Here is a 115,343-nt window from a genome sequence, read left to right as displayed (position 1 = left end):
GATGAAGCTGCCGGAGGAGGTGCGCAAGACATACGACATCTCCTCGCTCCGCCACGTCATCCATGCCGCAGCGCCGTGTCCGGCTGATGTCAAGCGCGCCATGATCGAGTGGTGGGGGCCGGTGATCTACGAATTCTACGGCTCGACCGAGTCCAGCGCTGTCACCTTCGCGACATCAGAGGACGCACTGAAGAAGCCCGGCACCGTCGGGAAGATCTCGCCCGGCGCCGAACTGCGCTTCATCGGCGAGGAAGGACGCGTGCTGGGCGTCGGCGAGATCGGCGAGATCTATTCCCGCATGGCGGCGCTCGCCGACTTCACCTATCACAACAAGCCCGAGAAGCGCGCCGAGATCGACCGCGATGGCTTCATCACCTCCGGCGATGTCGGCTATATCGACGAGGACGGCTACGTCTTCATTTGCGACCGCAAGCGGGACATGGTGATTTCAGGCGGCGTCAACATCTATCCGGCCGAGATCGAATCGGTGCTGCACGCCGTGCCCGGCGTGCATGATTGCGCCGTGTTCGGCATCCCCGATGCCGAATTCGGCGAAGCGCTGATGGCGGTGGTCGAACCGCAAGCCGGCGTCACGCTCGATGCGGCCGAGATCCGCGCGCGGCTGAAGGGCTCGCTGGCCGACTACAAAGTGCCGAAGCACATCGAGATTCGCGAGAGTCTGCCGCGCGAAGACTCCGGAAAAATTTTCAAGCGCCGCCTGCGCGATCCCTATTGGGAGCAGGCCGGGCGGAAGATCTGACAATTCGATGAGAACCCGTAGGGTGGGCTAAGCGAAGCGTGCCCACAAATTCGCTTGCGGAAACAGATGGTGGGCACGGCGCAAGCGCGCCTTTGCCCATCCTACGAGACTGACACAGGTTGCGGGAGCGCAGGCCGTGTCCGCCGCCTCTAAACAAGCTCCCCGCCAACAAACAGCAGGAACGACCGGCCCGGCACCTTGTAGATGCCGTCGAACTCGAACCGCGCGCCGGATCCTCCGTCGGCGGCATTGGTGTCGAGCAGCAATGACCAGCACGGGCCGGCCGTGGTGTGCGGCAGCTTGAAGTCGACCTCGCCCTCATAGCTGTTGAGGATGATGAGCACGCTGTCGTCCTCGCCATGGCGCGCGATCGCCGTCTTGCGCGCGCGGCCGTCGAGGACGACGCCAAAGCATTTCAGCCAGCCGCTCTCCCAGTCGGCGCTCGACATCTCGCTGCCATTGGCATTGACCCAGACGACGTCGCGGATGTCGAGCTTGGTATCGTGGGTGCCAGTGAGAAAGCGGCTGCGGCGCAGGATCGGATAGTCGCGCCGGAGCTGGATCATGCGCTTGGTGAAGGCGAGCAGCTTCTGCGCGTCCTCGCCCAAGCTCCAGTCGAACCAGGAGATGTCGCTGTCCTGGCAATAGGCGTTGTTGTTGCCCCGCTGGGTGCGGCCCAACTCGTCGCCGCCGAGCAGCATCGGCGTTCCCTGCGAGAGCAGCAAGGTCGCCAGCATGTTGCGTTTCTGCCGTTCGCGCAGCGCAAGGATGTCCTTGTCGTCGGTCGGGCCTTCGACGCCGCAATTCCAGGAGCGATTGTTGGAATTGCCGTCGCGGTTGCCCTCGCCATTGGCCTCGTTGTGCTTGTCGTTGTAGCTCGCCCAGTCGTTCAGCGTGAAGCCGTCATGCGCGGTGATGAAGTTGACGCTGGCCCATGAGCGGCGGCCGCCCCAGCGATTGAAAATGTCGCCGGAGCCGAGCAACCGCGTTGCGAGCGCAGAGGGCGGTGCCTCGCCGCGCCAATAATCACGCACGGTGTCGCGAAACCTGTCATTCCACTCGGCCCAGCCCGGCGGGAAGCCGCCGACCTGGTAGCCGCCGGGCCCGCAGTCCCAGGGTTCGGCGATCAGCTTGATGGTCGCGAGCTGCGGATCCTGGTCCATGGCCTTCAAAAATCCGCTCTGCTCGTCGAAGCCGTAGACTTCACGGGCGAGAATGGTGCCGAGATCGAAGCGGAAGCCGTCGATATGCATGTGGCCGGCCCAGTACCGCAAGCTATCCATCACCATCTGGATCACGCGCGGATGCGAGAGGTTGACCGTGTTGCCCGTGCCGGTGTCGTTGACGTAGTAGCGCCGCCGGTCCGGCAGGAGGCGATAGTAGCTGGCATTGTCGATGCCCTTGAAGGACAGCGTCGGGCCGAGCTCGTTGCCCTCGGCGGTGTGGTTGTAGACGACGTCGAGGATCACCTCGAGCCCGGCGCCGTGCAGCTTCGACACCATCTCCTTGAACTCGCGCAGGCTGTTCGGCACGTCCGAGGCGTAGCGCGGGTCGGGCGCGAAGAAGCCGATGGTGTTGTAGCCCCAGTAATTGACGAGGTTCTTCTTCAGGAGGTTGTCGTCGTTGATGAAGGAATGGACCGGCAGCAGCTCGATCGAGGTTACGCCGAGCGATGTCAGATGCGCGATCATCTCGGGCGCCGCGAAGCCGGCATAGGTGCCGCGCAGGTTCTCCGGCACAGCCGGGTGCTTCTTGGTAAAGCCCTTGACGTGGGTTTCGTAGATGATGGTCTCGTCCCAATGCACGTTCTGCCGCGCGGCCTCGGCCTGCCAGTCGAAATCGGGATCGACCACGACGCATTTCGGCATGAACGGCGCGCTGTCGCGCTCGTCGAAGGTGAGATCGTCCCCGGTCTCCATCTTGTAGCCGAACACGGCAGCATTCCAGGTCAGGCTCCCGGCATGCGCGCGGGCGTAGGGATCGAGCAGCAGCTTGTTGGGATTGAAGCGATGACCGGTGTCGGGCTGATAGGGCCCGTAGACGCGGTAGCCGTAGAAGGTGCCGGGACCGACGCCGGCGATGTAGCCGTGAAAGACCTGGTCGGTATATTCCGGCAGCTCGAAGCGGTGGGTCTCGCTGTCGCCCTCGAACAGGCAGACCTCCACCTTGGTGGCGTTGGCGGAAAACACCGCAAAGTTGGTGCCGTTGCCGCTCCAATGGGCACCCAGCGGGTAGGGCAGGCCTTCCTCGATGATGAAATCGGACATGTGAACCCCCAGGCCCCGATGGCCGCGACGGCAACGCCATTGCGTCCGGAATGTTTCAAGCGCCGTGCCAGTCTGGGCGCTGCGTGCGTCAGTTCAATGAAGTGACAGCGGGTGATGCCATTTCGGGCAATCACATCAGCCGGTGGCCGTCTTCGCAGCGACGATTTTCGCACCTATATAGGCGGGGTCATTGACCGCGGATAAAACCATGTCCCCCGTATCCATTCTGCTCAACTTGATCTGGATTCTCATCGGCGGTGCCTGGATGGCATTCGGCTGGATGGTCGCCGCGGTGATCATGGCCGTCACCATCATCGGCCTGCCCTGGGCGCGGGCGGCATTCAACATCGCCATTTACACGCTGCTGCCGTTCGGCTCGCGCGCGGTCAGCCGTGACGAGGTCACCGGCATGAGCGATATCGGCAGCGGCCCGCTCGGGGTGATCGGCAACATCATCTGGTTCGTACTCGCCGGCTGGTGGCTGGCGCTCGGCCACCTCCTGACCGCGCTGATGCTCGCCGTCACCATCATCGGCATTCCCTTCGCCTGGGCCCATCTGAAGCTCGCCGGCATTGCGCTTTGGCCGATCGGCAAGGTAATCGTGCCGGCTTGAGGGGAACTTTGCCTATGCTTCCTCGTTCCCGGTGGGGCACGAATCCAGGCGGAAACGATGAAATGGATGTTGGTGGTCTTGGTAGGAGGCGTATCGCCCGTCAACACCGACCTTGTGTTCGATAAATTCAGTGATTGTCTCGCTGCAGAAGAGCAAATGCGACAGCATTACTCTGATGCGTTCGATGCGTGGGATCGCATGGCTGCGGCAAGAATTGACCGGCGGAGAGACTACAAAAAAGCCCGCGACGTTGAAGCCAAACGGCTGCTGAGTAACGTCGGGACGTGTGTCCCGCATGGCGGCGGCGATCAGCAACCTGTCGCCGTCCCCCAGCAGCAATCTCCCCCCACACCACCCCAGCAACCTTCTGCTACACCATCTCCCTCGCAGCCAACGCCGCGAACCTAGCGGCAGGGATGACTCGTCGCCTGCTGGCCCTCAGCTCAGAGACCCGGTCAGCGACGGGCGAATCGCGCCCAGCGAACGCGCGCGCCGCTGTGTGTGATCCGTCCTGCCCCGGCCAGCCACCCTGCCGCGCCGCCACCAAGTTCATCTTGCACTGCGGCAGAAAAATATCGCACACTCCGCCGTGCCGGGGAGCCATAGGGAGCTCTTGTAAGGGGAGCGAGCCAATGTCCCTCCAGACCGTGTCATCCGACGCCGCCGATCAGCGTCCCAATCGCCCCGAGGATGCTCAGGCGCTGGAAGCCGATGCGCGGCTGCGCGATGACATCCGCCTGCTCGGACGCATCCTCGGCGACACCGTGCGCGACCAGGAGGGAGCCGATGTATTCGACCTGGTCGAGCGCATCCGGCAGACCTCAATCCGGTTCCACCGCGACGAGGACCGGCTCGCCCGCCGCGAGCTCGAACAGATCCTCGACGGCATGTCGATCTCGGAGACGGTGCGGATCGTCCGCGCCTTCAGCTATTTCTCCCACCTCGCCAACATCGCCGAGGACCAGAACAACATCCGCCAGATGCGTGCCGGCAAGGGCGGCGGGTCCGGCGTGCTGGCGGAGACGCTGGCCAAGGCCAAGGCCGCGGGCATCGGCCCCGATGCGCTGCGCAACTTTTTCAAGAACGCGCTGGTCAGCCCAGTGCTGACCGCGCACCCGACCGAGGTCCGCCGCAAGAGCACCATGGACCGCGAGATGGAGGTTGCCGCGCTGCTCGACCGCCGCGAGCGCGTCGCGCTGACCGCGGATGAGGCCGCCGCCAGCGACGAGCAGCTTCGCCGCGAGGTGCTGACCTTGTGGCAGACCAATCTGCTCCGCCGCACCAAGCTCACCGTGCTCGACGAGGTCGCCAACGGCCTGTCGTTCTACGACTACACCTTCCTGCGCGAGGTGCCGCGGCTGATGAACGCGCTGGAAGACCGCCTGGAGGAGGGTGGCGGGCAGGCAGCACACGAGCTCGCCTCGTTCCTGCGCATGGGAAGCTGGATCGGCGGCGATCGCGACGGCAATCCCTTCGTCACCGCCGACGTGATGCGCGGTACGCTGCGGCTGCAGTCGAGCCGCGTGATGCAGTTTTATCTCGAAGAACTGCACGTGCTCGGCTCCGAGCTGTCGATCGCCGCGCATCTCGCCGACGTCTCCGAGGAGCTGCGCACGCTCGCGGAACGCTCGCCGGACACTTCGCCGCATCGAAGCGGCGAGCCCTATCGCCTCGCGGTCTCCGGCATCTATGCGCGCCTCACCGCAACGGCGGAAAAGCTCGAAGTCGAGATCACGCGCCGCCCGGTCGGCAAGGGCAAGCCTTACGAGAGCGTCAGGGAATTGCAGGCCGATCTCGACGTGCTGCACCGCTCGCTGATCTCCAACAACGCCCGCGTTATCGCCCGCGGCCGGCTGCGGCTCTTGCGCCGCGCGGTGGATTGCTTCGGCTTCCATCTGGCGCGGCTCGACATCCGCCAGAACTCGGCCGTGCATGAACGCACCATCGCCGAGCTGATGGACGCCGCCAACCCCGGCATGTCCTATCTCGCGCTCGGCGAGGACGCGCGGATCTCGCTGCTCACCAACGAACTGCGCTCGACGCGCGCACTGGTCTCGCCCTTCGTCAAGTACAGCGACGAGACCATGGGCGAGCTCAACGTCTTCCATGCCGCTGCCGAAGCGCATGCGCGGTTCGGCTCGGATGCGATTCCCCAATGCATCATCTCGATGTGCAAGGGCATGTCCGACATGCTCGAGGTCGCCGTGCTCCTGAAGGAGGTCGGCCTCGTCCATCCCTCCGGCCGCAGCGCCATCAACATCGTGCCGCTGTTCGAGACCATCGAGGATTTGCAGGCCTCCTCGGCGATCATGGACCGCATGCTGTCGCTGCACGATTACCGCCGCCTCGTCGACAGCCGCGGCAGCGTGCAGGAGGTCATGCTCGGCTATTCCGACAGCAACAAGGACGGCGGCTTCGTCACTTCGGGCTGGGAGCTCTACAAGGCCGAGATCGGCCTCGTCGACGTGTTCGAGCGCCATGGCGTGCGCTTACGCCTCTTCCACGGCCGTGGCGGCTCGGTTGGCCGCGGCGGCGGGCCGAGCTACGACGCCATCGTCGCCCAGCCGGGCGGCGCGGTGAACGGCCAGATCCGCATCACCGAGCAGGGCGAGATCATCTCGTCGAAATATTCCAACGCGGAAGTCGGCCGCAACAATCTGGAGATCCTGGCGGCGGCAACGCTGGATGCGAGCCTGTTGCAGCCACGCCAAAGCGCGCCGCGCCGCGAATATCTCGCTGCGATGGATGAGCTGTCGAACCTCGCCTTCAGGGCTTATCGCGGCCTGGTCTATGAGACCGACGGCTTCGTCGACTACTTCTGGGCGTCCACCGTCATCAACGAGATCGCGACCCTGAACATCGGCAGCCGTCCGGCCTCGCGCAAGAAGACCCGCGCGATTGAGGATCTGCGCGCGATTCCCTGGGTGTTCTCATGGGCGCAGTGCCGCCTGATGCTGCCGGGCTGGTACGGTTTTGGCAGCGCAGTCGAGCAATGGATCGCAGAGCATCCAGAGCAGGGCATGCCGTTCCTGAAAGAGCTCTACAGCGAATGGCCGTTCTTCCGCATGCTGCTGTCGAACATGGACATGGTGCTTGCGAAAAGCTCGATCGCGATCGCCTCGCGCTACGCCGAACTCGTGCCGGATGAGGCGCTACGCGAAAAAATCTTCGGCCGCATCCGCCGCGAATGGCATTCCTGCATCGAGACGCTGCTGGACATCATGGGCCAGAACCGGCTGTTGCAGGGCAATCCGCTGCTGGAGCGCTCGGTGCGCCACCGCTTTCCCTATCTCGATCCGCTCAATCACGTGCAGGTCGAGCTCTTGAAGGCGCATCGCGCGCAGAACCCCGACGAGCAGGTGCTGCGCGGGATTCAGCTGACGATCAACGGCATCTCGGCGGGGCTGCGGAATACGGGGTAGGTCGGCGACGCTGTCGCCACACACTCAGCCGTCGTGCCCGGGCTTGTCCCGGGCATCCACGTTTTTCGGAGTTTGTGGCAAGGCGTGGATGGCCGGGACAAGCCCGGCCATGACGGTGGAGAGGGGCCCAGCCTTCGCCCTCAGCAGAAATGCGCCCCCTGCGTCTCCACATAAACGGCGTAGAGCGACTGGCTCGCGGTCATGAACAGGCGGTTGCGCTTCTTGCCGCCGAAGCAAAGATTGGCGCAGGTCTCCGGCAGCAGGATCTGCCCGATCCGTGCGCCGTCGGTTGGTGCGAACACTTGCACGCCGTCATAGCCCGGCCCGACCCAGCCGGCCCCGACCCAGATGTTGCCCTCGGTGTCGACACGCAGGCCGTCGGGGAAGCCTGACTTGCCGTCGAGCGTCATGTCGATCAGCTTCTTCGGGTTCGACAGCTTCTGGCCGTCGAGATCGTAGGACCACACCACGTTCTTGGCTTCAGGATAATGCGTGATCCCGGTATCGCAGACATAGACCTTTTTGTAATCGTTTGAGAAGGCGATGCCATTCGGTTTGAACGGCTCGTCGGCAACCTTGGTCAATTGACCGGACTGCGCGTCGAGGCGATAGACGGCTTCCTTCTGATACGGTTGCAGCGAGCCGGTGTTGGCGAGCTTGCCCTCATAGATGCTGATCGCGCCGTATCCGGGATCGGTGAACCAGATCGACTTGTCGTTGGGATGCACCACCATGTCGTTCGGCCCGTTCAGCGGCTTGCCATTGGCCTGCTCCGCGAGCGACGTCACGGAGCCATCATGCTCGTAGCGGACGAGGCGCGTCCGCTCGGCGGTGATCTGGCGTCCCTCGGTGTCGAACGAGTTGCCGTTGGCCTCGTTGGACGGCTTGTGGAACTGCTCGGAGATGTGGCCGTCGTCGTCGAGGTAGCGCAGCTGCCGGTTGGCCGGGATGTCGCTCCAGACGAGGTATTGCCCCTGCGCGTTCCACGCCGGCCCTTCCGCCCACAGGCAGCCGGTGTAGAGCCGCTTGATCGCGGTGTTGCCGACCTTGGCTTTGAAGCGCTTGGGATCGATGACGACGATATCAGGATCGGGATAGCGCTGCGGCTCGGCATTGGCGCCGAAGTCGCGGGCGTCGGCCCTTGAGGCGAGCAGGGCGGATGCGGCGACGGTTGCCGCGCCCTTGAGCAGCGTGCGGCGGCCGAGGCCGCCGGTTGCAGTCGTGTCGTCGGAGTTGGTCAGTATTCTTGTCATGGTTTCCTCCCAAAGTTTGTTGGAGGGCCACCATTCGCCCGCATTCAGGCATAAAGCGGGGCGATCTCCGGAGCAGACAACCGGAGATCGCAGGGCAGGGATGCCGGAAATGCGGCTGGACGAATTTTCTTACACGGGATCCCAGGGGAAGATGTCGGCGGAACGGTCGAGCTTGTAGAACGAGCCCTTCAGCGCCGGCATGCCATGTTCCGCGATCGACTGCGGTGTCCAGCCTTCGCTCCGGTGAACCGAGCGCAGCGGGCGATTCTGGCTGAACAGGAACAGCTCGTTCATGCGCGCGCCGAAGATTTGCCCGGTGACGTCCTTGGCAGCGTCGGAGAGCAGATAGGCGCAGATCGGCGCGATCTTCTCCGGCCCCATCTGCTTGATCTTCTCGACACGCGCCTTCTCGGCCTCGGTCTCGGTCGGGATGGTGCCGATCATGCGGGTCCAGGCGAACGGCGAGACGCAGTTCGAACGGACGTTGAAGCGGCCCATGTCGAGCGCGATGGACTTGGAGAGGCCGATGATGCCGAGCTTGGCCGCGGCGTAATTGGCTTGTCCAAAATTGCCGATCAGGCCCGAGGTCGAGGTGAAGTGCACGAACGAGCCGCTCTCCTGCTCGCGGAAGATCCGCGCCGCGGCGTGACTGACATAGAACGAGCCCATCAGATGCACCTTGATGACCGCCTCGAACGCTTCCACGCTCATCTTGTGGAAGATCATGTCGCGCAAGATGCCGGCATTGTTGACGACGCCGTCGAGCCGGCCGAAATGATCGGTGGCGGTCTTCACGATCTTGCTGGCGGGGACGGCCTCGGCCACCGACTCGAAATTGGGGACCGCGATGCCGCCGCGCTTCTTGATCTCCTCGACCACTTCTTCGGCCGGTGACGCGCTCGACCCGGCGCCGTCGGCGGCCACCCCGGGATCGTTGACGACGACCTTGGCGCCCTCGCCAGCGCACAGCAGCGCGATCTCGCGCCCGATGCCGCGGCCTGCGCCGGTGACAATGATGACCTTGTCTTGCAGTGATTTGCTCATGTGGGTTCTCCGCTAGCCGTTCCAAATTCCGCAGTCATTCCGGGGCGCGCCTCTTGGCGCGAGCCCGGAATCCATCTCTCCGCCTCGCTTGCTGCACGATGGATTCCGGGTTCGATGCTGCGCATCGCCCCGGAATGACGGCTCGTTACCTCTCGTTCGTAAACACGATCGTGCCACTGGCCGCGAACATGCCGCCGACGCCGTGGCACACCGAAATCTTCGCGCCCGGCACCTGCGCCGGCGCGATACCCCGCATCTGGCGCACGCTCTCCTGGAGCGCGTACATGCCGTACATGCCGGAATGCATGTAGGAGAGGCCGCCGCCATTGGTGTTGAGCGGCAGCTTTCCGCCCGGGCGCGTGTTGCCGTCCGCGATGAACTTGCCGGTTTCCTCATATGGCATGAAGCCGAGGTCACCGAGGCCGAACAGCGGCAGATGCGCGAAGGCATCATAAATCATGAGATGGTCGACATCCCCGTGCGCGATGCCGGCTTCCTTGAAAGCAAGGGGACCCGCGGTCTTGAACGCGCGCGAGGAATTGAACGTCTCCATCTGGCTGACCATCGGCGTCTCGACGCTCTCGCCGGTGCCCATGATGTAGACGGGCTTGCGCGGAAAATCCCTGGCGCGGTCGGCCGAGGTCAGGATCAGCGCGCCGCCGCCATCGGTGACGAGGCAGCACTGCAGCAGGCGGAACGGATAGGCGATCATGCGCGAGTTGAGGACATCGGCGACCGTGATCGGGTCCTTCATCATTGCGCGCGGATTCTTCGCCGCCCATTCGCGCTGTACGACTGCCACCGACGCCAGCTGCTCGTGCGTGATGCCATAGGTCTTCATGAAGCGCAGCACGGGAATCGGGAACATGCTGGGCGGACCGTAGACGCCGTAGGGCGCCTCGAATTGGCCGTTCAGGCTATCAGCCGGCGTCGAGCGCGGCAGCTTGCCGATCATCGACTTGCCGCTCTCGGCATGGGTGATCAGCACGGTCTTGCACAGGCCGGCCTCGATCGCCGCGGCCGCGTGGCGGACGTGCAGCATGAACGAGCAGCCGCCGACCGAGGTGCCGTCCACCCAGGTCGGCTTGATGCCGAGATAGTGGCAGACCTGCTGCGGCGTTTCGACCGCGGTGGCAAAGCCGTCGATGTCCGAGAGCTTCAGCCCGGCGTCCGCAATGGCATTGAGCGCAGCATCCGCGTGCAGCTGGAGCTGCGAGGCGTTGGGGATGATTCCGAGCTCGGTGGTCTCGGCCGCGCCGACGACGGCAACCTGGTTCTTGCGCATGGTCTATCCCTTCGCCGGACGGAAGACGGGGAGGGTGATCTTGTCGTCGAGCGCCTCGAAGGCGACCTCGAGCTTCATGTCGAGTTCGAGTGCTTCCGGCGTCTGCGGGCAGTCGATGATGTTGCTCATCATCCGCGGCCCCTCGTCGAGCTCGACCACCGCGATGGCGTAGGGCGGCGTGAAGCCGGGCGCGGCGGGCCGGTGGTTGATCACATAGCTGTAGAGGAAGCCCTTGCCGCTCGCCTTGAAGACAGAGACCTTGCGCGAGGCGCAGGAGGGGCAGAACGGGCGCGGCGGGAAATAGACATGCGCGCAGGCATCGCAGCGCTGCAGGCGCAGTTCGCCTGCTTTCGTGCCGTCCCAGAAATGCTGGGTCTCCGGCGTCGGTTTCGGTCGCGCGCGCTGCGGTTCGGCCATCTCGGAACGCCCTCCTCAAGGGCAGGCCTTTGCGCCCGCCTGTTTCGATCTTGATGCGACAATCGACTATGGCGCGTCAACGGTCCAGCAATGCGCATGCATGCCATCATGCGCACAATGCTTGTGTCGAACTGAGCTGGCGCTATAGATTGCGCGCGCAATATTCCGTGAGACAGACATGCCCGATTTTCCGACACTGGCGAAGCTGGCCGAAGACCTCGAAAGCGGCCGCACCACCTCCCGCAAGCTGGTCGAGGCGTGCATCGCCAGGATCGCCGACCCCGCCGGCGAGGGCCAGCGCACCTTCCTCCATGTCGACAAGGACGCCGCGCTGGCGGCCGCGGATGCAATGGATGCCCTGCGCCAGGTCAAGGCGGCGCCGTCGCGCTATGCCGGTATCCCGGTCTCGATCAAGGATCTGTTCGACATCAGGGGCCAGGTGACGCGCGCGGGCTCCCGCGCACTCGACGATTCTGCGCCGGCCGCACAGGATGCCGCGGCCGTGGCTCGGCTGCGCAAGGCCGGCTTCGTCGTGATCGGCCGCACCAACATGACCGAGTTCGCCTATTCCGGCATCGGCATCAATCCGCACTTTGGTACACCTAAAGGCGCCTGGAACCGCGCCGCAGGCCATGTGCCCGGCGGCTCATCCTCAGGCGCCGCAGTGTCCGTGCTCGACGGCATGGCGCATGGCGGGCTCGGCACCGACACCGGCGGCTCCTGCCGCATTCCGGCGGCCTATAACGGCATCGTCGGCTACAAGCCGACGCAGCGCCGCGTGCCGCTCGATGGCTCCGTGCCGCTGTCATTCTCGCTCGACAGCATCGGGCCCTTGGCGCGATCGGTCAGCTGCTGCGCCATACTCGATGCGGTGCTGGCCAATGAGCCGATCGTTCCGTTGAAGCCGCGGCCGATCCAGGGCATGCGGCTGGCGGTGCCCACCACGATCGCGCTCGACGATCTCGATGCGGACGTCGCCGATACTTTCGCGCGTGCGCTGAAGACGCTTGCCGATCGCGGCGCCATCATCGAACGCATCGAGATGGCGGAGTTCCACGACATCGGCCCGATGAATGCCAAGGGCGGTTTTGCGGCTTCCGAAAGCTACGCCTGGCATCGCTATCTCATCACCGCCAAGGGCGACGTCTACGACCCCCGCGTCTATGTGCGCATCATGCGCGGCGAGGCGCAGAGCGCGGCCGACTACATCGATCTCCTCAACGAACGCCGCTCGCTGATCGCCCGCGTCAACGCGCGCATCGCGCCCTATGACGCCCTGGTGCTGCCGACCACGCCCAACACGCCGCCAAAGATCGCCGATCTCGCCGACGACCAGGCATTTGCGCGCGAGAACATCCGTGCCTTGCGCAATTGCAGCCTGATCAACATGATCGACGGCTGCGCGATCTCGCTGCCCGCCCATCGCGAGGGCGAGGTTCCGGTCGGTCTGATGCTGGCCGGCGCGGGCGGCTCCGACCGCCGTATCTTTGAACTTGCTGCCGGCATGGAGGCCGTTGTTCGTGTTTGACCTCACTTTCACCGTCGACGCCCAGGACACCACCACCCCGCTGACCTTGGCGATCGACCGGCTGGTCATCGCCGGCTGGACCGGCCGCGATACGATCGCGCGCGACAAGCACATCGCGGAGCTGGAAGCCATGGGCATCGCCCGGCCGGCCACAACGCCGATCTACTACCGTGCCTCGGCGCGGCGGCTGACCCAGGAAGACAGCATCGAGTGCTGCGGCGGCGATTCCAGCGGCGAGGTCGAGTTCGTGCTGATCGGCTGGCAGGGCCGCATCTTCGTCGGCTGCGGCTCCGACCACACCGACCGCAAGGTCGAGGCTTACAGCGTCACCGTCTCCAAGCAGATGTGCGACAAGCCGGTGGCGTCCACGCTGTGGGAGCTCGAGGACGTCATCGGCCATTGGGACAAGATGATTTTGCGCTCCTACGCCACCATCAACGGCGAGCGCGTGCTCTACCAGGAGGGTACGCTGGACGCGATGCTGCCGGTCACTGAGCTGATCGCGCGCGGCTTTCCGGGTGGCAAGCTCCCCGACGGCTGCGCCATGTTCGGCGGCACGTTTGCGGCCAAGGGCGGCATCCGCCCCGCCGACCGCTTCGAGTTCGAGCTGGAGGATCCCGTGCTGAAGCGCACGATCAAGCACGGCTATGACGTTGTGACGCTGCCGGTGTTGGGTTGATGTCTCTCCGCCGTCATTGCGAGCGAAGCGAAGCAATCCAGACTGGTTCCGCGGAGGGAGCCTGGATGCTTCGTCGCAAGAGCTCCTCACAATGAGGGGGAGGTAGTCGGAAATCGGGTGGCGGCAGAGGGGGCGCATTGCGAAAGTCGCAGCCATGACAGCAACAGCGCGCAAATCATCCCATAAACCATCCGTCGACCTCGCCACCCACGTCAATGCCCTCGACTGGCCGCAAATCACGGCCGAGCTCGACTCCCAAGGCTGCGCCGTTCTGAAAGGCCTGCTGACGCCGGACCAATGTCGCGCCGTCGCCGCGCTCTACCCGGACGATGCGCACTTCCGCAGCCGTATTGTCATGGGCCGCCACGGCTTTGGCCGCGGCGAGTACAAATATTTCTCCTATCCGCTGCCCGAGCTGATCGCTGACCTCCGTCCGGCGCTCTATGCGCACCTGCAAGGCGTCGCCAATCGCTGGAATGAGGCGATGGGGATCGACATCCGCTATCCCGCCGCGCACGCCGCCTTCCTGAAGCGCTGCCACGAGGCAGGCCAGTCGCGGCCGACGCCGCTGCTGCTACAATATGAGGCCGGCGACTTCAATTGCCTGCATCAGGATCTCTATGGCGAGCACGTCTTTCCGCTCCAGGTCGCGATCCTGCTCTCCGAGCCGGGGCGTGACTTCACCGGCGGCGAGTTCGTGCTGACCGAGCAGCGTCCGCGCATGCAGTCTCGCGCCGAAGTGGTTCCGCTGGCGCAGGGCGACGCTGTCGCCTTTGCTGTGCATCATCGTCCGGTGCAAGGGACGCGCGGCACCTACCGCGTTAACATGCGCCATGGCGTCAGCCGGATTCGCTCGGGGCAGCGCCACACACTCGGTGTGATCTTTCATGATGCCGAATGAGCGCGGCGGTTGACGGCTGATTTGTTCGATAGCGTCGCCGAGACGCAGCCGTCGCGCGAGCAGATCGCCGACGGCGCCGTGCTGCTGCGCGGGTTCGTCAAGCCGATCGAGAGCGAGCTGATCGAAGCCGTGCGCACGATCGTGGCGCAGTCGCCGTTCCGGCGCATGACCACGCCGGGCGGCTATCAGATGTCGGTGGCGATGACCAATTGCGGCGAGCGCGGCTGGATCACCGATCACACCGGCTATCGCTATGATCCGATCGATCCGCGAACCGGCGCGCCGTGGCCCGCGATGCCTCCCGTGCTCCGTGATCTCGCCCGCCGCGCAGCGGAGCAGGGCGGTTTCCAAAACTTCGCGCCCGATGCCTGTCTCGTCAACCGCTACGAGCCCGGCACGCGGCTGTCGTTGCACCAGGACAAGGACGAGCTGGATTTTTCCGCGCCGATCGTCTCGGTCTCGCTCGGCCTGCCCGCGACGTTCCTGTTCGGCGGCCTGACGCGGAGCGACAAGCCGCGCCGCTTCCGTCTGGTCCATGGCGATGTCGTGGTCTGGGGCGGGACCAGCAGGCTCGTCTATCACGGCGTCGCGCCGCTCGCTGATGGCGAGCATGCGCTGCTTGGGCGCAAGCGGATCAATCTGACGTTTCGGAGAACGCGGTGATCCAACTCCTCATCCTGAGGAGCGCGCCCCTCGCGCGCGTCTCGAAGGATGAAGGCCCGGATGCAACAGCCGGGCCTTTCATGGTTCGAGACGGCGCTACGCGCCTCCTCACCATGAGGATCACGGCTTCGGCGGATGAATGAACGCCCACGGGCTCACTTCGGAGTCCCTGGTCACCTCGACCGAGATCAGATACGGCCCGCCATGGCTAAGCGCCTTCTCCATTGCCGCCTTGAACTGGTCCGGCGCGGTCACACGTGCCGCCGCGACACCAAACGACTCCGCGAGCTTGACGAAATCCGGGTTGACCAGGTCCGACGCCACCACGCGCCCGTCAAAACGCTCGCGTTGGTCGCGGCGGACATTGCCGTAGGCGTTGTTGTTGAACACCAGCGTCACCACGCCGATGTTGAACTGCACGGCGGTGGCAAGCTCCTGCACGCCGAACATGAAGCCGCCGTCGCCGGTGATCGCCACGACAGGCTTGTCGGGATTGGCCACCTTGGCGCCGAGCGCGGTCGGAAAACCCGAGCCGAGCGTGCCCTGATAGCCTGAGGTGATGAAGGTGCGCGGCTGGTAGATCGGAAAGCCGTACCAGGAGGCGAAGCCGAATTGCGACAATTCATCAGTGACGATCGCGTTCGCCGGCAGCACCTCGCGCAAAATGTTGAGATAGGCCATCTGCGGCTGGATGCGCTGGATCTCGGCCAGGGCAGTCGCAGTCGCCTCGCGGATCGCGGCGCGGCGGCGGGCAGTCTTGCTGTAACCTGCCTTGCGCACGGCGGCGGCGAGATCGGCGGTTGCGGCCTTGGCATCGGCGACGATGGCGGTGTCGGAGATAAAGCGCCGCATCTCGACCGGATCGATGTCAATGCGGATGCTCTTGAGGCCGTCCGGCCGATACGGCCAGCGCGACATCGTCGGCAATTCCAGCCGCGTGCCGATGCCGATCATGAGGTCGGTGTTCGCCCACAGCTTGTAGGCGGCTGCCATGGTGAGGCCAAGCTCATGCGCATTGGAGACGATGCCGCGGCCGCTGCGGAACGCGACGACGGGCGCATCGATCATCTCTGCGAGCTCGAGGATTTCCTCTCCCGCCTCGATCGCGCCGCTGCCGACGAAGATCATCGGCGCCCTGCTGGCCCTGATCAGCGCGGCGGCCTGCTTGATCATATCGGGATCAGGCAGCGGCGCGGGCAGGGGCTCCAGCACCTGCGCGGTGGCCGTGTCCGCACGCTGCGTGAAGACATCCCAGGGCATTTCGACCGAGGCGGGGCCGCGGCGGCCAGACATCATTTCCTGAAAGGCGCGTGCGACGACCGTCGGCGCGTTGCCGGGATATTCGATGCGGTCGGCCCATTTTACATAGGTGCGCAAGGTCGCGAGCTGGTCCGGCATCTCGTGCAGATGGCCGCGGCCCTTGCCGAGGAATTGCGTCGGCACCTGGCCGGTGACGCACAGCACCGGCTCGTTGCAGCCAAACGCAGTGAGCAGCGCCGCACTTGCGTTGAGCACGCCGGGGCCGGGCACCACGCTGAACACGCCGGGCCGGCCGCTCGCGCGCGCATAGCCGAACGCCATGTAGCCGCAGGCCTGCTCGTGCCGCGCGCCGATCACCTTGAGCTGGGCCTGGTGGAAGGCGTCGAACAGGCCGTAGACCTGCGCGCCGGGCAGGCCGAACACGGTGTCGACCGCGTGGGCGACAAGGCCGCTGACGATCGCTTCGCCGCCGGTGAGGGTGCTCATTCTGCTATTCCACTTCGATGGTTGGTCAGGCCTTGTTGGCGACGCCGTTGCACAAGGAGCCGATGCCCTCGGTCGCCGTAGCATGTTTCCCTCTTGACGGCATAGGTGGCGAGGCGAGGGGGCCTCCTCAATCCGCCACCAGCACGTCTGCGACGAAGTTCGGCTCGCGCACGGCCTGGCCCGTGAAGGGCGAGCCCTGCTCGAACCAGGAGCGCGGCGCCGGCGCGCCCCACAATGTCTGGCGGCGCGGATCGCGCAGTGACCAGCGCAGCGGCTCGTGGTCGTGATCGCCGGTAAAATAGTCGCTGGTGTAGAGTTCGAGGCGGTGCCCATCGGGATCGCGCACGTAGAGGAAGAAGGCGTTCGAGATGCCGTGGCGTCCGGGGCCGCGCTCGATGTTCTTCACAAAACCCTGGGAGGCCATGACGTCGCAGAGATGGATGATGTTCATCGCCGTCGGCGTCCAGTAGGCGAAGTGATGCAGCCGCGGGCCCTTGCCGTTGGTGATGGCGAAGTCGTGGACGTTGCCCTTGCGATGCATCCAGGCGGCGGCAATGCGGCCGTTCGGTCCGTCCTCCTCGGCGTATTCGGTGAGGCGGAAGCCGAGCCGCGCATAGAACTCGACAGTGTCCTGCACCTCGGCGGCGAAGACGTTGAAATGATCGAGCCGCTGCGGATGGCATCCCCGGTAGAGATCGTAGCGGCGGAGCAGATGCGGCCGCCGGTCCATCGCCGCGTAGAGTTCGATCTGGAAACCGAAGGGGTCGGTGAATTGCAGCGTGCGGCCCTGGAAGGGCTGGTTGACGAAGGCGTAGTTGAGACTGTTTTTTGAGAGAAAGGCGGCCGCCTTGTCGAGATCGCCGTCGTTGCCGACCTTGAAGCCGAGCCGGGCGCAGGCCGGCGCCGCCGCTTTCCGCAGCACCAGCGAGTGATGCTGATGCTCCTCGGCGGCGCGCAAGTAGACGACCTTGTCGTCGGAATCCTCGACATGCAGGCCGATTGTGGTCTCGTAGAACGCGCGGCTCAGCTTCAGGTCGGTCACGTCGAGCACGACGTGGCTGGAGCGGATGATGTTGAACGGCGGCTCGAAAATGTGTTGCGGTACGGGCATGTGCGTTTCCCCCTCGGTCCTGTCATTCCGGGGCGGCTCGAAGAGCCGAACCCGGAATCCGTAATGCAGCAGAGTTGGTGGATGAATGGATTCCAGGTTCGTGCTGCGCACGCCCCGGAATGACAATCAAATTCCCAGTCTCTGAATCTTGTGCGTGCCCCGCGCCAGCGAGACGTGCTTGGTTTCCATGTAGAAGTCGAACGAGTAGTCGCCGCCATCGCGGCCGATGCCGCTCGCCTTCATGCCGCCGAACGGCGTCGGCAGGTGGCGAACGTTTTCGGAGTTCAGCCAGATCATGCCGGCCTCCAGCGCGTCGGCGACGCGCAAGGCGCGGCCCATGTCGTTGGTCCAGACATAGCCGGTGAGGCCGTAACGGATGTCATTGGCGATCTCGATGGCGTCGGCCTCGTTGCTGAAGGGCAGCACGGTGAGGAAGGGGCCGAACACCTCTTCCTGCGCCACCCGCATCTTGCCATGCGCGCCCGTCACCAGCGTCGGCTCGACATAGTGGCCGCCGCCCGGACCGTCATAAGCCTTGCCGCCGACGGCGATGGTCGCGCCGTCCTCCCGCGCGACGTCAAAATAGGAGCACACCTTGGCCAGATGCCGCTCGTGGATCAGCGGTCCGATCTCGGTGGCGGGATCGAGCGGGTGGCCGACCTTCAGTGCCTTCACCCGCGCGGTGAGCTTCTCGACGAACTTGTCCGCGATGCCTTGCTGGATCAGCAGACGGCTGGAGGAGGTGCAGCGCTCGCCGTTGAGCGAGTAGATCATGAACACGACGGCATCGAGCGCGCGGTCGAGATCGGCGTCATCGAACACGATCACCGGATTCTTGCCGCCGAGTTCGAAATGCACGCGCTTCAAGGTTGGCGCGCCCTGAACCATGATCGCCGAGCCCGTCGCGCTCTCGCCGACAAAGCCGATCGCCTTGATGGCGGGATGCTCGGTCAGCGCCTTGCCGGCCTCTTCGCCAAAACCATGCACGGTGTTGAGCACGCCGTCGGGAACGCCGGCTTCCTTGACGAGCTTTGCCAGCATGGAAGCCGTCACCGGCGACCATTCGGCCGGCTTGTGCACGACGGTGCACCCCGCAGCCAGCGCCGGGGCGATCTTCCAGGTGGACAGCATGAACGGCGTGTTCCATGGCGTGATCACGCCGACGGGGCCGATCGGCACGCGCGTCGAGATGTTCCAGTGCTCGTCGCTCGGCGTGTTGAGGCCGTCGCGCGCTTCAGTGCATCTATCGGCGAAGAAGCGGAAGTTTTCGGCAGCCCGGACCGCGGCCTTGGCCATGAAGCGATAGGCCTGGCCAGTGTCGACGCATTCGAGCACGGCGATGTCTTCGGCATTGTCTTCGATCGCGTCGGCCACCCGATGGAGCAGCTTGCGCCGCATCGCGGGCGCCATGTCGCGCCAGGACTTGAAGGCAAGCGCAGCGGCGGTCGCCGCAGCATCGATGTCCTCGGCATTGCCGCGGGCAACGCTGGCAAGCGTTGCGCCATCGATGGGCGACTTGGTCTCGAATGTCTCGCCAGAGATCGAGGCGACGATCTTGCCGTCGATCATGTGGCCGATGCCGTCGGCACGCAGCGTCTTCAGCAGCGGCGCGGCGCGGTCGCGATTGGCCTGGAACACATCGGCTTTCGGGCTGGGCTTATCCATGAGCGGCCTCCACTTTCAATGCGTCGTGGATGTTGTTGCGCTTCCAGCTGGTGTCCTTGTCGTTGATCTGCATGTCGAACGACAGAGCGAATTTGCTGGCGGCGAAGACGGGGTCGAGATGCTTTGACAGCGCCTGGAAAACGTAGTCGCCGGCTTTCTGGCGGGTCTTGAGGTCGCGGCCTTCGCCGATGCGCAGCACCATGTCGAGGAAGCCGTAGTCCTGCCGCGCATCGGCGATCGCATAATGTTCACACCTCACAGCGCGAACGCGGATGCCGCCGAGCGGGAAGATGCCGGTCTCCACCGCCGCCTTGCGCACGACCTCGCAAACCGTATCGATATCGAGGCGGCCATCGAGATTGGCCGAATATTCGATGGTGAAATGCGGCATCGCGATTTCATTCCCTATCTTTTTGTTCGCCTAAGCGAAGTAGCTGCTGACCGAGCCGTAGGCGCCATAATCGGCCTGAATTGTGTCGCCGTTGCGGGTCTCGATCGGGATGAAGGAGCCGGCGAGCACGCCCGAGTCAGGCCCGTCGATATCGAGCGCGCTCTGCATCGCCTTCGAGGTCACGCCGATCTTGTGACTCCTTGCGATGCGCCCCTCCGCGATCTTGACGTCGACCCACCCCTTCTGAATCGCGTAGGCATTGGCGATGCTGATGTCTGGGAAATCCTGAGAGAGCTGCCGGATCTGCACGCGGGTCTTCTCCGCCTGGTGCCGACGGCTTGCGCAAGCCTGGATATCGTCGTTGGAAAACGGCATTGGTAACGGACCAAAATCGTGGTGCCCGAAAAATACTTAACATGTTAAGTGAATGCGTCAAACAGAATCTGGCCGTGCTGCACTGCAAACCTCTTGTGGCTTGAAAGGGCGTCATGACGAAGAGACCGGCTGATCCCGCGAACGGAGCTGGTGCACCTGCCGCGCGGCAGGTGCCGATGCGCGACTTCTCGCGCTCGCTGCCGATGTCGCTGCTGCGGGCGCGCGAGGCGGTGATGCGGCAGTTTCGCCCCTCGCTGCGCCAGCATGGTCTCACCGAGCAGCAATGGCGCATCCTGCGCGCGCTCGCTGCCATCGAGGCCGCCGAGGTCACGGAACTTGCTCGCACCGCGTTCCTGCTCGGGCCGAGCCTGTCGCGCATCCTACGCGATCTCGAGGCACGCAATCTGATCGAGCGCAGAATCGCGAAGGCGGACCAGCGCCGGAGCATGGTCTCGATCTCGGAAAAGGGCGTGAAGCTGATGGCGTCCGTGGCCCCGACTTCGGAGGCGATCTATGCCGAGATCACGCGGCGCTTTGGCGCACGCAAGCTCGCCGAGTTGCAGGACATGCTCGGCGAGCTCGAACAAAGCCTCGCGGGGCTCGGCACCGGCGAGGAGGCAAGTGCCGAGGAGTGAAACCAGATATGCGCGTGGGCGCGGCAAGAGCCATGGACATGACCGGTTTTTTTCGCTCAAAGTGCCGCTCAGGCTGATCCGCCCAAATCGGCACCGGAAAAGCAGAGTCGTGCTGCCGCGGCGTTTGGTGACGATGGTCCAAACAGCACGGTCCAAACAACAAAGAAGGAAGGCAACGTGGCGAACAAGGTCAAGGAAATCTGGAAGTCGGGCAAGGCCGTGGTCAACGCGTGGCTCGCTATACCCTCCGGCTTCTCGGCCGAGATGATCGCGCAATGCGGCTTCGACAGCGTCACGGTCGACATGCAGCACGGCGTCCAGGATTACCTGTCGATGGTGCAGTGCTTCCAGGCGATGGACAAGCATCCGGTGACCCCGATGGTCCGCGTGCCCTGGAACGAGCCCGGCATCATCGGCAAGGTGCTCGACGGCGGCGCCTATGGCGTGATCTGCCCGATGGTCAACACGCCGCAAGAAGCTCGGAACCTCGTCTCCTATTCGAAATATCCGCCGCAGGGCGTCCGCTCCAACGGCCCGATCCGCGCCGGCATGTACGGCACCGCGGGCTCGTACCAGAAGACCGCCAATGCCGACACCATCCTGCTGCCGATGATGGAAACGAAGACCGCGGTCGAGAACATGGAAGCGATCCTCGACGTCGAGGGCATCGACGGCGTCTATATCGGCCCGTCGGACCTCGGCTTCTCCTACGGCCTCGAGCCCAAGCTCGACCGCACCGAGCCGGAGATCCTCGCGATCTACGACAAGATCATCAAGGAGTGCGGCAAGCGCGGCCTCAACCCCGGCATCCATTGCAGCGGCGCCGAAGGCGCGGCGCGCGCCATCAACATGGGTTTCAAGCTGGTGACGCTCTCGAACGAGGTCGGCTTGATGACGACCTACGCCAAGATGCAGGTCAATGCGACGCGGAAGGATTCGGCCGGGAAGGCCTGATCTCGCTCCTTTCCCTCTCCCTGTTCTTACGGGGAGAGGGTTAGGGTGGGGGGCTTCTCTCAACCGGACTAATCTATCGATCGAGCGCGCGGCTCGCCCTCAACCGGATCGCTTTGGACAATGCTTCGCATCGCCAAGCGCGATCCGACCTCTCCCCGTAAGAACGGGGAGAGGTGACGTAAGACCCAAGGAGACATCCATGACCATCAGCCCCGTCATCCGCCTGCATCCCGATGATGGCGTGCTGATCGCGCGCGCCAGCCTGCCGCCGGGGACGGTGGTGGCTGAGGGCGTCACTACGGTCGAGCGCATTCCCTCCGGCCACAAGGTCGCGATCAAGCCGATCGCCGTGGGCGAGCCTGTCATCCGCTACGGCCAGATCATCGGATTTGCGACGACGCCGATCGCGCCCGGCCAGCACGTGCACGTGCAGAACTGCGGCATGGGCGATTTCGCCAAGGACTATGCCTATTGCGCCGACGTCAAGCCGACGCCGAACTTCGATCTGCCGGCGACTTTCGAAGGCATTCGCCGCCCGGACGGCCGCGTCGCCACGCGCAACTATATCGGCATCCTCACCTCGGTGAATTGCAGCGCGCATGTCGCAAGCCTCGTCGCCGACGTCTTCAAGAAGAATCCCTTCACCGGCGACAATCCGCTGGCCGACTTCCCCAATGTCGACGGCGTGGTCGCGCTGACGCACAAGACCGGCTGCGGCATGACCCAGAACGAGCCCTTGGCGCTGCTCCGCCGCACGCTAGGCGGCTATGCGCGGCACGTCAATTTCTCCCACGTCATCGTGCTTGGGCTGGGCTGCGAGGTGAACCAGATCGGCGGCCTGATGGAAGAGCAGAAGCTCGCCGGCCGCCTGCGCGCGATGGACATTCAGGAGGTCGGCGGCACCCGCAAGACCGTGGAGGCGGGCGTTGCCTTCGTGCGCGAGGCGCTGGCCGACGCCAACAAAGTCAAGCGCGAGTCCGTGCCCGCGAGTGAATTGACCGTAGCCCTGCAATGCGGCGGCTCGGACGGCTATTCCGGCGTCTCGGCCAATCCGGCGCTGGGTGCTGCGAGCGATCTCATCGTGCGTCACGGCGGCACCGTGATCCTGTCGGAGACGCCGGAGACCTACGGCGCCGAGCATCTCTTGACGCGCCGCGCCGTCAGCCGCGAGGTCGGCGAGAAGCTGGTCGATCTGATGCGCTGGTGGGACGAGTACACCGCGCGCGAAGGCGCCGAGATGAACGCCAATCCGAGCCCCGGCAACAAGGCCGGCGGCCTCACCACGATTCTGGAGAAGTCGCTCGGCGCGATGGCCAAGGCCGGCACCACCAATCTCGTCGACGTGCTGCGTTACGCCGAGCCCGTGACCAAGCGCGGCTTCGTGTTCATGGACACGCCCGGCTACGACCCGGTCGCGGCGACGGGCCAGGTCGCGGGCGGCGCCAACCTCGTCTGCTTCACCACCGGCCGCGGTAGCGTGTTCGGCTGCAAGCCGGCACCCTCGATCAAGCTCGCCACCAACACGCCCATGTACAAGCGCATGGAAGAGGACATGGACGTCAATTGCGGCACCATCCTCGAAGGCGAGGAGAGCGTTCAGGAGTGCGGCCAGCGCATCTTCGATCTTATCCTCAAGACCGCCTCCGGCCAGCCGACCAAGAGTGAGAGCTTCGATTTCGGCGGCGCCGAGTTTGCGCCGTGGGTGCTTGGCGCGACAATGTGAGAGAGCGTGTAGCGAGCCTGTAACCCGGATGGAGCGAAGCGCAATCCGGGACCTTCGTGCCCTCGTGAGAATCCCGGATTACGCTGCGCTCCATCCCCGCTACGGGGATAGTTCGTAGGCAATCACTGCCCGTTGTTAATGCTTGCTCGCGATCACCTCCAGTGTTCTGCTCAAAAAAGCTGCTGGAGCATCGCATCCCGTGTCGATCTACGTCGCATTACACCACGTCACGCACTACAAATACGACCGCCCGATCGACTTGGGACCGCAGACCATCCGGCTGCGGCCGGCGCCGCATACGCGCACGCCGGTCCTGAGCTATTCGCTCAAGGTCACACCCTCCAATCATTTCGTGAACTGGCAGCAGGACCCGCAAGGCAACTGGCTCGCGCGCTACGTCTTCCCGGAGAAGACGACCGAGCTGAAATTCGAGGTCGATTTCACGGCGCAGATGACCGTGGTCAACCCGTTCGACTTCTTCGTCGAGCCCTATGCCGACAGCTTTCCGTTCGAATATCCGAACGACCTCAAGACCGAGCTCGCGCCCTATCTCGAGACCATCAAGCCCGATCGCCTGTTCGCGAAATTCCTCGACTCGATCCCGCATGAAGCCCCGAACACCGTCAACTTCCTGGTCGATCTCAATCGCGAGCTTCAAAAGCACGTCCGTTACATCATCCGCATGGAGCCCGGCGTGCAGACGCCGGAAGAGACGCTGGCGTCCGGTGCCGGCTCGTGCCGCGACTCCGCCTGGCTCCTGATCCAGACCGTGCGCCATCTCGGCCTCGCGGCGCGCTTCGTCTCCGGCTATTTGATCCAGATCCGTCCCGACGTCGATCCGATCGAGGGACCGCCGGAGGTCGCAAACGATTTCACCGATCTGCACGCCTGGGCCGAGGTCTATCTGCCGGGCGCTGGCTGGATCGGATTCGACGCGACGTCGGGCATGCTCGCGGGCGAGGGGCACATCCCGGTTGCCGCCACGCCGCACTATCGCTCGGCGGCGCCGATCTCCGGCGGCGCCGGCTTTGCCGAGGTCGAGTTCGCTTTCGACATGAGCGTGAAGCGCATTCGCGAGGCGCCGCGCATCACAAAACCGTTCTCCGACGAATCCTGGGCGCGGCTCAACGATCTCGGCGAGCAGGTGGATGGCGATCTCGCCGCGCAGGACGTGCGGCTGACCATGGGCGGCGAGCCGACCTTCGTCTCGGTCGACGATCTCGAAGCCGCCGAGTGGAACATGGACGCTGTCGGCCCGACCAAGCGCGCGCTGGGCGACGATCTGATCCGCCGCCTGCGCACGCGTTTTACGCCGGGCGGCCTTTTGCATTACGGCCAGGGCAAATGGTATCCGGGCGAGAGCCTGCCGCGCTGGGCTTTTGGTCTCTACTGGCGCAAGGACGGCGTGCCGATCTGGAAGAACGCCGACCTCATTGCGAGGATCGAGAACCCGCGGCGGCCCGAGGTCAGGGACGCCGAAGCCTTCATGGAAGGCACGGCCGCGCGACTCGGGCTCGATCCGGGCTACATCATTCCGGCCTATGAGGATTCCATCTACTGGCTCAAGAAGGAGGCCGACCTTCCCGTCAACGTCGATCCCGCCGATTCCAAATTGTCCAATGCGGAAGAACGCGCGCGGATGGCGCGTGTGTTCGACGAAGGTCTGACCACGCCGCGCGGCTTCGTGCTGCCGATCCAGCGCTGGAACGCGCCGCCGCGCTGGCGCAGCGAGCGTTGGCAGCTCCGGCGCAAGCATCTGTTCCTGACGCCGGGCGATTCACCGCTCGGCCTGCGCTTGCCGCTCGGCTCGCTCGGCCATGTCCCGTCCGACCAATATCCCTATATCGTCGAGCAGGACTCGATGGAGGTGCGCGGCAAGCTGCCGGTGTTCAGTCTTCCGGCCCGCCCGGAATCGCTGCCGCGGGTCGCGCCCGAGCAGCTCAATGCGTCCGTCCCGGTCCGCACCGCGCTGTCGGTCGAGGTCCGCGATGGCGTGATCTGCGCCTTCATGCCGCCGGCCGAGCGCATCGAGGATTATCTCGAGCTGATTGCAGCCCTCGAAGCCACCGCCGAGGAGATGCAGCTTCAGGTTCATGTCGAAGGCTATCCGCCGCCGTTCGATCCACGCATCGAGGTCATCAAGGTGACGCCCGATCCTGGAGTCATCGAGATCAACATCCAGCCTGCAAAAAGCTGGCGCGAGGCGGTCGAGATCACCTCAGGCCTCTATGAAGATGCCGGCAAGGTGCGCCTCGGCGCCAACCGCTTCCTGGTCGACGGCCGTCACACCGGCACCGGCGGCGGCAACCACGTCGTGGTCGGCGGCTCGAGCCCGCAGGATTCGCCGTTCCTGCGCCGGCCTGATCTGTTGAAGAGCCTCGTCCTGTACTGGCAGCGGCATCCCTCGCTGTCCTACTTCTTCTCCGGTCTGTTCATCGGTCCGACCAGCCAGGCGCCGCGCATCGACGAGGCGCGCCACGACAGCATCTACGAGCTCGAGATCGCGCTCTCGCACGTGCCGCCGCCCGGCACCCAGACCCCGCTGTGGCTGGTCGACCGGCTGTTCCGGCACCTGCTGGTCGACATCACCGGCAACACCCATCGCGCCGAGATCTGCATCGACAAGCTCTATTCGCCGGATGGGCCCACCGGCCGTCTCGGCCTCGTCGAATTCCGCGCGCTCGAAATGCCGCCGGACGCGCGCATGTCGCTGGCGCAGCAACTGCTCATCCGTGCGCTGATCGCAAAATTCTGGCGCGAGCCGCAACACGGCAAGTTTGTGCGCTGGGGCACTGCGCTGCACGACCGCTTCATGCTGCCTCACTTCATCTGGGAGGATTTCGTTGATGTGCTGTCTGAGTTGAAGCAATCAGGCTACCCCTTTGAGCCGGAATGGTATCTGGCCCAGCTCGAATTCCGCTTCCCCGCCTTCGGCCGGGTCCATCATGGCGGCGTGACTTTGGAATTGCGTCAGGCACTGGAGCCGTGGCACGTGCTGGGCGAGGAGGGCTCGGCCGGCGGCACGGTGCGTTATGTGGACTCGTCGGTTGAACGGCTTCAAGTGAAGGCTGAAGGTTTCGTCGAAGGACGTCACATCGTCACCTGCAACGGCCGCCGCCTGCCGATGACCGCGACCGGCCGCTCGGGCGAGGCCGTGGCCGGCGTCCGCTTCAAGGCCTGGCAGCCGGCCTCCGGCCTGCACCCGACCATTCCCGTCCACGCGCCGCTGACCTTCGACCTGATCGACATCTGGAACGGCCGCTCGCTCGGCGGCTGCGTCTATCACGTCGCTCATCCCGGCGGGCGCAGTTACGACACCAAGCCGGTCAACACCTATGAGGCCGAGGCGCGGCGGCTGGCGCGCTTCCAGGACCACGGCCATACCCCGGGACCGATGCAGCCGCTGCCCGAGGAACGCACAAATGAGTTTCCGCTGACCCTCGACTTGCGGACCCCGCTCCTGCAATGAGTATGATGGTGGGGCAGGGAGAGGCGCATGGCCGAAGGCGCAGCCGAACAGGACGACAGGGCGGGGCAGGCGCAAGACCAGTGTGAAGGCCAGCGTGAAAGCCAGCGCCGTCTCGCCCAATGGGCGCGCGACTATCGCCGGCTGCCCGGCATTCCCGACGAGTTTCTGGGGCCTGATGGCGCCCCCCGCGCGGTCTGGAGCCGCTTCTTCGACGCCTTCGGCGCGCTGGCGCCCGACGAGGCCGAGCGGCGCTTCGCCATGGCCGACCGTCACCTCCGCGAGGCCGGCGTCACCTACCGCGCGCCCGGCGACAGCGCCGACCGGCCCTGGTCGCTCAGCCATCTGCCGCTCTTGATCGACGAGGCCGATTGGCAGCAGCTCTCCGCCGGCATCACCCAGCGCGCCGAGCTTCTGGAGCTGGTGCTGCGCGACATCTATGGCGAGGGCCGGCTGGTCGCCGAAGGCGCGCTGCCGGCGGCCGCGATCGCCGGCAGTCCCGAATATCTCCGCCCCGTCTGCGGCGTGCCGCCGCCGGGCGGCCGCTATCTCTCGCTCTATGCCGCCGATGTCGGCCGCGGCCCGGACGGCCGCTGGTGGGTGCTCGGCGACCGCACGCAGGCGCCGTCAGGCGCGGGCTATGCGCTGGAGAACCGCCTCGTGCAGTCGCGCGCCTTCTCCGATCTCTACAATTCGATGAACGTGCCGCGCGTCGCGCCGTTCTTCGAGGCCTTTCGCGACTCACTGCGCGCGCGCGCCGATCGCGACGAGCCGCGCATCGGCGTGCTCACCCCCGGCAGTTTCAGCGAGACCTATTTCGAGCACGCGACGCTGGCGCGCTATCTCGGCTTTCTGCTGGTCGAGGGCGAGGATCTCGCGGTCAGCGACAACCGCATCCACATCCGCACCGTTGCCGGCCTCAAGCGGCTCGACGTGCTGCTGCGCCGCGTCGATTCCAACTCGCTCGATCCGCTCGAGCTCGATGCGTCCTCGCATCTCGGCGTGCCCGGCCTGATCGATGTGCTGCGCAAGGACGGCGCCGTCGTCGCCAACATGCCGGGCTCGGGCGTCCTGGAGGCGCGGGCGCTGCTCGGCTTCCTGCCGGCGCTGAGCCGCCGGCTGCTCGGCGAAGAGCTGAAGATGCCGCACATCGCGACCTGGTGGTGCGGCCAGCGCTCGGCGCGCGAGGAGGTGCTGTCGCGGCTCGACGAGGTCGCAATCGAGGGCGCCTACCGACGCGGCGTTCCCGGCTTCGAGCGCAACGGCCCGGTGCTGGCGAGCGAGCTCGACGCCGCCGGCCGCCAACGATTGATCGATGCCATCACCGCGCGCGGCATGGACTATGTCGGCCAGGAGGTGGTGCGGCTCTCGACCATGCCGGTGTGGGAGCAAGGCCAGCTCATGCCGCGGCCCTTCGTGCTGCGCGTGTTCGCGGCCGCGACCCCGGACGGCTGGGCCATCATGCCCGGCGGCTTCTGCCGGATCGCCGAGCAGGCCGATGCGCGCGCGGTGTCGATGGGCGACGGCGCCCGCGCCGCCGATGTCTGGGTGGTCTCGAAAAAGAAGGTCTCGATCGCGACGCTGCTGCCCGCGACCGACAAGGTCCGCATCCGCCGCATCGCCGGCGTGCTGCCGAGCCGTGCCGCCGACAATCTGTTCTGGCTCGGCCGCTATCTCGAGCGCGCCGAGGCGACGCTGCGCCTCGTGCGCGCGCTGAGCTCGCCGAGCGGGCCCAACAAGGGCACCGCGGCCTCGCTGCAATCGGCCGACCGCATCCAGCGCCTCTTGCTGGCGTGGGGCGCGATCTCGCAGGCCTCGCGCACCGCGCCAGGCCGCATCGTCGCCGAAGCCTTGCAGAGCCCCGAGCGTTTCGGCTCGGCGCTGTCGCTGGTGCGCGCGGCACAGCGCACCGCGACCTCCCTGCGCGAGCGGCTGTCGCCCGACGCCTGGCAGGTCATCACCGAGATGGCCGAGCGTCTCGCTTACGAAGTCGAAGGCGACGACGGCGTGCTGAGCGCGGCCGAGCTGACCTTGCAGGAGCTTGCGAGCTTTGCCGGCCTTGCGCAGGAGAACATGAACCGCGCCGCGGGCTGGCGCTTCCTCGATATCGGCCGCCGTGCCGAGCGCGCTATCAACACCGCGCGTTTTGCTCGTCAATTCGCCTATGACGAGGCCGGCGATGAGGATCTCGATATCCTGCTGACGCTGGTGGATTCCCAGATCACCTACCGCTCGCGCTATCTGCTGGCACCGATCCTCGCGCCGGTGCGCGATCTCGCCGTGCTCGATCCCTACAATCCGCGTTCGGTCGCGTTCCAGGTGATGCAGCTGAACGAGCATATCGCCGCGCTGCCGAGCCTGAAGGAGCACGGCCTGATCGAGCAACCGCAGCGCCTTGCGGTGGCGGTGCAGGCGACGCTCGCCACCGCGGAAGCCGAGAAGCTCGAAGCCAAGACCCTGTTCGCGTTGGAGCAGGATCTGCTCAGCCTCGCCGAGGCGGTCGGGCTGCATTACTTCCCGCACGGTCCCAATGCCAGCCGGCCGGAAAAGCTGACGGGGCTGGCGTGATCTACGACATAAGGCACGTCACCACCTACGAATATGAGAGCCCGGTCAGCTTCGCCCGCTGCACGCTGCGGCTGGAGCCGCGGAGCGGCAATGGCCAGGACCTGATCTCGCATCGCGTCGAGATCCGCCCGCGTCCGTCCGAGCGCCACGTCCGGCGGGATTTCTTCGGCACGCTGACCGAGAGCATCGTCATCGAGGCCGCGCATCGAGACTTGCGCATCGATTCACGCTCGCGCGTTTCCGTCGCGCGCAAGCCGCCGGCGCGCGATGCGTCGAGCCCGCCCTGGGAGAGCGTTCGCGACATCGCGCTCGAGGCCGCCAGCCTCGGGCCGTCCTCGCCGGTCGGCTATGTCTTTGCGAGTCCGCTTGTGCCCGTGCTGCGCCCGGTCAGCGTCTATGCGGCGGAGAGCTTTGCGCAAGGTGCGGGCATCCTCGCCGGCGCGGTCGATCTGATGCATCGCATCCGCACCGAGTTTCGCTACGACCCCAAAGCCACCGTGATCTCGACGCCGCTCAACGAAGTCTTCGACCAGCGCCACGGCGTCTGCCAGGACTTTGCCCATGTGATGATCGCAGGGCTGCGCGGCCTTGGTCTGCCGGCGGCCTATGTCAGCGGCTATTTGCGCACCATTCCGCCGCCCGGCCAGCCGCGCTTGCAGGGCGCCGACGCCACCCACGCCTGGGTGTCGCTGTGGTGCGGGGCGGAGCTTGGCTGGGTCGATTTCGATCCGACCAACGATCTCATCGTCGCCAATGACCATATCGTGCTCGCCGTCGGCCGCGACTTCTCCGACGTCTCGCCGGTCGACGGCATCATCGTCGGTTCGCCGAAACAGAAGCTCGGCGTCGCCGTCGACGTGGTGCTGGTGGAGTAGAGGCGGGTCTTGCCGTCCCGCCGCGCTCCGGGTGGGTCCGGCCCTCGCTGCAACCGTCATGTCGCAGAGCACAAGAACAACATATTTCCGTGTTTTCGCCCCGGGGTTTGGTCACTCGGCCCAAGATGGGCTATGCTGGTCGCCGCGCCGAGGACAGAATGAAACGTCGGGAGTTGGCGTGGGACACCAGCGACAGGCCGGGCTGCATCAAGCGGGGCTGCATCCATGATGACGTTACCGAGACTGGCGGCTGAATCCCTGGAGAAGTTGCTGGGCTCGTTCATGCGTCGCAGGTACGACGAGTCCTATGCCAGGGTAGTGGAAGCCTCGACCCGCACCGCGATGGAATGCATCGGCAACAGCGATGCGCTCTATCACAATATCGAGCATACGATGCTGGTGACGCTGGCGGCCCAGGCGATCATGCTTGGCCGCAATCTGCATGCGCATATCGATGCCGAGGATTACATTCACGTCCTGATCGCCTGCCTTGCGCACGATATCGGCTATGTCCGCGGGCTGTTTCCGGAGGATGACGAAGACGGTTTCATCATTGACGAGGCTTGCACCAAAGTGTCGCTGCCGCGCGGCGCCTCGGATGCCAGTCTGATGATGTATCACGTTGACCGGTCGAAACTGTTCGTGAGGCGGCGGCTTCCGCCGATCCGCGGCGTCGACAGTGAGCGCGTCGCCCGCGCCATCGAGGGCACCCGCTTCCCCGCCCGCGAAGGGCAGGAGTATGACCACGAAGCCTCGATCCTGCGCGCCGCCGACTTCATCGGCCAGCTCGGTGATCCCAACTATCTGCGCAAGGCCAATGCGCTCTATTACGAGTTCGAGGAGGTCGGCATCAACCGCCAGCTCGGCTACGACTCGCCTGCCGACATCGTGAATCGCTATCCACAATTCTACTGGAACAGCGTCGCCCCGCACATCCAGACCGAGATCGGCTATCTCAACAAGACCGAGATCGGCCGCCAATGGATCGCCAACCTCTACAGCAACGTCTTCCGTGCCGAGCGCGAGATCTCGCTGTCGGGACCGCAAAAGTAGGTTGACCTTCTAGCCGGGATGAGCGCAGCGATATCGGGAGCCGGCCGCATGGTTCTCCCGGCGATGCGAAGCATCGTCCGGTGACGCGCTTTCCCGCTTCTCACCATGCAGTGTTAGGCCGCGCTCCCTGGCAATCCCTTCCAAATTTTCCTGATCACGGGAACCTTTTCCGATCGCAGCCGTCCAAGCTGTGGGGCCGCTTCTGTTTGCGGCTCGTTGCAGGGGAGGTTTTCGATGACATCACAACCGCGCAGGCTGGAACGTGTTGCGGTGGCGCAGGCGCCGAGCGAGCGGCCCGACAGGGCGGAGGTCGAGCAGGCCATCCGCACCATGATCCGCTGGGCCGGCGACGATCCCGCGCGCGATGGCCTGCGCGAGACGCCGGACCGGGTCGCGCGCGCCTTTGAGGAATATTTCTCCGGCTATGCGCAGGATCCGACGGAAATCCTGCAAAAGACCTTCGAGGAGATCGAGGGCTACGACGAGATGATCGTGCTGCGCGGCGTTCGCTTCGAGAGCCATTGCGAGCACCATATGGCGCCGATCGTCGGACGCGCCTGGGTCGCCTATATCCCGAAGGGGCGCGTCGTCGGCATCAGCAAGCTCGCGCGCGTCGTCGACATCTACGCAAAGCGTCTCCAGATCCAGGAGAAGATGACCGCGCAGATCGCCAACACCATCAACGATGTGCTGAAGCCCGAAGGCGTCGGCGTCATCCTCAAGGCGACGCACCACTGCATGACCACGCGCGGTGCGCACAAGCCCGGCACCGATCTCGTCACCAGCCGCATGTTGGGTGTTTTCCGCGACAACGCGCTGACCCGGCAGGAGCTGCTGGGGCTGGCCAATTCGGACGATTGATCCGCAAGGAGACGACGCCAAGGAGACAACGCCAAGGAGACAACCATGACCGAGGACAAGAAGCCCGGTGGGCCCGACCTCACCAACGGCGTGTCGCTGACGGAGTTCAAGGACGGCAAGTTGCTCGGCCATGTCGGCGAGGAGGATGTCCTGCTGGTGCAGGCCGGCGGCCAGATCTTTGCGATCGAGCCGTCTTGCAGCCACTATCACGGGCCGCTCGCCGAGGGCCTCGTGGTCGGCGATACCATCCGTTGTCCCTGGCATCACGCCTGCTTCTCCTTGCGCTCGGGCGAGCCCACTCGGCCGCCGGCGCTGAATGCGCTGGCGGTATGGGACATCGCGCGTGATGGCGACAGGATCGTCGTTCAGCGCAAGCGCGAGGCACCAAAGCCGTCAACGGCCCATCGCAGCGCGCCGACGCCGGAAAGATTCGTCATCGTCGGCGGCGGCGCGGCGGGCTTTGCGGCGGCCGAGACGCTCCGGCGCGAGGGCTTTGCCGGCGCCGTCACCATGCTCAGCAATGATGGCGCGATGCCGGTCGACCGGCCCAACCTTTCCAAGGACTACCTCGCCGGCAACGCGCCGGAGGATTGGCTGCCGCTGCGGGACGAGGACTATTATCAGGACGCCGGCATCGACCTCAGGCTGAACACCAGCGTCGCGGCGATCGATCCGAAGGCGCGCAGCGTGACTCTGGGCAATGGCGACAAGCTTCCGTTCGATCGGCTGTTGCTCGCCACCGGCTCCGAGCCGGTCAGATTGCAGATCCCCGGTGCGGACCAGCCGCATGTCCACACCCTGCGCTCCGTCGCCGACAGCCGCGCCATCATCAAGGCCGCCGGGAGCGCCAGGCGCGCATTGGTGATCGGCGCCAGTTTTATCGGCCTCGAGGTCGCGGCGTCCTTGCGGGCGCGCAAGATCGAGGTGCATGTGGTCGCGCCGGAGGAGCGGCCGATGCAGAAGGTGCTCGGCCCCGAGATGGGCGACTTCGTGCGCGCGCTGCACGAAGAGAACGGCGTCAACTTCCATCTGAAAGATACCGTGGAGAAGCTCGACGGCACCCGCGCCACGTTGACGAGCGGCGCCGTGATCGAGGCCGAACTCGTCGTGGTCGGCATCGGCGTCAGGCCGCGTATCGCGCTGGCGGAGCAGGCGGGCCTGGCCGCCGATCGCGGCGTCAGCGTCAGCGAATATCTCGAGACCAGCGTCGCTGGCATCTTCGCTGCCGGTGACATCGCGCGCTGGCCCGATCCGCATGCGCGGCAAACCATCCGCGTCGAGCACTGGGTCGTGGCGGAGCGCCAAGGCCAGACCGCTGCGCGCAACATGCTCGGCAAGCGCGAGCGTTTTGACGCCGTGCCGTTCTTCTGGAGCCAGCACTATGACGTCCCGATCAACTATGTCGGTCACGCCGAGAGCTTTGACGACATCGCGATCGACGGCAGCATTTCCGGCAAGGACTGCCTGCTGAAGTACCGCAAGGGCGGCCGCGTGCTGGCGGTCGCTTCGATTTATCGCGACCTCGACAACCTCAAGGCCGAGCTCGAGATGGAGCGGTCGCGGGGCTGATGCACCGCATTCGATGTTGATTTGCGTCAATGTTGCTGCCGGTGACGGCTGCTCTGCTGGCTGTCGTCCCGGATCGGCCTGTGCTATCCTGGCGTGTGCCCCCGGGCTTGCATGCAGGAGTGGCGTCGCTCCCTCAGGCCGTAGGGCAATCGCATATGGATTTCACGAGAACTGTCCGCGAGCTTGCTCCGCCTCTCCCGCTTGCGGGAGAGGCCGCACTCGCAGAGCGCGGCGGGTGAGGGCTCTCGCCACGCGGGGACGTCCTCCGCAATCCTCTCGAATCCCGACGCGGAGACATCCCCACCCCAACCCTCCCACAAAACCCGCTCTTTCTGTGGCCAATTGCCGTTGTTTCCGGCCGTTACCGTATTGTTTCAGGTCATTGTAGCACAATAGTAACGACTGCCGATTGAGAGTAGCGCGACCCACGCCATGGCAGGTTCGCGCCGGTGAAAGAGAACACATCGCTTCCGCTCGAGCAGGGCGCGTCTACCAGCCTCGCAGGAGGCGGTCACGGCCCGGCTGTGCCCGGAAGCCAATTCGGCATGACCCAGAGCTGGATCATCGTCGCCGCGATCCTGCTGACGGCCTTGCTTGTTCAAATTCCCGTCGTTCTCAACGCGGATCTGGCTTGCCTGCTGACCGAAGGCGAGAAGGTCCTGGACGGCGGCAAGCTCGGGGTCGACGTCTTCGAGCTGAATCCGCCGCTGTCGGTCTACCTCTACATGCCGGCGTTGACGCTGGCGCGCATGACCGGCCTCGCGCCCGAGATCATCGTCGTCATCCTGGTGACGATCGAGATGGGCGGCGCGCTGGTCGTGATGGACCGCGCCGCTGCGACGGCAAAGCTGGAAACCGAAGAGAGACGTCTTGCAATCTGCGTGCTGGCGTTCCTGTTCGCGATCTTTCCGAGCGCGGTGTTCGGACAACGCGAGCATATCGCCGTCGTCGCGATGACGCCGTTCGTTGCCATCACGGCGATCCGCTGGCGCGGCCTTGCGCCCGGACCGGTCGCAATCCTGGCGGGACTGGCGGCCGGGCTCGCCATGAGCATCAAGCCCTACCTTGCGCTCGTGGTCGGCCTTCCGATCATCCTTGGCGCCGTCCGCCAGCGATCTGTCAGACCTTTGTTCACCCCTGAAGCCTGCGCCGCGGCTGCCGTCGTCATCGGCTATGGGGCGCTCCTCGTCGTCTTCTTTTCCGACTATCTGTTGACCTATGCCCCGATGGTCACGGCCGCCTATGTGCCGTTGCGGATGGACCTCGGCGGTCTGCTTCCGTTCCCGATCATCGTGATCGCTGCCTCCATCGCGTTTCTGCGCGTGCTGGCGCCGCAGGACTTCAGGATGGCAGGCGATGCAACCCCGTGGCTTGCCGCAGCGGTTGGCGGCGCCGCGAGCTTCGTGCTCCAGGGCAAGGGCTGGACCTATACGGCCTTCGCGCTCTGCATGTTCGCGATTGCCGCGCCGCTGCTGCACGCGCGCATGAGGACGTTGCGGGTGCCGGTGATGATCGCCGCTCTCGCCGCCACCGTGTATATCGGGTCCTGCCTGTCCTTGCAGGTCCGGCCGTTCCCGCCGCTGGAGGGGCGCATCCTCGCTCTTGCCAAGCACCCGCGGCTGATCACGATCGGCGATCACGTCGCGCTGGGTCATCCGCTGGTCCGCCAGATCGACGGGACCTGGGCCGGCAATTCCTGTGTGCAGCTGCTGGCGGCCGGCGCGACGCTGCTCCGGAAAAACCCGCAGCTCACTGAAAGCGAGCGGACAAAGCTCGACGGCATCATCAATTTCGAGCGGCGGCAGTTGCTGGCGGACCTGCGCGAGGGCCGTCCGAACGTGATCCTCGTGGATACCCATCTGCTGACTTTGACCCCGTTCGACTGGCTGGCCTGGGCCGAGGCCGATCCCGAGCTCCGGGCGGAGTTGAGCCATTATCGCGAGGTCGAGGATGTCGACGGCCGCGTTCGCATATTGGTCGACAATAGATCCATCGCGGAACGATAGTCCCGCTTTCCGTTGGATGACCCGTCGTCAGCGCCGGATTTGCAGGCTTGCGATCAGCCGTTCAACCAGCTCGTCGATCTTGCCGAGAGCCGTTGCGGGATCGAGGTCCTCGATATCATCCACGTCCCAGTACTCGACACGATGCGCCAGACCGGCAAAGCGACGCGCGATCATGGGGCGATGCTCGGCATCCTTCAGCGCGATTACAAGTTCGGCCTCCGCAAAATCGTCGACCGTACAGAGCGCCGGATTCCGCGCAGCGCCTCCCGGCGCGATGCCCTTCGCTTGCAGCGCTTCCAACGCGTGACGCGAGATCGGGCCTACGTTTTCGGGCGAGAGCCTTTCGGCGACGGCGCGCGAGAAGGCGAGCCAATCCAGTCCTTCGCGCCTGGCGCGGTGGTTGAAAACCTCCTCGGCATAGCGGCTTCGATAGTAATTGCCGGTGCAGAGAAACAGCACGCGATTGTTCTTGTTCATCCAGCCGTATTCCCACCGACCGCCATGGTGACATCATGCCAGTGTTTTGCCCGACGGGTCAAATGGATTTCGTAAAATCAGCAATTATCGCGCGCCGGCGGCCAAGCCATTGATTTAGCTGGCTCCGGCTACTGTGCATGGGGTTGTTTTCGAGATTTTTCTTTGGAGCAGGGCCACCGCCGCCGCTCCAGCGGCGGATGCACCGGTCATCCCGCCTTGGCGATGCGGCTCTCCGCCGAACCCGAGCGCAGATTCTGGAAGAACGTCTCCACCTCCCGTGACAGCGTCTCGGCCGTCGCGGTCAGGCTGCTTGCCGCCGTCAGCACGGAGGATGCCGCCGTGTCGGTCTCGCCGATGGCGTCGCGCAGCGAGCCGATGTTGGCGACCAGGGTTTCGTTGCCCTGGGCCGCGCTCTGCGCATTGGAGGAGATCTCGCGCGTGGCCTGGTCCTGCTGGCCGATGGCACCCGCAATCGCCGAGGTGACCTCGTTGATCTCGCGCACCGCGCCGCCGATCTCGCGCACCGCGTCGACCGCGTTGCGGGTGGAGGTCTGGATCATGGCGACGTTCTCGCCGATCTCGGCGGTCGCCTTGGCGGTCTGGCTCGCCAGCGCCTTCACCTCGTGGGCGACGACGGCAAAGCCGCGGCCGGCATCGCCGGCGCGCGCGGCTTCAATGGTGGCGTTGAGCGCGAGCAGATTGGTCTGCTCGGCAATCGCCTGGATCAGGTTCAGCACGCCATCGATGCGCTGCGTCGCGGCCGCAAGACTCTCGATCTCGGCGATCGATTTCTCGGTGCGCTGGCCGGTCTGCTCGACGGCGCCGGCGGATTGCCGCACTTGGCGGCCGATCTCTTCCACCGACGTCGACAGCTCCTCGGCCGCGCTCGCCACCGCGCTGACGTTGTGCGAGGCCTGCGCAGTGGCGTTTGCCGCGGTGCCGGCGCGGCTGTTGGCATCCGCCGTGACGCGCGTGATGGTCTGAGCCGTCTCGCGCATGACGCTGGCATTGTCGGTGAGGCCGCGCATGATGGCGCCAATCGCGTCGCGGAATGCCTCGACGGATTTTTCGACATGGCGGGCGCGTTCCTCGCGGGCGGCGGAGTCCTGCGAGACCTGCGCGGCGAGATTGCGGTTGCGGCCCATCGCCTCCTGGAAGACCTGGATGGCGCGGGCCAGCGCACCGATCTCGTCGGCGCGCCCGGTGTGCGGCACCGTGACGTCCTCGGCGCCGTCGGCGACCTGCTTGATGGTCGCAGTGATGGCGGAGAGGGGCCGTGCGATCGAGCGGGCGATGATGACGATGCCGATCACGACCAGCACCAGCGCCACGCCGCCGAGGCAGGTCAGGACGAAGGACAATGTGCGATTGGTCTCGGTTTGATCCGCGATCTGCCTGGCGCGCTCGGCATAGACCTTGGACAGCGCCTCGAGGTCCTTGTTCAGCGCCGAGCGCACGGCGCGGTTGGCGTCGTTGTCGCCCCATTCGCGGCCCGCGGCCGCATTGATCTCGACGCCGCGGCGCACCAGCTCCTTGCGGAAGTCGACGAACTGTTCGATGCGCTTCTTGAAGGTGGCGAACTGCTCGGCATCGTCCGCCTTGACGATGCCTTCCCAGCGCTGCACCACCTCCAGGATCTGCGCGTTGAACTTGAGCAAGCCGACGCCGAACTTCTTCACCACGGCAGGCTCGGTCGACATGTAGACGCCGCGCGACTCCATCACCACGGCATAGACCAGCGAGTTGACCCGCTCGACGTTCAGCGCGGCGGCATTCGCGGTCGCGATCGCACTGGTCAGGTCGGCGCTGCGGCGGCTGTTGTAGTCGGACAGCATCGCGATCGCCGCCGTGAGCAGGCCGAACAGCGCGAAGATCGCATAGAGCTTGGCGGTCAGTGTGAAACGGCCAGCCTGATTGGCGGCATTCCCAGATCGGTCTGAGGTCATGGTGCGGGGCCCGAATGGCCGGGAGTGGCCGGAAGGTGCGGTCTTCTAAAATTGATGCAAACTATGCAGAACGAAGGTGGATGCAGCGTTAACGCGCGCCTTGGCCCCCTTCGCCCTTCGTCGAAAGAAAGGTAAGATATTTCAGCGTCTTGATCCCAAGGTATAGTTCCAGGATCGCGCTGAGGTTGGCCGCTGGCCGACGAACCCCGGAGAGGCCCTTGGTCTACCGCCACACCATCGACGCCACGGCCTACACCTTCCCGGACCTGCGCGACCTCCTCGCCAAGGCGACGCCGCCGCGCTCCGGCGACCGGCTGGCAGGCATTGCCGCCGCCAGCGCCGAGCAGATGATCGCGGCGCGGATGGCGCTGGCGGACGTTCCGCTCGGGCAGTTCTTGCAGGAAGCGGTCATCCCCTATGAGGCCGACGAGGTCACCCGCCTCGTTATCGACAGCCACGACGCAAAAGCCTTCGCGCCGGTGGCCTCGCTCACAGTCGGCGCCTTTCGCGACTGGCTGCTGTCGGATGCAGCGACGCCCGAGGCTCTGCGCAGCCTGGCGCCCGGCATCACCCCGGAAATGGCCGCCGCGGTATCAAAGCTGATGCGCAATCAGGACCTGATCCTGGCGGCGCGGAAATGCGAGGTCACCACCGCCTTCCGCAACACCATCGGTCTGAAGGGGCGGATGAGCACGCGGCTCCAACCCAATCATCCGTTCGATGATGCCAGGGGCATCACGGCCTCGATCCTCGACGGCATTTTGCTGGGCGCAGGCGACGCCTGTATCGGTATCAATCCGGCAAGCGACGATCCGGCCGTGATCGCGCAATTGCTGCGGCTGCTCGACGGGATCATCGCGCGGCTGAAGATCCCGACCCAGGCCTGCGTCCTGACGCATGTCACGACGACGCTGTCGCTGATCGGGCAGGGCGTGCCGGTCGATCTCGTCTTCCAGTCGGTCGCCGGTACCGAGGCGGCCAACCGCAGCTTTGGTACCGATCTCGCCTTGCTGAAGGAAGGGCAGGAGGCGGGGCTGGCGCAGAAGCGCGGCACGGTCGGGCAGAACGTGATGTATTTCGAGACCGGGCAGGGCTCGGCGCTGTCCGCCAATGCTCACCACGGCGTCGACCAGCAAACCTGCGAGGCGCGCGCCTATGCGGTGGCCCGCGCCTTCGCGCCACTCTTGGTCAACAGCGTGGTCGGCTTCATCGGCCCGGAATATCTCTACGACGGCAAGGAAATCATCCGCGCCGGGCTGGAGGATCATTTCTGCGGCAAGCTGCTCGGCCTGCCGCTCGGGATCGACATCTGCTACACCAACCATGCCGAGGCGGACCAGGACGACATGGACAATCTGCTGACGCTGCTTGCGGCCGCCGGCGTCACCTTTATCATGGGCGTGCCCGGCGCCGACGACGTCATGCTGAACTACCAGTCGACGTCCTTTCACGACGCGCTCTATGCCCGCGACGTCTTCTCGCTGCGCCGCGCGCCGGAATTCGACGATTGGCTGGTGCAGGCAGGAATCGCTGGCGCCGATTTCCGTCTTGCCGGCGATGCAGGCCTGCTGCCCGATTTTGCCTCCCGGCTGATCGCCTGAGGCGGCCGAGGTCGCCCGCGGTGTCCGGGAAACCATCGGTCGTCCTCGGAATTATGCTCATGCCACAATATTGAGAAATTCCGGCGACAGCATTACGCTATGTGTCTGGCTGGCAATTTCCGCAACCGGTTCGAGCGTGGCGGGGGAGCTTAGATGCGAGCTGAAAGCAACGGTACGTCTCGGCGGATTCTGTGTGTGTTTCCGCGTTACACCTCGTCATTCGGCACGTTCGAGCATTCCTATCCGCTGACCGATGGCGTCCGCGCCTTCATGCCGCCCCAGGGCTTGCTGCTGATCTCCGCGTACCTGCCGAAAGGCTGGCAGGTCAGATTCGTCGACGAGAACCTCCGCCGCACGACCAGGGAAGAGTTCGAATGGGCCGAGGCGGTGTTCGTCAGCGGCATGCACATCCAGCGCCAGCAGATGAACGACATCTGCCGCCGCGCCCATGAGTTCGATCGGCCGGTCGCGCTTGGCGGTCCGTCCGTCAGCGCCTGTCCGGACTATTACCCGTCGTTTGATTATCTCCATGTCGGCGAGCTCGGCGATGCCACCAACCAGCTGATCGAGATTCTGTCGCGCGACACTTCGCGGCCCGAAAGCCAGGTGGTGCTGACCACCAAAGACCGTGTGCCGATGACGGAGTTTCCAATCCCGGCCTACGAGCTGGCCGACGTGAAGAAATACATGCTCGGCAGCATCCAGTACTCCAGCGGCTGTCCCTATCAGTGTGAGTTCTGCGACATCCCCGGCCTCTACGGCCGCAACCCGCGCATCAAGACGCCGCAGCAGATCGTCGCCGAGCTCGACCGCCTGCGCGAATGCGGCATGACCGACACGATCTATTTCGTCGACGACAATTTCATCGGCAACCGTAAGGCGGCGATGGATCTGCTGCCGCATCTGATCGCATGGCAGAAGAAGACCGGCTACGTGGTGCGGCTCGCCTGCGAGGCGACGCTCAACATCGCCAAGCGGCCCGAGATCCTCGAGAAGATGCGCGAGGCCTTTTTCGTTACCATCTTCTGCGGCATCGAGACGCCCGATCCCGACGCGCTGCACGCGATGCACAAGGACCACAACATGATGGTCCCGATCCTGGAGGGCGTGCGCACCATCAACTCCTACGGCATGGAGGTGGTGTCCGGCATCATCATGGGGCTCGATACCGACAAGCCGAACACCTCGGAGGCGCTGCTAGCCTTCGTCGAGGAGTCCAAGATTCCGCTGCTCACCATCAACCTGCTCCAGGCACTGCCGAAGACGCCGTTGTGGGACCGGCTGGAGCGGGAAGGGCGCCTGATCGACGACGAGGGGCGCGACTCCAATGTCGACTTCCTGCTGCCCTACGACGACGTCGTGGCATCCTGGAAGCACGCCATGGCCGTGGCCTACGAGCCGGAGAAGGTCTACGCCCGCTTCCAGTATCAATGCGACCATGTCTATCCTCACCGCCTCAAGGTGCCGGTGCCGGACGAGATGAAGACCTGGCCCAACATCCGGCGCGCGCTCGTCATGCTGCGCAACATCTTCTGGAAGGTGGGCGTGCTCGGCGACTACAAGCGCGTGTTCTGGAAGTTCGCGCTCGGCCGCATCAAGCGCGGCGACATCGAAGGGCTGATCGGTTGCAGTATGATCGCGCACCATCTCATCACCTTTGCGCGCGCGGCCTCCAGCGGCAAGCAGAACGCCTCGAACTATTCGATCCGGCTGCGCGAGGCCGCGGTTCCCGCCGAATGACGCGACATGTCTGATCCGGCCGTTCCGCGCCGCCCGACCCTTGATCTCAGGTCGCTCACGCCCGCGCGCGTCGCGCTCGGCCGCAGCGGCGCCAGCGTGCCGACCAAACCGCTGCTGGATTTCACGCTCGCCCATGCCCGTGCGCGCGATGCCGTGCACGCCGCCTTCGATGCGCCGCTTCTGGCGGCCGATCTCCGCGCGCTTGGCCTCGTCGTCACCGAGGCGAGGAGCCGGGCGGTCGATCGCCGCGATTATCTGCGGCGTCCCGATCTGGGACGGCAGCTCGAGGCCGGCTCGGCCGAGCTGCTGGCGCAGAGCGCCACCGAGCATTGCCAGCTCGCCCTCGTGATCGGCGACGGCCTGTCGGCGGCGGCGGTCCATGCCCATGCCGCGGCGTTGGTGGCTTGCCTGCTGCCGCTGCTTGCGGAAGGGGATGTCGCGATCGGCCGCGTGGTGGTCGCCTCAGGCGCGCGTGTCGCGCTCGGCGACGAGGTCGGCGCCATTCTCGGCGCGCGCATGGTCGTGACGTTGATCGGCGAGCGGCCGGGCCTGTCCGCGCCCGACAGCCTCGGTGCCTATCTGACCTTCGCGCCAAAACCCGGCCGCAGCGATGCCGAGCGCAATTGCGTCTCGAACATCCACAAAGCCGGGTTGAGCTATGGCGAGGCCGCCTTCAAGATCGCCTGGCTGGTCCGCGAGGGGCTGGCGCGGGAGGTCACCGGTGTGGCGCTGAAGGACGAGAGCGCGGACCGCGCGCCGCGTCGAATTGGCATGGCGCAGCCCGAATGACGGGCATTCCGGCGAAATCGCCGCATCTTGATCGATTCGGCCACCCTTCGCCTGCTTGCGAAAAGGCGGTTTGACCTGCTAAACCGCTGCCGGCGATTTTCCGCGCATTTTCAAAGGGCAAGCCTCCCATTGGTATGGCATTTTCAAGCCGTTCACGGGACGCCATAAGCTCACAGCTTGAGCCGATTTAGGAACTGGACAAGGCATGCTCGAAAAGCACAGCGAGAGTGAGGTTCATGTCGACAAGGTCGAGCAGGGACCTGCGTCCTCGATCGCCTTCGGGCTCGAGCGCATCGGCCTGTTCGCCGTCCGGGCGCCGATCGTCTCCTGCATCGTCCTGCTCGCGCTGATCGTCGGCGCCGTGTTCGGCATCCACCGCATCAAGATCGACGATTCGCTGTCGCAGCTGTTCCGCTCCGATACCCGCGAGTTCAAGCAGTATGAAGAGGTGACCAAGAAGTTCCCGGCCGAGGAGTTCGACGTGCTCGTCGTGGTCGAGGGCAAGAACCTCCTGGCGCGGAACAACCTCGAGAAGCTGCGCGACTTCATCACCGACCTGCAGCTGGTCGAAGGCACGCGTGGCCTCGTCTCGCTGTTCTCGGCGCGCCAGGCGCCGGCGCCCGGCAAGCTGCCGGCGGCGCTGTTTCCGCCCGAGCTTCCCGAGGGCGAGGCCTATGACAAGTTCATCGAGACCGTCAAGAACAACGAGATCATCCGCGGCAAGCTGCTGTCGGAGGACGGCACGCTGGCACTGGTCGTGCTGTCGCTCGATCCGGAGGTGGTCGGCTCGAACAAGCTGACCAAGACCGTCGGCGACATCCGCGCGCTGATGAAGGAGGATCTCGGCGACACCGGGCTCAACGTGCAGCTCTCTGGCGTGCCGGTGATGCAGCTCGAGATCCGCAACGCGGTCGAGCGCGACGGGCTAACCTACAACATCCTCGGCATCCTCGCCGGCTGCGTCATCGCCATCATCTTCTTCCGCAAGATCTCGTTCATGATCGCGGCGGCCTTCCCGCCGATGATCGCGATCCTGCTGGCGCTCGGCGCGCTCGGCTGGGCCAATTTCAATCTCAACATGTTCCTGAACGTGATGACGCCGCTCATCATGGTCATCAGCTTCTCCGATTCGATGCAGCTCACCTTCGCCGCGCGCGACCGGCTGATCGCAGGCCAGGACAAGTTCACCGCGTTCAAGAACGCGGTGCTGGTGGTCGGCCCGGCCTGCGTGCTGACGCACGGCACCGCCGGCATTTCCTTCATCGCGCTCCAGTTCTCCGACTCCGATCTGATCCGCAAGTTCGGCGAGGCGGGCCTTGCCGCCACCATCATCGCGCTGGTCGCGGTGCTGTCGCTGGTGCCGGTGTTCGGCGTGCTGTTCGTGCGCAACGAGAAGATCTTCGCCGTGAAATTCCAGAGCGCGGATGCCGGCGTCCAGGCGCTGCGCAATTTCTGCTACTGGATCGCGGTGCGCATGGTCGGCCGTCCCGGCCTGTTCAGCCTGATCGCGGTGCTGTTCGTCGGCAGCCTCGGCGTTGTCTACGCCAATCTCGAGCCGCGCTACCGGCTCGCCGACCAGGTGCCCGACAAGCGCCAGGCGGTCGCCGCCAGCGACCGGCTTGATGCCAAGCTGACCGGCGCCAATCCGGTCAACGTGCTGATCCAGTTCCCCAAGGGTGAATCGCTCTACTCGCCGGAAACGCTCCAGACCATCGCGGACGTGCATGCGACCGTGGAGAAGGCGGCCGGCGTCGGCAATGTCTGGTCGCTCGAGACCCTGCGCCGCTGGCTTGCGGAAAAGGCCGGCAGCGCAGATGTCGCGACGCTGAAGGAATATGTGGGCGTCATCCCCGAGCATCTGGTGCGCCGCTTCATCGACGCCGAGCAGGATGCCGTCGTGGTCGCCGGCCGCGTGCCGGACAAGGATTCCAGCCAGCTGCTGCCGATCGTCGACAAGCTCGATTCCGAGCTCGATGCCGTCCGCAAGAAGCATCCCGGATACGAGGTCGCGGTGACGGGCCTCGCTGCGATCGCGGCGCGCAACTCGGCCAGCATGATCGAGAAGCTGAATCGCGGCCTCACCGTCGAGTTCGCATTGGTCGCGCTCTTCATCGGCCTTGCCTTCCGCTCATGGGTGGTGATGTTCGCCTGCATCCTGCCGGGCATCTTCCCCGTCGTGATGTCGGGAACGGTGCTGTGGGCGATGGGCGAGGGCCTGCAATTCGCCAGCGTCGTCGCGCTCACCGTCTCGTTCGGCTTGGGCCTCAGCGCAACCATCCACTTCCTCAACCGCCTGAGGCTCGAGAGCAAACCGGGCGTCGGCTCGGCGCTCGCGGTCGAGCGGGCGACCGTGCTGGTTGGACCTGCGCTGATCCTGACCACGGTGGTGCTGGCCTGCGGCCTCGTCGTCACCGTATTCTCCGACCTGCCCTCGCTGCGGCTGTTCGGCTGGCTCAGCGCCTTCTCGATGGTCATGGCGCTTGTCGCCGACCTCTTCATCCTGCGGCCAACGGCGATGTGGCTGATCAACCTGCATGAGAAGCTGCAGGGTCCGGACAAGCGGGCGATCTGAGCAGGGTCATCGCGACGCCACCGAATCGCGGCATTCTGGCCGCTTCTCGGAGGTTCCATGCGACACGACAGCTCCATCACGGAGTTTCAGCAGAAGCGGGGCGGCGACTCCGCTGCGTTCTTTGTGCCATTCCTGTCGCCAAGCGCGTCCCTGCTCGACGTGGGCTGCGGTCCCGGGACCATCACGGCCGCCCTTGCAGGGATTGTCGGCACGGCCGTCGGCGTCGACATCGAGCCGAACGCAGTTGCCGCCGCCAATCGGCTTGCGGCACGTTCGGGCTTGACCAATCTCGCCTTTGTCGAAGCCGACATGATCTCGCTTCCGTTCGAGGACGAGGCGTTCGATGCGGTTTTCTTCCACGCGGTGCTCTACCATCAGAAACAGGAGATGCTGGCGCGAACGTTGGCGGAGGCGCGACGGGTGCTGAAGCTCGGAGGATTGCTGGGCACGCGTGACGCCGATGTCGGCGGCAACATTCTTCACCCCGAACTCGACGGCGTACGCCTCGCGCTCGATCTCTGGCAGCGCTGGTACGAGCACGACGATCCGGAGGCGATTCGGTTCGGTCGCCGGCAAAGCTCTGTGCTTCGTGCGCACGGCTTCACGCCGGTCTGGGCCGGCGCGAGCTATGTCAGCCACAGCGCTGATGTTGCGAGCCGCGCCGAAGCAGTCGCCGATGCGCGGCGAAGCCTGCTCGGCCTCGGGCCGCAACTCGTTGGCAAGGGGCTCGCGACGGATGATGAAGTGCAGGCCGCGCTTGCCGGATGGGCAGCTTGGGGAGGCGATCCGGACGCGGTCTATTTCAGATGCCGATGCGAATGCGTCGCACGCAAGGACTGATCCGTCGGCGCACAGTTCATGCTTCGATGGAGCCTGCGTATGTGGTCCATGTCAGCAAAAAGCCCCGGCTCACGAGAACCGAGGCCGTGTTCCTCATAGATCGGGAAGAGTATCAGCCCTTCGTCATGGTGATGTTGACGCCGCGGATCTCGCCCTTGGAGGAGATCTGCACCGTCTGCTTGGTGCCGTTGGTGCGCAGCGACAGATTGGCGGCAAAGCCGTTGGCCTCGACGAACACGTCGATCTGGCCGCCGCCGGCGGTGCCTTGCAGATTGCCGAAGATGTTGCGGTTGGACTCGCTCCAATTGCCGGAGATCCGCTCGCCCTGGCTCGTCACGTCGCTGGTCAGGTCGAACTTGTAGCTGTCGGAGGCGCAGTGCAGGGCCTGCTTGAGCGCGAGGCCGCTGCCGGCGACCTTGTAATCCGCCTTGCAGCGGATGCGTTCGGTGGAGCCGTCTGACAGCGACACCGTGCCGGTGCCGGTCCACGCGCCGTCGAAGCCGGCAAACGGTCCGGACGACTGAGCGTGGCTTGCCGTAACTGAGAAGAGCAGCGCAGCGGCAATGCCGGCCGCCTTGATTGCCAGTCCAGATCGCCCAAAGAATTTCATCACGAATATATCCCGTTTTGGAACGACGTCCTCTTACGAACAAGAACGTCTCGCCACATCGAAAGTTTAGTGCTTTGAGCCTGTGTCAGGTTCAATGCCCGGCTGCCTGAGATAGCGGTTCACGACGGCCCGGGCCGCACCTGGATATCGCGATTCCCTGTGTTTCCGCATGTTTCTGGCCGGAAGGGCCGAATGGAGAGATGCAGCTGTGCAACAGGTGCCAAGCAAAACGCGGCCGTTCAGAATTATGACGTGGTATCAACCTCTTACATCTGCGAATGAAAGCGCAGGGAAGACCGGATTTGGCAGGGGTGGCGCCAATTTGGCCGCATTTGCCAGTGCTTGTGCCTTCTCTGAGGCCGCTACCGAAGCGGCGACTTGCCATCAGAACAATCCGTTCCCGCCGTCCGCCCTGTGCTGTCCGGGATCGGTGCGATTCTGCCGTCAGAATGAAGGAATACAATGCGTAAGCTTCTCGTCGCTCTCACCCTGCTGTCGGCCTCCCTTTCGACGGCAGCGTTCGCCCAGCAAGGGCGCGGCACCGAGGCCGAGCAGAAGGCCTGCACCCGCGATGTGCAGAAGTTCTGCCGTGCGGTCATCGACCAGGGCGATTTCACTGTCCTGGCCTGCCTCAAGGAGAACCGGGCCAAGATCTCGCAGGCCTGCGACCAGGTCCTGAAGAACCACAACCAGTAAGCTCGGCCACTGGCCCACAAAGGCGGCCGCGGGGCCGCCTTTTTCGGCCGGATCCGGAAGGGCTGCCATCGAGAGACAGGATTGGTTTTGCGGCCGTATTCCCCTATATGGGGGCCGCGGCGGCATCGCCGGCATGAGCCCGCGCGAGCGCAAAAGCCCTTCCCGTCCAAACGATTGTAAACCAGCCCTCGATGACCTCTGCGAGCGAATTGCGATCCGGCAAGGGTGACCGCGACGAGAATTTTCCCGTCGCGTCCTGGATCATTCATCCGCGTCATCGCGCCCTGATCCTGGCCTATTACAATTTCGTCCGTACCGCCGACGACATCGCCGACCATGCCACGCTGGCACCCGACCAGAAGCTCGCTTATCTCGACCTGCTCGAGGCGGAACTGCTCGGCAAGGGCGATACCCAGGCGGAAGCCGTCACTTTGCGCCGTGCACTGGCCGAGCGCGGCATGACGCCGCGGCACGCGCTCGACGTGCTGATCGCGTTCCGCATGGACGTGACCAAGCTGCGCTACGAGACCTGGGACGAGGTCATCCACTATTGCCGCTATTCGGCGATGCCGGTCGGCCGCTTCATGCTCGACGTCCACGGCGAGAGCACCTCGACCTGGGCCGCATCCGATGCGCTCTGCGCAGGCCTTCAGATCAACAACCACCTTCAGGATTGCGGCAAGGACTTTCGCGAGCTCAACCGCGTCTATCTGCCGCGCGATGCGCTGGCCGCCAGCGGCGCCTCGGTCGAGCAACTGGGGCTGACGCAGTCGCCGCCGGCGATGCTGGCCTGCCTTCAGTCGCTTGCCGCGCGCAACGAGGTCCTGCTCGACGAGGGCCGGTCGTTAGCTGCGGAGATCCGGGATTTCCGCCTTGGCGTCGATGTCGCGGTGATCCAGGCCTACGCCGACCGCATCGTGCGCCTCTTGAAGGTGCGCGATCCCCTGCGCGAGCGGGTGCATCTGAACAAGTTCGAGCTGCTCACCTTCAGCCTCGCCGGGATGATCGGCGAGGCCGGCCGCCGCGCGATCGGGCGCAAGGCCGTTTCCAGACCGGGGACTGCCCATGACGCTTGAGGCGACCTCGCCCGGCGCCAATTATGGCTCGACCGCATCGAACAGCTCCTTCTACGCTGCGATGCGCATCCTGCCGCATGACCAGCGCGAAGCCATGTTCCAGATCTACAGCTTCTGCCGCCAGGTCGACGACATCGCCGATTCCGACGGCCCGCGCGACCAGCGGCTCGCCGCGCTCCAGCAATGGCGCAACGACATCGACGCGCTCTATCAGGGCAATCCGCCGCCGCGGCTGAAGGACTATGTCGGCTCGGTGAAGACCTTCGGCCTGAAGCGCGAGGATTTCCTCGCCATCGTCGACGGCATGGAAATGGACGTGCCGCAGGACATCCGCGCGCCCGACATGGCGACGCTGGATCTGTATTGCGACCGGGTCGCGAGCGCCGTCGGGCGTTTGTCGGTGCGCGTGTTCGGCCTGCCGGAAGAGGACGGCATCCTGCTCGCCCATCATCTCGGCCGCGCGCTCCAGCTCACCAACATCCTGCGCGACATCGACGAGGACGCAGGCCTTGGCCGGCTCTATCTGCCGCGCGAGGCGCTGCTGCATGCCGGCATCACCTCGAACGATCCGAACCGCGTGATCGCCGAGCGCGCGCTGCTGAAAGTCTGCCTGCCGCTGGCACAGCGCGCCAAGATGCATTTCGAGAAATCCGACGAGATCATGAGCCGCAACAAGCGCCGCGCCGTGCGCGCGCCGCGGATCATGTCGAAATACTACCATTCCATTCTGGACCTCCTGGTCGCGCGCGGGTTCAACGCGCCGCGCGAGCCGGTGCGTGTGTCGAAGGTCACACGCATCCTGATCCTGCTCCGCTACGCTTTCATCTGATGCAAAACACAGCTCACATCATCGGCGCCGGAATTTCCGGCCTCTCTGCCGCCGTGCGGCTCGCCAATGCCGGCTTCAAGGTCGCGGTGCACGAGGCAACGCACCAGGCCGGCGGCCGCTGCCGTTCCTATTTCGACGGCGCCACCAATCTCACCATCGACAACGGCAATCACCTGCTGCTGTCGGGCAACAGCCATGCTCGCGCCTACGCGCGCGCGATCGGCACCGAGGCGGGCCTGGTCGGCCCCGACAGCGCGCAGTTTCCCTTCGTCGACATCAAGACCGGGCAGCGCTGGCAAATTGATCTCGGCAATGGCCGGCTGCCGACCTGGGTGCTGGACGAAAGCCGTCGCGTGCCAGACACCGGGCTCACCGACTACCTGAAGCTGGCGCCGCTGATCTGGGCCTCGGAAGACACGCTGGTCGGCAAGTCGATTCCTTGCGAAGGCATTCTCTATCAGCGCCTGGTGCAGCCGCTGCTGCTGGCCGCGCTCAACGTCGATCCGCCCGAGGGCTCAGCCGGGCTTGCCGGCGCGATCGTTCGCGAGACGCTGCTTGCGGGCGGGCAGGCCTGCCGTCCCTTGATTGCGCGCGACGGCCTCAGCGCCGTGCTGATCGAGCCGGCCGTGAAATTCTTGGGCGAGCGCGGGCATACGGTTCAGCTCGGTCATGAGCTGCGTTCGTTCATCAGCGGCGACGGCAAGGTGACCGCGCTCAATTTCGGCGGCGAGGACTTGGTCCAGCTCGGCGAGGGTGACGTCATCGTGATGGCGGTGCCGCCGCGCGCCGCCGCGAGCCTGCTGCCGGGCCTGAAGACGCCGACCGAATTCCGCGCCATCGTGAACGCGCATTTCCGCTTTGACCCGCCGCCTGGCGCAGCGCCGATCCTCGGCGTGATTGGCGGCGTCGTGGAATGGCTGTTCGCGTTCCCGAATCGGCTCTCCGTCACCATCAGCAATGGCGACCGTCTGGTCGACATGCCGCGCGAGGAACTGGCGCAGGCAATCTGGAACGACGTCTGCGAGGCGGGCGGCGTGTCCGGCGAGCTGCCGCCTCAATTGCCTCCTTGGCAAATCGTGCGCGAGCGCCGTGCCACATTTGCGGCGACGCCGGCCCAGAACGCCCTGCGTCCAGGGCCGGTCACTGCGCTGAAAAACCTGTTTCTTGCCGGCGATTGGACTGCTACGGGGTTGCCTGCAACGATCGAGGGATCGGTCCGATCGGGTGATCGCGCCGCCGATCTCGTGCTGGCCGCCAAAGGATCTTGAGAAGCGGCCCTGACGGGCGAATGTCCCGGTCACTTTCAATCGACTATCGGAGCAATCGAGCGACATGGATTCCGTGAACGCGACCAGCCGCGAGGCAGTGGAATCGAAGAGTTTGGAATCGAGCATTGCCTCGGCGACGCAAGGCGTCCTCGGCTTCCAGCAACCGGACGGCCATTGGGTGTTCGAGCTCGAGGCCGACTGCACGATTCCGGCCGAGTACATCCTGCTGCGCCACTATCTCGCCGAGCCGGTCGACACCGTGCTCGAGGCCAAGATCGGCAATTACCTGCGCCGCGTCCAGGGTGCCCATGGCGGCTGGCCGCTGGTGCATGACGGCGCGTTCGACATGAGCGCCAGCGTGAAAGCCTATTTCGCGCTGAAGATGATCGGCGATTCCGTCGACGCGCCGCACATGGTGCGCGCGCGCGAGGCGATCCATGCCCGCGGCGGCGCCATTCACAGCAACGTCTTCACGCGTTTTCTGCTCGCGACCTTCGGCGTGATGACCTGGCGCGCGGTGCCGGTGCTGCCGATCGAGATCATGCTGCTGCCGTTCTGGTCGCCGTTCCATCTCAACAAGATCTCCTATTGGGCGCGCACCACCATGGTGCCGCTGATGGTGATCGCCGCGCTGAAGCCGCGGGCGAAGAATCCGAAAGGCGTCGGTATCGACGAGCTGTTCCTCCAGGACCCGCGCTCGATCGGCATGACGGCGAAGGCGCCGCACCAGAGCATGGCCTGGTTCCTGCTGTTTCGCAGCCTTGATGCGATCCTGCGCGTGGTCGAGCCGATGTTTCCGAAGAGCTTACGCAAGCGTGCGATCGATGCGGCGCTCGCCTTCATCGAGGAGCGGCTCAACGGCGAGGACGGCATGGGCGCGATCTATCCGCCCATGGCCAACATCGTCATGATGTACGACGCACTCGGCAAGGACGAGACCTATCCGCCGCGCGCGATGACGCGCCGGGGCATCGACAAGCTGCTGGTGATCGGCGACGACGAGGCCTATTGCCAGCCCTGCGTCTCGCCGGTGTGGGACACCACGCTGACCGCGCATGCGCTGCTGGAAGCCGGCGGCGACAAGGCGGTGCCTGCGGCCAAGCAGGGCCTCGACTGGCTGATCCCGAAGCAGGAGCTCGAGGTGAAGGGCGACTGGGCGGTGAAGCGGCCCGACGTGCGCCCGGGCGGCTGGGCGTTCCAATACAACAATGCCTACTATCCTGACCTCGACGACACCGCTGTCGTGGTGATGTCGATGGACCGCATGCGCCGGGAGCACGGTGCGACTGGTTACGATGCCGCGATCGCCCGCGGCCGGGAATGGATCGAGGGCATGCAGAGCGACGACGGCGGCTGGGCTGCCTTCGACGTCAACAACCTCGAATATTACCTGAACAACATCCCGTTCTCCGACCATGGCGCGCTGCTCGATCCGCCGACCGAGGACGTCACCGCGCGCTGCATCTCGATGCTGGCCCAGCTCGGCGAGACCGTGAAGACCAGCAAGCACGTCGCCGACGGCGTGGCCTACCTGCGCAAGACCCAGCATCCGGAGGGCTCCTGGTACGGTCGCTGGGGCATGAACTTCATCTATGGAACCTGGTCGGTGCTCTGCGCCCTCAACATGGCCGGCGTCGGCCACGACGACCCCATGATTCGCAAGGCCGCCGCCTGGCTGGCCTCGATCCAGAACAAGGACGGCGGCTGGGGCGAGGACGCCGTCAGCTACCGCCTGGATTACGAGGGCTGGGAAGCCGCCCCCTCGACCGCCTCGCAAACGGCATGGGCCTTGCTTGCCCTGATGGCGGCTGGCGAGGTCGATCACCCGGCCGTCGCCCGCGGGGTGGAGTACCTGATTGCAACACAAAACAAAAAAGGACTGTGGGACGAGCAGCGCTACACCGCCACAGGCTTCCCCCGCGTGTTCTATCTACGATATCATGGTTACCCGAAGTTCTTCCCGCTGTGGGCGCTGGCGCGGTATCGGAACTTGCGGAACACCAACAGCAGGGTGGTAGGGGTCGGAATGTGACTTTGGGGACGGGGGACTATGTTACCGTGGGTCAGGCCATCGACCCGCGGCCGATACTGATCGTGACCGGACTGGTTCAGGAGGCCCGCATCGCGGCCGGGCCCGGAATGGCGGTGATCTGTTCATCCAGCAGCCCGGCCCAGTTGCGGGCGCTGCTGACGGTGGTCGATCCCGACACGATTCGCGGCGTGATCTCGTTCGGCGTGGCCGGCGGGCTCGACCCGAGCTTGCGCTCCGGCGACGTCGTGCTGGCCACCGAGGTGCTGTCCGGCGACGCCCGCTGGGCCGCCGGCCTGTCGCTCGGCGACGACCTGATCGAGCGCCTGACCTCGGGCCGCCGCCGCGTCGTGCGCGGCAGCCTCGCCGGCGCCGAGGAGGTGGTCACGAAGCGGTCCTGCAAGGCGGCGCTGCATTCGGAGACCGGAGCCTTCGCCGTCGACATGGAGAGCCACATCGCGGCTGCCTACGCCGCCGAGGCCGGGCTGCCCTTTGCCGCCGTGCGCGTCATCAGCGATCCCGCCCACCGCGCGCTGCCGGCGCTCGCCCGCGCCGCGATCAAGCCGAACGGCCAGATCGACCTTGCCGCCGTGTTCCGCGGCATCGTCCGCAATCCGGCGGCGCTGCATGCGCTGGTCTCGACCGGCCTCGACTTCAACCGCGCGCTGCGCTCGCTTCGCGGCTGCCGCGATTTCCTGATCGGCAGCGAGCTCGCAGGTGGCGAGGCACTGGTGTCCGAGGCGGCCTGAGCGGGGGGCGGAGAGCTGAGAAAAGAAAAGGCCCGATCGCCATTGTGATCGGGCCTTTTCTTTTGAAGTCCGTAGCCCCTCAATCACCAATTGCGGTGCGAGCTACCGTGTTTCTGCTGTTGCAGCGCTGTTCGCGTTGGTCGTACTGATCTGGGTGGTTGCGCCATGAAGCAGCTAACGGCTTGTCAGCGATCGGAAACTGAAGAATGAGCCTTCAGATCAACGAGTTCATAGGCCAGCCGCGGATCTTGCACGATCGCATCGACCGCTTGCTGCGCGCCGACCGCCTTTATCGGCGCGACTACTGTGGCTGTGAAACCAAGCTGCGCATTCCGATGGATCGTGACGAAAACAGCAGAACCTAGTCGCTGCTGGATGATCTGCTTCAATTCGGTGGAAGTAACTTTTTGACGGGTACTCATAGGCACAAACTCCAGGGGCTTCGAACGTTGACACATGGTGTTTCGCCGCCTCTGATAGAAGTCAGCATCGTCCGGTATGCCTTACCGATCCCCCCGATCGAGTAGCCTTCTCCTTCGAAAGTCTCGGTCTGAGATCTAACCCTCTCCCCATCAGCCTGACGGTGCCGCCGAGGCCGTTTGCCAGCCGCTCAGCCTCGTCGTTAAGAACGGCGATCAACTGCTCGAAGCTTAGACGCTCTCCTGTCTTTGGATGTTCCCACTGACGATGTCTTGCGATGGTCACAAGTAGGCAGCCCGCACGACACTCATCTGCCGCCATGTATTTGGACAGGAGCTGATCATGGATGGTGTTGAATAGGTCCGTCCCGGTGCGTTCATCACCGAGCTTGAGTTCAATTACTCCCTGCTGGCCCGAAGCAGTTGACCGAAACCGGATATCGGTTTCCTTCTCGTCGGCGGTTACGCTTTCCTGATCGATGATGTAGCTCTGTCGGGAGGCATCTCGCAGCGCGAGTGCGAGTGCCCGCCGCATCACATGTTCGTCGTTGATGCTGGCCCATAGTTCTCGCGGTGAAACGTCCTGAAGTAAGAGATCGTCGATGTCATCGAGTCGATCCCGCATCAGCGCGAACATCGCGTCCCTTGTCTTGGGCGGAGACTCACCGTGCCGCTCGAGAACAGCGAACTCGGCCTCGGTGAGTGCGACGTCGTCCGCTTCTTCGGCAGCCTTCTCGTCGGCCACGGCAATAGCTCGATCCTTGAAATGAGCAAACAGCGGGTCGTTGGCCATTTCGATTTTGACGGTCCAGGCTTCGGGGCCGTGTGCCGCGAACAGGGCACTCAAAATCGCATTCCGTCCGCGTTCGGCATGGTCCCGCGTGTCTGGCGTATATGAGCCCTCATGATGGTTGTCGTCATCGGGCCGAATTTGGCGGTAAGCGAGACGGAGAAGGCGCAGAAGGAGCACCGGACCAAATCGGAAGCTGCCAAGATCGAAACCCAGGCCTCCGTGGTCGTGGTTGAAGAGATCTGCGAAAATTTGCACGGCCGGGCTGAATTTGCCGATCGTCATGCCGGCCATCCCCTTCTCGAGCGTGTCAACGCCAGCCTCAGGATCGCGATTCAGAAGTGCCGGAAGCCATACCTTTGCGATGGGGGTCGTAATATCGTCGCCAAGATGTTGCTTTGCTGTTTCGCGGATGAACCTGCGATCATCATCATTCCCGGTCTTCACTAAGAGTTCGATGGCTTGCCGCAGATTTTGTTCATAACGAAAATCGGTTGAACCGCTGTTCGCTACAATCTCGGTCACCCAGGCTCGAATGCGGGGAACGAAGAGGGCCGCGACGATGGCAGGAGCGTGAGCGACGTGCTGAAGGAATATCGAGTAGGCGCCAGCGTTCGTTATCTCTTGCAAAGCCAAGCTCAATTCCTGGCCTAGGACATGATCAACAGCTTGGGGATATTCAACCGTCAAGCTTTCCAGCCACGACGGAAGGGCGTTCATCTCAATCGGCGCGAAACGACATGCAAGTTCAGCTTCCTGTTCCGTCAGTTTTTGGGCCCAGTTCGGGTCTTCGGCTTCTGCCGCAACGCTGGCGAGGCCGAATTGCCATCGAACCAGAAACGTGTCCTTCTTGTTTTCGGCGCGTTCGCTGCGGAGCGTCGGCCTCTCCTTTCGCCACGCCGCCATCATCGTCTCGCGAAGCCGGTCGGCCACACTCTTGCCAAACTGCGCCTCGATGAAACGGCGGTTCCATCCGGATGCCCGGCTTTTCTCGCCGGAACGTCCGATCGCGCGCCATAGGTCCAAGGCGGTGCCTTCCGCGCGGTCGCCTGAAAATACGGCGTCCGGATTATGCGCGACTTCGCGCCAAAATATCACCCAGCTTGCGTGGTCCTTAGCCGCGCGTCGCTTGGCCTGTTTCATCCGCTTTGCATTTTCCACTTCCATGCAACGGATCTCGGCCGAGATCTCCTGCGGTTTCATGCGATTATCGATGATCGCCGTGAGGTCCGGAGAGTCAGCAACGAGGGGCTTAAGCCCCTCAAGGAGTTCGTAGTAATTCGTTGCTCCGCGATTAAGCAAGTTTAATTCGGCGTAGAGCATCATCTCGCGGTGGTCGATCGGAGCTTGCTGATCGACGAGACATTGGCGAATCCAGGCATCGTCTTTGTCGTTTAACTGGATGCCGCCATGGTAGGAGAGATCAAAAATGCGCCCCCATGCACTCTCAATCTTGTGAAGACTCGCGACAAAACCACTTTCGGCCCAGAACGCCCGTTCGCGCGCATCAAGTGGAAGCCCATCGAGCGCAAGGCGCAATGAGACAAAAGCATCTCTCTCCGTACTGTACTCCTCTTTCCAAAGCCGGATCGCAAGCAGGCTGGACGCGATCCACGCATCACTTCTCACGCCTTCGACCTCCTGCAGCCGGCAAGCTGCACGGAGCGCGGGTATCAGATCGTATCGTTTCGTTCGGAGGTGTGGGAACTTGTTCTGGTCCCATGTGATCCCATCAAGGATCAAAGCGGTGAATGATTGCCGCAGTGCGTCGAGGTACTCCGGGCTCAGATCGGCCGTCTCAATTTCGTGCGGCAGACGATGAGTAAGCTCGCCAATGCTGCGGGGATGCTCTTTTACCCGTCTGAGTATCTTCGACAACTGGTCAACTGATACATGCCCTGGGAATAGTTCTATGAGAGCCCGGCGCGCCATGACACCGGGCCATCGGTCTGGCTCCATCTCCAGTGAAGTCACCAGCCGCTCAAGTCGATCGTCGCTAAGCTGTACCATGGCCTCGATGGCGAGGGTGCGTTCGCGGATGTCTCCGGCCGCGTCCATTGCGACAGTGTGGACAACGTCCGCACACTCCTTCAGCTTGCTGATGGCAATGATCCGAAGCAGAAAGGTCCGTACTTCAGGATTCTCGATCTCACCTTCCCACAAGCCCTTCACGCTGGCGGCAAGTTCCGGACAGGTGAAGCGGTGCGCTTGAATCTCAGGGATACTGAGGCCCCGCCAGCCGCCGCGGCCGTAACGGCCCACATAGGCTTCGAGCGCCCTGATCCGCTGTACCGGGCTAAAGGACTGCGGATCCCCATGGTTGAGAATGACGGCGGGATCGAGCACTAACACATCGTCAAGAATGGTGCTGTGCCAAAGAGCAAGCCACGCTGCTACCGGTCGCATTGTCGGTCGAACTGTTCGTGTCCCCTGCGCTGTCTCCACGAACAGGAGCCTCTTAATGGATTTGATGGGCACGCCGCGGGCCAGAAGCGTATCGAGCCGCTTTGCGGCGAGAAATTCGAGCACGGATCGGTGGTGAAAGCGAACGCGGCCGTAGCTTGCGAAGCCGAACAGAGCGCGCTCGAGAAGAACGGATTGGGCCTCTGCGTCCCAGTCCAGCAGGACCTTGGATATGTCCAACGCTGCTTCGCTGGCGTGGATGTTGTCCGCGTCAGCAGAGTGACGCAAGGTGAGCTTCCGAGTCAGCAGCGCGGCGAGCGCAAGGCGGCTTGCGCCCTCGATTGCCACCTCATGCGAAAGCGCGACCCTCTCTTTGGGGGCAGTCCTCGGCTTCAGTTTAGTGGCGACATTTGACTCGACCTGTTCGCGATGAGACCGGATGCGATGGTGCTCGCGCCAGTCCGAGCACAGTTCGATCAGATCCTGAGGACGTTCCGCGAACTCCTGCGCCTCGCGTTCGCCGATATCCGCCAATAGCGCGTCAGGATCAGTCAACCCCTGAAGAACGGCGAACTCCCGCATTTGCTTGACCGAAAGAGGCATCAGGCTGACATTGCGCCACGGTTTAGGTTCGTTCCCGTCGGAGGGCTTGTTCTGGTTGCGCTCCATCATCATGTCGGCGAACGCCTCGGCCGTCTGCGTTGCCTCCCGCGACAGCGGAATGGGCAGATGTTCCTTGAAAAGTTCGCGATCGATCGGCACCGGCCGCGTTGTGACGATGATGCGCGCACGGCTCAACTGGCCGGCGAGCGCCTTGTTGAGCCGCTTGAGTGCCTGCTCGAAGCTACCAAGCGTAAGCTTCAGCTCATCGTAGGAATCCAGGAAGAACGTCGCTGTTTCGGATTGAGATCGTAGCCACGCGTCAAAGCGCAACTCCTCCTCATGGTTGAGCATGTCGCGAACCGAGCTTCCTGACAGGGTCGCAAGTTCCAGAAAGAACGCAGGCTCTCCAGCATTCCAGAGTCTAGCCTGTTGTGTCTGGCACTCATAAGTCTTTCCCGCCCCAGCCTCCGAAACCATTATGACACGTTGTGAGAGCAACAATTCATCCCAGCCGAAACCGGCGCGCCAGCCGATGCGCGCGAGCATCGAGGCTCGTTCGATATCGGCCACCTCGACATCCGACAGGTCCCGAAAAGAACGCTGGATGGCTGGTGGAGTGACGGAAACATCTATTCTCTGAGGCATCGCGTTGCCACGCTTAAGCTGATGAAAGAGGGAGCTTTGATTCGCTGTCAGCAGGTTAGCAGCATGTGGCGATCATGAGTTGCGTGACAGGCACGCAATCATATCACGGTCTGCTCGGAGTTCGGAAAAGCGGAGATTTCGCGCGTCGGCTATCGCGACTGATTGGGTACTGCTTCCGAATAGGCCATGATGGCATAATGCCACTGTTTTGCCCGACGCGTCAAACGCAATTCGTAAAATACGAAAATGTGGCCGGTGTTTGGATTGTGCTCGAACTACAACAGCGCGCCTCAAATTGCGGTGCAGCACCGCGCAATCCCGACCATTGCCGATTTGCTCGGCGCAGCAATGGCTTGATCGAACGGACATGGCGCCGTTCGGCGGGCGTGCTTCTACTGTGCATGGGGTTGTTTTTCCCTTTTTGCAGGAGCGCGGTCCCGTCCGGCCCAGCAATGAGGGGAAGGAGTGCAGTCCTTGTGTTGATTCTGCTCTTGCCCGGGCCTTGAGCTGAGCAAAAGAAAAAGGCCCGGTCGCCATTAGCGATCGGGCCTTTTTCATTCGGTGTGGTTCGCGTGCTTACGCCGCGGTCGAAGCCTTCCGTGCGGCCTTGGCCTCGGCTGCTGCGGCCTCATCCCGGCGGATCTCCGAGAGCTTCTTCTGGACCTGCTCCGAGAAGATGTACTGCGCCGGGCGCTGCTTGGACATGTCGATCTCGGGCGCCATCGGGCCTGTGGTCCTGACACCACGCAGGGCTACCCACATCGCCTTCAGCGGGTTGTTGAGCGCGGCGGTGGCCGCCGTCGGCTCGTAGCCGCAATGGGCCATACAGTCGGCGCACTTCTCGTATTTGCCGGTGCCGTAGGTCTCCCAGTCGGTGGTCTCCATCAGCTCCTTGAAGGTTTTGGCGTAGCCTTCGCCGAGCAAGTAGCAGGGCTTCTGCCAGCCAAAAATGTTGCGCGCGGGCATGCCCCAGGGCGTGCACTCGTATTCCTGGTTGCCGGCGAGGAAGTCGAGGAACAGGCCGGAATGCATGAAGTTCCACTTCTTGCCCTTGCCCATCGCGAAGACGTCGCGGAACAGCTTCTTGGTCTTGGTGCGGTTGAGGAAGTGCTCCTGGTCCGGCGCGCGCTCATAGGCGTAGCCGGGCGACATCGAGACGCCGACACCGAGCTCGACGGTGAGGTCGAGGAACTTTGCGATCTCCTCGGCCGGATGGCCGTCGAAGATGGTGGCGTTGACGTTGACGGTGAAGCCGCGCGCCTTGGCCGCCTTGATCGCGGACACGGCACGATCGAACACGCCCTTCTGCGATACCGCCTTGTCGTGGTGCTCGCGCAGGCCGTCGAGATGCACCGAGAAGAACAGGTACGGCGAGGGCTCGAACAGATCGAGCTTCTTCTCGAGCAGCAGCGCGTTGGTGCAGAGCGAGACGAACTTCTTGCGCGCGACGAGGCCGCGCACGATCTCGCCGATCTCCTTGTGGATCAGCGGCTCGCCGCCGGGAATGGCGACCATGGGCGCGCCGCACTCGTCAGCCGCATCCCAGCACTCCTGCGCAGTCATGCGGCGGTTGAGGATCGCATCGGGATAATCGATCTTGCCGCAGCCGACGCAGGCGAGGTTGCAGCGAAACAGCGGCTCCAGCATCAGCACGAGCGGATAGCGTTTGCGGCCAAGCAGTTTCTGCTTGAGCAAATAGCCGCCGATACGCATTTCCTTGAAGAAGGGGATAGCCATTGCAAAGTTTCTTTCTGGGCTTTTCAATTCGGGTGGGTCAGCTCGCGGCCAGTTGGGCCGGAAGCCGGAATTCGATATTTTCCTCGCGGCCCGGCAGTACCTGGACTTTCACAGGTCCGATCCGTCGCATCGCTTCGATCACGTCATCCACGAGTACCTCAGGCGCCGAGGCGCCGGCCGTGACGCCGACGCTCCTGGCATCCTTCAACCACGCCGGATCGAGCTCGCTGCCGTCGGCAATCAAATAACTCGCGACGCCGGCTTCAGTGCCGATTTCGCGAAGCCGGTTCGAGTTCGAGCTATTGGCAGCGCCCACCACCAAGATCACGTCGACCAGCTTGCTCAAGTCCCTTACCGCAGATTGGCGGTTCTGTGTCGCATAGCAGATATCCCGGATATCCGGACCTTGAATATCTGTAAAGCGGGCCTGAAGGGCCGAAATGATGTCCTTGGTGTCGTCGACCGACAGGGTGGTCTGGGTGATGTAGGCCAATGGCGTATCCGCCGGCAGCGTCAGGCAGTTTGCCTCTTCAACGCTCTGGACCAGCATAACAGGGCCTGGGATCTGGCCCATCGTGCCCTCCACCTCGGGGTGGCCGGCATGGCCGATCAGGATCAGGGTCCGGCCCTTGGCGATATAGCGCTTCCCCTGATTGTGAACTTTCGTGACCAGTGGACAGGTCGCGTCGAGCACCGGAAGGTCGCGGGCGGCCGCTTCTTCTTCGACGCTGCGGGCGACGCCATGGGCGCTGAACACGGTCACGGCCTTTGCCGGGACTTCCGACAGCTCCTCGACGAAGATCGCGCCTTTGTTCTTCAGGCTTTCGACCACGTATTTGTTGTGAACGATCTCATGGCGCACGTAGACGGGCGGGCCGTACTTTTCCAGCGCCCTTTCCACGATCTCGATCGCACGCACCACGCCCGCGCAGAAGCCGCGCGGTTGCGCCAGGTAAACTTCCATAGGACGTCCATCACGCAAGTTGCACCAATCCGCTTCAAAGTCCTCAGCGGCACCTCGATACTGACCAACAGCAGCAATAACTGCACCATCGGCTTCGCGCACGCGGTAACCCAGCCCCGCCCTCCGGGTTCCGGCGCATGGAGGCGCAATACTTTGTGTCAAAAAATCGGCGGCAGGGAAAGGTCAATCGGCCTGGGTTCCTGCGCCCGCCGGCGATGGTATTATAGTAAGCGATTTCCCCTGAGCAAGCGGCGGTCTTTGTGCTCACCGCATCGTCACTTTCCCGCCTCAACTCCCCGGCTATACCGACCGCCCCGCACGATTTCGCTACGGACTTCGCCGATTACCTCGAACCTTCGTGCGGCGAGAACCACTCAAAACAGCAATAGGTTTCGCCCGGGAACTCCGATAAACAGCGGGCGTTTTCGGCAAGCTGTTTCACCAGAAAGAAAAGATGTGCTGCAAAGCGTAGTCGTTGCCATCGTCAGGGCCTGCACCCGGTTTGCCTCCCTTGTCGTCGTTCTCGGGCTTCTGCTGTCGGTCGGCGCGGGCTATTACGCCGCGCGGCACTTCACCATCAACACCGACATCAATTCGCTGATTGCCCAGAATCTCGACTGGCGCCAGCGCGACCAGCAATTCGACAAAGCCTTCGACCGCGATGCGACGATTCTCGCGGTCGTCGAGGCCGCGACGCCCGAGCTGACAACTGCCGCGGCGGATGCGCTCTATGCCAAGCTGAAAGACGACAAGACCAATTTCGTGTCGATGCAGCAGCTCGGCACCGGCGAGTTCTTCGAGCGTAACGGCCTGTTGTTCCTGCCGACCGAAGAGGTTGCCAAAACCACCGGTCAGTTCGAATCCGCAGCGCCCCTGATCGAGATCATGGCAGGCGATCCGTCGATCCGCGGCCTGACCGGAGCGCTGGAGACCGGGCTTGCCGGCGTCAAGCGGGGGCAGGTGAAGCTCGATAGCACCGAGCGGCCCTTCAACCAGATCGCGCAGACCGTCGAGACCGTGCTCAACAACGGCCATGCGACCTTCTCCTGGCGCGAACTCGTCAGCGACCAGCCGCTGTCGGATTCAGACAAGCGGGCCTTCATCGAGTTCAAGCCGATCCTTGACTACAACGCGCTGGAGCCCGGCAAGGACGCCACCGACGCGATCCGCAAGGCGGCAGCCGATCTCGATTTCCCGACCAAATTCCAGGCGCGGGTGCGCCTGACCGGCCCGGTGCCGATCGCCAACGAGGAATACGCCACCGTCCAGGAAGGCGCCGTCGTCAACGGCATCGGCACCGTGCTGGTCGTGCTGCTGATCCTGTGGCTGGCGCTGCATTCGGCGAAGATCATCTTCGCGGTGTTCATCAATCTCTTCGTCGGGCTTGCGATCACGACTGCGGCCGGCCTGATGATGGTTGGCTCATTCAACCTGCTGTCGATCGCGTTCGCCGTGCTGTTCGTCGGCCTCGGCGTCGATTTCGGCATCCAGTACAGCGTCCGCTACCGCTCCGAGCGCTATAAGCACGACGATCTCCCCGCCGCGCTCGTGCTCGCCGCCAAGCGTTCGGCGATCCCGCTGTCGCTGGCGGCAATGGCGACCGCGGCCGGCTTCCTCTGCTTCATGCCGACCGACTACAAGGGCATCGCGGAGCTCGGCCAGATCGCCGGCGTCGGCATGCTGGTGGCGTTCCTGTCCTCGATCACCGTCCTGCCGGCGCTGCTGAAGCTGCTCAATCCGCCCGGCGAGAAGGAGCCGGTCGGCTACGCCTTCCTGGCGCCGGTCGATCACTTCCTGGAGAAGCACCGCGTGCTGATCGTGGGCGGCACGCTGCTGCTCGCGCTCGGCGGCCTGCCGCTGCTGTATTTCATGAAGTTCGACTTCAACCCGATGAACTTGCGCAATCCGAGGGCGGAATCGATCGCCACCTTCCTCGACCTGCGCAAGGATCCCAACACCGGCGCCAACGCCATCAACGTGATGACGACGTCCGAGGAGCAGGCGAGGCAGGTCGAGGCGAGACTGGAGAAGGTTCCGGAGGTGCTGCGGGTGATGTCGCTCGACGGCTTCGTGCCGCAAGACCAGCAGCCGAAGCTGAAGCTGATCGCGCAGGGCGCCAAGGTGCTGAACCCCGCGCTCAACCCTGATCAGATCGATGCCGCGCCGACGGATCAGGAAAACGTCGAGGCGCTGAAATCCTCAGTCGACAATCTGCGCAGGACCGCGGGTGATGCGAAGGGCCCCGGCGCGGTTGCCTCGCGGCGGCTGGCGGACGCGCTCGAGAAGCTCGCCAATGGCGACGAGGCCACGCGCAACAAGGCGCAGGACGTGTTCGTCACGCCGATGAAGATCGTGTTCGACCAGCTCAGGAACGCGATGCAGGCAGGTCCCGTCACACTGAACTCGCTGCCGCCCGATCTCGTCAGCGCCTGGAAGAGCAAGGACGGCATCATCCGCGTCGAGGCGCTGCCCAAGGGTGATCCCAACGACAACGAGACGCTGCGCAAGTTCGCGGCGGCGGTGCTCGCTGCCGAACCGACTGCGATCGGCGGACCAGTCTCGATCCTGAAGTCCGGCGACACCGTGGTGAGGGCGTTCATCCATGCCGGCGTCTACGCGCTGCTGGTGATCGGCCTCTTGCTGTGGATCACGCTCCGCCGGTTCGTCGACGTGCTGATGACGCTGGTGCCGCTCTTGGTGGCCGGCGCGGTGACGCTCGAGATTTGCGTTTTGATCGGCCTGCCGCTCAACTTCGCCAACATCGTCGCATTCCCGCTGCTGCTCGGCGTCGGCGTCGCCTTCAAGATCTATTATGTCGTGGCGTGGCGCTCGGGCAGGACGAACCTGCTCCAGACCAGCCTGACGCGCGCGATCTTTTTCAGCGCGCTGACGACCGCGACGGCATTCGGCAGCCTGTGGCTGTCGAGCCATCCCGGCACGTCCAGCATGGGCAAGCTGCTCGCGCTGTCGCTGGTGACGACGCTCGCCGCCGTGCTGCTGTTCCAGCCAGCGCTAATGGGCAAACCCCGCAATGTCAGGGAGTAGGCAGATGTCGCCGACCGGGTCGGCGGCGCCTTTTTGGCCGGGCTTGGCGGCGGTCTTGGGGGCTGCGGGCGCAGGTAGGGCCGCGGCGCCCGTTGTGTTTGGCGCTCCCTGGGCTTTCGGCGCCGTGGACTTCGGCCCGCCCTTGGCCATGGCGTTGGCAGGGCTCGAGGGAATTGGCGGGCCGACCCGGGTCCAGGTCTCGCCACCGCAGAGGAAGCCCATCACGCAGCCCTTGATTTCGAGCTGATCGGCGCCGACAGGCGTGATGGTCGCGCTGTAGAGCTGACCGTCCTTGGCGTTATAGACCTGTCCTTCCCACTGATCGACGCCGGGCTTCTTCTTCATGTCGATCAGGGTCGGCATGCCCAGCGTCGGCCTGTTCTTTTTTGATACATCGGGATTGTTCTCGTCGCGGCCGCCGGGCTTTTTTTCCCAGGAAACCGCCCCCCACATGCTGCCATTGCATTGGGCGACACGGATGTTGGCGACGCCATCGGCGACCCGCCAGTCGCCGGTGGGGTCTGCGGCGAGCGCGGGGGTCAGGCAGGCGTAACCGCCGGCCAGTATTAGTCCGGTGTAAAGGGGCAAACGCATGAGAGTTCCTTGGCAGTGCAACATGGTCTAAAGCTGTGCTTGCGAAGATGGTCCGAAAAAGGGCAAAAGGCCGCACAGACCGTTTTCAGTAAGGATCCGTTTTCAGTTGACGAGACGGCCCTCAACCGAAGTATGTAGCGGATGAACAGTCCAAATCCAGACATGTCTCAGCTGTTCGCGGACCGTCAGGCCCAGCGCAGCGCCCTGCATAATCGGCATCTGAACGAGCAGTTCGTTCGGGTCCTCAAGACCATCGGCTACGACGTCGGCTTCCAGAAGGGGCAGGGGCAGTACCTCTACGATCGCGAGGGCGCGCGCTATCTCGACCTGTTGTCCGGCTTCGGCGTGTTCGCGATCGGGCGCAATCATCCGGTCATGCGCGAGGCGCTCAAGAGCGTGCTCGATGCCGATATGCCAAATCTCGTCCAGTTCGACGTGTCGACGCTCGCCGGCGTGCTCGCCGAGCGGCTGCTGAAATACGTCCCCTATCTCGACAAGGCGTTCTTCGCCAATTCCGGCGCCGAATGCGTCGAGGCCGCGATCAAATTCGCCCGCGGCGCCACGGGTCGTCCCGGCATCGTCTATTGCGCCCACGGCTATCACGGCCTCACTTATGGCGCGCTCTCGCTGACCGGTGATTCGAATTTCCGCACCGGCTTCGAGCCGCTGCTGCCGGGCTGCACCCCGGTCCCATTTAACGACCTGGCCGCGCTCGAAAAGGCGCTGGCCTCGCGCGAGGTCGCCGCCTTCGTCGTCGAGCCGATCCAGGGCAAGGGCGTCAACATGCCCACCGACGAGTTCCTGCCGGGCGCGGCCGCGCTCTGCAAGAAATACGGCACGCTGTTTGTCGCCGACGAGATCCAGACCGGCATGGGCCGCACCGGCCGCTTCCTTGCGGTCGAGCACTGGAACGTCGAGCCTGATATGGTGCTGCTGTCGAAGTCGCTGTCGGGCGGCCATGTGCCGGTCGGCGCGGTGCTGACGCGCAAGGGCATCTTCGACAAGATTTTTAATCAGATGGATCGCGCCGTGGTGCACGGTTCGACCTTCTCCAAGAACGACCTCGCCATGGCGGCAGGCATCGCCACGCTCGACATCATGGAGTCCGAGAAGCTGATCGAGTCCGCTGCCAAGCGCGGCGCCGAGCTGCGCCTCGCGCTGACGCGCATGGTGCCCGGCTACGAGTTGCTGAAGGAAGTCCGCGGCAAGGGCCTAATGATCGGCGTGGAGTTCGGCCCGCCGAAGTCGCTGCGCCTTCGCGCCTCCTGGAACGTGCTGGAGGCCGCCAACAAGGGCCTGTTCTGCCAGCTCATCACCGTGCCGCTGTTCAAGGATCACAAGATCCTGACCCAGGTCGCCGGTCACGGCAGTCACACGATCAAGCTCTTGCCGCCGCTCACCATCACCGAGGAAGACTGCGGCTGGATCGAGCGCGCCTTCGACGACGTCATCGCCGGCAGCCACAAGGTCCCCGGCGCGATCTGGTCACTCGGCAAGACGCTGGTGGACAACGCGGTGCGGCGGTCGGCCTGATTTTGGTCGGCCTGATTTTCTTGCCGAGGCATCTGGGCAATCGTCATTGCGCGCGAAGCGCAATTCAGACTGTCTCTGCTGAGGCAGCCTGGATTTCTTCGTCGCTTCGCTCCTCGCAATGACGGTGTGGGTTACAGCTATCCCTCCACATTCGCCTTCATCGCCGCCTCGAACTTGTCGACGAACTCCGTGAGCTCGTCGTTGCCGATGTCGCTGACGGCCCAGAAATTCAGGCCGCGCTCGCCCCAGCGGCGGCAGTTGAAGCCCTGCATGGTCTGAGTCTTGGGTGGCCGATGCTCGGTGCTGGCGGTCTGCGACACGAACAAGTTGATGACATGCTGGCGGCGCTTGTAGACGACTGCGCCGATGGCGCGCGCGTCGATATAGTCGAGCCGGCCGCCGACCAACGTAAAGCCCTGCGCAGTGAGATCGATCACGGGCGGGGCGACGTCGAGCTTGCCGTTGAACCAGGGCTTGACCGTGTGCTGATCGGTCGAGACCACGTCGATAAGGTGACCGGCCTGGAGCGAGCGCAGATGCGCGGAGACGACCTCCGAGAGGATGCGCTGCTGGTCGTCCTGGCGCAGCACGACGGCGACGACGCCAGAGGCGGCGAGGGCCGAGACTGCCGAGCCCATTGCGAAACCGCGCAGCACCGAGCGTCGGCTGGGCTGCGGCCGCGCTTGCGGCATCGATGCCTCGATTCGGGCGCGTAACGTCGCGGGCGCGCTGTAGCGCAGCTCGGTGTCGGCCAGCACGCGCTTCATCTCGCGCTGTGCCGCGAACTCGGCCGAGCAGTCCGGGCAGCTGGCGACATGGGCTTCGACCTCGCGCGCGTGGCCGGCATCGAGCTCGCCATCGAGCAGCGCGTGAAGCAGGATCCTTGCTTCGTCGCAGGTCATTTCGAGTGCTCCTCTTGCACCGTCCAGGCCGCGCGCAGCATGGCGCGGGCGCGGGCGAGGCGGGACATCACGGTGCCGACGGGGGCGCCGACGGCCTCGGCGATCTCACGGTAGGACAGGTTGTTGATCTCCCGCAGTACGAAGATTTCCCTGAACGGCTCGGCGAGTGCGTCGATCAGTTTGCGAATGGCGCCGGCATCGCGGCTGCGCAGCACCTCGGTTTCCGGACTTGCTTCGCTCTCTTGCCAGAGCGGCATCTGCTCGTCGGCCCCTGGCGTATCCTCGATCGCGCTGGGCCGGTGCGCGCGCCGCGCATATTCTGCGTTGCAGACATTGCGGAGGATCGCGAACAGCCAAGGCTTCATCGCCGGCCCGCGATAGCTGTCGAAGTGCTTCAGCGCGCGCAGATAGCACTCCTGCACCGCATCCTCGGCGTCAGAGGGATCGCGCAAGAGATAGCGCGCGAGCGTATAGACGTCGTCGAGATAGGGCAGCGCCGCCTCGCGGAAGCGTTGCGCCTTCTGCAAATCGTCCTTGGCGGGCATCGCTCCTCGCTTTGCCTCTTGCTTTGCTTCTGCTTTCGCCGTGATCGAAGACGCGCGAGCCCGGCCGGCGTGGGACCACCGGCCGGGCAAGACGTTGATGCCTTGGTTGGAGACGTTACTCAACCTTGATCATCCCCGTCATGTGCGGGTGCAGCGAACAAAAATACTTGTAGTCACCCGCATTGGTGAAGGTGAACGAGAACTTGTCGTCGGTGTCCAAGGTCTTGGACCGGAACTTGCCAGCCGACACCACGGTGTGGGGGATGTCGTCCCGGTTGGTCCAGGTCACAGTGGTGCCGACCTTGATCTTGAGCTCGGGCGGCTGGAAGACGAAATTGTCGATGTGCACTTCCAGGTCGTTGTCGGCACGGGCTTTCGTTGCGGGCAGCAGGATGGCTGCGGCCAACGCGAGACCGAGGTCGACACCGAAGTCGCGGCGGTTGAGTGTTTTCATTGTCAGCTTCCATTCGACCTGGATCAACCCTGGAGCGGCGTGTCGATGATCGCGAGCCGCTGCTCGTTCTGCTTGAAATTGACGCTGGCAACCCCGAGCATGGAGCGGAGTTTTGCATCCTCGACCTTCATCGGTCCGGGTGAGGGGGCGGCCCCCGGCGCCGGCTGCGGGAAGGCGGTCGAGCGCGCGGTGTGGAAGGTGACGTTGCCCTCGACCTTCTGCATCACCTGGTGGATGTGGCCGTTGAGCACCGTCACCGAGCCAAAGCCCTTCACGAGCTCCAGCGCACGGCCGCCGTCCTCGGTACCCCAGCCCCATTCCGGATAGACGGTCCAGAGCGGGATGTGGGCAAACAACACGACAGGCATCGATTTCGACTTGCCGCGCAGATCGTCCTCGAGCCAGGCGAGCTGCTCTGCGCCGAGATTACCAAGGCCCCCGGCCTTGAGGTCGACGACGTTGACGAGACCGATGAAGTGCACGCCCCCCGCGTCGAAGGAGTACCAGCCGTGCCCCTTGGTGCCGCGGCCGTAGCGCTCGCGATAGAGCTTCACCTCCTCGTCGATGAAGTCGTGCTCGCCGGGCACGTAGTGCACGTCCAGCTTGGTTTGCGAGATGATGCGCTCGGCATTGTCGAACTCGGCGGCTTTCGACAGATGCGTGATGTCGCCAGTGTGGATCATGAATGACGGTTTTGCCGGCATCGCATTGATCTTGTTGACCGCTTCCTCCAGCGTGCCGAGCGCGTTGGGGTTGGCCGGCTTGTCGAAGCCGACATGGCTGTCGCTGATCTGGAGGAAGGTCATGCCGGGCGCGGCCGCGGTGGCGGCTTGCGCGGAATCGATGATGCCGAGCGAGCGCGGCACGCCGCCCGTGATGGTCCAGAGCACCCCGGTGCCGGCCCAGGTCATGCATTCCAGCACCTTGCGGCGACTGACGCCGTCGTCCCCGTGATCGTGTCCGCTCATCGCAGCTCTCCGTTTCGCCCGGAATTAGGCTTCGGGGAGGTGATTGCAGAACGGGGAGGCTTATTCCCGGATGCGATGACGTTTTCGTGAGGTGGGAATGGGCTACCGAGCGGAGTTCGCGAATTCCCGCACGGCCTGCACCACGGCCGCCGGCGCTTCCTGCGCCACGCAATGCCCGGCGTCTTCAAAGATCAGGGTGCTGACATGCGGAATCAGCGAGACGGCGCGCGCTGCCATCACCTTGTAGATCGGCCCCGACTTTGCGGCGGTCGTCACGCGGACTGGGCAATCGATCTCGGTGAGCGCTGCAAACGGATTGCCGCGGGCATCGCCAACGTAAACCTGTGTCATTGCCTCGTAGATCGGACGCAGCATCGCCGATTCGATCTCGGGCGTGCAGCAGAGCCGGACCCGGCCATCCCTTTGCGGCGCGAAGCCGTGACTCACATAGGCTCGCAGCGCCGTTTGGGTCCAGTCCGCAAATGCCGGTGCCGCGCGGTAGCGGTTGAAGACTGCGTCCAGGCTGTCGAATTCCGCCTGACGGCGCAGCGCGCCTTGCACGCGGGACAGCGCTTCTTCGTCCAGCCCCCCGGAGCGCGCTGCGCGCGGGTCCATGATGGTCGGCTCCATCACGAACAGCCGTGTGAAACGCCCGGGCAAAAGCGTTGCTGCGAGCAGGAGATCGGTCGCGCCCGCGCTATGGCCAATTCCGTAGACGTCGCGCAGCCCGAGCGCGTCGATCACCCGGCAGACGTCGCCGGCAAAATCCAGGAAGTGATAGGTGCTGGGCTTGTAGCTGCCGCCGTGGCCGCGGCGGTCGTGCGCGTAAACGGTATAGGTCGAGGCAAGCTCGCGCGCGACCTCGTCCCAGACGTTGGCGACGAAACCGGTGCCGTGCACGAGCAGGGCGGGCGGTTTGCCGCCCTCGCCCCATTGCAGCACGGCGATCTCTGCGCCGGCGGGGCCGATGGAAAAACGGTGCGGATCGGTCATGGTGACGGGATGCTACTTTCCATCCTCCAGGATCATCGCCGCGCCTTTCTCGGCGATCATCGCGGTCGGCGTATTGGTGTTGCCCGACGTGATGGTCGGCATGATCGAGGCGTCCACGATGCGCAAGCTTCCGAGGCCGTAGAAGCGCAGGCGCTCGTCCACGACCGCCGTCGGATCATTCGCCGCGCCCATTTTGGCCGTGCCGACGGGATGGAAGATGGTGGTGCCGATATCGCCGGCGGCTTTTGCGAGTGAGGCATCGTCGTCGCCGACGGAGGGGCCGGGCAGATATTCGCTCGGACGATATTTTGCCAGCGCCTTCTGCTGCATCAGGCGGCGGGTGGTGCGGATGGCATCGGCGGCGACCTGGCGGTCGTCGTCAGTCGAGAGATAGTTCGGTGCGATGATCGGCTTCTCGTCGGGCGCCGCCGCGCGCAAGCGCACGATGCCGCGCGAGGTCGGCTGGAGATTGCAGGCGCTCACGGTGATAGCAGGGAAGCGATGCAGCGGATCGCCGAACTTGTCGAGCGAGAGCGGCTGCACGTGGAACTGGAGGTTGGCGCGCGCACGCGTCGCATCGGAGCGCGTGAAAATGCCAAGCTGTGACGGTGCCATGGTCAAGGGACCACGGCGGCGGAAGGCGTAGTCGAGCCCCATCAGGCCGCGCCGGAACAGGTTGTAATAAGTCTCGTTCAGCGTGCGCACGCCCTCGACCTTGTAGATCGCGCGCTGCTGGAGGTGGTCCTGCAGATTGCGCCCGACGCCGGGCTTGTCCATCACGATGTCGATGCCGAGCGGCGACAGCCAGTCGGCAGGCCCAATGCCGGAACGATGCAGCACCTGAACCGAGCCGATCGCGCCGGCCGAGAGGATCACCTCGCGCTTGGCGCGTGCCTCGATGATCTCGCCGTTCCGGATGAAGCGCACGCCGATGGCGCGGCCCTGCTCGATGATGAGACGGTCGACCAGCACGTGCTTCTCGAGCCGCAAATTCGCCCGGTTCAATGCCGGCTTGAGGAAGCCGCGCGCCGACGACCAGCGCCGGCCGCGCTTCTGGTTGACATGGAAGTAGCTGGTGCCCTCGTTGTCGCCGGTGTTGAAATCGGGGATGCGCTTGATGCCCATCTCCTCGGCCGCATCGCCGACGGCATCGAGCACGTCCCAGGATAGCCGCGGCGCCTCGATGCGCCAGCCGCCGCCGGCGCCGTGATGCGCGCTGGCACCGAGGAAGTGATCCTCCAGCCGCTTGAACAGCGGCAGCACGTCGTCATAGCTCCAGCCGGCCAGCCCAAGCTGGCGCCAATGGTCGTAATCGGCGGCCTGTCCGCGCATCGAGATCATGGCGTTGATCGCCGAGCAGCCGCCGATCACCTTGCCGCGCGGATAGGCGAGTGCGCGGCCGTTCAGGCCCGGCTCGGCCTCGGTCTTGAACATCCAATCCGAGCGCGGATTGCCGATCGCGAAGAGGTAGCCGACCGGAATGTGGAACCAGATCCAATTGTCGTCGCCGCCGGCCTCCAGCACGAGGACACGGTTCCCGGGTACGCCCGAGAGCCGGTTGGCGAGGATGCAGCCGGCCGTGCCGGCGCCGACGACAATGTAGTCGAACTCACCTTCGAGCCGTCTTGGCATTCTGCTTCCACCCGATGGTCCCTTGACGTTTCGCCCTAATAGGCAGACACGGCCGATCGGGACAAGTCCGGCCATGCCGGACGGGCAGGGCTAGCGCCCGATCCCCGGCAGTTGGGCGGACTCGTGCTTGCATGGTAGACAGTGCTGTATTCCCACAAATCCTGAGACCCCTCCATGCCCATCGTGAACCGTGTCGCCGACCTCCAACCCGATATTCAGGCCTGGCGCCGGGACATCCACGAGCATCCGGAGTTGCTGTATGACGTTCACCGCACTGCAGCATTCGTGGCGGACCGCCTGCGGGAGTTCGGCTGCGACGAGGTCGTGACCGGTCTTGGCCAGACCGGCGTGGTCGGCGTGATCAAGGGCAGCAGGCCGGCCGGCGAGGGGCTCAAGGTGATCGGCATGCGTGCCGACATGGACGCCTTGCCTGTCGACGAGCAGACCAACTTGCCTTACGCGTCAAAGATTCCGGGCAAGATGCACGCCTGCGGCCATGATGGCCACACCGCGATGCTGCTCGGAGCGGCGCGCTACCTCGCCGAGACCCGCAACTTCGGCGGCGATGCCGTGGTGATCTTCCAGCCGGCCGAAGAGGGCGGCGCCGGCGGCGCGGCCATGGTCAAGGACGGCCTGATGGAGCGCTTCGGCATCGAGCAGGTCTACGGCATGCACAACGGTCCGGGCATCCCGATCGGCTCGTTCGCGATCCGGCCGGGCCCGATCATGGCGGCGACCGACGAGGTCGACATCATGATCGAAGGCCTGGGCGGCCACGCCGCGCGCCCGCACAAATGCATCGATTCCGTGCTGGTCGGTGCGCAGGTGATCACGGCGCTGCAGTCCGTCGTCTCTCGCAGCGTCGATCCCTTGGAATCGGCGGTGATCTCGATTTGCGAATTCCATGCCGGCAACGCCCGCAACGTCATTCCGCAGATGGCGACGCTGCGGGGCACCATCCGCACCCTAACGCCTGAGGTGCGCAAGCTGGTCGAGAAGCGCGTGCGCGAGGTGGTGGCGGGCGTGGCGCAGATCACGGGCGCCAGGATCGACCTGCACTATAAGCGCAACTATCCGGTCGTGAACAACCACGCTGCGGAGACCGAGGTGGCGACGCGCATTGCCAAGCAGGTCGCGGGCGATGCCAACGTGCTCGATATGCCGCCGCTGATGGGCGGTGAGGATTTCGCCTATATGCTGGAAGCGCGCCCTGGCGCCTTCATCTTCTGCGGCAACGGCGACAGCGCCGGCCTGCACCATCCCGCCTACAATTTTAACGACGAGGCGATCGTCTACGGCACGTCCTACTGGGTGAGGCTGGTCGAGGAACAGCTCGCGGCGTCGTAACGCCCGCGCCCGACGTACAAATGAAAAGGGCCGGTGCATCGCACGGGCCCTTTGTCGTTGAGTGATCCGATCGGTTCAGAACAGGCGCGAGAAGATCACGTAGAGCGTGCCGGAGAGCAGGATGGCGACCGGCAGAGTCAACACCCAGGCCATCACCATGTTGCGGATGGTGGCAACCTGGAGACCGGAGCCGTTCGCGGCCATCGCGCCTGCGACGCCCGATGACAGCACGTGCGTCGTCGAGACCGGCAGACCGAAGGTGTCCGCAGCGAAGATCGTGCCGGCGGCGACGAGCTCGGCGGAGGCGCCCTGCGCGTAGGTCAGGTGGGTCTTCCCGATCTTCTCGCCGACGGTTACGACGATGCGCTTCCAGCCGATCATGGTGCCGAGACCGAGCGCAATCGCCACCGCAACCTTCACCCAGGTCGGGATGAACTTGGTCGCGCTGTCGAGCCCGCCCTTGTAGGCGTTCAAGGCCGCGATCTCTTCCTTGTTGAGATCGTTTTCCTTGTCCTTCATTAGGAAGCGGATCGCTTCCGAGGTCAGGTACATGTCGTTACGGGTGTTGCCGACCACTTCCGCCGGCACCTTGTTGAGCGAGCCGTACTTCACGACCTGGTCGCCGACATCCTTCACCAGCACCGACAGCGAGGGGTAGGTGCCTTCAGTGATGTGGTGCGAGGTGATGTACTGCGTCACCGCCGGGCGGGGATCGCCGATGATCGAGTGGCCGGCGCCCTTGGCCGCGACCACCTTCGAGGCGGCGTCTGAGATCTGCTGGAACTTCGCGACCTGGGATTGCGGCAGAGCGCGGTTCAACGCATAAGCCGTCGGGACGGTGCCGATCAGGATCAGCATGATCAGGCCCATGCCCTTCTGACCGTCGTTCGAGCCATGCGCGAAGCTGACGCCAGTGCAGGTCAGGATCAGCAGACCACGGATCCAGATCGGCGGGGCTTTGTTGCCCTCGGGGGCAGCGTAGAGCGCCGGGTTCTTGATGATCACCTTGAGCAGCAGCAACAGGACCGCGGCGCAGATGAAGCCGACCAGCGGCGAGAGCAGGAGCGCGTAGCCGATCTCGGTGGCCTTGCCCCAGTCGACGCCCGAGGTGCCGTCGCGGCTGCGCATCATCGCGTTGGCGACGCCGACGCCGATGATCGAGCCGATCAGGGTGTGCGAGGACGAGGCCGGCAGGCCGAAATACCAGGTGCCGAGGTTCCAGAGGATTGCGGCGATCAGCAGCGCGAACACCATCGCAAAGCCTGCGCTGGAGCCGACCTGGAGGATCAGCTCTACCGGCAGCAGCGAGACGATGCCGAACGCCACGGCGCCGGTCGACGTCAGCACGCCGAGGAAGTTGAACAGGCCAGACCACATCACTGCGAACTCGGCCGGCAGCGAGTGGGTGTAGATCACGGTCGCGACCGCGTTGGCGGTGTCGTGGAAGCCATTGACGAACTCGAAGCCGAGCGCGATCAGCAGGGCGACGAACAGCAGGATGAAAGGCACGTAGCTCGTGACCCTGGTGCCGGTTGCATCGACGTCGGCATAGATGCTGTAGGCCACATAGAGCAGGCCTGCGGCGAGGATGCCGAAGAACAGGATCATCGTCAGAGGATTGAAGCCCTTGTCGAGATTGGGCCGGGAAGCGGGCTGGACAGGCGTCGGGTCGCCTACCGCACGGTCAAATGCAACATCTGTCATTTTTGGACGCCCCTTAACCTGTTGGAAGGGCTATTGTCCGCGAATGATTTGAAGGCTGGATGACAACCGGAGCGTGAAAGCCGTATTCCGCCAGGTATTAGGCCGCGCGTGCGGCTTTCTTCTGTAAGCCGGCGGCGATCTTCAGATCCTCGACAAAGCGCTGATATTCCAGCGCTTTCGCTCGGGGATCCGGCAGCCGCAGCAGATAGGACGGATGCACCGTCACCAGCGCCTTGCGTCCGTCGGGCAGGTCTATGAGCCGGCCGCGGGTCTTGCCGATCGGGGTGATCTTGCCGAACACGCTCTGTGCGGCCGTGGCGCCCATCGCCACGATCAGCTCCGGCTTGATTGCCGAAACTTCCCGCTCATACCATTGCCGGCACGCTTTGATCTCCGGCGTCGTCGGCTTCTGGTGCAGGCGGATCTTGCCGCGCGGTACGAACTTGAAGTGTTTGACCGCGTTGGTGACGTAGACCTTCTTGCGGTCAACGCCGGCTTCCTCCAGCGCCCGGTCAAGCATCTGCCCGGCCGGTCCCACGAAAGGATGGCCGGCGAGGTCTTCCTTGTCGCCGGGCTGCTCGCCGACCAGCATGATGTTGGCGGACCTCGGACCTTCGCCGAACACGGTCTGCGTCGCGTCCTTGTAGAGATGGCAGGCGCGGCAATGCGCGGCCTCCTCGCGGAGGGTTTCGAGATCGTCGGCAGCTGGCTTGCGTTTCATCGGAGCCTCCGGCCGCTTCTGAGGCTTGTGCGGATCGGTTGCGGCATTGGCGATCATGGCGCCGGTCATGCGCTCGGCGTCCTCGATCAGGGGTTTAATGATTGAAGCCTCGGGCAGGTTCCTCCAATATTTCTTCGGCATCTCGGTCTGCATCGCCTTCACCTTGAGCCGCGCCGGATTGAAGATGCTGGCGTAGTAGCGCCGCCATGTTTCCTCCAGCCGGTCTTCGCCCGGTGCTTCGCTCTTGCCGACGCCCGGCGTGAACGAGAGCGCATGGCCATCCCAATGCGCGCACAAATCCGGCGTCAGGATCGACCAGGGCATGTCGGCAAAGCGTTTTGCGAAGAACGGTGCAGCAAGCTCGACGATGTGATGCTCCGGCTCGAACCAAGCGACGTAATGCGCTGCGCGTTCCCGGCCGATCTCGCGGAAGCGCACGAAGGCGTGCATCTTGTGCTCGTCGCGATGGACGGCTCTGGTCATGGCCGTGATTTGCGCGACGTCAGGGTCGGTCGCGACCTCGATGAGATCGTGATTGTCCTTCAGCCGCCAGAGCAGGCGATAGAGGATCGCAAAGCGCTCGCCGTCGCGATGCAGGATCGCGGCCTTGGCGAGCTCGACGAATTTTGCGGAGACGTTGAAGGTGCCGTCGCTCACCTCGAGGATCGGAGATGGCGCGGGCGGCGCGAACAGCTCCGCTTCGCCGCCCTGCACGGCCCAGGTAATATCGCGCGGCTCGATGTGATGCAGCACGAGGCTACGCGCAGCTTTGCGCCAGCCTTCGAAATCGGTTTCGGTATCGAGAGTGATGTACTGCATCAGAAGCCAAACCCCAGTTGTGTTGCCTTCGGCTTGAAACGCTCGATCAGCCGCGCCTCGTCGAGGCGATGCGGAGAGGGGCGGTGATCGCTAAGCACGATGAACGGCAGCGCCTTGTGCCGGGGCACGTGCAGCCGCGCGAGATCGGAGAGCCGGATCGTGGTGGTGCGCCGCGTTGCGATGATGCGCTCGACCGCCTTGGTGCCGAAGCCCGGCACGCGCAGCAGCTCCTCGCGGCTGGCGCGGTTGACGTCGAGCGGGAAGCGGTCGCGGTGGCGCAGCGCCCAGGCGAGTTTTGGATCGATCTCGAGCGGCAGCATCGCGCGCTCGTCGACGATCTCGCCGACGTCGAAACCGTAGAACCGCATCAGCCAATCGGCCTGGTAGAGCCGGTGCTCGCGCAGCAGCGGCGGCTGTACCAGAGGCAAGGCGCGGCTGGCGTCGGGGATCGGGCTGAAGGCGGAGTAGTAGACGCGCCGCAGCCGGTAGGAGCCGTAGAGATTGGCACTGGTGTGCAGGATGGTATGATCGGTCGCGCTATCGGCGCCGACGATCATCTGCGTGCTTTGTCCGGCCGGCGCGAAACGCTGCGGCTTCGCTTTCGTCTTTGCACTGCGGCTGTCCTCGGCCTCGTCCAGCTTCAGCCGCAGCCGACCCATGGTGCGGCGGATCGCGCGCACGTCCTTCTCCGGCGCGAATTGCTGCAAGCTGGTCTCCTGCGGCATCTCGATGTTGATGGAGAGACGGTCGGCATATTTGCCGGCCTCCGCGATCAGCGCGTCGGCGGCCTCCGGAATGGTTTTCAGATGGATGTAGCCGCGGAAGTGATGCTCCTCGCGCAGTTTGCGCGCGACACTGACCACTTGCTCCATGGTGTAGTCGGGATTGCGGATGATGCCGGAGGAGAGGAACAGGCCCTCGATGTAGTTGCGCCGGTAGAAGTCGAGCGTCAGCTTGACCAATTCGTCGATGGTGAAGCGGGCGCGTGCTACGTTCGAGGAGGCGCGGTTGACGCAATAGAGGCAATCGTAATTGCAGGCGTTGGTCAGCAGCACCTTGAGCAGCGAGATGCAGCGTCCGTCCGGCGCGTAGGAATGGCAGATGCCCATGCCTGGCGCGGTCGAGCCCATGCCCTTGCCGTCGCTGGAATCCCGCTTCTCGGTGCCGCTGGAGGCGCAGGACGCGTCGTATTTGGCGGCGTCTGCGAGAATTTCCAGCTTGCGTTGCACGTCCATCGTGGAATCCCTTTGATTCAGCTCACGAATCCGAATGAGCACCAATTCGATTGACTCATCCGACCTCGTTAGCTTTATATTAGAACATATCATGAACAAATGAGCCAGCCGCAGGTTCTTATTTTTGAGAACCTCGGCAATCACCCTGAAGGAGCGGCGAGCATGAGCGGCGCACGTGGAAGCGCGCTTGCGACCTTGCGCGGCCAGATCGAGCGCATCGAGACGGCGGAGGTCGTGCATCAGTATGACCGCGTCGCGCTCGGCCACGACGAGGCCGACCGCGCCTTGAAGGGCGGGCTCGCGCGCGCGGCGATCCACGAGGTGTTTTGCGAAGGGCGGCAGGGCGCGGCTGCGACGGGCTTTGTCACCGGGCTTGCGGGACGCGTGACGGCGCGCCGGCCGCTGCTATGGGTGCGGCAGGACTTCTCTGAAATTGAAACCGGCGCGCTGTCGATGAGCGGGCTCGCCGAGCTCGGCCTCGATCCGCGCCGTGTGGTGATGGTGCGCGCCGCCGATGTCGAGAGCGCGCTGCGCACCTCGGCCGATGCGCTCGCCTGCGATGCGCTCGGCGCGGTCGTGCTCGAGCTCTGGGGCGAGATGAGGCAGTTCGATCTCGTCGCAAGCCGCAAGCTCACCTTGGCCGCGCAAGCGTCCGGTGTCACCGGCCTGATGCTGCGCATGGCCGCGCAGCCGCTGCCTTCGACCGCGGAGACGCGATGGATGTTGCGCGCCGCGCATTCGCCGCCTGGCTCGGCATCAGTGCCTGCGGCGCCTTGGAGCGCCTGGGGCGCGCCGCGCTTTGATGCCGAGCTGTTGCGCAATCGTCATGGCCCGTGTGGCCGCTGGATCATGGAATGGAAATGTGATGAGTGCCAGTTCAGTGAACCGTCGGCGTATCCTCAGCCTGTGGCTGCCGCGCCTGCCCATCGACCGGATTCAGCGGTTTTTTCCGCCGAGCAACGGCGCGCAGGGTGAGCCGAGTATTGTTGTCATCAAGGATAGCAACGCGCTGGTGATCCATGCACTCGATGAGGCCGCCGAGCGCCTTGGCCTGCATATCGGCCAGCCGCTCGCCAATGCGCGGGCGATGTGTCCGGATTTAAAGGTGTTCGACGCCGATGTCGTGGCCGATGCCAAGACGCTGAGCGACATCGCCGACTGGTGCGACCGCTTCACACCGCTGGTGGCGCTCGATGCGCCGCACGGGCTGTTCCTCGACATCACCGGCTGTGCGCATCTGTTCGGCGGCGAGGCTGCGCTGTTGCAGACGCTGCTCCGAGCGCTCGGACGTCAGGGCTTTGCCGTCAGCGCGGCCATTGCCGGCACCTCGGTTTGCGCGCGTACGCTGACGCGGCAGGCCACGGGCACGATCGTCGCCAATGGCGGTGAGGTTGCGGCGATCGACCGGTTTCCGGTGTCCGCGCTCGGTGCGGACGAGGCTATCACCACCGGCCTGCGCCGCGCCGGCCTGAAGACTATCGGCGACGTTGCCTCGCGCGCGCCGAGTGAAATCACGGCGCGTTTCGGCGCACGGTTCTCGACCTTGCTCGCGCATGCGCTGGGGCAGGGCGACGCGCCGATCAATCCGCGCAAGCCGCTGCCCGACTACATCGTCGAGAAGCGCTTCGCCGAGCCGATCGCGACCGACACCATGATCGCGATGACGCTGTCGCGGCTGGCCGACACGTTGATTGCGTCCATGGAGAAACAGGGCAAGGGCGCGCGGCGCCTGGAGGCCGCGTTCTTCCGCACCGACGGCGTGGTGCGCGCGATCACGGTCGAGACCGGGCGGCCGGTGACGCGAAGTGCCGTGATCGACCGCCTGTTCCGCGAGCGGCTCGATGCGCTCGCCGATCCGCTGGATCCCGGCTTCGGCTTCGACATGGTGCGCCTGTCGGCGAGCCGCACCGAGATCGTGGTGCAGGAGCAGCGCGATCTCGACGCCCATGTCCACGACAATGACGAACTCGCCGCGCTGATCGACCGCATCGCTGCGCGCATCGGGGGCAAGCGCGTCGTCGTCCATCTACCGCAAGATACGCATATTCCCGAATGCGCGGTGCTGACCACGCCCGCGCAGCATCATCTGGCCGCGGCGATGCAGGCCGAATGGCCGGCACGCGCGAGAAGCGAGCCGCCGCTGCGCCCGTTGCGGCTGTTCGACAGACCGGAGCCGATCAAGGTGCCGTTCGCGACCGTGCCTGACGGCCCGCCGCATCAATTCACCTGGCGCCGCGCGCTGCATGCCGTGGTGCGGGTGGAAGGGCCCGAGCGCATCGCCATGGAATGGTGGCGGCAGGCCGGCAAGCAGCTGACCCGGGATTATTTCCGCATCGAGGATGCCGAGGGCCTGCGCTTCTGGATCTTTCGCGACGGTCTCTACGAGGGGGAATGCTTCGACGACGACGGCAAACCCGTTCCGCCCAACTGGTATGTGCACGGTCTCTTCGCATGAGCACGCCCGCATACGCCGAGATCGGCATCACCACAAACTTCTCCTTCCTGCGCGGCGGCTCGGATCCGCGCGCCTATGTGCATCAGGCCAGCCTCCTCGGCATTCCCGCGATCGGCATTGCCGATCACAACACGCTCGCTGGCGTGGTGCGCGCCTATAAGGAGCTCGACAATTCGGAGGTGCTGCACAAGCCAAAGCTGCTGATCGGCGCGCGCATCGTCTTCATCGACGGCACGACCGATATTCTCGTATACCCGCGCGACCGCGCCGCCTATGGCCGGCTCTGCCAGCTCCTTACAAGGGGCAAGCGCGGCGACGACATCACGCGGATCGAGAAGGGCGAATGCCATCTCAGGTTTGCTGACCTGCTCGAGTTTTCGGAAGGCCAGCTCCTGGTCCTGACGCTGCCGCATCGCTTCGAGCCGGCGCAGGCGTCGGATGTTCTCGCAAAGCTCAAAGCAAGCCGTGCCCAGGGCGTGTGGCTGGCGGCGAGCCTGCTCTATCGCGGCGACGACCGGCGCCGCCTGGCGCGGCTTGACGATCTCGCCGCAACAGCCAAAGTGCCGCTGCTCGCGACCAACGAAGTGCTCTATCACCATCCCGCCCGCCGTCCGCTTCAGGACGTGCTGACCTGCATCCGGGAAAAGACCACGATCGAGGCGGTCGGGCGCAGGCTGGAGGCCAATGCCGAGCGCTTTCTGAAGACGCCCCGTGAAATGGCGCGGCTGTTCCGCGACTTCCCCGATGCAGTCGCCGAGACCATGCGCTTTGCGGACAGGATCGAGTTCTCGCTCGACCAGCTCAAATACCAGTATCCGGACGAGCCGGTGCCCCCGGGCAAGACCGCGCAGGGGCATCTGGAGGATCTGACCTGGGCGGGCGTCGACAAATATTTCGGCGGTGTTTCCAATATCGGCGAGAAGCTTCACGCGACCCTGAAGAAGGAGCTCGCGCTGATCGCCGAGTTGAAATACGCACACTACTTCCTCACCGTGCACGACATCGTGCATTACGCGCGCAGCCAAAACATTCTATGCCAGGGCCGCGGCTCGGCGGCGAATTCGGCCGTCTGCTACGTGCTCGGCATCACTTCGGTCGACCCGACCAAGGTCGATCTGTTGTTCGAGCGCTTCATCTCCAAGGAGCGGCTGGAGCCGCCCGACATCGACGTCGATTTCGAGCATTCGCGCCGCGAGGAGGTGATGCAATATGTCTACCGCCGCTACGGCCGCCACCGCGCTGCGATCATCGCCACCGTCATCCATTATCGTCCGCGCAGCGCCATCCGCGACGTCGGCAAGGCGCTGGGCCTGACCGAGGACGTCACTGCCGCGCTGGCCGACACCGTCTGGGGCAGCTGGGGCAAGGGCCTCAATGACATGCAGGTCCGGCAGGCCGGGCTCGATCCGCACAATCCCATGATCAACCTCGCGGTCGAGCTTGCGGCCGAGCTGATCGAATTCCCGCGCCATCTCTCCCAGCATGTCGGCGGCTATGTGCTGACGCAGGACCGGCTCGACACCTATGTGCCGATCGGCAATGCCGCGATGGACGACCGCACCTTCATCGAATGGGACAAGGACGACGTCGACGCGCTCAGCATGATGAAGGTCGACGTGCTCGCGCTGGGCATGCTTACTTGCATCAGGAAATGTTTTGACCTGATCGCGGATCACAAGGGCAAGCGCTGGGTACTGGCAAGCGTCCCGCAGGACGATCCTGAGGTCTACGACATGCTGTGCCGGGGGGAATCGCTCGGCGTATTCCAGGTTGAGAGCCGCGCCCAGATGAACATGCTGCCACGCCTGAAGCCGCGGGAGTTCTACGACCTCGTCATCGAGGTCGCGATCGTGCGTCCGGGCCCGATTCAGGGCGATATGGTGCATCCTTATCTGCGGCGGCGAAACGGCCAGGAGAAGGTGAATTATCCCTCGCCATCGCCCGAGCATGGTCCCGCAGACGAGCTTTACAAGGTGCTGCATAAGACCAAGGGCGTGCCCCTATTCCAGGAGCAGGCGATGCGCATCGCGATCGAGGCGGCAAAGTTCACCTCCGAGGAGGCCAACGGCCTGCGCCGCTCGATGGCGACTTTCCGCAATGTCGGCACCATCGGCCAATATGAGGAGAAGCTGATCGGCAACATGGTGGCGCGCGGCTACGATGCCAATTTCGCCAGAAGCTGTTTTGACCAGATCAAGGGATTCGGCTCCTATGGTTTTCCTGAGAGCCATGCGGCGAGCTTCGCGCAACTCGTCTACATCTCGTCATGGCTGAAGTATCATCATCCCGATGCCTTCTGCTGCGGTCTGCTGAACTCGCAACCCATGGGCTTTTATGCTCCGGCGCAGATCGTCGGCGACGCCCGCAAGAACGGCGTCGAGGTGCGCGACATCGATGTCTCTTATAGCTTTGCGCAAAGCACGCTGGAGAACACGACGGACAAGTATTGCGCCGTACGCCTCGGCTTCCGCCAGATCGACGGTTTCCACTGGCTCGATCCCGATGAGGAGTTTCTCAAGGCGGAGCAGGCGAAGCGGCAAGGCAAGATCCATGTCACTCAGGAAGACTGGACCGACCGCATCGTCGCCGCGCGCAGCCGCCGGCCCTTCACCTCGCTGGAAGACTTCGCCCGCGACACCGGCCTGCCCAAGCGCGCGCTGATCCTGCTGGCCGATGCCGATGCGTTCCGCTCGCTCGGGCTCGACCGCCGCGAGGCGCTGTGGCAGGTGCGGCGGCTGCCCGACGACGTGCCGCTGCCGCTGTTCGAGGCGGCCACCGCGCGCGAGCAGCCGGACGAGCATGCAAAGCCGCTGCCGGTGATGCCGCGCGCCGAGCAGGTGGTCGCGGACTACCAGACCATCCGTCTGTCGCTAAAAGGCCATCCGATGGAATTTCTGCGCGAGATGTTTTCGCGCGAGCGCGTCGTCGCCTGCAAGGAGATCAGCCATGAGAACGAGCGGCGCCGCGTCCGCTGCGCCGGTGTGGTCCTGGTGCGGCAGCGGCCGGGCAGCGCCAGCGGCGTCGTGTTCATGACGCTGGAGGACGAGACCGGCATCGCCAATGTCGTGGTGTGGCCTAAAATCATGGAGCAGTACCGGAAAGAAGTGATGGGCGCGCGCCTCGTCCTGGTCGAGGGGTATATCCAGAGCAGCCCCGAGAAGGTGACGCATCTGATCGCCCAGCGCATGATCGACCGCTCGCACGATCTGGTCGGCCTTGCCAACGATGCTCTGAGCCGCAAGCATCCGGCGCCGGCAGGTGCGACCGTGGTCGAGCCGCTCAACGAAGACCCCCGCGCCCTCGCGGACATGCCCGCACAAAAAATCCGCCACCCCCGCAACGTCCGCATCCTGCCGCCGTCGCGGGATTTCCATTGAGGATAGGACGCCGGCCGGCGCCTCGCCGTCATTGCGAGGAGCTCTTGCGACGAAGCAATCCAGACTGTCGCCGCGGAAAGATTCTGGATTGCTTCGCTGCGCTCGCAATGACGAGCTTGCGGAAACGACCGGGTGCTAAACTCTCGGTCGTTACGCTCACTAAAAATTTACCCGGTTCGAGATCGCCCCGTCCACGACGAGATTGGATCCCGTCGTGAACGACGACACCGGGCTCGCCAGAAACACCGCTGCGCTCGCGATCTCCTGCGGCGTTGCCATGCGCCCGGTCGGGTTGCGCTTCATCGCGTCATTGTAGCGCTCGGGCATGTTCTGCTCGATCGTGTTCCAGACGCCGCCCTTGAAATAAACCGTGCCGGGCGACACGACATTCACGCGGATTTTCTTCTTGGCGTATTGCCGCGCCAGCCCCTTGGCCATGTGGATCAGCGCCGCCTTGATCGGGCCGTAGGAGCTCGCCGCATCCGCCTGCGCCGCCGCGACCGAGGAGATGATGACGAAGGCGGCATCGCCGCGGCTCGCGCCGCTGGCTTCGAGCAACGGCCGCGCCGCGTCGAAAGCGTGCACGGCACCGAGCACGTCCAGCCGGAAATTCTGCTCCCACGACGCGGCGTCCTGGCCTTGCGCCATCGCGCCGGCATTGGAGAACAGCATGTCGACGCCGCCGAGTTCTGTCGCTGCAGTCTCGATCCAGGACTTCAGCGCCGCGCCGTCGGTGACGTCGACCGTGCCGCCGGTGGCGCGGATTCCACTCGCCTTCAGCTCGCTAACGGTCGCCGCAACCTGGTCGGCGTTGCGCGCGCACACCGCGACATTGGCGCCTTCACCGGCCAGCGTGTCGGCAATCGCCCGCCCGATACCGCGGGTGCCGCCCAGGACGACGGCGTTCTTTCCCTTGAGACCGAGATCCATTGTTTGGTTTTCCTTCTTGCTGGTCGTGCGGAGCTTGGTTGTTTGAGCGAAGATATCGAATTCGTTCTCGGTGTCATACCCCGCGCAGGCGGGGTATCCAGTACGCCGCAACGTCTCGGTTCTATCTCCGGCGTCTCTGGAATACTGGATCATCCACCTTCGCGGATGATGACACCGCGCATAACGTCGTCAGGGACGCGCCCCTTCATTCCGGCGCAGCCCCCACCGGCGGGCCCCCGGGCGGGCGCTGCAGAAAAGTCAGCGAGGCGTAGGCGCCGACCCAGGAGCCGATCGCGGCGAAGGCGACATAGAGGGCGTTCTCGGTGTAGCTGATCACAGCGTAGGACGAGAGCAGGTACCAGATAGCGCTCCAACTCGCCGCCGGCACGCGCTTGCGCGCGACCACGGCTGATGTGAACATCACATAGACCGCGTCGGTGGCCGCCGTTGCGACGAACACGGCGCCCGCGGTAAGGGGATCGATGGCGGCCATTGCATTCCTTCTTGTGCTAATGAATGGTCGACAAAAACTAGGGGAGAGAAGCGGACATGCAAAGCCCCGCCGACATTCTCAAGAGTATCTGGACCTCGGCCGGCGGCGATGCAGCCGCGCTCGCGCGTGTCCGGCTGACCGGCGAGGAGCCGCAAATCCCGTCCTCGTTTCGTGTCGCTGTTGCCGGACAAACGACGATCGCGGCCGCCGGGCTGGCCGCCGCGGAGATATGGAGGCTGCGCAGCGGAGAAGCGCAGGACGTCACCGTCGACATTCGCCACGCCGTCGTCGAATGCCGCTCCGAGCGCTACTTGCGCGTCGACGACAAGCCGCCGCCCCCGGCCTGGGACGCCATCGCTGGCGTCTACAGCACCGGCGATGGCCGCTTCGTCCGCTGCCACACCAATTTTCCGCACCATCGCGACGCCGTCTGCAAGGTGCTCGGCTGCGCGCCTGAGCGCGACAAGGTGCAGGCCGCCTTGATGCACTGGAAGGGCGAGGACTTCGAAACGGCGGCTTACGCCGCGGGCGGCGTCGTTGCCTTGATGCGGAGCCACGACGAATGGTCCGCGCTGCCGCAGGCGCAAGCGCTCGCGCAATTGCCGCTGATCTCGATCGAGAAGATCGGCGAGGCCGCGCCGAAGCCGTGGCCGCAAGGATCATCGAATAACGATCGTCCGCTCGCGGGCTTGCGCGTGCTCGATCTCTCCCGCGTCATTGCAGGGCCCATCGCCGGCCGTACCCTCGCCGCGCATGGTGCCGACGTGCTGCTGGTGTCGGGGCCGGAGCTGCCGGCCATTCCCTGGCTCACCATCGATACCGGCCGCGGCAAGCTCACCACTTTCATCGAGCTGAAGACCGAGGCGGGCAGGGCGCAACTGCGCGAACTCCTGAAAGACGCCGACATCTTCTCGCAAGGCTATCGCCCGCGCGCGCTCGCTAGAATCGGCTTTTCGCCGGAAGCTGCCGCACACATCAATCCCGGCATCGTCTATGTCACGCTGTCGGCCTACGGTCATGCCGGCCCCTGGGCCGAGCGGCGCGGCTTCGATTCGCTGGTGCAGACCACGACCGGCTTCAACCATGCCGAAGGGCAGGCCGCCGGCATCGACGGCCCCAAGGAATTGCCGGCGCAGATGCTCGACCACGCCACCGGTTATCTGATGGCGTTCGGCGCGATGATGGCCAAGGCGCGCCAGGCCCGTGAAGGCGGCAGCTGGCACGTGCGGGTGTCGCTGGCCCAGACCGGGCGCTGGCTGTGGAATCTCGGCCGGCTGGACGGCGGCCTGGACACCCCGGATCTTACGGGTGATGCCGTACATCTTGCGTTCATTGAAGCCGTGCCATCTGGCTTCGGCACGTTGAAGGCGGTGCGCCATTCGGCGCTGCTGTCGAGGACGCCGGCACAATGGAGCCGTCCGGCAATGCCGCTCGGCAGCCATCCGGCACAGTGGCCGGCGCGAACCTGACGTGAAACTGACGCGATGCAAAATTTTAACGCAAACCGAAACGCGATCCGCGCTTTTTAGGTTGTTTGAAATTCCAATTCGGCACTATTAGCGCGACCGATGAGGCAGCCATCTGCCGAGATCGTCGCAGACACGACCGGGCCCCATGGTAGTTGAAAATACCAAGCGAATGCAGGTGCTTACAAAACAACGGGTGATCACATCCGTAGTTTTACTAGCTCTTGCCGGCGCCGGCGCCTATGGCTTCCTCCGTGCGGGCGCCAAGGAGAAGAGCCACTCCGAGATTTCCAGCCAGTCGCGCAGGAATGCGCAGAACTTCACGCCGACGCCATCCGAATGGGCCACGCTGACGATCCAGCCGGTCAAGGCCCGGACCTTCCGCGCCGAGTACGTCACCGAGGGCAAGGTCGCCGTCGACGAGGACCACTCGACGCCGGTGTTCTCGCCCTATGCGGGCCGGGTGACCAAGCTGCTGGCGAAGCCGGGCGAGAGCGTGACCCAGGGGCAACCGCTGTTCACGATCGAGGCCGCCGATACCGTGCAGGCCCAGAACGATTTCATCGCGGCGATGACGTCGCAGAACAAGGCAAAGTCGGCGCTCGAGCTTGCCGACATCCAGTACCGGCGCGCCAAGGATCTCTACGAAGGCCGCGCCATTCCGCTCAAGGATTATCAGCAGGCGGAAGCGACCCAGGTTCAGGCGCAGAACGATATGCGCTCCGCAGTGACGGCGCTGGAGGCCGCAAACAACAAGCTGCGCATCCTCGGCTTCACCGACGAGACGATCAAGGCGTTCCAGAACAAAGGCACCATCAACCCTGAAATCACGATCTATGCGCCGCTCTCGGGTACGGTCGTGCAGCGCAAGATCGGGCCCGGGCAATATGTCAGCGCTGGTGCCAGCGATCCGGTCTTCGTGATCGGCGATCTCTCCACGGTCTGGCTTACCGCCTTCGTGCGCGAGAGCGATGCTGCGCAAGTCAGCGTCGGACAGGACATCGCCGTGAACGTGATGGCGCTGCCGGGCCGGCCGCTGACCGCCAAGATCAACTACGTCGCCGCCGCGATCGATCCGAGCACCCGCCGCCTCTTGGTCCGCGCCACCATCGACAACAAGGACGGCCTGCTCAAGCCGGAAATGTTCGCCAATGTCACGATCTATTCGGCCGGCGATCGCGCCGCGCCCGCCGTGCCGAAGCAGGCGTTGATCTACGAGGCCGACAAGGTCCGCCTCTGGGTCGCACGCGAGGACAAGTCGGTCGAGCTGCGTGAGATCAAGACCGGACTGATCAATGGCAACCTCGTCGAGGTCACCAGCAATCTGAAGCCCGGCGAGCAGATCGTCGTCAAGGGCAGCCTGTTCATCGACCGCGCGGCGTCCGGCAGCTAGGGCAGGATGGCTTTTATTGTATCAATTGTTCCGCGCTTGATTTCACCTCGCCCCGCTCGCGGGGAGAGGTCGGATTGCATCGCAGATGCAATCCGGATGAGGGGGACTCTCCCTGATTCCAACTCTCACCGTCCTCGCGGGGACTCCCCCTCACCCCAATCCTCTCCCCGCAGGCGGGGAGAGGGAGAAGACCGCTGACCTGAATGGATCGCCTCGTCGCCCTTGCCGTCAACCGGCGCTTCCTGATGGTCGGCATGTTCGTCGCCGTGATGATCGGCGGCCTGATCGCGTTCAACCAGCTCAACATCGAGGCCTATCCCGATCCGACCCCGCCGATGGTCGACATCGTGACGCAAAGTCCGGGCCTGTCGGCGGAGGAGATCGAACGCTACATCACCATCCCGATCGAGACTCAGGTCGCAGGTCTGAAGAACATCACGACCATCCGCACCATCTCGCTCTATGGCCTCTCCGACGTCAAAATCCAGTTCTCCTTCGCCTATACTTATGAAGAGGCGTTGCAGCAGGTGCTGAACCGCCTGGCGCAGCTCGCGCCGCTGCCGGGCAACGTGCAGCCGCAGATCTCGCCACTCAGTCCGATCGGCGAGATCTTCCGCTACCGCCTGGTCGGCCCGCCGAACTACAGCGTGCTCGACCTCAAGACCATCCAGGACTGGGTGCTCCAGCGCCGCTTCCGCGCCGTGCCCGGCGTGATCGACGTCACGGGGTGGGGCGGCAAGAGCAAGACCTACGAGCTCCAGGTCGATTTCAACAAGCTGGTCGCCAACGGCCTGACGCTGCCGCAAGTGCTGCAGGCCGTCGGCAATGCGAACGTCAACGTCGGCGGCAACACCGTCAATATCGGCCAGCAATCGGCCGTGGTGCGCGGTGTCGGCCTGATCCGCTCCATCGACGATCTCGCCAACACCATGATCGCCCAGACCAACGGCAATCCGGTGCTGGTTCGGGATGTCGCCACCGTCACCGTCGGGCAGAAGCCCCGGCTCGGTATCGCCGGCATCGACGATTCCGACGACATCGTGCAGGGCATCGTGCTGATGCGCCGCGGCGAGCAGAGCTCGCCGACCATCAAGCGGGTCCACCAGCTGGTTCAAACCCTCAACGACTCCAGCATCCTGCCGCCGGGCGTGCGCATCGAGCGCATCTACGACCGCGGCGACCTGATCGAGCTCACCACCCACACCGTGCTGCACAACATGGTGGTCGGCATTCTCTTGATCGTGCTGCTGCAATGGATCTTCCTCGGTGATTTGCGCAGCGCATTGATCGTGGGCGCCACGATTCCGTTCGCGCTGTTCTTCGCGGTGATCATCCTGGTGCTGCGCGGGGAATCGGCGAACCTCTTGTCGGTCGGCGCCATCGATTTCGGCCTGATCGTCGACGCCACCGTCATCATGGTGGAGGCGATCTTCCGCCGGCTGACGCAGACGACGCCGATGTCGGAATCCGAGCATATGTCGTCCGAGACGCTGTTCGGCATGAAGAGCCACGCCATCCTCAGCGCGGCCGCCGACGTCTCGCGCTCGATCTTCTTTGCCGCCGCGATCATCATCGCGGCCTTCCTGCCGCTGTTCACGCTCTCCGGCGTCGAGGGCAATATCTTCGGGCCGATGGCGCGCACCTATGCCTACGCGCTCGCCGGCGGCCTGCTCGCGACCTTTACCGTCACCCCGGCGCTATCAGCGATCATCCTGCCCGCGCATGTCGAGGAGACCGAGACGAGGATCATGCTGATCCTGCACCGGCTCTATATGCCCGTGCTGAATTGGGCGGTCGCCAATCGCGCCATTGTGCTCGGCGCCGCGGTCGGCCTTGTGCTGATGACGGTCGCGTTCAGCCGGCTGCTCGGTCTCGAGTTCCTGCCCAAGCTGGAAGAGGGCAATCTCTGGATCCGCGCGACGCTGCCGCCGACCATCTCGCTGCAGGAAGGCAACACCTACGTCAACGAGATGCGCAAGGTGATCCGCGCGCGGCCCGAGGTCGAGTCCGTCGTGTCGCAGCACGGCCGCCCCGACGACGGCACTGACGCCGCCGGCTTCTTCAACGCCGAGTTCTTCGCGCCGCTGAAGCCCGCGAGCCAGTGGCCCGGCACGCACGACAAGGAAGAGTTGACGGCCGAGTTGCTCAAGCAGCTCGATGACCGCTTTCCCGGGGTCGAATTCAACTTCTCGCAATATCTCCAGGACAACGTTTCCGAAGCCGTTTCCGGCGTGAAGGGCGAGAACTCGATCAAGCTGTTCGGAAGCGACCTCCAGGCGCTCACCGACACTGCCAACAAGATCAAGCAGGTGCTGTCGACCGTGCAGGGCGTCACCGACCTGGCGGTGTTCACCTCGCTCGGTCAGCCGACCGTCCAGATCGACATCGACCGGGCCAAGGCCGCGCGCTACGGCCTCGCGCCCGGCGACATCAACGCCACCATCAAGGTCGCGATCGGCGGCGATACCGCGGGCGATCTCTACGAGCCCGGCTCCGACCGCCACTTCCCGATCATCGTGCGGCTGGCGCCGGAATATCGTAGGAGCGCCGAGGCGATCCAGAACTTGCGCATCGGCGCGCCCGGGCCGAACGGCACCGTGACGCAGATCCCCTTGAGCGAGGTCGCCACCATCAGCCTCGTCTCCGGTGCGGCCTACATCTATCGCGAGCAGCAGGAACGCTATCTGCCGATCAAGTTCTCGGTGCGGGAGCGCGACCTCGGCAGCGCGATCCGCGAGGCGCAGCAGAAGATCGCCGAGCAGGTGCAACTGCCGCCCGGCTCGCGCATGGAATGGGTCGGCGAGTTCGGCAATCTCCAGGACGCGATCCGGCGGCTGTCGATCGTGGTGCCGATCTCGCTGGCGCTGATCGGCGTGCTGCTCTGGTTCAATTTCGGCTCGATGGCCGACACGCTGCTGGCGATGAGCGTGATCCCGATGGCGATCTTCGGCGGCGTGCTGGGCCTGTTGATCACCGGCACGGCGTTCAGCGTCTCCGCGGCGATCGGCTTCATCGCGCTGTTCGGCATCGCCGTGATGGATGGCATCATCATCCTGTCGCAGTTCAATCAGCTGATCGATGAAGGCATGGACCGCGTGAGCGCGGTGATCCGCACCGGCGAACTTCAGCTCCGGCCAGTGCTGATGACCTGCGTCGTCGCGGGCGTCGGCCTGCTGCCGGCGGCGCTGTCGGAGGGCATCGGCTCGCAGGTGCAGAAGCCGCTCGCGGTGGTCGTCGTCACCGGCATGATGCTGGCGCCGGTCGTGATCCTGGTGACGCTGCCGGTCCTGATCTCCTTCTTCTCGCGCCGCGCGCGCTGACGCGCAGCTACCCGAATGCGCGCTGCGCGATCCGCAGCAGCATGGTGGTACCAAGCCCAAGCAGCATCAAACTGGCGAACCTGCTGCTCAATGACAGCATCCGCGGCGTCAGCCGCGACCGCATGGTTGCGACGATCGTGCTGAGCATCGTCCACCAGACCGCGGAGCCGACGAAGACGCCGGCAATCAGCGGTGCGGCCGCCGCCTGCGTGGAGAACGCATGCAGTGCGGCCAGAAACAGGATGACCGTGAGCGGATTGGTCAGCCCGAGCGCGATGGCGCTGAGATAGGCGCGTGCGAGACGCACGCTGTCGATCGCACCAGCGTCTTGAAGCACGATGGGCGCTCCGATGCGTGCGGACCGCGAACCACAGCAATGTGAGTGCGGAGACGATGCCGAAGACCGCGGCGTTCGCCTCGATCCAGGGCTGCGCCAGCGCACCCAATCCAAGAACCGCGAGAGAGCTGTAGGTGAGATGCACGGTCGCCGCACCGAAGCCGGTTGCGAGACCTGTCGCCATGCCCGATGCCAATGTGCGCTGAATGCACAGCATTCCCATGGGCTCGATCGGCGCGGCGACGGTGAAGCCGATTCCAATGCCGGACAAAAGCGCGACGAGATAATGCGATAAAGACATGCACCCGCACGAACAAATGAAATCTGTGCGTGCGTATCGGTGAAATTGAATCGCCGCCTCAACCGAACGGGTGAGAATCCAATGCTGGCACAAACACGTTCGTGTGAATCGAACGCGCCTGTGCTCTCGTGACAACGGTTGCGCTGCGCAGCATGCAACAGCATCAGCTTCCGTTGAACCTTATCCGCTTTGTCGCGACTCAGAACCCGTAGAGCCGCGCCGGATTGTCGACCAGGATCTTCTTGCGCACATCCGCGTCGGGCGCCCACACCGGCAACTGGTTGAGCAGGGCGCCATCGTCGATCTGGTAGAGCGGCGCGATGTCGGTGGCTTTGCGTCCCTCGACCCGGCTCGAATCCGGATGAGGCCAGTCGGTGCCCCAGACGATGCGGTCTGCGTTCGCGGCGATCAGCGCCTGTGCGAACGGCACCATGTCCTGATAATCGGGCGCGAGCTTCGACGATCGGTAGGCGCCGGAGATCTTCACATAAGCCTTGCCGGACTTCACCAGCGCGACAAGATCGGAGAAGCCCGGCTGCTCCAGGCCTTTCGATGCATCGAGGCCGCCGAAATGGTCGAACACGACCGGCACCGGCGCCGTCTCGACCAGGTCCTTGATCGCCGAGATCATGGCAAGCGTGGTGTAGAGCTGCACATGCCAGCCGCGCGCCTTCATGCGCTCGACGGCGGCGGTGAAGCGCGGACGGCCGACATTGGGGTCATTGACGCCGCCGGTCGCGAGATTAAGGCGGATGCCGCGGAAGCCGTCCTGATGCATCGTGTCGAGCGCGCTCTCCGGCGTCTTGTCGTCAATCACGGCGACCCCGCGCGCGTTCGCGCCGCGCGCTTTCATGCCGAACAAGGTCGACGAATTGTCGGTGCCGTAGACGCTCGGCGTGACGATCACCACGCGCTCGATATGCAGCGCCTTGTGCAGTGCGGCCATCTCGTCCGGCGAGGCCGGCTCGGGCGTGTAGACGCGCCCGGCGAAGAACGGAAACTTTTCGACATCGCCGTGGATATGGGTGTGGCAGTCGCAGGCATGCGGCGGGACGTCGAAATTGATCGGCGTCGCGGGCTGCGCCGCCCGGGCGTGGGCTCTGTTGGTCATGGCTACTCCGGCGACGAGGGAGGCAAGCAGGACACTGCGTCGGTTGAGCACGGTTTCTCTCCCTGTTTTGCTTTTTTGGAGGCAAGCTCGGAGAGACTATCACATCAGCCCGGCAACCGCTCCGTTTCGCTGCATAGCTGCTCGACGAGGTCCGCAAGCAGGCGTGAGCCATCAATGCGCACGACAGGGCAGGGCAGGGCGGAGAGCCACGCCTCATCTTTTGCGAGACTGCGGCCTTCGCGATCGCCGGCTTCGTAGTGCGAAGCCCATTCGATGAAAGACTCAGTTTCGTCATGACGCCAGCCACCCCGTGCGACGGCATCAGCGCCGAAATGCGCGGCCTCGCAGGCGCGCAATCGCTCCAGCCGGATATCGCGCGGCGTGGTCACGAAGACGACGAGGTCGAAGAACGAAACCAGCTCCTCGCCCCAGCCGGTGACGGATCCGCTCAGCACCCAATCGAGACGCGACAGGAACATCTCGCGCATCAGGCGCAGACGATCTGCGGCAGGGCGCGTCGTCCGGTAAGGCGGCGCAGTCGGGAGCCAGAAATAGTCGTCGGTGTCGTGATGCGGCAGCGCGAGCCGGCCGGCGAGCGCGCGACCCAGCGTGGTCACGCCGGAGCCCGAAGCTCCCATCAGATGGATGCGGCGGCTTTTCATCAGCACCGAGCCGAAACTGAAACTACTGCCCCGACGGCGTGCGCAGGCCGTGCCAGGCGTCGCGGACCTGCTGGTAGTGCACCTCGGGCAGATAGTCCGGCGTGTTGAGGTTCAGGGTCTTGACGTCGAGATGGCCGACGGCGCTGAGCAGGGTGTAGGAGGCGATGACGCGGTCGCGTAGCGCGCCGATCAGGCGGGCCTTGGCCTGGATCAGGTCGGCCTGCGAGTTCAAGACGTCCACCGTCGTGCGCTGTCCGCCGGCGGCTTCGCGCTGCACGCCCTGGAGCGCGACGGTTGCCGCCTTCACCTCGGATTCCGAGGCCGAGACCGCAATCTTGGCGCCTTCATTGGCAACCCAGGCGCTGACCGCCGCGGTGCGGGCCTGGTTGCGGACCTGGTCGAGCACGAGCCGGCTCTGCGCCGTGATCTCCTTGGCCTGCCGGGTCTGCGAGGCGGCCTGACCGCCGTCATAGATCGGCGCAGTGACATTGGCGACGATCGAGGCCTGGTCCTCGGCGAAGGTGCCGAGCGTCGGGTCGTTGTTGCGGCTTTTGCTGGCGCTGCCCTGGATGCTGGCGCTCGGCAGCAGCGTGCCTTCGGCGATGCGGATATTGGTCGAGGCGACGTCGACGTCGAAGCTGGCCGCCATCACCGCCGGATGTTGGCGGATCGCCATCGTCAGGGCGTCCTCGCGGCTCTTCGGCAGATAGCGATCGACAACCTCGGCGGGCCGGAGCTGTGACGGCGCGTTGCCGATCACCTGCGCATAAGTGGCCTGGCTGACGGCGAGCGCGACTTCGGCGGCGTTGAGATCGGCAAGGCCGCGGTTGAGGCGGGCTTCGGCCTGGGCGCTGTCAGTCGGCGTGACGTCGCCGGCGTTGAGGCGGCGCTGGGTCACGGCCAGCGTCTCGCGCAGGAACGCGACGTTGGAGCGCTGCGCCTCGACCAGCGACTGGTTGGCGAGCACGTTGGTATAGGCGGTGACGGCGTCGAGCAGCACGCCCTGGCCGACATTGCGCAGCGCCTCGCGGCCGGACTGCACCTGGAGTTCGGCCGCGCGCACGCCGTTGGCGGTGCGGAACCCGTTGAATAGGGTCTGCGTCACGGTAACGCCGATGATCCATGGCTTCAGGTTGGCGGTCTGGACGGTGTTGTCGGGCAAGAGATTGCGCACCGATTGCAGGCCGGCGCTGAGGCTCGCCACGATCTGCGGCCGATAGCCGGCGAGCGCCTGCGGCACGTTCTCGTCCGTGGCGCGTTGCCGCGCCCGCTCGGCGTTAAGCTGCGGATTGGTCTGGTAAGCCTTTGCCAGCGCCTCCGGCAGGGCTTCCGCCGATGCGGCAGCCGGCAGGGCGCAACAGAGCGCCAGCGCGGTCCACGTCGCAAGCACAGGACCCACGCCGGATCGATGCCGCGTCAATATGCGACCAGCTCTGGCGGCACGCCCAATCATGTAATCCCGCTAAACCCCGGCTGTCCGCCCCCGCCGACGGTGGCCCTCTTAACTGTTTAACCAGCCGGGGTCGCGCAGGCAAACTGCCGCGGGGAAAACCCCCATCTATTCCGTGCTTGTTGCAGGCGCGTCACAGCATTTTTGCGGATCAGCATCAGAGCCTTACACCAGCCTGACCGTTCGCGGGCGCTACCGGTTCTTGTTCACCGGCTTGCGCTTCTCGATGAACGCCGCCATGCCCTCGGAGCGGTCTTCCAGCGCGAAGGTCGCGTGGAACAGGTTGCGCTCGACGCTCATGCCCTCGGCGAGGGTGGTCTCGAAGGCGCGGTTCACGGCTTCCTTGGCCATTGCCGCCGCCGGTCGCGACATCGCGGCGATCTTCTCGGCGGCGGCGATGACTTCGTCCATCAGCTTGTCGGCTGGCACGATCCGGCTGACGAGGCCTGCGCGCTCCGCCTCCGCTGCATCCATCATGCGGCCAGTGAGGCATAGGTCCATCGCCTTCGCCTTGCCGATCGCGCGGGTCAGGCGCTGGGTCCCGCCGATGCCGGGAATGGTGCCGAGCGTGATCTCGGGCTGGCCGAACTTTGCCGTGTCGGCGGCGATGATGAAGTCGCACATCATGGCGAGCTCGCAGCCGCCGCCGAGCGCATAGCCCGCGACCGCGGCGATGGTCGGCTTGCGGCATCGCGCGATCCGGTCGCCACCGATCGCGGCGAAGTCTTCCGAGAACATGTCGATGAAGCCCTTCGGCTGCATCTCCTTGATGTCGGCGCCGGCGGCGAAGGCCTTTTCGCTGCCGGTCACGACGATGCAGCCGATAGCGTCATCAGCCTCGAGATCGTCGACGGCGGCGGCGATCTCGCGAAAGACGCCGAACGAGAGCGCGTTGAGCATCTTCGGCCGGTTCAGCTTGACGATGCCGACCGCACCCTGGCTCTCGACGATGATGTGTTCGAACGTGCTCATGCTCCACCCACGCGTTTGATTGGTTGGGCAATGTGCCCGCTGGCGCGAATGGCTTCAAGAGCGAACACTGGCCGGAACACGCGGCAAGGCGCGTGTCCCGGGCGGGATTCAATCAGGCCAGAAAGTCAGGCCATGAACATGCGCGCGGCGGAGGCCAGTGTCAGCAGCGTGCCGACCCCGATGAAGATCTTGCCGATCAGCGAGCTCTGGTCCCAGGCCGAGCTCTGGCTGCTGGCCATCACCGGTGCCGGCCGCGGCTGCGCGTCGGTTGCGGCAATCACCGCTTTCTGCGCCGGCGGAGTATCCTGTTGCAGGGTGCGGTCGATATCATTGAGCTGGTCGGGTTCAACGACCTGGTTCTCGGCAGTCGGCGCGGCGGTATTATCGGCGGCAGCCTGCACGTTGTCGTTGGCGCGGCCCGTCATCGCGGACGCCGCGGCAGCCGTCGGCGCGACGGCGGCGGCGAGCTGCGCATTGGCGTTGGCGACGGTGGGCGGCATCTGGCTCGAGGCCGGCGCGTCGTTCTCGGCCTTCACGTCGACCTTGGCGTCGTCGGCCTGTGGCGCGGCATCCTTCTTGTCGGCCTTGTCGCTGGATTTCTGTGCCGTCTTATCGCTGTCGCGGTGGCGCGAGGCGTGGCGCCGCTGCTTGCCCGGCTTGACCGTATCGGCCTGGTTGCCCGCGCTGTCGGATTTGCTGGCGGAGCTCGGTGCCGCCTGCACGGCGCCTCCAAACAGCAAGAAAAGCCCGGCAAGAAGGATCAATGCCGCGTGTCCGCTGGCTTTCATCATGTTGACGATCTCCCCAATTCCGCCCGTCCCGGACGAAACAGAGACCCCGGGGCATGACGGCAGCAGGGCAGAAAGTGGGAATCTTCGGGCTACACCGGGCGAAAACGGGGCAAGCCGGCTCCTGGAAACGGCCGGCCGGATGCGGGACGGGCGGATCGGTGTTAAGAGCCGTCGCAGACTTTTTCGGCGGTCTCGGTGGCGCGTGTCCGGTGTTGATCACGAATTTGTGATAATGCGGACCACCGCGTAACAAATTGAAAGAGCGGCCGAATTGCATGGTGAGGGCGCACGTGCGCGGACGTGAGGACGAATGGACCGGCCTGATGCGGTCGGCCATGGCTGGCGATGATGCGGCGTATCATCGCCTGTTGAAGGCGGTCACGCCGGTGCTGCGCGCCGCGGCGAGGCGGGGCCTGGCGCGGGCCGGGCAGCCTCCCGACCAGGCCGAGGATATCGTGCAGGAGATTCTGTTGGCGGTGCACCTGAAGCGGCACACCTGGGACAGCGAAGCGCCCTTCGCGCCCTGGTTGTTCGCGATCGGGCGCAACAAGCTGATCGACGTGCTGCGCCGGCGCGGCAAGCGCGTCTTCGTCAACATCGACGATTTCGCCGAGACCCTGCCGGGTGAGGCCCCTCAGGAAACCGCCTCGGCGGGCGAGGTCGCCGCGCAGCTCGGCACGCTGCCGCAGCGCCAGCGCGACGTGCTGCAGTCGATTGCGGTCGAGGCCGTCTCGATCAAGGACACGGCGGCGAGATTTGCGATGAGCGAAGGTGCGGTGCGGGTCGCGCTGCATCGCGGACTTGCGGCGCTGACTGCCAAACTGCGAGACCATTAGTCATGGACACCGATCAACTCATTCGCACGCTTGCGGCCGACAACGCCCATCGCGCTCCACGCGTCGGCGCCGTGCTGACCATGGCGCTGCTGGTGGCGGCGCCGTTCTCGATCCTGATCTTCGCCACGTTCCTCGGCGTGCGTCCCGACGTGATGACGGCCATGCACAATCCGTTCTTCGACACCAAGTTCGCGGTGACGCTGTCGCTTGCGATCCCCGCGATCATCGTCAGCTTGCATCTGTCGCGGCCCGAAGCATTGATGCGCGGTTGGGGCTGGCTGTTGCTGCTGCCCGTGGGCCTGCTCGCGGTCGCGATCGGCAGTGAGGCGATGATGGCGCCGGCGATGCCGATGACAATGCGCCTGGTGGGCAAGAATTCGCGCGTCTGCCTGTCCGCAATCCCCGCCATGTCGCTGCCGCTGCTCGCCGGCGCCCTGTTCGGCCTGCGCCACGGCGCGCCGTCGCGTCCCGCGCTCGCCGGCGCGCTCGCCGGCCTGGTGTCGGCCGGCCTTGCCGCGACGCTCTATGCCTCGCACTGCACCGACGATTCGCCACTGTTCGTCGCGACCTGGTACACGATCGCGACCGCGGTGGTGACGGCGATCGGCGCGTTCGCCGGTTCAAAAGTCTTGCGCTACTAGCCGCGGCGTCAGGACGCCGGCGTCGTGCTCTGCATGCGGTGGAAGCGCAGCACCTGCTGTGCGGTCGATGAGCGCAGCGCCTCGTAGCTGTCGCGCAGCGTCAGCATGTCGGTCCGCGAACCGCCGGAGAGTTTCTCGCGCATGGCGATGATGGCGCGCACGCTCGACCAGGACATGCCCGCGACCTTGGCGAGGATCATCACGCCCTCGGTGCGGCTCTCGATCATCATGTTTTCGGCAGTCTCGACCGCGACGCCCGCGAGCGCGGCGAGCCCTGCATTGGTCTCGTCGAACTTGCCCTGCTCGGCGAAGGTCATGACCTGGAATTCGTTGAGACGGCCGTCCGCGTGCAGTGACTTCACCAGTGCGCGCGCCATCTCGGTCTGCCTGGTCATGGCGGCGGCGCGGACCCGCTGCGCCGCTTCCTGGACCACGCTCGAGACTTCGTCCGCAAGCTCGGGATGGGCGGCCTCCAGCTTGCGGCGCACGCTCAAGGAGGCCTTCGCGACCAGCTTGAGATAGTGATGGCGGGGCAAATCGGGCCGCAGGCCGATGCAGGTGGCGAGGTCGTCGTCGCGCTCGGCGCGGGTGACGAGGTCGGTGAGGCTGCCTTCCGACAGCTTCGCGCCGTGATTGCCGACGGTTGATTGCACCACGTCCTCGTTGCCCCGCGAGACCAGCACGTCGGTCAGTGCTTCCGACAGCACCCGCCGCAGCGAGATCGCCTTGAGATGCGCCTCGCCCCTGGTGCGTGCGATTTCCATCAGGGTGGCCTCGTCCAGCCGTTCCGATTTCGTCAGCACGGGTCCGGCGACCTCGATGACTTCGTCGAGCGCGAGCGTGCGCATAATTTTCGGCGGCGCGGCCGCGATCGGTGCCAGGCGTTCGGCGAGCAGCGCCTTGGCCGAGGTCTCGATCTGCGCGATCAGGCACTGGAATACGTCGTCGAAGACGCGGATGTGCGCGTCGGAATAGTCCACGGCATTGCCCAGGAAGAGATCGGTCACGCGGCGCAGCGCCTCGACACGGCGCGCCACGGTGCCGTGCGAGAGCGCAGCCTGCAATTCGTCGAGCAGGTTCTCGGATGGTTTGGCGGATTTGGATCTCATTGCCCTGTCCTGGAGCGTTCGGTCCGGCGGCGGCCTCGCGCGCGCCCGCAGAAAATGGATTGGTCAGCTCGGTGCAATTCGGTTACGCCCTTGCGCCTTGGCGGAATAAAGCGCGCTGTCGGCGCGCGCGAGAAACGTGTCGGCAGTATCAGAGTCGCGCAGCGTCGCGACGCCCGCGGAAATCGTCACCCGCATACCCGGCGAGAATGCACTCCAGTCGAGATCGGCGACGATGCCGCGGAGCCGCTCCATCATGCGCGAGGCTGCCTCGGCAGCGGTGTCCGGCAGCAGCAGCAGGAACTCCTCGCCGCCGTAGCGGCCGAAGCTGTCGGACGGGCGGATGTTGGCGAAAACGGTGATGGCAAAGGTGCGCAGCACCTCGTCGCCGACGGGATGGCCGTGGGCGTCGTTGATGCGCTTGAACCAGTCGAGATCGATCAGCGCGATCGCGCAAGGCGTGGACGCCTGCCGCGACTTCCCGATCTCGACATCCAAGAGGCGCATGATGCAGCGGCGATTGTAGGAGCCGGTGAGCTCGTCGAGCTCGGCGAGCTCCTCGATGCGCTGGTAGGCGGCCTTCAGCTCGATGCTGCGCCGGTACAGGATCTTGCGCAGCGTGGCGCCGAACAGGCCGAGGAAGGCGCACTGGCCGATCACCAGCACGAAGCACAGCATCGAGGCGGTGCGCTGGAGCCGGCTCGCAACGGGCATGCCAATCGGCAGGTCGGAGGCGAGGAAGACGGCGGCAAGGCCGCCCGTCGCGATCGCCCAGGTCAGCATCGCCTGAGCCGAGGTCATGCGCAGCGTGCCGAAGGCAAAGATCAGGAATAGGACGCTGATGAAGGCGATGCCGATGGTCGGCACCGACAGCAGGAACACGAATTGCAGCGCCATATGCGCCGAGATCTGGAACACGGTGAGATAGTGGTCGCTGAACCTGTCGCCGACGCCGGCTTCCGACAGCACGGCGAACGTGCCGATGATCAGGAGACCGCCGAGCCAGAACAGCGAAGCGACGTCGACCGAGATCGCGCCATCATAGGCGTAGAGCAGCAGGACGGAGGCGCCGAGCGAATAGCTCACCACCTGGCCGATATACATCTGGCGGCGCTGCCGGACCCTGCGGGCCAGCACTTCCGGCGCCGCCGCCTCCGGTGCGAGGACGAGATCCGCGGTCTCAGCAGCATTCCTCTCCGGAAAGGACGTCGCGGCCGTGCTCATGGTCCCGCCAATGGTGGAGTTCAGCCCAAAAATCTACGTGGCAAGCCTTTAGGTTTGGTATCATTCGAAACCGAATCCAAACCTTGTAGCGCAGTACGGGATGATGGTGGCCGGCAGGAGAATTTGCCGGCGATTAGCCATCGTTTGCGATGCGATCGAGCCAAAGCAGGGCTTCGTGAGACAGATGTCGTGCCGGGCTGCTATGGAACCGGATCTGGCCCGGTCGCCTCGGCCGGGCAAGCCCTCCGCAGGGAAATATTTGAGTATTATGTTACCGATTTGGATCGAGCTGGTTGACCGCCGCGAGCGGGACAAGAAAAATGCACGTATGTGGGGTAGATCACACAGGCCTCCGTACAACTGCGGTAAGTTGAAGAATTTCACCCCTTTCGTCGAACCGTCCACCGCCTCGGCCCGACCAACCTTGCGAGACGGCCTTTGAGCGTGACACAGGCGGCTTCGGACGAGGTCCTGATCGCCAGGATCGCTCAGGGCGACCGGCTCGCCATGCAGGTGCTGTACGGGCGGCACCATGTCAGGGTCTACAGGTTCGGGCTGAGGCTCGTGCGGGACGAGCAGGCGGCGGAGGACCTCATCAGCGAGGTGTTTCTCGACGTCTGGCGTCAAGCCGGCAAGTTCGAAGGCCGATCCGCCGTTTCCACCTGGCTGCTGGCAATCACCCGATTCAAGGCCCTCTCGGCGCTCCGGCGCAGGAAGGACTTTGAGTTGGACGAAGACGCCGCGAACGCGATCGAGGACCAGTCCGACGATCCGGAAACGGTGGTGCAGAAGAAGGATACCAGTGAAGCGTTGCGGGAGTGTCTGACGGGCCTCTCGCCGGAACACCGGGAGATCGTCGATCTCGTCTACTACCACGAGAAGTCCGTAGAAGAGGTCGCCGCAATCGTCGGCATCCCGGAGAACACTGTGAAGACGCGCTTGTTCTATGCGCGCAAGAAACTGGCCGAACTGCTGAAGGCAGCCGGCGTTGAGCGAGGCTGGCCATGATGGCTTTGAGCAAGAAGATGCTGGAGCAAGAGCCCAGTGACATTGAACTGCTGCTGCCCTGGCACGCCGCCGGCACGTTGAACGCGCGCGATGCGCGCCGTGTCGAGGAAGCGCTGGCGCGCGATCCCGAGCTCGCGAAGCAATATGCCGCGATCCGCGGCGAGTACGAAGAGACCATCCATCTGAATGAGAGCTTGGGGGCTCCGTCGGCCCGCGCGATGCAGAAGCTGTTCGCTGCGATCGACGCCGAGCCGGCGCGGCCCATCGGTTCGCTGCCGCTGTCGGCGCGCATCTCGACCTTCTTCGGGAGCCTGTCGCCGCGCACGCTGGCTTGGTCGGCGAGCCTTGCCGGCATCGCGCTGCTGCTGCAGGCCGGCATCATCGGCGCGGTGCTGATGAAGACCCAGACCGCGACCTTCCAGACCGCTTCGCTTTCGACCGGCGCCCCGATCACCCGCGAACTCGGAGCGGCGGCTGCGCCCGCCCGCGCGCTGGTGCGCTTCACGCCCGAGGCGCGCGTTTCCGACATCACCGCGCTGCTCGACAGCTACCAGGCCTCGATCATCGGCGATGCCAAGGGCGGCATGTTCCGTCTCCAGTTCGACAAGGCGATGAGCCAGGACGAACTCGCCGCGCTGCTCGGCAGGATGTCGCGCGAGAAGGTCGTCAACCTCGCCGTGGCGGCGCCTTAAGCGCACCCTTCGACCGATGGCAGGCAAATCCGAGAGCAGGATACGCGCCGAGGCCTACGCTTCATCGGTCGGTGCCGCGCTGCTGCTTGCCGCCAGTCTCGGCATTGGGGTTGCTCAGGCGCAGGCGATCATGCGCACGCCGACGATCAGCGTCCCCTCGCGCATGCCGACCATTTCTCCCAGCATCGCTCCGCGCGTCAGCCCTGGTGTCACTGCGCGGGCGGTCAGTGTCGACCGCGGTCCGCGCCCGATTGCCACGCCGCGGATTTCGGCCCGGCTGGGGCCGACGCCGGTGCTGCCCTATGCGCGCTACTCCCCGAACCTCTACCCCGCCTGCACCGCGCCCTATCGCGACGCCGACGGCGAATGCCTGGCGCAGCCGAACGTCGGCGGCGAGGGGACCGGCAGATCGGGCAAGAAGAGCGCCGGCAAGGGCCGCGGCAACACCACGCCGGCGGCCGTGGCCTTGCGCGCCTTCGCAGGCGAATTCGTCGCCGAGATCGACGGCGCATTGTCGGCGACCGAAGCCGACGAGCTGGCACGCCGCCACGGCCTTGCGCGCGTTGCATCGGAGAATTTTCCGCTGATCGGGGCGACGTTCGGCCTGTTCCGCATCACCGATGGCCGGCCTTCCGAGACGGTGCGGCGCGAGTTCGCCGCTGATGCCAGCGTGCGCTCGGTACAGCCGAACTTCCGCTACGTGCTCCAGGACCAGAAACCGCCGGTGCCGAGCGAAGGCGATCCGGCGCAATATGCCCTGGCAAAGCTCCGCCTGCCGCAGGCGCACACGCTGGCGCACGGCGCCAACGTGACGATTGCCGTGATCGATTCCGGCATCGACGCCAGACATCCCGAGCTCACCGATTCCATCGCCGACAATTTCGATGCGCTCGGCAGCATCGAGGGGGCGCACATTCACGGCACCGGCATCGCCGGCGCCATCGTGGCGCATGCCAGGCTGATGGGCAGCGCGCCGGAGGCGCGCATCATCGCGATCCGTGCCTTCGGCGGCACCGCCGGCGGCGCCGAGAGCTCGTCCTACATCATCCTGCGCTCGCTCAATTACGCCGCCGAGCACGGCGCGCAGATCGTCAATATGAGCTTTGCCGGCCCGAAGGACGCCGTGATCGAGCGCGCCATTGCGGCAACCGCTGCGCGCGGGCTGGTGCTGATCGCTGCCGCCGGCAATGCCGGCGCGAAATCGCCGCCGCTCTATCCGGCCGCCAACCCCAACGTGATCGCGGTCAGCGCGACCGACCAGCAGGACGGACTGTTCTCGGCCTCCAACCGTGGCAATCACATCGCGCTGGCGGCGCCCGGCGTCGACATCTTCCTGCCGGCGCCGGATGGCAAATACCAGATGACGTCGGGGACCTCGTTCTCGGCTGCCTATGTCTCCGGCGTCGCCGCTTTGCTGCTGGAGCGCAATTACGCGCTCAAGCCGGAAGCGCTGCGCATGACGCTGGCGAAGACCGCGCGCGATCTCGGCTCGCCCGGCCGCGACGATCTGTTCGGCGCCGGCGAGGCCGATGCGTTTGCCGCGGTCATGGCTGTTCCCGCCGACAGCGCGGCGCCGGTTGCGGCGGCGTCCGGTACAACAAAACGTGAAGATGCGCAGCCACGTCGCGATGAGCCCGGCATCCGCGCGATCGAACAACCTTCGCTGTCGAGCGCGGATGATAAAGCTACGGTTTTTCAGGCTGATAGGCCGGCGGCGCGATAGCAGCTGCGACAACTTTGCGCGCTCGCCAAAGGTTAAAAAATCGAACGCCGCATTGAACGTTCAGCTGGCTGCCACGACCAAAATATGTGGGAGCGGTCATCCCTCCCCATCAGTCATATCAGGCGCGAGCGCCCATCCACCCCAAGCGCCCATATGGCTCGACCCGTCCGGTTGTCCCCCCGGACGGGTCTTTTCTTTTCGGGGTCTCTGTTCCTTCGAAGCCTCGCGCGCGTTCAGCTTCCGGTTGAAGCCTCGCGCCCGTGTTCCTCGCCATCGTGCATCGGCCCGCCGCAAGCCGGTCATGCTTGTGCGAAGCTTGACTCGAAAACACAGCAAATCTCCGCACGACTACGGTCTTTCATGGCGAACGCCGTGTCGTTGCTGGACAAGTCAAAACTTTTCCACAAAATATTCATGTCGCGCCTAAATTGATTCGTGTGCGTTGCGTCGCGTCCGTATCTTTCTCATGACGGGCTGGTTCATGACACATCGCCAAGGGTCTGCTTACGGCCAAGGGTCTGCTCACGCGCCCGGCCGCACCGCGGTTTGCAGCCGAGACATCGCGGCACGCTGGTGCGCACTCGCCGAACAGCGGCTCGAGCATCTCTCCGAAATGTTCGAGACCGGACGCTGGCGCCGCTATCACTCCGAGATCGCATTCCTCGAAAACATCCAGGAAGCCAAACTCGCGGTCCAGACCTGGCGGGCTCTCTCAACCGGTGGCGATGTGGCCGCGGCGGCCGCCAGTGTCTCCCCGGCATTCGGCTGGTCGCCGGCAATCATGCCCCGCGTGTTTCCGCGCGAGCAGGCAGCGCAGACTGTGCAGCCCAAAACTCTGCAACCCAAAACTCTTCAACCCAAGGCCGTCCACATCGCCCCTGAGACCGCCGTGCCGATCAGGCTCGAGCCGAAGCTGGACGTTCTCGCCGAAGTGACGGAAGCGCCGCTCGCTCCGACCGCACCGCTGGCGGTGCCCGCTGCGGTCGCATCGTTCACTGCGCCCGCTGCTGTCCCGCCGCTCAAGGCTCCCGCGGCGAGGGCGCCGCTGACCGCACCTGTCGTGAGGCCGCCGTCGGCAGCGCCTGTTGCGATGGCGCCGCGCACCGCGCCCGCCGTGAGGTCGCCCGCCGCGATGGCAACGCTCCTGCCGCAGTTCGCCCCGCCCGCCACTGAGATCGTCGCAGCCCCCGAGCGCGTCGTCGAATTCACCTTCAGCCTCGACGGCCTGGAAGCGAAATACCCGCTGCTGCGGAACGTGTTCTAGGGGACCCTGGAGAGCGCAACCGCGCCTTCTCCGATCCGTCCTCCTGAAGTGGGAGCAAAGCTGCGCTGCGCAAAGCTTTGAGAGCCTCGAAGGATGCGCGGCCCATCTGGCGCCGCACCAACGCTTACTTCTTCGATCTCGGCGCTCCCGCGCGCCGGCGCGCAAGCTGGCTCACCGATTTCCAATCCGAACGAATGAGCGCTTCCTTCTTCGCGCGGCTCCACCCCTTGAGCTGTCGCTCGGCAGCAATTCCATCAGTGATGCGATCGAAATACTCGGACCACACCAGAACGACCGGGCGCCTCGAATAAGTATAGCCCTGATGGACTCCAGCATTGTGCTTGTCCGCCCGTTTGGACGTATCCTCACCGGTGGCGCTTCCGATATAGAACGAGCCATCCGCGCATCTCAGCATGTAGATATAGATGCCCACAACATCATCCTTCGAGGCTCCCCGCCGGTGCTGCGCACCGCGCGGCTCGCGCCTCAGGATGACGGCCGTGTACTTGTTGTCAATGCTTGATGGAGCAACTTTTGAGTGTGCCGTTGAAGATCGTGCTTCCTGGAAACAGCGCCCCATCTCTCATCCCGTCATCCTGAGGTGCGAAACACGTGGCGCAGCGCGCCACGTGGGGAGCCTCGAAGGATGAACGGCCCCCGCTGTCAGTCTAACGCCGCACTGCATTCCCGCCGATCACCACCTGCGCAAACCGTTGCGCACCCTCGGCGGACAGGTCCGACGTCACCGCACGCGCGTGGTCGAGCCCGACCACGGCGCCGCGCGGGGTTTCCGAGATCATGTTGTTGTTGACGAGCGCGGTGCCGGCGCCGGGCACCACGGAAACGCCTATGCCGGCGAGCGCCCTGCGGATCACATTGCCTGATATCGCGACATCGCGCAGATATTTGCCCCAGCCGGCGACGATGCCGTAGGACGGCGCGTTCTCGATGACGTTGCCGGTCACCGACGAATCTGCCTCGATGTAGATGCCGACGCCGGCATCGTCGTCCGGTGCGGTGCCGATCGGCCGCTTCGGGATCAGATTGCGGATGATATTGCCCTGAACCACGGCAATGCGGCCGCCCTCGTTGAAATTGCAGACGGAGACGCCGACCGCCGCGCCGTCCACAATGTTGTTCGCGATCACGGCGGCCTCGAACGAAAACTCCGAATAGAGCGCGACCTCGCGCACGTCGCTGACGCTGTTGCCTGATATGTGAATGTTGGACGCCGAATTGCCGCGCACCGCGGAGTAGTCGCAGTTCCTGATGCGGTTGCCGCGCACGATCACATTGCCGGCACGAAAGGCGTTGATGGCGTTGCCGTACTGGCCGGAGCCGCCGGGGCCGGCCTTGATGTCCTCGATGCGGTTGTCGGTGACCAGTGTACCGTCGTCGCCGATCGCGCTGCGCAGGATCTCGATGCCGTTGTCGTTGGTCCCGAGAATTGTGTTGCGGGAGACGCTGAGACCCCGCGCGTCGAACGAGACCACCGCCGTCACCGCGATGCTGGTGAAGATGTTGCCGGAGACGTCGCCCGACACCTGCTCGAGCCAGATGCCGCTGCCGCCGGATCCGGTGATCTCGCAATCGGTGATGCGGACGTCGCGGCCGCCGAGGACGTGGATCAGCCCACGCCGCGTCGGCAGCGGGATGCCGCCGCCGTCGAAGGTGATACCGGTGAGGCCGATCGCATCGGAGCCGTCGCTCTGGATTGCCGACGCGCCGCCGGTGAAGACGAGCTTGGTGGCCCCGCGCACGCCGATCAATTGCGAGCCGTTCGGCAGCCGCAGCAGCCCGGTGCGATAGACCCCGGGCGGCAGCGCCAGCGGCACCTGCACCCGCGCGGCATCGTCGATCGCACGCTGAAGCGCACGCGTCTGATCCTCGCCGCTGTTGGGTCGCACGCCATATTGGGTGGCATCGCGGCCGAGCAGGGAGGTCAGCGGCGCCGCGCGCGCGGCATCGGCCGGCATCGCGAGCGCGCCGGCGATGCCGGCGGTGGAAGCTCCAATGAGGTGACGGCGGTTGAGGTCCATGACGCGTCCTCCGCGGGAGGTGTCTGCGCGAACTAGGTAGCGCAGGGCGCAGGGAGGCGTGAGGATTGTTCGCGGTAGGGTTAAATGTTTACGCAACCGGTCTGCGTTTGTTGCGGGCCAACTGCACCATCTCCATCAGCATCGCTTCCCCCGCATCCACCAGCTCATCCAGCGTGATCCTGGGCGCGCCCTTGCGCCGCATGACGCCGCTGCGCGCCAGCAGGGGTACGTGGATGAACGCCGCAAGCTTTGGTCCGTCCGCCCTGACATTCTCGATCGCCCGCCAGCTCAAGTAGTTGCAGAGATAGGCGCCGGCATCGCGCGAGGCGCGCGCGTCGATGCCAGTGCGGCGTGCGGCGCGCAGCAGCCTTGCCGTGTGCGGGCCGAACATCATCGCGTCCGCGTGGCCGGCGATGCCGCGCTTGCTGGCGCGGGTGTTGGCGGCATCGGGCCAGAGCATGGTGACGGCGTTGCGCGCGCGGGTCTCGATGCGCAAAAAAGGCGTGCGCGCGGCAAGGCCGAACATCAGCAGCGCGTCCGGCTTCGCCTTTGCGAGCACATCAGGCAATTGCCGGTCGACCGCGGCGTAAGTGACCGGGAAGATGTGGCTCGCGATCGCGACATTCTCGAGCGCCGGCCGGCGCAGTTGCGTCAGCCGTGCGACCAGCGGCTGGGTCGGATTATAGGGCGCGCCGGGGAAGGGACCGAAGCCGGTGAGGAGGATGCGCAGCTTGTCGCTCATTGCAGCAACTCCAGAATCTGCTCGGCGGCAAGCGCCGGCGTGAGATGGCCTTCGGCCACGTCAGCCTCGATCTTCCGCACTTTCGTCCGCACAGACGCTTCGCTGCGCAGCCGCGACAGCATGCGCTGCTCCAGCATCGACCACATCCACTTCACCTGCTGATCGCGCCGCCGCGCGGCGAAATCGCCGGATGCGTTCATCGCCTTGCGGTGATCCAGAACTTTTTGCCACAACTCGGCGATGCCGGTGCCGGCCAGCGCCGAATAGGTGACGACGGGCGGATGCCAATGCTCGGACCGCGCCGCCAAAATATGCAGCGCGCCGCGATAGTCGGCGGCGGTGATGTTGGCGCGCTTGAGATTGTCGCCGTCGGCCTTGTTGATCGCGATCATGTCGGCGAGCTCGACCAGGCCCTTCTTGATGCCCTGCAACTCATCGCCGCCGCCCGGCAGCATCAGGGCGAGGAAAAAGTCGGTCATGTCGCAGACCGCGGTCTCGGATTGGCCGATGCCGACGGTCTCGACCAGCACGACGCCGAAGCCGGCGGCCTCGCAGAGCAGCATCGCCTCGCGCGTTTTCGCTGCGACGCCGCCGAGCGTGCCGGAGGACGGCGAGGGGCGGATGAAGGCATCGCTAGAGGCCGCGAGCCGCGCCATTCGCGTCTTGTCGCCGAGGATCGAGCCGCCGCTGCGTGCCGAGGACGGATCGACCGCGAGCACCGCGACCTTGTGGCCCTGCTCGATCAGGTAGGTCCCGAGTGCGTCGATGGTGGTGGATTTGCCGACGCCAGGCGAGCCGGTGATGCCGACGCGAAACGCCTTGCCGGTGTCGGGCAGCAGCATCTGCACCAGCTCCCGCGCCAGCGCCTGATGGTCGCCGCGCCGGCTCTCCACCAGCGTGATCGCCCGCGCCAGCGCCGCGCGGCTGCCGGCGCGGAGGTCACGGGCGAGGGATTTGATGTCGAGCGAGGCCTTCTTCTCGGTCATGCCTTGCTTTACAACGCCCTGGCGGAGCAGGCGAGGGCCGCCGGCCCGATATCACCGGGTCGCCGCCACTCCCGTCTCCGGCGGCTTCACTTTCCGCCACACCCACACCATCACCGGCCAGAGCAGGGCGCCGATCGCCATGGCGGCGAGGATCGCGGCGACCGGGCGCTCGAAGAAAGGCAAAATGCTGCCATCCGACTTGATGAGCGACGTCACAAAAGCCTGCTCCACCATGGTGCCCATGACGATGCCGAGCACCATTGCGGCGACGGGATAGCCGTTCGCCTCCATGACATAGCCGATCACGCCGAAGGCTGCGACGGTGACGACGCCGAACATGTTGTTGCCGATCGCGAACGAGCCGACCGCGCAGCAGAGCATGATGATCGGCATGATGGCGGAGCGCGGCGCCAGCAGGATGTAGGCGGCGATCCGGATCATGGCGATGCCGAGCGGGATCATCAGGATGTTCGCGATGATGAACATCAGGTAGATCGCGTACATGCTCGACGCTTTTTCCGTGAACAGCGTCGGGCCCGGATTGAGGCCCTTCATGTAGAGCACGCCGATCGCGATCGCGGCGATGGTGTCGCCGGGGATGCCGAACAGCAGCGAGGGCACCCAGCCCGACGCGATGCTGGCATTGTTGCTGGCGCCGGCTTCGACCAGGCCCTCGACATGGCCGGTGCCGAATTTTTCCGGCTCTTTGGAGAAGCGTTTCGACATCGCATAGGAGACCCAGGCGGCCATGTCGGCGCCGGCGCCGGGCAGCACGCCGATGATGATGCCGACGATGTTCCCGCGCGTCATCTGCCAATGATATTTCTTGGTCAGCTTCCACTGGCCGGCCATGATGCTTCCGAATTTGCGCCGCGGCAGCGGCGGCGGCTCGGGCGTCAGCATCGCGCGCATCACCTGTGCCACCGCGAACACGCCGACCAGCGCCGGGATCGGCTCGATGCCGCCGAACAGATCGGTAATGCCGAACGTGAAGCGCGGCACGCCGCCGGGATTTTCGATGCCGACGCAGGAGACGAGCAAGCCGATGAACATGCCGGCGATCGCCTTCACCGGCGAGGAGCGCGCCACCAACGTGGCGCACATCAGGCCGAGCAGGGCCAGCCAGAAATATTCGAAAGTCGAGAACGACAGCGCGATCTCGGCGAGCGGTGGCGCCAAAATCATCAGCGACAGCACGCCGGCAATGCCGCCGACCGCGGAGAACCAGACGCCCGCACCTAATGCCAGCTCGGCCTGGCCCTTGCGGGTCATCGCATAGGCCTCGTCGGCATAGGCGGCGGAGGCGGGCGTGCCGGGAATGCGCAAGAGCGCGCCGGGGATGTCTCCGGAGAAGATCGCCATCGAGGAGGCCGCGACGATGGTCGCGATCGCCGCGATCGGCGACAGGTAGAAGGTGACGGGGACGAGCAGGGCGGTCGCCATGGTCGCAGACAGGCCGGGCAGCGAGCCGATCACGAGCCCGTACACCGAGGCTGCGAACATCGCGATGATGACCTCCCAGGTGGAGATCAGGGCGAAGGCGTCAAGCAGGGTTTTCAGCATGGGATTACCAGGGCGTCGGCAACAGGCCGGCGGGCAGCGGGACGCGCAGCAGCTTGCCGAAGATGAGGTGGATGGCGAAAGGCGACAGCGCCGCGAGCGGCAGTGCCAGCTTCCACTTGGCCCCGAGCGCGGTCGAGGTGACGTAGACCATGATCGCCGCGGTGATGATGAAGCCGAGCCGGTCGGCGGCGAACACATAGAACAGCAGCAGCGCCGGCGGCAGCAGGGCGCGCACGCTATAGAGCCTGCCCTGTGGCGGCGGGGCAGCGGCCGCCATCTGGCCGTGCTCGAGCGGGATCAGCTCTTCCTCCTCCTCGAAGGAATGTCCGATGCCGAACACGATCGCGAGCCCGCACAGCGCGAGCCCGATGCCGATCACGAGCGGAAACACGTTGGGGCCGACCGGCTGCCCCGGCACCGGCGGCAGGATCCAGCCGCCATAGGCGGAAGCCGCGCCGAGTACGATGAGAAACGATCCCGTGATGGAGTCGGAAAGACGCATGGGAGAGGTCCTGTCAGTGTCCTTCTCCCTCTCCCCCCATCCGCCTTCGCCAAAGTTTAGGCGAGACAAGCGCGGGGAAAGGTGAACGATCACACCTTGCTCAGGCCCGCGGCCTTCATCGCGTCGCCCATCTGGGCGTCGCCCTTGTCCATGAAGCCAGCGAACTCTCCGGCATCGCCCCACACCGTGCCGAAGCCGCGATTGCTCATGAAGTCCTTGAACTCGGCGGAGTCGTAGACCTTCTTCAGCGCCGCAGTGAGCTTGGTTGCGATCTCCGGCGGCAGGTTCTTCGGCGCACCGATGCCGCGCCAGGCGCCGGTCGCGTAATCGATGCCTATCGCCTCCTTCAGCGTCGGCACGTCCTTGAAGATCGGGTTGCGCGCGGGCGCCATGATGGCGAGGCTCCTGGCCTTGCCGGCCTCGATGATGGCGCGCGCCTCCGGCACCGAGCAGGTGGTGAGGTCGAGGCCGCCGGCGGCGAGGTCCTGCATCGCCGGCGCCGCGCCGTTCGAGGGCACCCAGGCGACCTGATTGGCGGGCAGGCCCATCGCCTGCATCCAGCCGACCAGCGCCAGGTGCCAGATGCCACCCTGGCCGGTGCCCGACGCCTTGAACTTGCCGGGCGGTGCCGCCCTGATCGCCTCGGCGAGCTCCTTCACGGACTTATAGGGCGAGGAGGAGGACACCTGGACGCCCGGCGGATCTTCATTCATCAAAGCAAGGGGCGTGTAGCTCCGCGGCGTCAGCTCGGTCAGGCCCTGCCAGTGCATCATCGAGATTTCGACGGTGAGCATGCCGATGGTGTAGCCGTCAGCCTGCGCCGTCGCGATCGCGCTATGGCCGACGACGCCGGAGCCGCCGGTGCGGTTGACGACATTGAAGGGCTGGCCGAGGTCCTTCTCCAGCAGCGCTGCGACAATGCGCGCGGTCGCATCGGTGCCACCGCCCGCGCCCCAGGGCACGATCACGGTGACCGGCCGCGCTGGATAGGCTTGTGCAAGCGCCCGCTTGAGGCCGAACGCGGCGGATGCCGCGACCGCGGCGGTTGAGGCCGCAAAGGTGCGGCGCGTCATCTTGGACATCAATGCCTCCCAGCGGCGCCCGTGACGTCGGGCGCTCTTGTCAATGGAAGCATTCTAGTCGGCTTTGCCGCGCCGTCGCAAGGTAGCGCTACCAATGCGCTGTGAGCAACGTGGTGGCGTTGTCCAAATCCTGATCATTGCGGCTCGTCCGCATCGCCCTTCGGCCGCGCGCCGCCGAAGATGCGCGTGCCTTCCGCGGTGAGATGCGGCTTCAGTCTCTCCCACGGCACGAAGGCGACATACTCGCCTTCGGCGTAGGGGCCGACCGCGTAGGGTGGATAGTGGAAGGTGAGCCCGGAGCTCTTGCCCGCTTCGGTTGAAGGCGCGAGCGTCACCGCGCCGATCTTGAGCAGGCTCGGCTCCAAGTGCTTGAACCACTCGTCGGTCGCGGTCTCGCTGGTGTCGCGCTTCTTCTTCTCGATTTTCAGCGAGGCGATCACGGCCTTCACCATCGCCGTCATGGTGGGCCCGCCGTCGGCGGTCTCGGTGAAGAACGGGCGGATCGAGATGCGCTTGCCCTCGGCCTTGTCCCACAGGATCGTGTTCACGTCCGAGTTGGGATGCGCGCCGTGGGTATCCATGTAGTCGTCGCGCAGGACGCTGACGTAGCGGTCGGCAACGACGGAGCGGATCGCATATTTGCGCTCGAAATCCCAGCCGCCGTCCCTGAAGAACTGCGGATCCTGCTCGCGCGAGGCGGCGGCTTCAGCCGCGTTCTTGTCGAGCCACTTTTTGCCTTCGGCGAGGCAATCCGCCGCCAGCGCGGCATCTGCCTTGATTCTGTCGTCGAGGAAGACGCGGGCGTCGATGCTCTTGGTCTTGACGACGGCGTCGGGCTTGGGGCCGGCGGCGTGCGCGAGACCGAACAGCGCGCCGCAAACGGCGACCGCAGTCAGCGCGCGCACGAGCGTTGGCGCGAGAAACATCACGCAAAAATTCCTTCTTGTCGGAAGATCGACGGTGACCGTTACTCCGCCGCCTCACTATGCCCGAGCCGGGCATTCAGCTTGCGGATCAGCTCCTCGGCCGCGTCCGCGATCACGGTGCCCGGCGGGAAGATCGCTTCTGCGCCGGCCGCGTAGAGCGCATCGTAGTCCTGCGGCGGCACCACGCCGCCGACGATGATCATGATGTCGTCGCGGCCCTGCTTCTTCAGCGCGGCTTGGAGCTCCGGCACGGCGGTGAGATGGGCAGCGGCGAGCGAGGAGACGCCGAGGATGTGCACGTCGTTCTCGATCGCCTGCCGCGCGGCTTCGTCGGCGGTCGCAAACAGCGGCCCGATGTCGACGTCGAAGCCGATATCGGCGAAGGCGGATGCAATCACCTTCTGGCCGCGGTCGTGGCCGTCCTGGCCGATTTTGGCGACCAGGATGCGCGGGCGGCGGCCCTCCGCTTCTTCAAAGGCGTCGATCAGCGCCTGAACCTTCTCGACCTGGTTGCCCATGCTGGACGCCTCTCGCTTGTAGACGCCGGTGATGGATTTGATCTCGGCGCGGTGCCGGCCGAACACTTTCTCCATCGCGTCAGAGATTTCGCCGACGGTTGCTTTCGCGCGCGCCGCGTCGATTGCGAGCGCGAGCAGATTGCCGTTGCCTTCGCCGGCCGAGCGCGTCAGTGCGGCGAGCGCGGCGTCGACGTCCTTCTGGTTGCGCTCGGATTTGAGGCGCGTCAGCTTGTCGATCTGCAGGCGCCGAACATTGGTGTTGTCGACCTTGAGGATTTCGATCGGCGTCTCGTCGGTCGGCTTGTACTTGTTGACGCCGATCACGGCCTGCTTGCCGGCATCGATGCGGGCTTGCGTCTTGGCCGAGGCTTCCTCAATGCGCAGCTTCGGTACGCCGGCCTCGATGGCCTTCGCCATGCCGCCGAGCTCCTCGACCTCCTGGATATGGCCCCAGGCTTTCGCGGCGAGATCGCGCGTCAGGCGCTCGACGTAATATGAGCCGCCCCAGGGATCGATGATGCGGGTGGTGCCGCTCTCCTGCTGCAGGAACAGCTGGGTGTTGCGGGCGATGCGGGCCGAGAAGTCGGTCGGCAGCGCGAGCGCCTCGTCGAGTGCGTTGGTGTGCAGCGACTGAGTGTGGCCTTGCGTCGCCGCCATCGCCTCCACCGTCGTGCGCATCACGTTGTTGAAGACGTCCTGCGCGGTCAGCGACCAGCCCGAGGTCTGGCTATGCGTGCGCAGCGATAGAGAGCGGGGGTCTTTCGGATTGAACGGCTTCAAGAGCTTCGCCCAGAGCAGGCGCGCGGCGCGCAGCTTGGCGACCTCCATGAAGAAGTTCATGCCGATCGCCCAGAAGAACGACAGCCGCGGCGCGAAGCGGTCGACATCCAGGCCGGCGGCAAGGCCGGCGCGTAAGTATTCGACGCCGTCGGCGAGCGTATAGGCGAGCTCGAGGTCCTGCGTCGCGCCGGCCTCCTGCATGTGGTAGCCGGAGATCGAGATCGAATTGTATTTCGGCATCCTCGTGGAGGTGTAAGCGAAGATGTCGGAGATGATCCGCATCGAGGGCGCTGGCGGATAGATATAGGTGTTGCGCACCATGAACTCTTTCAGAATGTCGTTCTGAATGGTGCCCGAGAGCTTTTCCGGCGGTACGCCCTGTTCCTCGGCGGCCGCGACGTAGAGCGCGAGGATCGGCAGCACCGCGCCGTTCATGGTCATGGACACGCTCATCTGCTCGAGCGGAATCCCCGCAAACAGCGTGCGCATGTCGTAGATGGAATCGATGGCGACACCAGCCATGCCGACGTCGCCGCCGACGCGCGGATGATCCGAGTCGTAGCCGCGATGCGTGGCGAGGTCGAAGGCCACCGAGAGGCCTTTCTGTCCGGCCGCCAGATTGCGGCGGTAGAACGCGTTGGAATCCTCCGCCGTGGAGAAGCCGGCATATTGCCTGACCGTCCAGGGCTGGTTGACATACATGGTCGGGTAGGGGCCGCGCAGGTAAGGCGCGATGCCCGGATAGGTCTCGAGGAAATCGAGCCCGGCGAGATCCGCCTCGCCATAAGCGGGCTTCACCAGAATTCCCTCGGGCGTCAGCCACGGCTCGGCGCTGCCTGACGGCGCTGCGGTGGCGATACGCTCGAAGGCGACGTCGGCGAAATCAGGGATGCGGCTCATGGCTTCAACCATTCTATAGGCGCTCAATCATGATCCGGATGCTGATGGCTGACGATGGTCGCCATCTTCTCCGGTCCGTAATTCTGCTGCGTGGTTTGGCTCGGCAGGTTGGAGATGCCGACCACCCAGCCGAGGCGGGACTCGGTTCCGTACTGCCGGGTTGGCACCAGCCGGTCGGGGCGGTCGAAGGCGCCGGTCATGATCTCGATGCGGTCGCCATCGATGCGGGCGAAGCTCAGCGGCGTGCCGCAGGCGGCGCAATAGCCGCGATCGGCAATCGAGGAGGAGCGGAAGAACGAAGGCTTGCCTTTGGTCCAGGCGAAGTCAGCCCGATTGATGTCGGCAAAGGAGGCGAACGGCGCACCGCTGGCCTTCTGGCACATCCGGCAATGGCAGATCGAGACCCGGTTCGGCGTGGCCGTGACCGCGAAGCGCACGGCGCCGCATTGGCAGCCGCCGGTGAAGACTGTCTTGCCGGATTCGGTCATGCCTGCTCCATCCGAAGGTAGGCCTCCTGTAGCGTGGCAAGCGCGTCGGCCCCGGCAAAGATGAAGCCGGTGACCCCGGCAGCCCGCAAGTCCGCCTCGGCCTCAGCCGGGCGGCCTGCCAGGTAGATATGTCGGCTTCCTGCACTTTGCAGGGCCTTTG

General features: G+C 64.8%; 91 protein-coding genes and 2 pseudogenes (2 of these 93 cut by a window edge). 43 read left to right on the top strand and 50 right to left on the bottom strand.

The window, feature by feature from the left end; genetic code table 11:
* On the top strand, positions 1–760 hold the final stretch of the coding sequence (locus JJB99_RS26580) for an acyl-CoA synthetase (protein ID WP_200495210.1). Its footprint begins 785 nt before the window's first position; only the last 760 of its 1,545 coding nucleotides appear in the window; its start codon lies off the left edge, out of view; the stop codon is at positions 758–760.
* Between the two features lie 149 nt (positions 761–909).
* Here JJB99_RS26580 and glgX read toward each other — a convergent pair whose 3' ends face one another.
* A complete protein-coding gene (glgX, locus tag JJB99_RS26575) occupies positions 910–3,027 on the bottom strand; it encodes a glycogen debranching protein GlgX (RefSeq protein ID WP_200495209.1) in 2,118 nt (705 codons plus the stop codon).
* A 208-nt stretch (positions 3,028–3,235) separates the two neighbouring features.
* On the opposite strand from glgX, the gene JJB99_RS26570 reads away from it, so the two are divergent.
* Positions 3,236–3,640, top strand: coding sequence for a YccF domain-containing protein (locus JJB99_RS26570; RefSeq protein WP_200495208.1), 405 nt, complete (start codon positions 3,236–3,238; stop codon positions 3,638–3,640).
* A gap of 12 nt (positions 3,641–3,652) precedes the next feature.
* Here JJB99_RS26570 and JJB99_RS26565 read toward each other — a convergent pair whose 3' ends face one another.
* On the bottom strand, positions 3,653–3,955 hold the full coding sequence (locus tag JJB99_RS26565) for a hypothetical protein (protein WP_200495207.1): 303 nt from the start codon (positions 3,953–3,955) through the stop codon (positions 3,653–3,655).
* Between the two features lie 317 nt (positions 3,956–4,272).
* Here JJB99_RS26565 and ppc point away from each other — a divergent pair, with 317 nt between their 5' ends.
* On the top strand, positions 4,273–7,062 hold the full coding sequence (ppc, locus tag JJB99_RS26560; RefSeq protein WP_200495206.1) for a phosphoenolpyruvate carboxylase: 2,790 nt from the start codon (positions 4,273–4,275) through the stop codon (positions 7,060–7,062).
* 140 nt (positions 7,063–7,202) lie between these two features.
* Here ppc and JJB99_RS26555 read toward each other — a convergent pair whose 3' ends face one another.
* From JJB99_RS26555 to JJB99_RS26540, 4 genes are all read right to left on the bottom strand, one after another.
* The gene (locus JJB99_RS26555; RefSeq protein ID WP_200495205.1) at positions 7,203–8,315 is read right to left on the bottom strand and encodes an SMP-30/gluconolactonase/LRE family protein; all 1,113 of its coding nucleotides are present in this window, start codon (positions 8,313–8,315) and stop codon (positions 7,203–7,205) included.
* 129 nt (positions 8,316–8,444) lie between these two features.
* The gene (locus JJB99_RS26550) at positions 8,445–9,359 is read right to left on the bottom strand and encodes an SDR family oxidoreductase (protein WP_200495204.1); all 915 of its coding nucleotides are present in this window, start codon (positions 9,357–9,359) and stop codon (positions 8,445–8,447) included.
* 145 nt (positions 9,360–9,504) lie between these two features.
* Complete coding sequence (locus JJB99_RS26545) at positions 9,505–10,644, bottom strand: thiolase C-terminal domain-containing protein (protein ID WP_200495203.1); 1,140 nt, start codon at positions 10,642–10,644, stop codon at positions 9,505–9,507.
* Between the two features lie 3 nt (positions 10,645–10,647).
* Positions 10,648–11,061: a Zn-ribbon domain-containing OB-fold protein gene (locus JJB99_RS26540; protein WP_200495202.1), complete on the bottom strand. Its 414-nt coding sequence runs from the start codon at positions 11,059–11,061 to the stop codon at positions 10,648–10,650.
* Positions 11,062–11,239: 178 nt separating this feature from the next.
* On the opposite strand from JJB99_RS26540, the gene JJB99_RS26535 reads away from it, so the two are divergent.
* The 4 genes from JJB99_RS26535 (at position 11,240) to alkB (ending at position 14,832) form a co-directional block, all read left to right on the top strand.
* The gene (locus tag JJB99_RS26535; protein WP_200495201.1) at positions 11,240–12,589 is read left to right on the top strand and encodes an amidase; all 1,350 of its coding nucleotides are present in this window, start codon (positions 11,240–11,242) and stop codon (positions 12,587–12,589) included.
* Positions 12,582–13,268 (top strand): DUF2848 domain-containing protein, encoded by a 687-nt coding sequence (locus tag JJB99_RS26530; protein ID WP_200495200.1) that lies wholly within the window; start codon positions 12,582–12,584, stop codon positions 13,266–13,268. Before JJB99_RS26535 ends, JJB99_RS26530 begins: the two co-directional genes overlap by 8 nt.
* 154 nt (positions 13,269–13,422) lie before the next feature.
* The gene (locus JJB99_RS26525) at positions 13,423–14,169 is read left to right on the top strand and encodes a 2OG-Fe(II) oxygenase (protein ID WP_200495199.1); all 747 of its coding nucleotides are present in this window, start codon (positions 13,423–13,425) and stop codon (positions 14,167–14,169) included.
* A 9-nt stretch (positions 14,170–14,178) separates the two neighbouring features.
* Entirely contained in the window at positions 14,179–14,832 is a 654-nt protein-coding gene (alkB, locus tag JJB99_RS26520) for a DNA oxidative demethylase AlkB (protein WP_200495198.1), read from the top strand.
* A 120-nt stretch (positions 14,833–14,952) separates the two neighbouring features.
* Here alkB and JJB99_RS26515 read toward each other — a convergent pair whose 3' ends face one another.
* The 5 genes and pseudogenes from JJB99_RS26515 to JJB99_RS26495 form a co-directional block, all read right to left on the bottom strand.
* Entirely contained in the window at positions 14,953–16,578 is a 1,626-nt protein-coding gene (locus JJB99_RS26515; RefSeq protein ID WP_200495197.1) for a thiamine pyrophosphate-dependent enzyme, read from the bottom strand.
* A 127-nt stretch (positions 16,579–16,705) separates the two neighbouring features.
* Complete coding sequence (gene hpaD, locus JJB99_RS26510) at positions 16,706–17,689, bottom strand: 3,4-dihydroxyphenylacetate 2,3-dioxygenase (RefSeq protein WP_200495196.1); 984 nt, start codon at positions 17,687–17,689, stop codon at positions 16,706–16,708.
* 126 nt (positions 17,690–17,815) lie between these two features.
* Positions 17,816–19,354 carry a 5-carboxymethyl-2-hydroxymuconate semialdehyde dehydrogenase gene (gene hpaE / locus JJB99_RS26505; RefSeq protein ID WP_200495195.1) on the bottom strand — a complete coding sequence of 513 codons (1,539 nt, stop codon included), beginning with the start codon at positions 19,352–19,354 and terminating at the stop codon, positions 17,816–17,818.
* On the bottom strand, positions 19,347–19,745 hold the full coding sequence (locus tag JJB99_RS26500) for a 5-carboxymethyl-2-hydroxymuconate Delta-isomerase (protein WP_200495194.1): 399 nt from the start codon (positions 19,743–19,745) through the stop codon (positions 19,347–19,349). The genes hpaE and JJB99_RS26500 overlap by 8 nt, the downstream gene beginning before the upstream one ends.
* A 123-nt stretch (positions 19,746–19,868) precedes the next feature.
* Positions 19,869–20,120: pseudogene (locus JJB99_RS26495) on the bottom strand (2-oxo-hept-4-ene-1,7-dioate hydratase); the annotation flags it as partial.
* A 113-nt stretch (positions 20,121–20,233) separates the two neighbouring features.
* On the opposite strand from JJB99_RS26495, the gene hpaR reads away from it, so the two are divergent.
* The 10 genes from hpaR to JJB99_RS26445 all read left to right on the top strand — a co-directional run bounded on the left by hpaR (position 20,234) and on the right by JJB99_RS26445 (position 35,830).
* On the top strand, positions 20,234–20,755 hold the full coding sequence (gene hpaR, locus JJB99_RS26490) for a homoprotocatechuate degradation operon regulator HpaR (RefSeq protein WP_200495193.1): 522 nt from the start codon (positions 20,234–20,236) through the stop codon (positions 20,753–20,755).
* Positions 20,756–20,932: 177 nt separating this feature from the next.
* A complete protein-coding gene (locus JJB99_RS26485) occupies positions 20,933–21,709 on the top strand; it encodes an HpcH/HpaI aldolase family protein (RefSeq protein WP_200495192.1) in 777 nt (258 codons plus the stop codon).
* 199 nt (positions 21,710–21,908) lie between these two features.
* Positions 21,909–23,432, top strand: coding sequence for a UxaA family hydrolase (locus JJB99_RS26480; RefSeq protein ID WP_200495191.1), 1,524 nt, complete (start codon positions 21,909–21,911; stop codon positions 23,430–23,432).
* Positions 23,433–23,631: 199 nt separating this feature from the next.
* Complete coding sequence (locus tag JJB99_RS26475) at positions 23,632–26,901, top strand: DUF2126 domain-containing protein (RefSeq protein ID WP_200495190.1); 3,270 nt, start codon at positions 23,632–23,634, stop codon at positions 26,899–26,901.
* Between the two features lie 27 nt (positions 26,902–26,928).
* On the top strand, positions 26,929–29,466 hold the full coding sequence (locus JJB99_RS26470; protein ID WP_200495189.1) for a circularly permuted type 2 ATP-grasp protein: 2,538 nt from the start codon (positions 26,929–26,931) through the stop codon (positions 29,464–29,466).
* Entirely contained in the window at positions 29,463–30,341 is an 879-nt protein-coding gene (locus tag JJB99_RS26465; RefSeq protein WP_200495188.1) for a transglutaminase family protein, read from the top strand. Before JJB99_RS26470 ends, JJB99_RS26465 begins: the two co-directional genes overlap by 4 nt.
* A 225-nt stretch (positions 30,342–30,566) precedes the next feature.
* Positions 30,567–31,394, top strand: a complete 828-nt coding sequence (locus JJB99_RS26460; protein WP_200495187.1) for an HD domain-containing protein — start codon at positions 30,567–30,569, stop codon at positions 31,392–31,394.
* A 234-nt stretch (positions 31,395–31,628) separates the two neighbouring features.
* On the top strand, positions 31,629–32,255 hold the full coding sequence (gene folE / locus JJB99_RS26455) for a GTP cyclohydrolase I FolE (RefSeq protein ID WP_200495186.1): 627 nt from the start codon (positions 31,629–31,631) through the stop codon (positions 32,253–32,255).
* Positions 32,256–32,300: 45 nt separating this feature from the next.
* Complete coding sequence (locus tag JJB99_RS26450; protein ID WP_200495185.1) at positions 32,301–33,824, top strand: FAD-dependent oxidoreductase; 1,524 nt, start codon at positions 32,301–32,303, stop codon at positions 33,822–33,824.
* Between the two features lie 545 nt (positions 33,825–34,369).
* Entirely contained in the window at positions 34,370–35,830 is a 1,461-nt protein-coding gene (locus JJB99_RS26445) for a hypothetical protein (RefSeq protein WP_200495184.1), read from the top strand.
* A 27-nt stretch (positions 35,831–35,857) separates the two neighbouring features.
* Here the strand turns inward: JJB99_RS26445 and JJB99_RS26440 are convergent, their stop codons facing one another.
* Positions 35,858–36,307 carry a low molecular weight phosphatase family protein gene (locus JJB99_RS26440; protein ID WP_200495183.1) on the bottom strand — a complete coding sequence of 150 codons (450 nt, stop codon included), beginning with the start codon at positions 36,305–36,307 and terminating at the stop codon, positions 35,858–35,860.
* Between the two features lie 206 nt (positions 36,308–36,513).
* The gene (locus JJB99_RS26435; RefSeq protein WP_200495182.1) at positions 36,514–38,253 is read right to left on the bottom strand and encodes a methyl-accepting chemotaxis protein; all 1,740 of its coding nucleotides are present in this window, start codon (positions 38,251–38,253) and stop codon (positions 36,514–36,516) included.
* Between the two features lie 218 nt (positions 38,254–38,471).
* Here JJB99_RS26435 and JJB99_RS26430 point away from each other — a divergent pair, with 218 nt between their 5' ends.
* The 5 genes from JJB99_RS26430 (at position 38,472) to JJB99_RS26410 (ending at position 45,795) form a co-directional block, all read left to right on the top strand.
* Complete coding sequence (locus tag JJB99_RS26430) at positions 38,472–39,854, top strand: ethanolamine ammonia-lyase subunit EutB (RefSeq protein ID WP_200495181.1); 1,383 nt, start codon at positions 38,472–38,474, stop codon at positions 39,852–39,854.
* A 153-nt stretch (positions 39,855–40,007) separates the two neighbouring features.
* On the top strand, positions 40,008–41,594 hold the full coding sequence (locus tag JJB99_RS26425; protein WP_200495180.1) for a B12-binding domain-containing radical SAM protein: 1,587 nt from the start codon (positions 40,008–40,010) through the stop codon (positions 41,592–41,594).
* Positions 41,595–41,600: 6 nt separating this feature from the next.
* Positions 41,601–42,383, top strand: a complete 783-nt coding sequence (gene eutC / locus JJB99_RS26420) for an ethanolamine ammonia-lyase subunit EutC (RefSeq protein WP_200495179.1) — start codon at positions 41,601–41,603, stop codon at positions 42,381–42,383.
* Between the two features lie 205 nt (positions 42,384–42,588).
* Positions 42,589–44,955: an efflux RND transporter permease subunit gene (locus tag JJB99_RS26415; protein ID WP_200495178.1), complete on the top strand. Its 2,367-nt coding sequence runs from the start codon at positions 42,589–42,591 to the stop codon at positions 44,953–44,955.
* A gap of 57 nt (positions 44,956–45,012) precedes the next feature.
* The gene (locus JJB99_RS26410) at positions 45,013–45,795 is read left to right on the top strand and encodes a class I SAM-dependent methyltransferase (protein WP_200495177.1); all 783 of its coding nucleotides are present in this window, start codon (positions 45,013–45,015) and stop codon (positions 45,793–45,795) included.
* A gap of 112 nt (positions 45,796–45,907) precedes the next feature.
* On the opposite strand, the gene JJB99_RS26405 is transcribed toward JJB99_RS26410, so the two are convergent.
* A complete protein-coding gene (locus tag JJB99_RS26405; RefSeq protein WP_200500310.1) occupies positions 45,908–46,405 on the bottom strand; it encodes a hypothetical protein in 498 nt (165 codons plus the stop codon).
* A 462-nt stretch (positions 46,406–46,867) separates the two neighbouring features.
* Between JJB99_RS26405 and JJB99_RS26400 the strand changes: the two genes are divergently transcribed.
* From JJB99_RS26400 to JJB99_RS26375, 6 genes are all read left to right on the top strand, one after another.
* Entirely contained in the window at positions 46,868–47,101 is a 234-nt protein-coding gene (locus JJB99_RS26400; protein ID WP_200495176.1) for a cysteine rich repeat-containing protein, read from the top strand.
* 191 nt (positions 47,102–47,292) lie between these two features.
* A complete protein-coding gene (gene hpnC, locus JJB99_RS26395) occupies positions 47,293–48,177 on the top strand; it encodes a squalene synthase HpnC (RefSeq protein ID WP_200495175.1) in 885 nt (294 codons plus the stop codon).
* Positions 48,167–49,006: a presqualene diphosphate synthase HpnD gene (hpnD, locus tag JJB99_RS26390; protein ID WP_200495174.1), complete on the top strand. Its 840-nt coding sequence runs from the start codon at positions 48,167–48,169 to the stop codon at positions 49,004–49,006. The genes hpnC and hpnD overlap by 11 nt, the downstream gene beginning before the upstream one ends.
* The gene (gene hpnE, locus JJB99_RS26385; RefSeq protein ID WP_200495173.1) at positions 49,006–50,274 is read left to right on the top strand and encodes a hydroxysqualene dehydroxylase HpnE; all 1,269 of its coding nucleotides are present in this window, start codon (positions 49,006–49,008) and stop codon (positions 50,272–50,274) included. The genes hpnD and hpnE overlap by 1 nt, the downstream gene beginning before the upstream one ends.
* Positions 50,275–50,338: 64 nt before the next feature.
* Complete coding sequence (shc, locus tag JJB99_RS26380) at positions 50,339–52,306, top strand: squalene--hopene cyclase (protein ID WP_200495172.1); 1,968 nt, start codon at positions 50,339–50,341, stop codon at positions 52,304–52,306.
* Positions 52,303–53,052 carry a phosphorylase gene (locus JJB99_RS26375; RefSeq protein ID WP_200495171.1) on the top strand — a complete coding sequence of 250 codons (750 nt, stop codon included), beginning with the start codon at positions 52,303–52,305 and terminating at the stop codon, positions 53,050–53,052. The genes shc and JJB99_RS26375 overlap by 4 nt, the downstream gene beginning before the upstream one ends.
* A gap of 185 nt (positions 53,053–53,237) precedes the next feature.
* On the opposite strand, the gene JJB99_RS26370 is transcribed toward JJB99_RS26375, so the two are convergent.
* The 4 genes from JJB99_RS26370 to ispH form a co-directional block, all read right to left on the bottom strand.
* The gene (locus JJB99_RS26370) at positions 53,238–53,474 is read right to left on the bottom strand and encodes a hypothetical protein (RefSeq protein WP_200495170.1); all 237 of its coding nucleotides are present in this window, start codon (positions 53,472–53,474) and stop codon (positions 53,238–53,240) included.
* A 61-nt stretch (positions 53,475–53,535) separates the two neighbouring features.
* A complete protein-coding gene (locus JJB99_RS26365) occupies positions 53,536–57,837 on the bottom strand; it encodes a hypothetical protein (RefSeq protein ID WP_200495169.1) in 4,302 nt (1,433 codons plus the stop codon).
* A gap of 651 nt (positions 57,838–58,488) precedes the next feature.
* Complete coding sequence (hpnH, locus tag JJB99_RS26360; RefSeq protein ID WP_200495168.1) at positions 58,489–59,649, bottom strand: adenosyl-hopene transferase HpnH; 1,161 nt, start codon at positions 59,647–59,649, stop codon at positions 58,489–58,491.
* Between the two features lie 37 nt (positions 59,650–59,686).
* Positions 59,687–60,613: a 4-hydroxy-3-methylbut-2-enyl diphosphate reductase gene (ispH, locus tag JJB99_RS26355; RefSeq protein WP_200500309.1), complete on the bottom strand. Its 927-nt coding sequence runs from the start codon at positions 60,611–60,613 to the stop codon at positions 59,687–59,689.
* A gap of 456 nt (positions 60,614–61,069) precedes the next feature.
* Here ispH and JJB99_RS26350 point away from each other — a divergent pair, with 456 nt between their 5' ends.
* Positions 61,070–63,658, top strand: coding sequence for an MMPL family transporter (locus tag JJB99_RS26350; protein ID WP_200495167.1), 2,589 nt, complete (start codon positions 61,070–61,072; stop codon positions 63,656–63,658).
* Here JJB99_RS26350 and JJB99_RS26345 read toward each other — a convergent pair.
* Positions 63,626–64,252 carry a DUF2147 domain-containing protein gene (locus JJB99_RS26345; protein WP_200495166.1) on the bottom strand — a complete coding sequence of 209 codons (627 nt, stop codon included), beginning with the start codon at positions 64,250–64,252 and terminating at the stop codon, positions 63,626–63,628. The genes JJB99_RS26350 and JJB99_RS26345 overlap by 33 nt on opposite strands.
* Positions 64,253–64,393: 141 nt before the next feature.
* Between JJB99_RS26345 and hpnO the strand changes: the two genes are divergently transcribed.
* Positions 64,394–65,785, top strand: coding sequence for an aminobacteriohopanetriol synthase HpnO (gene hpnO / locus JJB99_RS26340; protein ID WP_200495165.1), 1,392 nt, complete (start codon positions 64,394–64,396; stop codon positions 65,783–65,785).
* A gap of 137 nt (positions 65,786–65,922) precedes the next feature.
* Here hpnO and JJB99_RS26335 read toward each other — a convergent pair whose 3' ends face one another.
* From JJB99_RS26335 to JJB99_RS26310, 6 genes are all read right to left on the bottom strand, one after another.
* Positions 65,923–66,687 carry an anti-sigma factor family protein gene (locus JJB99_RS26335; protein WP_200495164.1) on the bottom strand — a complete coding sequence of 255 codons (765 nt, stop codon included), beginning with the start codon at positions 66,685–66,687 and terminating at the stop codon, positions 65,923–65,925.
* Entirely contained in the window at positions 66,684–67,232 is a 549-nt protein-coding gene (locus JJB99_RS26330; RefSeq protein WP_200495163.1) for a sigma-70 family RNA polymerase sigma factor, read from the bottom strand. The genes JJB99_RS26335 and JJB99_RS26330 overlap by 4 nt, the downstream gene beginning before the upstream one ends.
* Positions 67,233–67,347: 115 nt before the next feature.
* Positions 67,348–67,686 carry a cupredoxin domain-containing protein gene (locus JJB99_RS26325; RefSeq protein WP_200495162.1) on the bottom strand — a complete coding sequence of 113 codons (339 nt, stop codon included), beginning with the start codon at positions 67,684–67,686 and terminating at the stop codon, positions 67,348–67,350.
* Positions 67,687–67,709: 23 nt separating this feature from the next.
* Positions 67,710–68,654 carry a metallophosphoesterase family protein gene (locus JJB99_RS26320; RefSeq protein ID WP_200495161.1) on the bottom strand — a complete coding sequence of 315 codons (945 nt, stop codon included), beginning with the start codon at positions 68,652–68,654 and terminating at the stop codon, positions 67,710–67,712.
* A 102-nt stretch (positions 68,655–68,756) separates the two neighbouring features.
* Positions 68,757–69,647: an alpha/beta fold hydrolase gene (locus tag JJB99_RS26315; protein ID WP_200495160.1), complete on the bottom strand. Its 891-nt coding sequence runs from the start codon at positions 69,645–69,647 to the stop codon at positions 68,757–68,759.
* 12 nt (positions 69,648–69,659) lie between these two features.
* Positions 69,660–71,279 carry a GMC family oxidoreductase gene (locus tag JJB99_RS26310; protein ID WP_200495159.1) on the bottom strand — a complete coding sequence of 540 codons (1,620 nt, stop codon included), beginning with the start codon at positions 71,277–71,279 and terminating at the stop codon, positions 69,660–69,662.
* A gap of 174 nt (positions 71,280–71,453) precedes the next feature.
* Between JJB99_RS26310 and JJB99_RS26305 the strand changes: the two genes are divergently transcribed.
* Complete coding sequence (locus JJB99_RS26305) at positions 71,454–72,626, top strand: M20 aminoacylase family protein (RefSeq protein WP_200495158.1); 1,173 nt, start codon at positions 71,454–71,456, stop codon at positions 72,624–72,626.
* Between the two features lie 75 nt (positions 72,627–72,701).
* Here JJB99_RS26305 and JJB99_RS26300 read toward each other — a convergent pair whose 3' ends face one another.
* The 3 genes from JJB99_RS26300 to JJB99_RS26290 all read right to left on the bottom strand — a co-directional run bounded on the left by JJB99_RS26300 (position 72,702) and on the right by JJB99_RS26290 (position 77,105).
* Positions 72,702–74,330, bottom strand: coding sequence for an inorganic phosphate transporter (locus JJB99_RS26300; RefSeq protein WP_200495157.1), 1,629 nt, complete (start codon positions 74,328–74,330; stop codon positions 72,702–72,704).
* A gap of 97 nt (positions 74,331–74,427) precedes the next feature.
* Positions 74,428–75,870, bottom strand: coding sequence for a UdgX family uracil-DNA binding protein (locus tag JJB99_RS26295; protein ID WP_200495156.1), 1,443 nt, complete (start codon positions 75,868–75,870; stop codon positions 74,428–74,430).
* A complete protein-coding gene (locus JJB99_RS26290) occupies positions 75,870–77,105 on the bottom strand; it encodes a putative DNA modification/repair radical SAM protein (protein ID WP_200495155.1) in 1,236 nt (411 codons plus the stop codon). Before JJB99_RS26290 ends, JJB99_RS26295 begins: the two co-directional genes overlap by 1 nt.
* 162 nt (positions 77,106–77,267) lie before the next feature.
* On the opposite strand from JJB99_RS26290, the gene JJB99_RS26285 reads away from it, so the two are divergent.
* The 3 genes from JJB99_RS26285 to JJB99_RS26275 are packed head-to-tail and all read left to right on the top strand — an operon-like array spanning position 77,268 to position 82,937.
* Positions 77,268–78,080, top strand: a complete 813-nt coding sequence (locus JJB99_RS26285; RefSeq protein ID WP_200495154.1) for an ImuA family protein — start codon at positions 77,268–77,270, stop codon at positions 78,078–78,080.
* A complete protein-coding gene (locus JJB99_RS26280) occupies positions 77,971–79,560 on the top strand; it encodes a Y-family DNA polymerase (RefSeq protein WP_200495153.1) in 1,590 nt (529 codons plus the stop codon). The genes JJB99_RS26285 and JJB99_RS26280 overlap by 110 nt, the downstream gene beginning before the upstream one ends.
* Positions 79,557–82,937: an error-prone DNA polymerase gene (locus JJB99_RS26275; protein WP_200495152.1), complete on the top strand. Its 3,381-nt coding sequence runs from the start codon at positions 79,557–79,559 to the stop codon at positions 82,935–82,937. Before JJB99_RS26280 ends, JJB99_RS26275 begins: the two co-directional genes overlap by 4 nt.
* Before the next feature lie 159 nt (positions 82,938–83,096).
* Here the strand turns inward: JJB99_RS26275 and JJB99_RS26270 are convergent, their stop codons facing one another.
* A complete protein-coding gene (locus JJB99_RS26270) occupies positions 83,097–83,867 on the bottom strand; it encodes an SDR family NAD(P)-dependent oxidoreductase (protein WP_200495151.1) in 771 nt (256 codons plus the stop codon).
* Between the two features lie 205 nt (positions 83,868–84,072).
* Positions 84,073–84,360: a hypothetical protein gene (locus JJB99_RS26265; protein ID WP_200495150.1), complete on the bottom strand. Its 288-nt coding sequence runs from the start codon at positions 84,358–84,360 to the stop codon at positions 84,073–84,075.
* 56 nt (positions 84,361–84,416) lie between these two features.
* Between JJB99_RS26265 and JJB99_RS26260 the strand changes: the two genes are divergently transcribed.
* The 3 genes from JJB99_RS26260 (at position 84,417) to JJB99_RS26250 (ending at position 90,539) form a co-directional block, all read left to right on the top strand.
* A complete protein-coding gene (locus JJB99_RS26260) occupies positions 84,417–85,829 on the top strand; it encodes a CoA transferase (protein WP_200495149.1) in 1,413 nt (470 codons plus the stop codon).
* 145 nt (positions 85,830–85,974) lie between these two features.
* Positions 85,975–87,219, top strand: coding sequence for an efflux RND transporter periplasmic adaptor subunit (locus tag JJB99_RS26255; RefSeq protein WP_200495148.1), 1,245 nt, complete (start codon positions 85,975–85,977; stop codon positions 87,217–87,219).
* A 203-nt stretch (positions 87,220–87,422) separates the two neighbouring features.
* A complete protein-coding gene (locus JJB99_RS26250; RefSeq protein ID WP_200495147.1) occupies positions 87,423–90,539 on the top strand; it encodes an efflux RND transporter permease subunit in 3,117 nt (1,038 codons plus the stop codon).
* Between the two features lie 7 nt (positions 90,540–90,546).
* On the opposite strand, the gene JJB99_RS36370 is transcribed toward JJB99_RS26250, so the two are convergent.
* The 7 genes and pseudogenes from JJB99_RS36370 to JJB99_RS26220 all read right to left on the bottom strand — a co-directional run bounded on the left by JJB99_RS36370 (position 90,547) and on the right by JJB99_RS26220 (position 96,163).
* Entirely contained in the window at positions 90,547–90,876 is a 330-nt protein-coding gene (locus JJB99_RS36370) for a LysE family transporter (RefSeq protein WP_246775365.1), read from the bottom strand.
* A gap of 49 nt (positions 90,877–90,925) precedes the next feature.
* Positions 90,926–91,060: pseudogene (locus tag JJB99_RS36365) on the bottom strand (permease); the annotation flags it as partial.
* A 316-nt stretch (positions 91,061–91,376) separates the two neighbouring features.
* Positions 91,377–92,339, bottom strand: coding sequence for an amidohydrolase family protein (locus JJB99_RS26240; RefSeq protein ID WP_200495146.1), 963 nt, complete (start codon positions 92,337–92,339; stop codon positions 91,377–91,379).
* A gap of 53 nt (positions 92,340–92,392) precedes the next feature.
* Entirely contained in the window at positions 92,393–92,950 is a 558-nt protein-coding gene (locus JJB99_RS26235; RefSeq protein WP_200495145.1) for a hypothetical protein, read from the bottom strand.
* A 22-nt stretch (positions 92,951–92,972) separates the two neighbouring features.
* On the bottom strand, positions 92,973–94,403 hold the full coding sequence (locus tag JJB99_RS26230) for a TolC family outer membrane protein (protein WP_200495144.1): 1,431 nt from the start codon (positions 94,401–94,403) through the stop codon (positions 92,973–92,975).
* A 189-nt stretch (positions 94,404–94,592) separates the two neighbouring features.
* Complete coding sequence (locus JJB99_RS26225; RefSeq protein ID WP_200495143.1) at positions 94,593–95,372, bottom strand: enoyl-CoA hydratase; 780 nt, start codon at positions 95,370–95,372, stop codon at positions 94,593–94,595.
* Between the two features lie 125 nt (positions 95,373–95,497).
* On the bottom strand, positions 95,498–96,163 hold the full coding sequence (locus tag JJB99_RS26220) for a hypothetical protein (RefSeq protein ID WP_200495142.1): 666 nt from the start codon (positions 96,161–96,163) through the stop codon (positions 95,498–95,500).
* Between the two features lie 290 nt (positions 96,164–96,453).
* On the opposite strand from JJB99_RS26220, the gene JJB99_RS26215 reads away from it, so the two are divergent.
* Together JJB99_RS26215 and JJB99_RS26210 are read left to right on the top strand one after the other, a co-directional pair.
* Complete coding sequence (locus JJB99_RS26215; protein WP_200495141.1) at positions 96,454–96,999, top strand: sigma-70 family RNA polymerase sigma factor; 546 nt, start codon at positions 96,454–96,456, stop codon at positions 96,997–96,999.
* A 2-nt stretch (positions 97,000–97,001) separates the two neighbouring features.
* Entirely contained in the window at positions 97,002–97,640 is a 639-nt protein-coding gene (locus JJB99_RS26210) for an NrsF family protein (RefSeq protein ID WP_200495140.1), read from the top strand.
* An 8-nt stretch (positions 97,641–97,648) separates the two neighbouring features.
* Here JJB99_RS26210 and JJB99_RS26205 read toward each other — a convergent pair whose 3' ends face one another.
* Both JJB99_RS26205 and JJB99_RS26200 read right to left on the bottom strand, forming a co-directional pair.
* The gene (locus JJB99_RS26205; RefSeq protein ID WP_200495139.1) at positions 97,649–98,749 is read right to left on the bottom strand and encodes a DUF2336 domain-containing protein; all 1,101 of its coding nucleotides are present in this window, start codon (positions 98,747–98,749) and stop codon (positions 97,649–97,651) included.
* 63 nt (positions 98,750–98,812) lie between these two features.
* Entirely contained in the window at positions 98,813–99,970 is a 1,158-nt protein-coding gene (locus JJB99_RS26200) for a GGDEF domain-containing protein (protein ID WP_200495138.1), read from the bottom strand.
* A 438-nt stretch (positions 99,971–100,408) separates the two neighbouring features.
* Between JJB99_RS26200 and JJB99_RS26195 the strand changes: the two genes are divergently transcribed.
* The 4 genes from JJB99_RS26195 to JJB99_RS26180 all read left to right on the top strand — a co-directional run bounded on the left by JJB99_RS26195 (position 100,409) and on the right by JJB99_RS26180 (position 104,657).
* Complete coding sequence (locus tag JJB99_RS26195; RefSeq protein WP_200495137.1) at positions 100,409–100,978, top strand: sigma-70 family RNA polymerase sigma factor; 570 nt, start codon at positions 100,409–100,411, stop codon at positions 100,976–100,978.
* Entirely contained in the window at positions 100,975–101,670 is a 696-nt protein-coding gene (locus JJB99_RS26190; protein WP_200495136.1) for a hypothetical protein, read from the top strand. The genes JJB99_RS26195 and JJB99_RS26190 overlap by 4 nt, the downstream gene beginning before the upstream one ends.
* Positions 101,671–101,686: 16 nt before the next feature.
* Positions 101,687–103,393: a S8 family serine peptidase gene (locus JJB99_RS26185; RefSeq protein ID WP_200495135.1), complete on the top strand. Its 1,707-nt coding sequence runs from the start codon at positions 101,687–101,689 to the stop codon at positions 103,391–103,393.
* A gap of 481 nt (positions 103,394–103,874) precedes the next feature.
* A complete protein-coding gene (locus tag JJB99_RS26180; protein ID WP_200495134.1) occupies positions 103,875–104,657 on the top strand; it encodes a TIGR03809 family protein in 783 nt (260 codons plus the stop codon).
* Between the two features lie 124 nt (positions 104,658–104,781).
* Here the strand turns inward: JJB99_RS26180 and JJB99_RS26175 are convergent, their stop codons facing one another.
* From JJB99_RS26175 to JJB99_RS26125, 11 genes are all read right to left on the bottom strand, one after another.
* Positions 104,782–105,090: a GIY-YIG nuclease family protein gene (locus JJB99_RS26175; RefSeq protein ID WP_200500308.1), complete on the bottom strand. Its 309-nt coding sequence runs from the start codon at positions 105,088–105,090 to the stop codon at positions 104,782–104,784.
* 235 nt (positions 105,091–105,325) lie between these two features.
* On the bottom strand, positions 105,326–106,696 hold the full coding sequence (locus JJB99_RS26170) for a TIGR03808 family TAT-translocated repetitive protein (protein WP_200495133.1): 1,371 nt from the start codon (positions 106,694–106,696) through the stop codon (positions 105,326–105,328).
* A gap of 88 nt (positions 106,697–106,784) precedes the next feature.
* The gene (locus JJB99_RS26165; RefSeq protein WP_200495132.1) at positions 106,785–107,438 is read right to left on the bottom strand and encodes a pyroglutamyl-peptidase I; all 654 of its coding nucleotides are present in this window, start codon (positions 107,436–107,438) and stop codon (positions 106,785–106,787) included.
* Positions 107,435–108,424 (bottom strand): methylmalonyl Co-A mutase-associated GTPase MeaB, encoded by a 990-nt coding sequence (gene meaB / locus JJB99_RS26160; RefSeq protein ID WP_200495131.1) that lies wholly within the window; start codon positions 108,422–108,424, stop codon positions 107,435–107,437. Before meaB ends, JJB99_RS26165 begins: the two co-directional genes overlap by 4 nt.
* Before the next feature lie 51 nt (positions 108,425–108,475).
* On the bottom strand, positions 108,476–109,987 hold the full coding sequence (locus JJB99_RS26155) for a tripartite tricarboxylate transporter permease (RefSeq protein WP_200495130.1): 1,512 nt from the start codon (positions 109,985–109,987) through the stop codon (positions 108,476–108,478).
* A 4-nt stretch (positions 109,988–109,991) separates the two neighbouring features.
* Positions 109,992–110,489: a tripartite tricarboxylate transporter TctB family protein gene (locus JJB99_RS26150; RefSeq protein WP_200495129.1), complete on the bottom strand. Its 498-nt coding sequence runs from the start codon at positions 110,487–110,489 to the stop codon at positions 109,992–109,994.
* A gap of 89 nt (positions 110,490–110,578) precedes the next feature.
* Complete coding sequence (locus JJB99_RS26145) at positions 110,579–111,571, bottom strand: tripartite tricarboxylate transporter substrate binding protein (protein ID WP_200495128.1); 993 nt, start codon at positions 111,569–111,571, stop codon at positions 110,579–110,581.
* Between the two features lie 134 nt (positions 111,572–111,705).
* Entirely contained in the window at positions 111,706–112,497 is a 792-nt protein-coding gene (locus JJB99_RS26140) for an RsiV family protein (RefSeq protein ID WP_200495127.1), read from the bottom strand.
* 41 nt (positions 112,498–112,538) lie between these two features.
* On the bottom strand, positions 112,539–114,695 hold the full coding sequence (gene scpA, locus JJB99_RS26135) for a methylmalonyl-CoA mutase (RefSeq protein WP_200500307.1): 2,157 nt from the start codon (positions 114,693–114,695) through the stop codon (positions 112,539–112,541).
* 23 nt (positions 114,696–114,718) lie between these two features.
* Positions 114,719–115,183: a GFA family protein gene (locus JJB99_RS26130; protein WP_200495126.1), complete on the bottom strand. Its 465-nt coding sequence runs from the start codon at positions 115,181–115,183 to the stop codon at positions 114,719–114,721.
* A protein-coding gene (locus tag JJB99_RS26125) for a methylmalonyl-CoA mutase family protein (RefSeq protein WP_200495125.1) crosses the window boundary here: on the bottom strand, positions 115,180–115,343 show its 3' portion. 1,708 nt of this gene lie beyond the right edge of the window; the window shows 164 of its 1,872 coding nt (coding positions 1,709–1,872); the start codon falls outside the window, past its right edge; it ends in the stop codon at positions 115,180–115,182. The genes JJB99_RS26130 and JJB99_RS26125 overlap by 4 nt, the downstream gene beginning before the upstream one ends.

It is taken from the genome of Bradyrhizobium diazoefficiens (genome assembly GCF_016616235.1).
GTDB lineage: Bacteria > Pseudomonadota > Alphaproteobacteria > Rhizobiales > Xanthobacteraceae > Bradyrhizobium > Bradyrhizobium diazoefficiens_H.
The sequence above is the reverse complement of the archived record's forward strand: the minus strand, read 5'-3'. Positions and strand labels throughout refer to the sequence as shown.

Excerpts from the sequence above, each read along its gene's own strand:
- glgX (WP_200495209.1), bottom strand. The coding sequence starts at position 3,027 with ATGTCCGATTTCATCATCGAGGAAGGCCTGCCCTACCCGCTGGGTGCC.
- JJB99_RS26570 (WP_200495208.1), top strand. The coding sequence starts at position 3,236 with ATGTCCCCCGTATCCATTCTGCTCAACTTGATCTGGATTCTCATCGGC.
- ppc (WP_200495206.1), top strand. The coding sequence starts at position 4,273 with ATGTCCCTCCAGACCGTGTCATCCGACGCCGCCGATCAGCGTCCCAAT.
- JJB99_RS26555 (WP_200495205.1), bottom strand. The coding sequence starts at position 8,315 with ATGACAAGAATACTGACCAACTCCGACGACACGACTGCAACCGGCGGC.
- JJB99_RS26550 (WP_200495204.1), bottom strand. The coding sequence starts at position 9,359 with ATGAGCAAATCACTGCAAGACAAGGTCATCATTGTCACCGGCGCAGGC.
- JJB99_RS26545 (WP_200495203.1), bottom strand. The coding sequence starts at position 10,644 with ATGCGCAAGAACCAGGTTGCCGTCGTCGGCGCGGCCGAGACCACCGAG.
- JJB99_RS26540 (WP_200495202.1), bottom strand. The coding sequence starts at position 11,061 with ATGGCCGAACCGCAGCGCGCGCGACCGAAACCGACGCCGGAGACCCAG.
- JJB99_RS26535 (WP_200495201.1), top strand. The coding sequence starts at position 11,240 with ATGCCCGATTTTCCGACACTGGCGAAGCTGGCCGAAGACCTCGAAAGC.
- JJB99_RS26525 (WP_200495199.1), top strand. The coding sequence starts at position 13,423 with ATGACAGCAACAGCGCGCAAATCATCCCATAAACCATCCGTCGACCTC.
- JJB99_RS26515 (WP_200495197.1), bottom strand. The coding sequence starts at position 16,578 with ATGAGCACCCTCACCGGCGGCGAAGCGATCGTCAGCGGCCTTGTCGCC.
- hpaD (WP_200495196.1), bottom strand. The coding sequence starts at position 17,689 with ATGCCCGTACCGCAACACATTTTCGAGCCGCCGTTCAACATCATCCGC.
- hpaE (WP_200495195.1), bottom strand. The coding sequence starts at position 19,354 with ATGGATAAGCCCAGCCCGAAAGCCGATGTGTTCCAGGCCAATCGCGAC.
- JJB99_RS26500 (WP_200495194.1), bottom strand. The coding sequence starts at position 19,745 with ATGCCGCATTTCACCATCGAATATTCGGCCAATCTCGATGGCCGCCTC.
- hpaR (WP_200495193.1), top strand. The coding sequence starts at position 20,234 with ATGACGAAGAGACCGGCTGATCCCGCGAACGGAGCTGGTGCACCTGCC.
- JJB99_RS26480 (WP_200495191.1), top strand. The coding sequence starts at position 21,909 with ATGACCATCAGCCCCGTCATCCGCCTGCATCCCGATGATGGCGTGCTG.
- JJB99_RS26470 (WP_200495189.1), top strand. The coding sequence starts at position 26,929 with ATGGCCGAAGGCGCAGCCGAACAGGACGACAGGGCGGGGCAGGCGCAA.
- JJB99_RS26460 (WP_200495187.1), top strand. The coding sequence starts at position 30,567 with ATGATGACGTTACCGAGACTGGCGGCTGAATCCCTGGAGAAGTTGCTG.
- folE (WP_200495186.1), top strand. The coding sequence starts at position 31,629 with ATGACATCACAACCGCGCAGGCTGGAACGTGTTGCGGTGGCGCAGGCG.
- JJB99_RS26450 (WP_200495185.1), top strand. The coding sequence starts at position 32,301 with ATGACCGAGGACAAGAAGCCCGGTGGGCCCGACCTCACCAACGGCGTG.
- JJB99_RS26445 (WP_200495184.1), top strand. The coding sequence starts at position 34,370 with ATGACCCAGAGCTGGATCATCGTCGCCGCGATCCTGCTGACGGCCTTG.
- JJB99_RS26440 (WP_200495183.1), bottom strand. The coding sequence starts at position 36,307 with ATGAACAAGAACAATCGCGTGCTGTTTCTCTGCACCGGCAATTACTAT.
- JJB99_RS26435 (WP_200495182.1), bottom strand. The coding sequence starts at position 38,253 with ATGACCTCAGACCGATCTGGGAATGCCGCCAATCAGGCTGGCCGTTTC.
- JJB99_RS26425 (WP_200495180.1), top strand. The coding sequence starts at position 40,008 with ATGCGAGCTGAAAGCAACGGTACGTCTCGGCGGATTCTGTGTGTGTTT.
- eutC (WP_200495179.1), top strand. The coding sequence starts at position 41,601 with ATGTCTGATCCGGCCGTTCCGCGCCGCCCGACCCTTGATCTCAGGTCG.
- JJB99_RS26415 (WP_200495178.1), top strand. The coding sequence starts at position 42,589 with ATGCTCGAAAAGCACAGCGAGAGTGAGGTTCATGTCGACAAGGTCGAG.
- JJB99_RS26410 (WP_200495177.1), top strand. The coding sequence starts at position 45,013 with ATGCGACACGACAGCTCCATCACGGAGTTTCAGCAGAAGCGGGGCGGC.
- JJB99_RS26405 (WP_200500310.1), bottom strand. The coding sequence starts at position 46,405 with ATGAAATTCTTTGGGCGATCTGGACTGGCAATCAAGGCGGCCGGCATT.
- JJB99_RS26400 (WP_200495176.1), top strand. The coding sequence starts at position 46,868 with ATGCGTAAGCTTCTCGTCGCTCTCACCCTGCTGTCGGCCTCCCTTTCG.
- hpnC (WP_200495175.1), top strand. The coding sequence starts at position 47,293 with ATGACCTCTGCGAGCGAATTGCGATCCGGCAAGGGTGACCGCGACGAG.
- hpnD (WP_200495174.1), top strand. The coding sequence starts at position 48,167 with ATGACGCTTGAGGCGACCTCGCCCGGCGCCAATTATGGCTCGACCGCA.
- hpnE (WP_200495173.1), top strand. The coding sequence starts at position 49,006 with ATGCAAAACACAGCTCACATCATCGGCGCCGGAATTTCCGGCCTCTCT.
- shc (WP_200495172.1), top strand. The coding sequence starts at position 50,339 with ATGGATTCCGTGAACGCGACCAGCCGCGAGGCAGTGGAATCGAAGAGT.
- JJB99_RS26370 (WP_200495170.1), bottom strand. The coding sequence starts at position 53,474 with ATGAGTACCCGTCAAAAAGTTACTTCCACCGAATTGAAGCAGATCATC.
- hpnH (WP_200495168.1), bottom strand. The coding sequence starts at position 59,649 with ATGGCTATCCCCTTCTTCAAGGAAATGCGTATCGGCGGCTATTTGCTC.
- ispH (WP_200500309.1), bottom strand. The coding sequence starts at position 60,613 with ATGGAAGTTTACCTGGCGCAACCGCGCGGCTTCTGCGCGGGCGTGGTG.
- JJB99_RS26345 (WP_200495166.1), bottom strand. The coding sequence starts at position 64,252 with ATGCGTTTGCCCCTTTACACCGGACTAATACTGGCCGGCGGTTACGCC.
- hpnO (WP_200495165.1), top strand. The coding sequence starts at position 64,394 with ATGAACAGTCCAAATCCAGACATGTCTCAGCTGTTCGCGGACCGTCAG.
- JJB99_RS26335 (WP_200495164.1), bottom strand. The coding sequence starts at position 66,687 with ATGACCTGCGACGAAGCAAGGATCCTGCTTCACGCGCTGCTCGATGGC.
- JJB99_RS26330 (WP_200495163.1), bottom strand. The coding sequence starts at position 67,232 with ATGCCCGCCAAGGACGATTTGCAGAAGGCGCAACGCTTCCGCGAGGCG.
- JJB99_RS26325 (WP_200495162.1), bottom strand. The coding sequence starts at position 67,686 with ATGAAAACACTCAACCGCCGCGACTTCGGTGTCGACCTCGGTCTCGCG.
- JJB99_RS26320 (WP_200495161.1), bottom strand. The coding sequence starts at position 68,654 with ATGAGCGGACACGATCACGGGGACGACGGCGTCAGTCGCCGCAAGGTG.
- JJB99_RS26315 (WP_200495160.1), bottom strand. The coding sequence starts at position 69,647 with ATGACCGATCCGCACCGTTTTTCCATCGGCCCCGCCGGCGCAGAGATC.
- JJB99_RS26310 (WP_200495159.1), bottom strand. The coding sequence starts at position 71,279 with ATGCCAAGACGGCTCGAAGGTGAGTTCGACTACATTGTCGTCGGCGCC.
- JJB99_RS26305 (WP_200495158.1), top strand. The coding sequence starts at position 71,454 with ATGCCCATCGTGAACCGTGTCGCCGACCTCCAACCCGATATTCAGGCC.
- JJB99_RS26300 (WP_200495157.1), bottom strand. The coding sequence starts at position 74,330 with ATGACAGATGTTGCATTTGACCGTGCGGTAGGCGACCCGACGCCTGTC.
- JJB99_RS26295 (WP_200495156.1), bottom strand. The coding sequence starts at position 75,870 with ATGCAGTACATCACTCTCGATACCGAAACCGATTTCGAAGGCTGGCGC.
- JJB99_RS26290 (WP_200495155.1), bottom strand. The coding sequence starts at position 77,105 with ATGGACGTGCAACGCAAGCTGGAAATTCTCGCAGACGCCGCCAAATAC.
- JJB99_RS26285 (WP_200495154.1), top strand. The coding sequence starts at position 77,268 with ATGAGCGGCGCACGTGGAAGCGCGCTTGCGACCTTGCGCGGCCAGATC.
- JJB99_RS26280 (WP_200495153.1), top strand. The coding sequence starts at position 77,971 with ATGAGTGCCAGTTCAGTGAACCGTCGGCGTATCCTCAGCCTGTGGCTG.
- JJB99_RS26275 (WP_200495152.1), top strand. The coding sequence starts at position 79,557 with ATGAGCACGCCCGCATACGCCGAGATCGGCATCACCACAAACTTCTCC.
- JJB99_RS26270 (WP_200495151.1), bottom strand. The coding sequence starts at position 83,867 with ATGGATCTCGGTCTCAAGGGAAAGAACGCCGTCGTCCTGGGCGGCACC.
- JJB99_RS26265 (WP_200495150.1), bottom strand. The coding sequence starts at position 84,360 with ATGGCCGCCATCGATCCCCTTACCGCGGGCGCCGTGTTCGTCGCAACG.
- JJB99_RS26260 (WP_200495149.1), top strand. The coding sequence starts at position 84,417 with ATGCAAAGCCCCGCCGACATTCTCAAGAGTATCTGGACCTCGGCCGGC.
- JJB99_RS26255 (WP_200495148.1), top strand. The coding sequence starts at position 85,975 with ATGGTAGTTGAAAATACCAAGCGAATGCAGGTGCTTACAAAACAACGG.
- JJB99_RS26250 (WP_200495147.1), top strand. The coding sequence starts at position 87,423 with ATGGATCGCCTCGTCGCCCTTGCCGTCAACCGGCGCTTCCTGATGGTC.
- JJB99_RS26235 (WP_200495145.1), bottom strand. The coding sequence starts at position 92,950 with ATGAAAAGCCGCCGCATCCATCTGATGGGAGCTTCGGGCTCCGGCGTG.
- JJB99_RS26230 (WP_200495144.1), bottom strand. The coding sequence starts at position 94,403 with ATGATTGGGCGTGCCGCCAGAGCTGGTCGCATATTGACGCGGCATCGA.
- JJB99_RS26225 (WP_200495143.1), bottom strand. The coding sequence starts at position 95,372 with ATGAGCACGTTCGAACACATCATCGTCGAGAGCCAGGGTGCGGTCGGC.
- JJB99_RS26220 (WP_200495142.1), bottom strand. The coding sequence starts at position 96,163 with ATGATGAAAGCCAGCGGACACGCGGCATTGATCCTTCTTGCCGGGCTT.
- JJB99_RS26210 (WP_200495140.1), top strand. The coding sequence starts at position 97,002 with ATGGACACCGATCAACTCATTCGCACGCTTGCGGCCGACAACGCCCAT.
- JJB99_RS26205 (WP_200495139.1), bottom strand. The coding sequence starts at position 98,749 with ATGAGATCCAAATCCGCCAAACCATCCGAGAACCTGCTCGACGAATTG.
- JJB99_RS26200 (WP_200495138.1), bottom strand. The coding sequence starts at position 99,970 with ATGAGCACGGCCGCGACGTCCTTTCCGGAGAGGAATGCTGCTGAGACC.
- JJB99_RS26190 (WP_200495136.1), top strand. The coding sequence starts at position 100,975 with ATGATGGCTTTGAGCAAGAAGATGCTGGAGCAAGAGCCCAGTGACATT.
- JJB99_RS26185 (WP_200495135.1), top strand. The coding sequence starts at position 101,687 with ATGGCAGGCAAATCCGAGAGCAGGATACGCGCCGAGGCCTACGCTTCA.
- JJB99_RS26180 (WP_200495134.1), top strand. The coding sequence starts at position 103,875 with ATGACACATCGCCAAGGGTCTGCTTACGGCCAAGGGTCTGCTCACGCG.
- JJB99_RS26170 (WP_200495133.1), bottom strand. The coding sequence starts at position 106,696 with ATGGACCTCAACCGCCGTCACCTCATTGGAGCTTCCACCGCCGGCATC.
- JJB99_RS26165 (WP_200495132.1), bottom strand. The coding sequence starts at position 107,438 with ATGAGCGACAAGCTGCGCATCCTCCTCACCGGCTTCGGTCCCTTCCCC.
- meaB (WP_200495131.1), bottom strand. The coding sequence starts at position 108,424 with ATGACCGAGAAGAAGGCCTCGCTCGACATCAAATCCCTCGCCCGTGAC.
- JJB99_RS26155 (WP_200495130.1), bottom strand. The coding sequence starts at position 109,987 with ATGCTGAAAACCCTGCTTGACGCCTTCGCCCTGATCTCCACCTGGGAG.
- JJB99_RS26150 (WP_200495129.1), bottom strand. The coding sequence starts at position 110,489 with ATGCGTCTTTCCGACTCCATCACGGGATCGTTTCTCATCGTACTCGGC.
- JJB99_RS26145 (WP_200495128.1), bottom strand. The coding sequence starts at position 111,571 with ATGTCCAAGATGACGCGCCGCACCTTTGCGGCCTCAACCGCCGCGGTC.
- JJB99_RS26140 (WP_200495127.1), bottom strand. The coding sequence starts at position 112,497 with ATGTTTCTCGCGCCAACGCTCGTGCGCGCGCTGACTGCGGTCGCCGTT.
- scpA (WP_200500307.1), bottom strand. The coding sequence starts at position 114,695 with ATGAGCCGCATCCCTGATTTCGCCGACGTCGCCTTCGAGCGTATCGCC.
- JJB99_RS26130 (WP_200495126.1), bottom strand. The coding sequence starts at position 115,183 with ATGACCGAATCCGGCAAGACAGTCTTCACCGGCGGCTGCCAATGCGGC.